The organism is Caballeronia arvi (assembly GCF_001544695.2).
Taxonomy (GTDB): Bacteria; Pseudomonadota; Gammaproteobacteria; order Burkholderiales; family Burkholderiaceae; genus Caballeronia; species Caballeronia arvi.
The window spans coordinates 1-110,929 of sequence record NZ_FCOM02000022.1 but is presented as its reverse complement, the minus strand read 5'-3'; the positions used below and the strand labels follow the sequence as shown (position 1 = coordinate 110,929).

Below are 110,929 nucleotides of genomic sequence, written 5' to 3'. Positions count from 1 at the left end.
TTTTTGCGCCGAACATTCGATGGAGGAGACAGGACAATGAGCTACAGCGCCCCGATCAAGGACATGCTGTTCGTCATGAAGGAACTCGCGGATATCGACCGCATCGCCGCGCTGCCCGGTCACGAGGACGCGGGCTTCGATACGGCGCAGGCCGTCGTCGAAGAAGCCGCGCGTTTCTGCGGCGAAGTCATCGCGCCGCTGAATGTCGCGGGCGACCGCAATCCGAGCGCGTGGGCGAACGGCGAAGTCACGACGACGCCCGGCTTCAAGGATGCGTTTCGCCAGTTCGCGGAAGGCGGCTGGCAAGGCGTCGTGCATCCCACGGACTTCGGCGGCCAGGGCTTGCCGAAGCTCATCGCGACGCCGTGCATCGAAGCGCTCAACTCGGCGAACCTGTCCTTTGCGTTGTGCCCGCTGCTCACCGATGGCGCCATCGAAGCGCTCCTCACCGCGGGCAGCGACGAGCAGAAAGCCCGCTATCTGCCGAAGTTCATCACCGGCGAATGGACCGGCACGATGAACCTGACCGAGCCGCAGGCGGGCTCCGATCTCGCGCTCGTGCGCACGCGCGCCGAGCCGCAATCCGATGGCGCGTTCAAGATCTTCGGCACGAAGATTTTCATCACGTACGGCGAGCACGACATGGCGAAGAACATCGTGCATCTCGTGCTTGCGCGCACGCCCGACGCGCCCGAAGGCGTGAAAGGCATTTCGCTCTTCCTCGTGCCGAAGTTCCTCGTCGACGACGACGGCTCGCTCGGTGCGCGCAACGACGTGCATTGCGTGTCCATCGAGCACAAGCTCGGCATCAAGGCGAGCCCGACGGCCGTGCTGCAATACGGCGATCACGGCGGCGCGACCGGCTATCTGATCGGCGAGGAGAATCGCGGTCTCGAGTACATGTTCATCATGATGAACGCGGCGCGCTTTGCGGTGGGCATGCAGGGTGTCGCGATTGCCGAGCGCGCGTATCAGCAGGCGGTCGCGTATGCGAAGGAGCGCGTGCAGAGCCGTCCGGTCGATGGCAGCGCGAAAGAGCCGGTGACGATCATCCATCATCCTGACGTGCGCCGCATGCTCGCGACGATGCGCGCCTATACCGAAGGCGCCCGCGCGCTCGCGTATGTCGCGGCGGCGCACAGCGATCTCGCGCACGGCCATCCGGACGAGGACGCGCGCACGAGCCATCAGGCGATCTACGAGTATCTCGTGCCGATCGTGAAGGGCTTCAGCACGGAAATGTCGATCGATGTCGCGAGCCTGGGAGTGCAGGTGCATGGCGGCATGGGCTTCATCGAAGAGACGGGCGCGGCGCAGCATTATCGCGATGCGCGCATTCTGACGATCTACGAGGGCACGACGGCGATCCAGGCGAACGATCTGGTCGGCCGCAAGACGGTGCGCGACGGCGGCCGCGTGGCGCAGGCGCTGCTCGCGCAGATCGATCAGACCATCGCGGCGCTCGCAGAAGTCGACGGCCAGCCGTTCAAGTCGATGCATCGGCACCTGAGCGCGGCGAGCCTGTCGCTGGCGCGCTCGATCGAGTTCATCGTCGCGAAGTTCAAGAGCGATCCGAATGCGGTGTTCGCGAGCAGCGTGCCGTATCTGCGGCTTGCGGGCGTTACGTTGTGCGGCTGGCAGATGGCGCGCGCGATGCTCGTTTCGCACGCGAAGCGTTCGGAAGACGAGCGCTTTCACACGGCGAAGATCGCGACCGCCGAATTCTTCGCGGAGCACATTCTGCCGCTCGCGCCGGGGATAGAGGCATCGATCGTCAGCGCGAAGGGCAGCGAAGGAGTGCTCGCGTTGAGCGAAGATCAGTTCTGAGAACGAAAAACGGCGCCTCGAAAGGCGCCGTTTTTTTCGTCAGCTCGGCAAAAACTCAAGCGTTCGCGTAGCCCGGACGACGATTCACGCCGACATCGCCGAAATAGCGATGCACCGATAGATCGTCCGCGCGGATAGCCGGCTGCTTGCCCGACATCAGATCCGCGAGCAACTGACCGGAACCGCAGGACATCGTCCAGCCGAGCGTGCCGTGGCCGGTGTTCAGGAACAGGTTCGGCACCGGCGTACGGCCGACGATCGGCGTGCCGTCCGGCGTCATCGGGCGCAGTCCGGTCCAGAACGTTGCGCTCGCGGTGTCGCCGCCGCCGGGGAACAAATCGTTCACGCACATTTCGAGCGTTTCGCGGCGCGCCTGCTTCAGCTTCTTGTCGTAGCCGACGATCTCCGCCATTCCGCCCACGCGGATACGGTCGTCGAAGCGCGTGATCGCGATCTTATACGTTTCGTCGAGCACGGTCGAGACGGGCGCGCGGTTCGCATCGACGATCGGCGCGGTGATCGAATAGCCCTTCAGCGGATAAACCGGAATCTTGACGAGGTCGCCGATTAGCTTCGGCGAATACGAACCCAGCGCGACGACATACGAATCCGCCGTCACCAATTCCTTGCCGCAATGCACGCCCGCGATCCGGCCGTTGGCGACGGCGAGCGCGTCGATCGACGTGTTGTAGCGGAACTTGACGCCGAGCGCTTCGGCCATCGCGGCGAGGCGCGTCGTGAACATCTGGCAGTCGCCGGTCTCGTCGTTCGGCAGGCGCAGGCCGCCCGTCAGCTTGTGCGATACGGCGGCGAGCGCAGGCTCGGCCTTCTTCAGTTCGTCGGCGGTGAGCAGCTCGAACGGCACGTTCGCGTCCTTCAGCACGTCGATGTCCTTGCCCGCGCCGTCGAATTGCTGCTGCGTGCGGAACAGTTGCAGCGTGCCGCCGGTGCGGCCTTCGTAGCTGATGCCGGTGTCGGCGCGCAGCGCCTGCAGGCAGTCGCGGCTGTATTCGGCCAGACGCACCATGCGGCCCTTGTTGACCGTGTAGCGGTCCTGCGTGCAGTTGCGCAGCATTTGCCACATCCACTGCAACTGGTTCATCGTGCCGTCGAGGCGGATGGCGAGCGGCGCGTGCTTTTCGAACATCCACTTCACGGCCTTGAGCGGCACGCCCGGCGCGGCCCACGGCGATGCGTAGCCCGGCGAGATCTGTCCGGCGTTCGCGAAACTCGTTTCGAGGGCGGGGCCGGCTTCGCGGTCGATGACCGTGACTTCGTGGCCAGCGCGGGCAAGGTAATACGCACTCGTCACGCCGACGACGCCGCTTCCAAGAATAACGATTCGCATGTGATCTCCGGTTCGAATTCGCCGGACAGTCCGTATGTGCTGCTACGTTCTGCCGGTCCAGTGTTATCGACTATAGTATTGGGATCAAGCCAGTTTTAGTTATCGTATTTGGTGGATTTTCAGGAAAAACACAATGCGAACACAGCGAAATCCGGTCCGTGCACTCGACAAGCTCGATCACAAGATCCTGAACATCCTTCAGGACGACGGCCGCATCGCGATGAAGGACCTGGCGGAGCGCGTCGGGCTGTCCGTGACGCCTTGCATCGAGCGCGTGAAGCGCATGGAGCGCGATGGCGTGATCACGGGCTATTACGCGCGGGTAAATCCCACGGAACTGGGCGCGGCGCTGCTCGTTTTCGTGGAGATCACGCTGGATCACAAGAGCGGCAACATGTTCGAGCAGTTCCGGCGCGAAGTGCAGAAGATTCCCGAAGTGCTCGAATGTCATCTCGTGTCAGGCGACTTCGACTATCTGATCAAGGCGCGCATCGGCGAAATGGCGGACTATCGCAAGCTGCTCGGCGACATCCTGCTGCAGTTGCCGGGCGCGGTGCAGTCGAAGAGCTACGTCGTGATGGAGGAGATCAAGGAGACGCTGAGGATCTTCGTCGAGACGTGATTTTTAGCTTGCGGCGGTGTGTTGATACTGTATATTTATACAGTATCGAACGTAGGATTTCGTCGCAATGTCATCGCCTGATCGTGAATATCCCGTCGCGCCGCCCGCTCCGTTGAAAGGGCGCGGCGCGGTCACGAACATTCAGGGCCGTTACGAGAGAGACGAGCGCGAACGCGTCGACGATGGCTGGCTGCATACCAGCAATCCTGAAGAGGGCGGCGCTCCGCCGCTGCGCACGCAGGTTTTCGAGGAGCGCGCGAAGAGCATCCTCACGCGCAATAGCTCGCCGGACATTCCGTTCTCTGTTTCGCTCAATCCGTATCGCGGCTGTGAGCACGGCTGCATCTATTGTTTCGCACGGCCGACACACAGCTATCTCGGCCTCTCGCCGGGGCTCGATTTCGAAAGCCGTATCTACGCGAAAGTCAACGCGCCCGAGTTGCTCGAGCGGGAACTCGCGAAGCCGAATTACGAACCCGAGCCGATCGCGCTCGGCGTGAACACGGACGCTTATCAGCCCGTCGAGCGCGAACTTCAGCTTACGCGGCGCGTGATTCAAACGCTGCACGACTGCGGGCATCCGTTCGCGGCGATCACGAAGTCATCGCTGATCGAACGCGACATCGACTTGCTCGCGCCGATGGCCGGGCGCGGGCAGGTGATGGCCGCCATCACGGTCACAACACTCGACGCCGATATCGCGCGCACGCTCGAACCGCGCGCCGCGACGCCGTCGCGGCGTCTGCGCACGATCCGCACGCTCGCCGAGGCAGGCATTCCGGTGGGCGTGAGCATCGCGCCGGTTATTCCGTTCGTAACGGAGCCGGATATGGAACGTGTGCTGGAGGCCTGCGCCGAGGCGGGCGCATCGAGCGCGAGCTATATCGTGCTGCGCTTGCCGTGGGAAGTCGCGCCGCTTTTCAAGGACTGGCTCGCCGCGCATTTTCCGGATCGCGCGGATCGCGTGATGAGCCGCGTGCGCGACATGCGCGGCGGCAAGGACTACGACTCGGACTTCTCGACGCGCATGAAAGGCGAAGGTCTGTGGGCCGACATGCTGAAACAGCGCTTTCAGAAAGCGACGAAGCGCCTCGGTCTCAGTGCGCGTCAGCGCGGCATTCTGGATATGTCGGAGTTTCAGCGTCCCGCGAAGCGAGTTGCGACGCCATCCAGCCCGCAACTCGATCTCTTCTGACGGCTCACTGCGAGAGCGTCTTTGCCGCTTCGATTTGACTCTCGAAATACGTCTGGAACGTGAGCGCGAGGCCGGTCATCAGCAGGAACGCGCCGATCAGCAGCGAAAAAATCACGATGAAAATGACCGTCCAGCCAGAGCGACTGTTGCGGCCCGTGTGCGCGTTGAACTGCACGTCCCATTTGGCGTCGGGCCGCAGCCCGTACACGATCGCCGATAGAAACGCCGCGAGCAGCGAGATCGCGCCCGGGAACGCCAGCGCCCAGCCGAGCAGCGACGCGCGCTCCGTTTCCTTGAGCAGCAGATAGCCGAATGCGCCCAGAATGATGCCGACGATATGCGCCCAGCCGTACTTGTCGCGCATGCCATACAGATAGAAGCGATGCAGCCCGATGTAGCCGAACAGGAACGCGAGCGCCGCGGTGAGCGTCTTTGAGCGGAAGTAGGGCGGAACATGCTTGCCGGCCGGTTTGGAACCGGATTGCGTGGCGACAGACGAGGAAGTCATCAGCGAAAGCGGTGGTGAGAAGGAAGCGGGCAGGGCTTTGAACCGACGCCGCCGGCCTGCCATTCTACGCCGACGACCGGGCTCGCCACCAAAGGCACGCTGCCGCATCGGCGTTATTTTCGATATGCGGAAACGCTGCCGCTTCGTCGCGAACGACGCCTCGTATCCAAAAAATGCGTTAAGTGTTTGTTCGAGCGTCGGAATCCAGCTATAATCGCCTGTTCTCGTTGTTCCGAACCCCGGTTTTCAAGGATTTCAGCATGGTCATCATCCGCTTGGCTCGTGGCGGCTCGAAGAAGCGCCCGTTCTACAACATCGTTGCAACCGATTCGCGTAGCCGTCGTGACGGCCGCTTCATCGAGCGCGTGGGTTTCTACAACCCGGTCGCAACCAAGGGCGAATCGCTGCGCATCGCGCAAGATCGCCTGACGTACTGGCAAGGCGTTGGCGCGCAACTGTCGCCGACCGTCGAGCGCCTGGTCAAGCAAGCTCAGCAAGCCCAGCCGGCTGCTTAAGCTCGCTGAGCCGACGCTGTATCGAACGCTCGAAACTGCCCAAAGGTTCGCTGATGTCCGCGCGTGATCCACAAAACGGCCGCGACGGTGCCATCAGCCGACCGAAGCCGGGGCAAGATGAAGGTGCCGCCACGTTTGGCGCGTTTGCCCGCAAGCCGGGCGCGCGTCGCGTGGCGGTCGACGTTTCGAGCGGAACGAAGGAAGACGTCATCGAGACGGTCGATGCCTTGCCTGAGGACGCGGTCGAAGTCGGCTACATCGCCGACGGATACGGTCTCAAAGGCTGGGTCAAGATCGTGCCGCACGCGAACGGCAAGCAGGGCGGCGACGCGCTGCTGACGGCCAAACGCTGGTGGCTGACGAAAGGCCTTGAATGCAAGTCCGCGCGCTGCATGCAGTCGAAAGTGCACGCGGATACCATCGTGGCGCGCCTAGGCGGTTGCGACGACCGCAACGCCGCCGAAGCGTTGAAGGGCCACGTGGTGCATATCGCGCGCAGCGATTTTCCGAAGCTCGACGACAAAGACGAATTCTACTGGGTCGATCTGATCGGCCTGGATGTCGAAAACGAGGCGGGCGTGGCTTTGGGCCGCGTCGCCGATCTGATCGACAACGGCGCGCATTCCATCCTTCGGATCGAGTATCCGGGTACGAACAAGGATGGCGAGTCCGTCACCGGCGAGCGGCTGATTCCGTTCGTCGGCGTGTACGTGAAAACGGTGGACCGGGCGGCGAAGCGTATCGTCGTCGACTGGGACGCTGATTATTAATTGGCATCGACGCAAGGAGAGAGCACGATGCAGTTCGATGTCGTGACGCTCTTTCCCGAGATGTTTCGCGCGCTGACCGACTGGGGTATCACCAGCCGGGCGGTATCGCAGCAACGGTTCGGTTTGCGGACGTGGAATCCACGCGATTTCACGACGAACAACTACCGCACCGTCGACGATCGCCCGTACGGCGGCGGCCCCGGCATGGTCATGCTGGCGCGTCCGCTGGAAGACGCGATCCGCGCGGCGAAGGCTGCGCAAAGCGAGCAGGGCATTGCGTCGACGCGCGTCGTGTTGATGTCGCCGCAGGGCGCGAAGCTCGACCACGACCGCGTGATGCGGTTCGCGCAGGAACCGGGTCTCGTGTTGCTGTGCGGCCGTTACGAAGCGATCGACCAGCGCCTGATCGACCGCGAAGTAGACGAAGAAGTGAGCCTCGGCGACTTCGTGCTGTCCGGCGGCGAGTTGCCCGCGATGGCGCTGATGGACGCCGTAGTGCGCCAGTTACCCGGCGTGCTGAACGACGCGCAATCGGCGGTGCAGGACAGTTTCGTCGACGTTTTGCTCGATTGTCCGCACTACACGCGGCCCGAAGAGTACGAAGGCGTGCGCGTTCCGGATGTGCTGCTCGGCGGCCATCACAAGGAAATCGACGCCTGGCGCAGGCGCGAAGCATTGCGCAATACGTTGGACAAGCGGCCCGATCTGATCGAGCGGGCGCGCAAAAGCAAGATGTTGAGCCGTGCCGACGAGGCGTGGCTCGCAGAACTCGCGAAGGAAGCGTCGAAGTCTGAATAGACCGAGAGCGGACGAGCGGGGAAATGGGGGCGTCGAGCCGTATCGGCGCCTGAAGCAAACCCATCCTCTACCGGGGCCTGACTCATACAAGGCACACAACTCCGGCAAGATGGCACAAGGAGTCAGTAATGAATCTGATTGAGCAACTCGAGAAGGAAGAGATCGCACGCGTTCTGGGCGAGAAGACCATCCCCGACTTCGCGCCGGGCGATACCGTCGTCGTCAACGTGAACGTGGTCGAAGGCACGCGTAAGCGTGTCCAGGCTTACGAAGGCGTCGTCATCGCAAAGCGTAACCGTGGCCTGAACTCGAACTTCATCGTCCGCAAGATCTCGTCGGGCGAAGGCGTCGAGCGTACGTTCCAGACCTACTCGCCGCTGCTCGCGAGCATCGTCGTGAAGCGCCGCGGTGACGTTCGTCGCGCGAAGCTCTACTACCTGCGCGAGCGTTCGGGCAAGTCGGCTCGTATCAAGGAAAAGCTGGTGTTCAAGGACAAGGCTGCTGCTTCGGCCGAGTAAGCGTCCCGCCAGACGTAGTACGGAAAAAGCACCCCTCCCGGGTGCTTTTTTCTTTGGTGTGTTCAAATTGAGGCTTCGACAGCCCCATTCCCGACCCGTGTCCATCGGCAAGACTTCGACTCCACGCATCCTCGAACCCGAACGCATGCCCGTGCTCTCGACGGGCGAATCGCTGCCGCCCGTCCCGTCCGACCGGCTCACGCCCGATGGCCTGCGCGCGCGCTTCGGGCTGACGCTCGAATGGGCGCAGGAGGCGCCCGAGCAGCGCATCAAGGCGATCGGCGGCGATCCGCGCGTCGCGTCGGTGCTCGTGCCGCTCGTCCTGCGCGAGGGCGGGCTGACCGTGTTGCTGACGCAACGCGCCGATCATCTTTCCGATCACGCCGGCCAGATCAGTTTTCCCGGCGGACGCCGCGAGCCCGAAGACGCCGATGCCGCCGCCACGGCGCTGCGCGAAGCTGACGAGGAAGTGGGCCTGGGCGCGGAGCACTGCGAGGTCGTCGGCGCGATGCCCGACTATCTGACAGGCACGGGCTTCCGCGTGACGCCAGTCGTCGCGCTGGTCCATCCGCCGTTTACGCTCGAAGCCGATACACGCGAGGTTGCCGATATTTTCGAAGTGCCGCTCGCATGGCTGATGAATCCGGCGAATCACGAAGTGCGCGTGTTTCGCTGGGAAGGCGGCGAGCGTCGTTTTTTTGCCATGCCCTATTCACCGGGTGAAGGAAAGGCGCCTTATTTCATCTGGGGCGCAACGGCCGGCATGTTGCGCAATTTTTATCGCTTTCTCGCGGCTCGTGCGTGACGGCGCGGGAAGTTTGCGTTGCCGTAATCGCACGCGCGATTACTTCGCGTGCAATACGCGACAGGCGCTGTGCTATCGTTACGCGAAACTCGAATTAATCCGACCGTTTCGGCGCTTCGCATGACTTTTTTCTCCGTATTGCTGGCTCTCATCATCGAGCAAGTGCGCGCACTCTCGCCGCACAATCCGGTTTCGGCGTTGCTTAAATATCATGCGGAATCCGCCGCGCACGGGTTCGACGCCGGCAAGGAGAAGCACGGCCTCGTCGCGTGGCTGATCGTCGTGCTGCCGTGGACCCTCGCAGTCGGGCTCGTCTATTACGTGCTGTACCAGATCAACTTCGTTCTCGCCTTTCTCTGGAACGTGGTGATCGTGTATTTCACTCTCGGCTTTCGCCAGTTCAGCCACTATTTCACCGATATTCATCTCGCGCTCAACAACGACGACGTGCCCCGCGCGCGCGAAGTGCTGACCGAATGGACCGGCATGGACACCGTCGACATGCCCGTTTCCGAAATCGTGCGGCATACGCTGGTTCACGCGGTGGTCGCGTCGCATCGGCATGTGTTCGGTGTGTTCTTCTGGTTCCTGATTCCGATCGGCCCGGCAGGCGCGGTGCTGTATCGCATCGCGGAATATCTGGCGCGCGCATGGGCGCAGCCGAATCCGGAGCGCACCGCCGAATTTTCGTCGTTCGCGCAGCGCGCGTTCTTCTACATCGACTGGGTGCCCGCGCGCCTGACCGCGCTCGGCTTTGCGATCGTCGGCAATTTCGAGGATGCGATCTACGCGTGGCGCAATCACGCGCGCCAGTGGCCCGACGCCAACGAAGGCGTTTTGCTCGCGGCGGGCAGCGGCGCGCTGGGTGCGCGTCTCGCGGGGCCGCTTGCGGAGCCGCTGTCGGTCGAGGCGCTCGCCGTCGGCGATGCAAGCCCGCTGCCTGTCGGCGACGACTGCACACCGCGCACGCTGCAATCGGCCGTCGGCCTCGTGTGGCGCGCCGTGATCCTGTGGATGTTGCTGCTTTTGATGCTGACCATCGCCGTGTGGCTGGCCTGATCAGTCGTCGAGCGGATCGCGCGCCGTCTGACACTGCCAGCAGACGGTGAACTGCGGCTCCAGCCATTCCCCGCATTGCCTGCATTTCCACGGTCGGGCGTTCGCGTCAGGCCCGTTTCTCGCGCGCTCGATCAGGCGCATCGCCAGCGCTTCGTCGCGATCATCGACGATCCATATCTCCGGCGCGCACTGATCTGCCGGAATCTCGCCCATCGCGCCATTCAGATAGCGATTGTGCAACTCGCACGGCACGCCCGCCGTCGCCAGCACGTTCACCCAATGCTGCGCCGTGATCAGGTTGGGAGCGCGCGTGAGCCGCTTCATCGAACGATCTGGCTGGCTTCGTGCACGAGTTGCGCATAGAGCGCGTGGCGCTCCGGACGGATCTTGCCGGCTTCGACGGCTTCGAGCACCGCGCAGCCCGGCTCGTGCAGATGATGGCAGTTATAGAAGCGGCAATGGCCGAGATACGGCCGGAAGTCCGCGAAGGCGCGTTCGAGCTGGCCTTCGGAGAGATGATGCAGGCCGAACTCCTGAAAACCCGGCGAATCGATGAGCGCGCCGCCGCCCGGCAGCTCGTAGAGACGCGTGAACGTGGTCGTATGGCGGCCGCTGTTGAGCGCCGATGAAATCTCGCGCGTCGCGGCGTCCGCGTCGGGGACGAGCAAATTCACGAGCGTCGATTTACCCATGCCGGACTGGCCGAGCAGGATCGTCGCACGTTCTTTGAGGCGCGCGTCGAGTTGCGGGTGGACATCGCCGGGCGCCATCTTCGCCGACAGCTCGATCACCGTGTAGCCGAGCTCGCGGTAAGGCGCGAGACGTTCGCGCGCGAGCGGCAGCGCGGCTCCAACGTCGATCTTGTTGAGCACGATCAGCGATTCGAGCCCATGCGCTTCGGCCGCGATCAGCGCGCGTCCGAGCAGGTCTCCGCTGAAATGCGGTTCGGTCGCGAGCACGATCAGCAGTTGATCGAGATTCGCGGCAAAGAGCTTCGACTTGAACTGATCCGAGCGATAAAGCAGATTGCGCCGCTCGCCAATCTCGACGATCACGCCCTGATCCGCCGACGACTGCTCGTAGATCACGCGATCGCCGACGGCGACCTCGCTCTTCTTGCCGCGCGGGAAGCACTGGAGCATCGCGGCGCCGTCTTCCGGCGTGACGAGATAGTGCCGCCCATGCGCCGCGATCACGGTGCCTTCGAGACGCGCCTCTGCGCCTGACCGCTTCGAACCGCGCGTCATGCGGCGTGCTGCATCAGGCGATCGATGCGCTGCGAAGCGGGCGGATGCGAGTAATAGAACGCGGTGTAGATCGGATCGGGCGTGAGCGTCGACGCGTTGTCCTCGTAGAGTTTCACGAGTGCGTTCACGAGATCTTTCGGATCGGTCTGGCTGGCGGCGAAGGCATCGGCTTCGAACTCGTTCTTGCGCGAGGTCAGGCTGCCGAGCGGCGTGATGAAGAACATGAAAACGGGCAGCACGAGCATGAAGAGCACGAGCGCGAGTCCGTTATTGCTGCCGACGAGCGATGGCCGCACGCCGAGCCCTTCGTAGAACCACGTCGTCTGCACGAGCCAGCCGAGCAGCGCGAGCATCGCGAGGCTGATGCCGAACATGACGATCATCAGCTTCAGCACGTGACGGCGCTTGAAGTGGCCGAGCTCGTGCGCGAGCACCGCTTCGATTTCGCTGCCGGAAAGGCGTGCGAGCAAGGTATCGAAGAAGACGATGCGCTTCGCCGCACCGAAGCCGGTGAAATACGCGTTGCCGTGTGCCGATCGGCGGCTGCCGTCCATCACGAACAGGCCCTTGGCCGCGAAGCCGGTGCGCGACATCAGGTTCGTGATGCGCGCGACGAGCGCTTCGTCCTTCAGCGGCTCGAACTTGTTGAAGAGCGGGGCGATGAAGGTCGGGTAGATGATCATCGCGAGCAACTGGAACGCGATCCACACCATCCACGTCCAGAGCCACCAGAACGTGCCGGCGCGGTCCATCAGCCAGAGCGTGAGCAGCAAGAGCGGCGCGCCGATCACGGCCGCGAGCACGGCGCCCTTCACGAGATCGACGAAAAAGAGCTTCCTCGACATGCGATTGAAGCCGAACTTCTCTTCGATCACGAAGTGCCGGATGTAGTCGAACGGCAAGTCGATCACGCTCGTGATCGCGATGACCGACGCCACCAGCGCGATCTGCCCGAGATAGCCGCGGCCGAGCCAGTCCGTGATGCCGATGTCGAGCGCCTGGACGCCGCCGAGCAGGGTGAGTGCGACGAGCACGACCGCACTTGTGACGACTTCGATCATCGTGAGGCGCGTGCGCTCGACGGTGTAATCTGCTGCGCGCTGGTGAGCGGCGAGCGGAATCGTGCCGGAGAATTGCGCCGGCACGCCGTTGCGATGCGCGGCGACGTAGCGGATCTGACGCGACGCGAGCCACAGCTTCGTCGAGACCATTGCGACCAGGGCGACGACGAAGATCGTCGAGAAGGCGAGAGTAAGGTTGGTCATCCGGGCATTCCGATGGGACTATGCGAGAATTATAGGTTCTTGGCCGTGCCGCCGCCGTTCGATCCTGCAAGGCGCCGACAGCGGCTTTTCCTATTTCTCAGGTTTCGCTCATGACCGACATCTCCGCAGCGCCCGAACCCGCGCCCGAATCCGCTGAAACTGTTCCGGTGCGCAGCGACATGAATCTCGTGTGGCTGGACATGGAGATGACCGGTCTCGATCCTGTCAACGACCGCATCATCGAGATCGCGGTGGTCGTGACGAATTCGACGCTCGACAAAATGGTGGAAGGCCCGGTGCTCGCGATTCATCAGACGGACGAAACGCTTGCCCGCATGGACGAGTGGAACCGCAACACGCACGGCCGCTCGGGGTTGACCGAGCGCGTTAAGGCATCGACCGTCGATGAAGCCGAGGCCACGCGCCAGATCCGCGATTTTCTCGGGCAATACGTGCCGCCCGGCAAGTCGCCGATGTGCGGCAACTCCATCTGTCAGGACCGCCGTTTCATGGCGCGCTGGATGCCGGAACTGGAAACGTTCTTCCATTACCGCAATCTCGACGTCAGCACCTTGAAGGAACTGTGCCGCCGCTGGCAGCCGGCGATCTACAAGGGCTTCCAGAAGCGCGCGATGCACACGGCGCTCGCCGATATCCACGAGTCCATCGACGAGCTCAAGTACTACCGCGAGCACTTCCTGATTCCGTCGGCACCCGCTGCCTGATCAGCTTTTCGGCGGGCGGATCGCGTTTTTCGGACGGAACGCGGCGACCACTTCCGGCCGCGTTTCGATATACGGCCCGCCGATCAGATCGATGCAGTACGGCACCGCCGCGAAGATGCCCGGCACTTTCGTCTTGCCGTCAGCGTCTTTCAATCCCTCGAGCGTCTCACGGATCGACTTCGGCTGTCCCGGCAGGTTGATGATGAGCGCGGCGTGATCCGCCGTCTCGCGAATCACCGCGATCTGCCGCGAAAGAATGGCCGTCGGCACGAAATTCAGGCTGATCTGGCGCATCTGCTCGCCGAAGCCGGGCATCGGCTTCGTCGCGACGGCGAGCGTCGCTTCGGGCGTCACATCGCGGCGCGACGGGCCGGTGCCACCGGTCGTCAGCACGAGATCGCAGCCGATCGTATCGACCAGTTCGACGAGCGTCGCGGAAATGGTCGCGGCGTCGTCCTGGATCAGGCGCGTTTCGGCGCGAAACGGCGTCGTGAGCGCTGCGCCGAGCCAGTCTTGCAGCGACGGCAAGCCCTTGTCCTCGTACACGCCGGATGATGCCCGATCGCTGATCGACACCAGTCCGACCAACAGCTCATTGCCCGTCGTCATCGCGCTCGTCCTCGTCGTCTTCGATGTCGTCATCGTCCGCGCCCGCGGCGTTCTTGATCCACTGGAAGAGCTCGCGGTAGTAGCGCGGCGGCTTCTGCTGCTCCCGCTCCTTGCGCGCGTTGCGGATCAGCGTGCGGCCTTCCTGCGGATCGACGCCCGGATGATTGCGGATGAATTCGGTGAGTGCGTCGTCGCTGGCGAGCAGTTGCTCGCGCGTGCGCTCGATCCAGTGCAGCCGCGCGGTTTCGCTCTTGTTCACGCCGCGATGCGTATCGAGCGCGGTGCGCAGCGCGGCGACTTCGCCTTCGGCCAGCGAGCGCATCAGCTTGCCGACGTATTGCAACTGACGGCGCTTGCCTTCGTGATCGGTGATGCGGCGCGCCTCGCGCACGGCGTCGTCGAGATGCTCGGGCATCGGCATCTTTTTCAGCGCGTCTTTCGGCAAGGCGATGAGCGCTTCGCCCAGCTCCTGCAGCGCATGCATGTCGCGCTTGAGCTGGGACTTGCTCGGACGGTCGTAGCCGTGTTCGTCGGGCTCGCGCGCGTCGTCGCGGCCGGAATCGATCGGTTGGATGCGGGTTTTACGGTTCATCCCGACATTGTAGCTTGCGGTCGCATCGTGCCTGAGCCTGCCGCCGACATCGTGCGACAAAGCTTGGCGGGTGAATGCACGCCGTCCTTGCTATGATCGCGTGATACGCCAATTCCGCTGTTTCGCGACCGGTCGCGGGCGCATCGGCCGGGAATTCCGAAGCAACCACGACATGCGCGGGCGCACGCCGCCCGACTTCCAAAGGCAACCCAAAATGGCAGCAGACATGGACGTCAAGCAACGCTACTTCCCGCATACGCAGGACGAGCTGAAGGAGATCGCCTCCGACATCCTGCGCTATGCGAAGGAACTCGGCGCGACCGATGCCGCCGCCGAAATCTCCGAAGGCGATGGCCTGTCGGTGAGCGTGCGACGCGGCGATGTCGAGACCATCGAGCACAATCGCGACAAGATGGTCGGCGTGATGGTGTTCATCGGCAAGAAGCGCGGCAATGCGAGCACCGCGGATTTCACGCGCGACGCGCTGCGCGACACAGTTGCCGCCGCGTACAACATCGCGCGCTTCACGGCCGAGGACAGCGCCGCGGGCCTCGCCGATGAAGAGCTGCTGGAAAGGGCGCCGCAGGATCTCGACCTCTATCATCCGTGGGACATCGACGCGGAAGAAGCCGCGGAGATCGCACGCCGCGCCGAGGCCGCCGCGTTCGCTGTCGACAAGCGCGTGACCAACTCGGAAGGCGCGAGCGTCTCCGCGCAGCATTCGCAGTTCGTGCTCGCCACTTCGCGCGGCTTCATGGCGGGCTATCCGTACTCGCGGCATTACATCTCCTGCGCGCCGATCGCCGCGGCCGGCCGCGACATGCAGCGCGACGACTGGTACACGTCGAAGCGCGACGCCACCGGTCTTGCCGCGCCGGAAGCGGTGGGTCGTTACGCGGCCGAACGCGCGCTCGCGCGTCTCGGCGCGAGGAGCCTCGACACGCGCAAGTGCCGCGTGCTGTTCGAGGCGCCGCTCGCGGCCGGCATCCTCGGCTCGTTCGTGCAGGCGGTGAGCGGCGGCGCGCTGTATCGCAAGACCTCGTTTCTCGTCGACTGTCTCGGCAAGCCGGTGTTCGCGCCGCACGTCCAGATCGTCGAGGATCCGCACGTGAAGGGCGGCATGGGCAGCGCGCCGTTCGACGAAGAAGGCGTGCGCACGCAGCGACGCAGCGTGGTCGAAGACGGCGTGGTGCAGGGCTATTTCCTGTCGATGTACTCGGCACGCAAGCTCGGCATGAAGACGACCGGCAACGCGGGCGGCTCACACAATCTCACGATGAAGAGCCGGCACACGAAGCCCGAGGATGATTTCGAAGCCATGCTGAAAAAGCTCGACACGGGCTTGCTGCTGACGGAACTGATGGGCCAGGGCGTCAACTATGTGACGGGCGATTATTCGCGCGGCGCGTCGGGGTTCTGGGTCGAGAACGGCAAGATCGTGCACGCGGTGGAGGAAATCACGGTGGCGAGCACGCTGCAGGAAATGTTCCGCCATATCGAGGCGATCGGCGCGGATACGGTCGTGCGCGGCACCAAGGAAATCGGTTCGGTGCTGATCGAGCGGATGACGGTCGCGGGTCAGTAATCTGCGCCCTGAGGACCGTATGAAATTGCGAAGGCCCCGGACACGTCCGGGGCTTTCTCTTTTCAGCCGTGGATGCGCTCGTAAGTGACGAACGCGAAATCGAACGCGTTCGGCGGGGCGGCGCGGTGCGTTTCGCGCGACACCTCCCGCCAGTGCGCCGGGTCCGGCGCGGGGAAGCGCGTGTCACCGTCGAAGTCGGCGTCGATCTCGGTGACGATCAGCCTGTCCGCGCGTTCGAAGCCATCGCGGTACAACTGCGCCCCGCCGATCAGAAACGCTTCGTCGGCGGGCGCCAGCGCGAGCGCGGCGTCGAGGCTCGTCACGACATCGCAGCCGTCGTAGCGCCGCGAGGCATCGCGGGACACGACGATATTGCGCCGCCCGGGCAACGGTCGGCCGATCGACTCATGCGTCTTGCGGCCCATGATGATGGGCGCGCCCATCGTCGTGCGCTTGAAGAAGGCGAGGTCCTCGGGCAGGCGCCAGGGCAATTGGTTGTCGCGTCCGATCACGCCATTGCGCGCGCGGGCGACGATCAGGGTCAGCGTCGTCATGGAAAATGAGGTCGGGCAAACTGGCGCGCGCGGGCCGCGCCGCCGGGGCCACGATTCTAACCGACACTTCCGTTCCGGCCGGCGCCCGACGCGGCGCGCGGTTCACGCCTCGGGCAATTCGTCTTCCAGCGGCGGTTGCGCATGAGAAGGCTCAGGGGCTATTTCGTCCCACAACCTGACGCTGATCCCCGAGGCCGCCGGACGCGTGCCGGGTGTGCAGCCCGCTTCGTCGGCGTCATCGCGTTTTTGATGCGCGGCGGTAGCGTCATCGCGCGTTAATGAACTATCGAGAGCCATCTTGACCACATAATCCAAGTAACTATTCCCGGCGATGAAATACTCCGGAAATAAAGTAATCGTCCGACCGGTAAGAACGAATATGTGAAATCGAATGTCGAGTGGAATATGAACGCTCGTTCGATACAAAGAATTTCTTACCTCCTGGTGTGATCAAATTTAGCGAAATATGTGCCACAACCCTGCATCCGTTGCCCGGTAACGGTCTCTCAGGATCAGTGGAAAGCACGGCGCGTGAAACCTTGCGAAAACGTTTCACGCCTGAAACACAGAGGCAGAAAAACATGAACTTCTCGCGAATCCGGTATAAGATTTTGTCTTATTAAATTGTGCGCAAAGCTTTTAATAATCGTGTGAGAAATTCACGTCAGGCCCGTCCTGTCAAGCTTTTGTGGCTGATACGGCGCTTCCCGCGATATTTGTTTCCGGGCCTTCTGGGTTATAGTAGTCTCTCAAAAACAGCACACAATCAGACATAAAGGGTTTCGTGGAAGGCGTGCGTGATGTATCGCGCCGTGTCCCGGGGGCGACGTATCGAATGGCAAGTCCCTCTCCAGACGTTTTCCGCAAACGTGCGAGGGCAACGAAGTCTGCGATGTAGCGCGAGCCTGAACTACGTGACCTTTTCAACGAATGTTGAACAAAGGATCTGAATAATGGACGTCGCTCGGCGGCAACTTATCTATGTGACTCGCGATCCAGACGAGACGTTATGTGCGCGATTCGAGGAGCGCGGCTGGCACATCGAGATCGTCGCGAGTGCGCGCGACACGCGCAAGGCATTGCGAAGCGATCTGGCGACCGGCGGGTTGCTGGATCTGTCGAGTCATTTCGAATCTCATGAACTGGCGGCGTTCGAATCGTCGCTGACGATGACCAACGTGGGCTGGGTCGCGACCACTGTTGCCGGACAACTGGAAGATGCCGCCGTGCGGCGTCTGATCCGCGACTATTGCTTCGACTACGTGACGTTGCCGACGTCGAACGACCGCATCGTCGATTCCGTCGGTCATGCGTACGGCATGGTTGCGCTGCACGACGCCGCGTCGAACGACGCGCGCAGCGAAGGCCGCGCCGAGGGCGAAATGGTCGGTTCGTGCGACGCGATGCTCGCGCTCTTCCGCTCGATCCGCAAAGTCGCGATGACCGACGCACCCGTTTTCATCTCAGGCGAATCCGGCACCGGCAAGGAACTGACGGCGGTCGCCATTCACGAGCGCTCCGCGCGCCGCGATCAGCCGTTCGTTGCCATCAACTGCGGCGCGATCCCCGCGCATCTGCTGCAATCCGAGCTCTTCGGTTACGAACGCGGCGCGTTCACGGGCGCGAATCAGCGCAAGATCGGGCGCGTGGAAGCGGCCAACGGCGGCACGCTGTTCCTCGATGAAATCGGCGACCTGCCGCTCGAAAGCCAGGCGAGCCTGCTGCGCTTTCTGCAGGAGCGCAAGGTGGAGCGACTCGGCGGACATGGTTCGACGCCCGTCGATGTGCGCATCATCTCGGCGACGCACGTCGACATGCAGACCGCGATGATCGAAGGCCGGTTCCGCGCGGACCTGTATCACCGCCTGTGCGTGCTGCAGATCGACGAGCCGCCGCTGCGCGCGCGAGGCAAGGACATCGAACTGCTGGCGAAGCACATGCTCGACCGCTTCAAGAAAGACGCGAGCCGGCGTCTGCGCGGCTTCTCGCCCGATGCGATCGCCGCGATCCACAACTACGGCTGGCCGGGCAACGTGCGCGAGCTCATCAACCGCGTACGTCGTGCGATCGTGATGTCGGAAGGGCGTCAGATCACCGCGCGCGATCTCGAGCTCGGCGAATATGTCGAAGTGGCGCCGGTGTCGCTCGCGCAGGCGCGCGAGGCGGCTGAGCGGCAGGCGATCGAACTGGCGTTGCTGCGGCATCGCGGACGTCTCGGCGACGCGGCGCACGAGCTGGGCATTTCGCGCGTGACGCTGTATCGCCTGCTGTCGGCGCACGGCATGCGTCATATCGAAGTCGATGCGCCATCGGAGCACGCCACGCGCGGCTGATGCATCGCACGGCATCTCGCGAAACGGGCGCTTCGAGGCGCCCGTTTTTTCGTGCCGTTGCACCAAGCGCCCGTTCCCCGCGCTTGCTAAAATCTGTCGTTTACGTCTTCCGTTTGCGAGGGCGCGCAGCCCACCCCAGGGAACATCGAATGAAACAGTATCTCGAGCTCGTCCAGACGATCCTCGACACCGGCACTTGGCAGGAAAACCGCACGGGTATCCGCACGATCAGCATTCCTGGCGCGATGCTGCGCTTCGATCTGCAGCAGGGCTTCCCGGCCGTGACCACGAAGAAGCTCGCGTTCAAATCGGCGATCGGCGAGCTGGTGGGCTTTCTGCGTGCGTCGAAGAGCGCGGCGGATTTTCGCGCGCTCGGCTGCAAGGTCTGGGACGCCAACGCGAACGAAAACCCGCAATGGCTCGAAAATCCCTACCGGCAGGGGCCGGACGACCTCGGCGACGTCTACGGCGTGCAGTGGCGCAAGTGGCCCGCGTACAAGCTGATCGACGCCGATGCGAACGATCAGATTTCCGACGCCACCAATCGCGGCTTTCAACTCGTGACGAGCTTCGTTGAAAACGGGCGCGAGCAGGTGTTGCTGTACAAGGCGATCGATCAGTTGCGTCAGTGTCTCGACACCATCATCGAGCGCCCGACCGACCGGCGCATTCTGTTTCACGCATGGAACCCGGCGAAGCTCGACGAGATCGCGCTGCCCGCGTGCCATCTGCTTTATCAGTTCATACCGAACGCGACGACCCGCGAAATCTCGCTGTGTCTGTATATCCGCAGCAACGATGTCGGGCTCGGCACGCCTTTCAATCTGACCGAAGGCGCGGCGCTTCTGCATCTCGTCGGCAGGTTGACAGGGTACACGCCGCGCTGGTTCACGTACTTCATCGGCGACGCGCATATCTACGAGAATCAGCTCGGCATGCTGCACGAGCAGCTGAAGCGCGAGCCGTTGCCGGCGCCGCAACTCATCATCTCGGATCGCGTGCCGGATTACGCGGTGACGAAGCGCTACGAGCCGGAATGGCTGGAGAAGATCGAGCCGAAGGATTTCGCGCTCGAAGGATACAAGCACCACGAGCCGCTGACCGCGCCGATGGCCGTGTAGGCGCAGGCGCGCGTAACACGCTTTACCGCGCCTGACGCGCTGACAGAAAGTCTTCGAAATGCCGATGCCCCGCCGGCGTCACGCGCAGCACGCGGCGCTTCGCGGTGGGCTCGATCCAGCCGTGCGACTCGCACGCTTCCAGAAACGCCGCGCCGAGCGCGCCGCCCAGATGCGGCCGGCGCTCGCTCCAGTCGATGCACGTACACGCGAACCGGCGACGCCGCGCGCGCTCCGCCTTCAGGTCGATGCCGAGTTCGGCGAACGCCTGCGCGCCTTCCGGCGTCGCGTCGAGCGCGGCGGGGCCGTGCGTCTGCGCGCTCGTTAGGCCGGGATCATCGGCGGCGGCGAGCCAGTTGCGCGCGATCATCCCGTCGAAGATCTGCACGGCCAGTTCGCCCGCGAGATGGTCGTAGCACGTGCGCGCGAAGCGCATCTCCACCGGCACAGCAGAGGGCGGACGTTCCGGCGTGCGTTGCGGCGCGCTCGCCCGCGCGAGATTGGCGAGCGCTTCGATGGCGGCGGCGATATCCGGCGTCGCGATGCGGTAGTAGCGGTGCCGGCCGCTCACTTCGAGCGCGAGCAGGCCGCCTTCGGTCAGCCGCGCGAGATGGCCGCTCGCCGCCGATGGCGACAGTCCCGCGATCATCGTCAGTTCGCCGGCCGGGCGCGCGGTGCCGTCCATCAGCGACCAGAGCATCGCGGCGCGGCCCGGATCGGCAATCAGCGCGCCGATGCGCGACAGGCCGGGAAAATGGCGTGCGCGCGAGTCGGTGTCGTCGAGCAGGGAATTCATGGCGATATCCTTTTGTCGATGCCTTCATGCTAGCGCGTCATCGCAACCGATGTTTCACCGTGCGCCGAAATGTCGATGCGCGAGGCCGGCGCTAGAATGACCGCTTGCATGTCCGAAGCAGCAGGGGAAATCGTCATGACCAGATTCATACTTGCCAGCGTGCTCGCCGCGCTGATGCTGTGCGCGGGATGCGCTGGCGGGCCGTCGTCATCGGCGGGCGGCGGTGGCGGCAGCATCACGATGTACGGCACGATCGATCGGGGCATCACCGTTCACGACTAGCGAATTTTCGCTTCGTATAATCGGCGTCACATGCCTCCAACGATGACGCCCATGAACACGCCCACTTCCTCTCCCATTCCCGCGGTCCCGAAAAGCCGCGCCGAAACCACCTTCCGCTTTCTTGCCGAGCCCACTTCGGTGAACTTCGGCGGCAAGGTGCACGGCGGCGCGCTGATGAAATGGATCGACGAAACTGCTTACGCATGCGCCGCGATGTGGTCCGGCCGCTATGCAGTGACCGTGAGCGTCGGCAATATCCGCTTCCGGCGGCCGATTCTCGTCGGCAATCTGGTGGAATTGCGCGCCCGCGTGGTGTCGACCGGGCGCACCAGCATGCATATCCACATCTCCGTGCATGCGGGCGATCCGAAAGTCGGCGAGTTGCAGCAGACGACCGATTGCCTGATGGTGTTCGTCGCCGTCGATGAGAAAGGGCAGCCCACGCCCGTGCCTTCGTTCGTGCCAGAGACGGATGAGGAAAAGCGGCTCGCCAAATATGCGATGGACGTCAAAGATGCGCTCGATGCGATCGTCGAGCTGAAGCCGGAGGAAGTGGCGGCGGGGAAGGTTTGAAAGTCCACATTCATTGTAGTAACATCACTACGTTGAATGTGAAAGGAGGGCGCCGCCATGAGCATCACGACCCTATCCAGCAGGGAACTCAATCAGGACGTAACTCGCGCCAAAAAAGCGACCAAGGATGGACCCGTGTTCATTACGGACCGTGGCAGGCCAGCGCACGTGCTGTTGAGCATCGAGGAATATCAGCGGCTTGCGGGCAAGAAGCGAAGCCTCGTCGATGCGCTGTCGATGCCCGGTCTCGCTGAGATCGACGTCGAATTTCCGCGTTCCCGCGCGCTTCCCCGTGCTGCCGACATCGAATAATGTTTTTGCTCGATACCAACGTCATTTCCGAACTACGCAAAGCCGGCGACGGCCGCGCCGATGCCAATGTCATCGCCTGGCTGTCGAGCGAGGATGCAACGGACTTCTACGTTTCCGCCGTGACCCTGTTCGAACTCGAATTGGGCATTCTCCGCATGGAACGGCGCGACGCCGAGCAGGGCGCGCGGCTGCGCACCTGGATGCGCACCCGTGTCCTTCCTGAATTCGCCGAACGGACCTTGCCGCTCGATTCGACCGTGGCGATGCGCTGCGCCAGGCTCCACGTACCCGACCCCCGTCCCGAGCGGGATGCCTATATCGCGGCCACTGCCATCGTGCACGGCATGACGGTCGTGACGCGAAATGTCGCCGACTACGCGCCGTGCGGCCTTCGCGTCATCAATCCGTGGGACGCTTCGCCAGCCTAGAATCGGGCGCGGCGATACTGCAGACTTACTTCTCCCCCACCATATCGCCCGGCTTGACCCACTCCTCGAACTGCTGCTCGGTCACATGCCCGAGTGCGAGCGCGGCGGCCTTCAGCGTCGTGCCTTCCTTGTGCGCTTTCTTCGCGATCTGCGCGGCCTTGTCGTAGCCGATGTGCGGGTTGAGCGCCGTCACGAGCATCAGCGATTCGTTGAGCAGGCTGTCGATGCGCTTCTCGTTCGGCTCGATGCCCACCGCGCAGTTGTCGTTGAAGCTCCGCGCGCCGTCCGCAAGCAGGCGCACGGACTGCAGCACGTTATGCGCGATCATCGGCCGGAACACGTTCAGCTCGAAGTTGCCGCTCGCGCCGCCGAAGTTCACCGCGACGTCGTTGCCGAAGACCTGGCAGCACAGCATCGTCACGGCTTCGGACTGCGTCGGGTTCACTTTGCCCGGCATGATGGAACTGCCCGGCTCGTTCTCCGGAATCGACAACTCGCCGAGCCCGCAGCGTGGCCCGCTCGACAGCCAGCGGATGTCGTTGGCGATCTTCATCAAGCCCGCGGCGACGGTCTTCAACGCGCCGTGCGCGGCGACGAGCGCGTCGGCGGCGGCCATCACCTCGAACTTGTTCGGCGCGGTCTCGAAGGGGAGCTTCGTGAGCTTGCCGATCGCGGCCGCGACCTTCGCCGCGAATTCCGGATGCGCGTTCAGGCCGGTGCCGACCGCCGTGCCGCCTTGCGCCAGCTGATACAAATGCGGCAGCGTCGCCTCGACATGCCGGATGCCCTGATCGATCTGCGCGACGTAGCCCGAAAACTCCTGGCCAAGCGTGAGCGGCGTCGCGTCCTGAAGGTGCGTGCGGCCGATTTTCACGATCTTTTCGAAGGCCTTCGCTTTCTTGTCGAGCGTATCGCGCAGCGTCTTCAGCGACGGGATCAGATGCGCGTGGATGGCCACCGCCGCCGCGACGTGCATCGCCGTCGGGAACACGTCGTTCGATGACTGTCCGCGGTTCACGTCGTCGTTGGGGTGGACGAGGCGCTCTTCGCCGCGCGGCCCGCCCATGATCTCGCTCGCGCGATTGGCGATCACCTCGTTCAGGTTCATGTTGGTCTGCGTGCCCGAGCCGGTTTGCCACACGGCGAGCGGAAATTCATCGGGATGCTTGCCGTCGATGATTTCCTCGGCCGCCTGCATGATCGCCTTGGCCTTCTTCGCGTCGAGCACCTTCAGCCCCTGGTTCACTTCGGCGGCCGCGTGCTTGACGATCGCGAGCGCCGTGATCAGTTCCGGCGACTGCTTTTCCGTCGAAATCTTGAAGTTCTGCAGCGAGCGCTGGGTTTGCGCGCCCCAGAGCTTGCCGTTCGGCACGGCGATCTCGCCGAACGTGTCCTTCTCCATCCGTACGTCGCCCTTCGCGTTCTGTGTCATGGCCTGAGATTCCCTCGAAATTGGATCAGAGCTGTTTGTCGACGGGCAGGAGCATGAAAACGCCCGTCATCAGGTTGCGATAAAAACCCGCCTCGGGATCGAAATTCCAGGTGACGAGGCTGTCGTTCTCCTCGGCGGTCCAGACGAGGCCCGACTCCGGCGTGCCCGTGCGCCGCAGCTCGTCGGTGACCGCCGCGCTCGCCAGTTGCACCCGCCAGCTCACCTTCGGCGAGATGCCATCGGCGAAGAGCTGGGCTGCTTCGCTGGCGATGGCCTTGTCGTGAATCACGAGCGCGAGCTCGGTGTTCAGCTTCGCCGAGCGCGGATCGAGATTCATGGAGCCGATCACGAGGATACTCCGATCGATCACATAGGCCTTCGCATGCAGGCTCGCGCGCGATTGCGAACCGAACAGGCCCGCGCGCGGACTGGCTTCGCCTTCCGCCTGAATCGGCTTGAATTCGTACAGCTCGACGCCGTTTTGCAGCATCGGCACGCGATACGGCGCGTAGCCGGCCTGCACGGCGACGGCGTCGGTGGCGGCGAGCGAGTTGGTCAGCACCGCGACGCGCACGCGACGCTTCGTCAACGCGCCGAGCGCCTTCACGCCCGCATCGTGCGGCACGAAGTAGGGCGAGATGATCAGGAATTCGCTCTGCGCGTCTTTCAGCAGATCGACGAGGCGCGTCATCGGCGGGCTCTTGTAGTCGTCGCTCGGATGCTCGATCTTCGACGGCGAATCGACCCAGAACTCCGTCGGCGCCCACACGAGCCCCATCTCGCCGCGCGAAATCTGCTGCGCGAGCGGCGTCGCGTTGAGCGGCTTCGCGTTCAGCGGATCGGCCTGCTGGCGCCAGTGCGCACGCAGATCGTCGCGGGTCTTGTCGAGCTCGGACGGATCGAACTTCTGCTTGTTCAGCGCACGCAGCGGGTAGGCGAGCGAGCTGTTCCAGTAGTCGTCGAAACTCGCGGAAATCTGCTGCGTGACAGGGCCGGCCGCGAAGACATCGAGATCGCGGAACTGCAGCGTCGGGCTCGCGCTGAAGTATTCGTCGCCGAGATTGCGCCCGCCGACGATCGCGATCTGGTTGTCCGCGATCATCGCCTTGTTGTGCATGCGGCGCGTGAAGTGGCTCAGGTTCGTGAAGAAGTTCTGCGTGCGCTCCGAGAAGCTGCGCTGTGCGCTGCCGTACGGGTTGAACACGCGGATTTCGATCTTGTCGTGCGAGTTCAGCGCCGCCATGATGCGGTCGATGTCCTTGAAGTTCAGATCGTCGACGAGCATGCGCACCCGCACGCCACGATCCGCTGCGTGGAGCGCGGCGCCGAGCAGCAGCTTGCCGGTGTTGTCTTCCTCGGCGATGTAGTACTGCATGTCGAGGGTCTTCGTGGCCGCGCGCGCGAGTGCGATGCGGGCCTGAAGCGCATCGGTGCCGGTGCGCAGGAGGCGCACGGCGGACTCGTTCGGATGCTGCCGTTCCTGCGGCGCGAGCGCGGCCGCGAGGGGCGTCGCTTCGCTCGTGGAGAGCGCCTGGCTCTCCTGGCGGTCGAGCGCCGTCGCGGGCGGGCGCTCCGCGCAGGCGGCGAGCGCCGTCATCATCACGACGATGGCCACGTTGCGCACGGCGGCGCCAAACCGTCCTGTCGACGTCACACGCCGATTTACATCATCTTGAGTACGCGCTGCCACTTCCCCGATCCCCCGGCTTTCCGACACTACGATTCCTCGTTTTAGTTGTTCCGGCTCGCACGTGTTCACACGTGCGGCGGACGAAAGGTGAAAAGCAAGAAGCGTTCTTGCGCCTTGCGTCTCAAAATATTTTAAGGGGAATCGGCAAACGGCCGTGCGGGACGCCGCGCGCGCCGCAGGAAACAAAGCGAAAGGACGAAAAAAAGCCCGCTGGCTGAAAGCGGGCTGACAACCCCTGTCACAGATGTCTCAAGGAGGAGACGGCTTCATCGTAGCAATGCGCCCCGCGCGGACCAACCAAGCATTCCTGCTTTGCATATCGGTGCGTAACTCGGGTGCTTATCAACCGTGGCCATGCGGCGCGGCGCTCGCGGCATCGGCATCGTCGGGCCTGGGCGCGACGCCCGTCTCGATGAACCGCCGGCTGATGCGATGAAACCGCAGCGTCATCAAGGCTGCGACGCTCGCGAGGCCCGCAGCGAGGCCCCACCACAATCCCTTCGCGCCGAGTTCGAAGTGGAACGCGAGCACGTAGCCGGTCGGAAAGCCGACGCCCCAGTAGCCGAACGCGGCGGCGAGCATCGGGATGCGCGTGTCCTTCAGGCCGCGCAGACAGCCGGAGCCGACCGTCTGCATGCCGTCGACGATCTGGAACACTGCCGCGACGCCCAGCAGCGATGCCGCGAGTGCGACGGTATGCGCGTTGGCGGGATCGTCGAGATGCAGATACATGCCGACGATCGCGCGTGGCACGGTTATCAGCACGAGCCCCGAGCACATCATGAACCCGACGCCGAGCGCGAGCGCGACGAAGCCCGCATGCCGCGCCGCAACGGGCACGCCCGCACCGACCCAGTAGCCGACGCGCACGTTCGCCGCCTGACCGATCGCGAGCGGCACCATGAACGCGACCGACGCGACATTGAGCGCGATCTGATGCGCGGCGAGCGGCGCTTCGCCGAGCAGGCCGACCATCATGCCAGTGGCGAGAAAGAGCGTCGATTCCACGCCGTAGGTGATGGCGACCGGCCAGCCGATGCTGAACAGTTCGCCCATCAGCGGCAGACGCGGGCGGGCGCGCGTGACGAAATGCTTGTAGCGCGGGCGCAGGTGCAGTACCGCGACGAGCGCGATCGCGATGCCCCATACGGTGATCGCGGTCGCCGCCGCCGAGCCGAGGAAACCTTCGCGCGGCAGACCGTACGCGCCGTGGATCAGCCCGTAGTTGAGAAAGCCGTTGACGAAGACGCCGCCGATCGAAATCCACAGGAGCCTGCGGGCCGCGCCGATCGCGGGGAGAAACGCGCGCATCATCCCGACGCCGATGAGACTGCCCGGCGTCCCCCAGCGCAAAACCGCACAGTATTCGCCGACGTTCTTCGCGAGCGTCGCGGGCTCGTGGAACGCGAGCAGAATCGGTTCGGCATAGCTCAGCAGCACGAACGCGGGCACGGCCAGCAGCACCGAGAGCACGAGCCCCGTCCAGTAGATTCCTGGCACGCGGTCTTCGGCATTCGCGCCGCGTGCATGCGCGACCGACACGGAAACCGACGTCAGCACGCCCTGCAAGAGCGTCACGACGACGAAGAAGAGGTTCGCGCCGAGACCGCCCGCGGCGAGCGCGTCCGGGCCGAGCGAGCCGAGCAGGATGGTGTCGGTGACGCCCATCGCCATCTGCGAAAGTTGCGCGATGGCGAGCGGCGCGGCGAGGCGCGCCGTATCGACGGCGTGACGCGAGAGACTCGGCGGTCCTTGATGCGCGCGTGCGGCGCGCGTGACGTGCGGTTGCATGGTCGATCGGATTCGAAACGATGACGGCGCATCAGTCAGTGCACTGAACGCCGCGGACTGGAGAGCGAAGGGACGTGAGGCTCGAGCGCAAACGCGCTGATGGAAACCGACGCTGAAACCAGAACGAAAGACGACTAGCTTATTGCGTCGCGTGCCGCATGTCGATCACCCGTTCGCTTATGGCCGGGTTTTGGCAAGCGCGCGGCGTGCGCGCGCAAGTCGTCGCGAAGCTATTTGGGCGCGCGTACCTGAATGGTCTGGCCGTCGAGCTTCACTTTCTGGCCCGCGCGGATCTTGCAGGTCTTGCGCATCTCGATCTGGCCGTCGACGGTGACGTCGCCCATCGCGACGCGCGCCTTCGCCGAGCCGCCGCTGTCCGCGAGACCCATCAGCTTGAGCAGGTTGTGAAGTTCGATGTAGTCGCCCGTGAGGGTGAATTGAAGTGCAGGCATGGGACGGTGAAACGGGAAAGGCCTCCATGATAAACCACCGCCGCCGCTCTTCCGGGCATGCGCCGTGCTGTTCGCATCGCGGACGCCGGTAATACGGTCGCCATGCGCAGTGAATGGCAAATGTAGCCAGATGAAACCGTCGGTAACAATGACTGGTTTTCGAGAACTCGCCAGACCGCACGCCGTCCGACTGTTTGATCGATGCAGCTTCGGTCATCTTTCCAATCGACAAAAGTCGCGCGGATCGCTCGTTTCATTTTCGTCAGAGCGCCGCCGACGCCAACTACAGAGAGGACTAGCTCATGACTCGCGCACGAATCCTTTTGATCGGCTCCGCCATCGCCACGCTCGCCGCATCCGGCGCTTATGCGCAGACCACGACGCAACCCGCGCCGGTTCAGCCGCAAACCATGCAGCCTGCGCCGGCACAGATGCCGGGCCAAATGGCCGGACAAGCGCCCGTGACGCCGCCGCCGCATAACGTCGTCGCGCCGGCGCCGACCGATCCCCTCGTCCAGCGTCGCAACGCGAACGCCGAGGCGAACGCGGAATATCGCGCGTCGAAGAAGGCATCGAAGGCCGAGTTGAAGGCGCAGAACCAGCAGGCCAAGGCGCAGTACAAGGAAGAACTGCAGAACGCCAAGATCAACCGCAAGGCCGACAAGGACGCCGCCAAGGCCGAACTGAACGCGACGGAGCCGGGCACGCCGAAGGACGCGGGCCTGCAGCACTGACCGTGATGCGTCATCGAAAACTAGGGAGAACATCATGAATCGAAAAACCCATGCACTGCTGGCCGCGTTGATGGCGGGAACGTTCGCGAGCGTGAGCGTGGCATCGTTCGCGCAGACGACGAGCGACGCCCCGACGAAGGCCGATCAGAAGGCCGCGAAGAAGCAGGCCGAAGCCGACAAGGACTCCGCCGTCGCGCAGGCCAAGGCCGACAAGAAGAAGACGGAAGCGCAATCCGAAGCCAACGAAGCCGCCGCCGACGCGAAAGTGAAGAACGCGAAGAAGGCGCAGTAACGCTCACCGAAGCAGCGATGCGAGCCCGGTTCCCTGCGGACCGGGCTCGCTGCATTTGGGGCCGAAAGCGTAACCGGCCCAAAGACTTGCGCGCGCGGGTTGTATGGATATACAGTGTGCGTCACCCGATTCCCGCCGCCTTTCTTCCGTGCTCACGCTTCCCGATACCGCCGACGCCGCTTCCCAATCCACCGCCGAATCCACGGCAAAGCAGGTCGCCGACTATCTCGCGAAGCTCAACGCGGCGCAGCGCGAGGCCGTCGAATTCGGCGTCGATGAACCCGACCGTCGTGGCGGACCGCTGCTCGTGATCGCGGGCGCGGGCTCGGGCAAGACCAACACGCTCGCGCATCGCGTCGCGCATCTGCTGGTGAAGGGCGCGGACCCGCATCGCATCCTGCTGCTCACGTTTTCACGGCGCGCGGCGCTCGAAATGACCCGGCGCGTGTCTCGCATCGCGATGAACGCGCTCGGGAAAAAGAGCGCCATCGCGCAGGGTTTGACGTGGTCGGGCACGTTTCATGGAGTGGGCGCGCGCTTGCTGCGCGACTACGCCGATCTCGTCGGACTTGCGCCGTCGTTCACGATCAACGATCGCGAAGATTCCGCCGATCTCATGAATCTCGTGCGGCATGAACTCGGTCTGTCGTCGAAGGAAAAACGCTTTCCGGCCAAGTCGACGTGCTTCGCGATCTACTCGCGCGTCGTCAACACGGGCGCGTCCCTTGCCACCGTGCTCGATCAGTCGTATCCGTGGTGCGGCGAATGGGAAGCCGATCTCAAGCGCCTCTTTGCCGCTTACGTCAGCGCGAAACAGGCGCAAAGCGTGCTCGATTACGATGATCTGCTGCTCTACTGGTCGCATCTCGCGGCGGAGCCGTCGGTGGCCGCGGATCTCGCGAGCCGTTTCGATCACGTGCTCGTCGACGAATATCAGGACACGAATCGGCTGCAGGCGTCGATCCTTCTCGCGATGAAACCGGACGGGCGCGGCCTCACGGTCGTCGGCGACGATGCGCAGTCCATCTATTCGTTCCGCGGCGCGACGGTGCGCAATATCCTCGATTTCCCCGGCCATTTCGATCCGCCCGCCGCGACCGTCACGCTCGAGCGCAACTATCGCTCGACGCAGCCGATTCTGGAGGCGTCGAACGCGGTGATCGGACTTGCGTCCGAGCGCTACACGAAGAACTTGTGGACCGACAAGGCATCGGCGCAAAAGCCGCGCGTCGTCTGCGTCGCGGACGAGGCGGATCAGGCGCGTTATGTCGTCGAGAAAGTGCTGGAGGCGCGCGAATCGGGCATGAAGCTGAAGGCGCAGGCGGTGCTCTTTCGCGCGGCGCATCACAGCGCGACGCTCGAAATCGAGCTCACGCGCCGGAACATTCCGTTCGTGAAATTCGGCGGCCTCAAGTTTCTCGATTCCGTGCACGTGAAGGACGTGCTCGCAGTGTTGCGCTGGGCGGAGAATCCGCGCGATCGCGTCGCGGGCTTTCGCGTCGCGCAACTTTTGCCGGGTGTCGGCCCGGCGATTGCCGGGCGCTTGCTGGATAGCGTGAGCGCGCCCGACGCGGTGGCATCGAGCGCAATCGCTGCGTTCCAGGCGCCCGCGCGCGCCAGCGATGACTGGCCGCGCTTCGTCGGCCTGATGGCGAAGCTCTGCGGCCGCGAATCCGGCTGGCCTGCCGAATTCGAGATGATTCGCCGCTGGTACGAGCCGCATCTGGAGCGCAATCACGAAGACGCCGCGATCCGCATCGGCGATGTATTGCAGATGGAGAGCATCGCGTCGACGTACCCGACGCGCGAGCGTTTCCTCACCGAGCTCACGCTCGATCCGCCCGACGCGACGAGCGACGAATCCGGCGTGCCGTTGCTCGACGAGGACTATCTGATTCTCTCGACCATTCACTCGGCGAAGGGGCAGGAGTGGCGCAACGTGTTCGTGCTGAACGGTGTGGATGGCTGCATTCCGTCCGATCTCGGCACGGGCAGCGACGAGGAAATCGATGAAGAACGGCGTCTGCTATACGTCGCGATGACGCGCGCGAAGGAAGACTTGCACATCGTCACGCCACAGCGTTTCTACGTGCACAACCAGACGCATCTCGGCGACCGGCACGTATGGGCGCAGCGCACGCGCTTCATCCCGCCGCATCTGATGCAGAACTTCGAGGCGGCGGCGTGGCCACCGGTTGTTGCGCCTGCCGCGCCGACGGCTGCGGGGCTCGCGGCGGCCGCGAAGGCGAAAATCGATATCGCGGCGCGCCTGAAAGGCATGTGGGACTGAAACGCCTATCTCGGCGCGCGTGACGTGCTCGGCGCACGCGGCGCCGGCGCGAAGATGCTGCGTAGCCAAGCGGCGAAACGTGTGAAGCCGTCGTGAGGCTCTTCGACGAAAAGCTCGGGCCGCAGCGAGCGCAGGTATTCGAGCACCTGTTGCGCTTCCTGCTTCTGGATCGAGCCATAAACGATGCCAAGACGCAGCAGGCAGCGCAATTCGCCGAGCTTTTCGCGCGCCGTCGAACCGATGCTCGTCTCCACCGAAATCTTCGTTTCGTACACGCGCTGGCGCAGCGAATCGGCGAGGCGCCATGCGGGCGTCTGCATCTTTTCCTCGACCTCGCGGATATCCGCCGCCGCCGATTTGATCTGCGACGCGAGCATGTCCACTTGCGACACGTCGCCCTTTGCTTCGGTGACGATCGCCATCGCCCATTCGCGCGACGCTCGCACGAGATCCTCCGCGGTCCAGTCGGCGCGGATAGCGAATGCGAAGCCGTGCTCGGCCGCCTGACGAATCAGGATTTCGACGACGTCGGGAAACTCCTTGTCGAGCGCGCGCTTCGCCCACGCGTACTGGCCGTGCGTGAGCATGCGCTGCACGGCCTGCTCGGTGAGCGGCGTGTTGTTGTCGAGCAGCTTCGCGCGCAGGAAGTCCTCGAACGACGGCGTGACGAATTGTGGATCGAGCTTCAGCGACAGACGCAAAAACGCTTCGAAGTCGCGTTCCAGCGAAGCAATCGTCTCGTCGCGAAGCGAAAGGGTGATTTGACGCATGTTGGTTCCCGGTTCCGCCCTTCGGTGCCCCGAGGGCGGGAAATGCTGGCGGCGCCGCTCTTGCAGGCGGAGTCCATTCGTTTCTGATATCGGCGCGCTTTCCGGGAACTTGAGACTTCTTCGAGGCTTTTTGAAAGCCGATCGGCAGTGAATCGGCGGAAAACGTTTAGCGCAGCACGACGAACTGCCACAGGAAAAACACCGCGAGCGACACCGCAATCGTCAAAAGCGGCCGTTTCGTGAACACGCAAACGATGACTGCGACGAGCGCCGCCACCAGTTGCGGATTACGCCACGTGAGTTCGGCGCCGTTGCCGTGCGGCGAGACGGTCATCGGCACGATGATGGCGGTGAGCACCGTCACCGGCACGAACGAGAGCGCGCTGCGCACGACCCGCGGAAAGGGCAGGCGCTCGCCCAGCACGAAAACGGCCGCGCGGATCACGTAGGTCACGAGCGCCATCCCGATGATCAACCAGACGTAATTCATCGTCATTGCGTGCGCTCCTTGGCGTTTTTCAGGCGATGCTTCGTCGGCGGCCGGTTTTCCATCAGCGTGAGCACCATGCCCACCGCGACGCCCACGAACACGGCGGCGAGCAGGCCGAGCTTGTACGGCCAGCCTTGCCACGCGAACGACAGCACGCCGGACGCCGCCGCCGCCGCGACGAAGCGCACCGCGACGAGTTGCGGCACGATGATCGCGATGAACGTCGCGACCATCGCGAAGTCGAGGCCGAGCGATTTCAGGCCGGGGAACGCCGCGCCGAACAGCAGGCCGACGAGCGTCCACAGTTGCCAGTTCAGGTACATCGAGAGGCCCGAGCCGAGGAAATAGTGCGGTCCGGTCTCGCCCGGCGCGCGCTTCTGATAGTGCGCGTAGGCGACGGCAAAGACTTCGTCGGTCATGACGCCCGCGAGCGCCCAGCGCCAGCGGCGCGGCAGATGCGCGACATAGGGCGCGAGCGTCGCGGAATAGAGCACGTGACGCAGATTGACGACGAGCGTCGTCGCCCAGATGACGGCGAAGCTCGCGTGCGATGCGATCAGCCCGACCGCGATGAACTGCGCCGAGCCGGCGAACACGGCGAGCGACATCAGCTGGCCGTGCCAGAGCGTCAGCGGACTCGCGGTGACGAGCGTACCGAAGATCACGCCGAAGGGCGCGGCGCCGATCATCATCGGGATGGTGTCGCGGGCGCCGGCGGCGAATTCGCGCAAAGGTGTTGCTTTCAAGATGTCCTCCTATGGAAGCGAGGATACGCAAACCGCCGCTTCGAATGCTTGTACGTTCTTGCGCTTTCCTGCCGCCGATCCCGCCGATGCGCTCAGCGCCAGCGGCCGGGCGGCACGCCGAACGTGCGTTTGAAATGGCGCGTGAAATGGCTTTGATCGGTGAAGCCGCTCGCCGCGGCGACATCGGTGACGGATGCGCCCGCGCGCAACGCGGGCAGCGCGCGCACGATGCGCAACTGATTGCGCCACGCGTGCGGCGCAAGACCGGTTTCGCGCGTGAAGAGGCGAGCGGCGTGAAAGGTCGAGAGGCCGACCGTTTGCGCGAGTTCGGCGAGGGTCAGCGGTTCGAGCAGATCGTCGGCGAGGCGGGATTTCATCGTCGCGACGCGACGGGCGTCCGCAGCGAGCGGCGCGATATCCGGGCGCTCGAGCGCGTGGCGGCCGAGCAGCGTCGTCGTCGCATCGACGAGGGCGAGTTCCGCGGCGAGCGGATCGGCGCCTTCTTCCAGCAGCCGATGCGCGATCACCAGCCGCCGCGCCAGATCGGGATCGCGAATGATGTCGACCGGAAACCACGGCGGCGACGTCGTTTGCGCCGACATGTCGCGCGCGAGCGCCTCGACGAACGGCACAGGCAGATAGAACACGCGATAACGCCAGCCCGCATCGACGGCCCGCGCGCCCGTGTGCACTTCGCCGGGATTGATCACCGGCACGGAGCCGGCTTCGGCGACGTGATGCGCGCCGCGATAGTCATAGCACTCCGCGCCCGCTTCGATCACTGGCACGGTGTAGGCGTCGTGCCAGTGCGGCGTGAACTCGTGATCGTAGTATTCGGCGGTGACCATGTCCGCGTCCGGCACGAGCGGCGAGCGCCAGTAGTGTGCGGCATTGCGGAAGCGGGCGGCGGTCATGGCGCGAAGAAGGGGAACGGAAGCGGGGAAGGGTCAGCGGAATCGCACAGTTTACAACTTTGTTTCGCCCCGGACCGGACAGTTGCGCGTCACTTCACCGGTATGGTCGTGCCCGCGGGAACCGGCACCGCCGTCACGCTGTTCTTCGGGCTGCCGGTTGCGACGCGGTCGCTGTAGGTCATATAGACGAGCGTGTTGCGCTTCGCATCGACGATGCGCACCACATGCAGCGTCTTGAAGATGAACGACATGCCCGCCGAGAACACGTCGGTCTTCTGCTTGAGCGGCTGCGCGATCTTGATCGGGCCGACCTGGCGGCACGCGATCGACGCTTCGGTCGGGTCTTCCGCGATGCCGAGCGTGCCTTTCACGCCGCCCGTGCGCGCCCGCGACACATAGCAGGTCACGCCTTCGACAAGCGGATCGTCGTAAGCCTCGACCGTGACGCGGTCCGAACCGGTGAAGCGGAAGTTGGTGTTGACGCTGGCGATTTCTTCGGCGTGCGCGAGGCCCGCGCCGGAAATCAGGGTGAGCGTTGCGGCGAGCGCGCGGGCAGAGCGTTTCATCGGCAGCCTTCGGAAAAGAGAAAGGGCGTCGTATTGTATCGACGCCCCTGGCTCTTTTGATGCATTGCCGCGTTGCCGGTCAATGAAAGATCAGATACAGAATCACCAGAACGATCACCGGTACGCCGAGCAGCCATCCGAGTAGGTAAGGCATGGTGTCCTCCTTCGAGTGTTGTTTGTTGACGATTCCAGTATCGCGGGGAGGATTGGTTTGCGTTAGCCGTGCGCGTCCGAAATCCATGTAGGCCGCGTCCTATCATCACTTTCGCGCGGCTTACAAATTCGTAATGTCATCGGATTTAAGCGGCGCGGTTTTTCTTCGCCGGCCGGTCGCGATACAGCGTTCGCACGTAGTCGAGATGCGCGCCGGCGCACTCGCGCGCCCGCGCCGGATCGCGCGCGACGATCGCCTCGAAGATCGCGCGATGCTGCGCCATCAGGCTCGCTTCGACTTCGTCGTCGTAATCGACGAGCCGATGCGACGTGAGCATCGATTCGCGGACCAATTCGTCGAGTCCGTGCATCACGTGCGCGAGCGCGACGTTGTGCGTCGCGTCCGCGATCGCGAGATGGAACGCCGCGTCTTTCTCCGCGATGCGCGTGCTTTTCTCGGCGACGGCGCTCTGCAGCGCGTCGAAAGCGGTGGCGATGCGCTCGAGATCGGCTTCGGTCGCGCGCTCGGCGGCATAGGCGGTGGATAGCGTCTCGAGTCCATGCCGCAGTTCGAGCACGTCGGCGCTCGCGTTCGGCTGTTCTTCGAGCAGCGCCGCGAGCGGATGCGACACGAGCGGCGCGGTCACATCGGACACGACGAAGCCGCCGCGCCCGGCCGAACGGATGAAACCGTCCGATTCGAGCCGGATCAGCGCCTCGCGCAGCGACGGGCGCGACACGTTCAACTGCTCGGCCAGATCGCGCTCGGCGGGCAGGCGCTGACCCGGCAACAGCGTGCCGTTCGAAATCAGCTCGCGAATCTGCCCGGACACGACGTCGGAGAGGCGCACGCGGGCGTAGGAATGCGCATGGACAGGCTGGAAAGTCATCGTTCGACGCGAAGGCAGGTTGAAAGCATGGGATTGCCCGAGTTTGACACGAATGAGGCATCTCTTTAAAGTCTTGGTCAGACCAAGCTTACCAAATTCCCCACACGTCGAGGCACCCGATCTCCATGAAAGTCGCTTTGTTCGTTCCCTGTTTCATCGACGCCTTTTATCCGCAGATCGGCATAGCCACGCTGGAGCTGCTCGAGCGGCTCGGGCTCGACGTCGACTATCCGCAGGATCAGACCTGCTGCGGCCAGCCGATGGCCAATAGCGGCGCACTTAAGGAAGCCGCGGGCGCCGAGCGCGTGTTCGCCCGCAATTTCGCCGATTACGACTGCATCGTCGGGCCGTCGGCGAGTTGCGTGCATCACGTGCGCGAGCACTTCACGTCGATCGAACAGACGAGCGCGGTGCAGAAGGTGCGTGGCAATACGTACGAGCTCGTCGAATTCCTGCACGACGTGCTCGAGGTGCGCGAGTTTCCCTGGGCCGAGTTTCCGCATCGTGTCGGGCTGCACAACAGTTGCAGCGCGGTTCGGCATCTGCGCGAGACATCGAATTCGGAAGTCGCGGGCGCACGCTTTTCGAAGCCGCGCGCGCTGCTCGACGGCGTGAAGGGCATCGAATTCGTGTCGCCCGCGCGCCCCGACGAGTGCTGCGGTTTCGGCGGCACGTTTTCCGTGACGGAAGAAGCCGTGTCCGTGCGTATGGGACAGGACAAGGTGCGCGATCACGTCGGCGCGGGCGCGGAGTACATCGTGTCGGGCGACATGTCGTGTCTCATGCATCAGCAAGGCTGCGCCGAACGCATGAAGCTCGATGCGAAGTTCATCCACATCGCGCAGGTTCTGAACGGAGCGCGGGCATGAGCAAAACCGTGAGTAAGACCGTTCGTATCGATCACGCCAAGGCGGCGAGCGCGTTCCTGCAAAAGCCGGATCACGTCGCGTTCCACGACAAGCGATTGTGGGATTTGCGCTCCAAGCGCGATGCGCAGGCGCACGGAATTCCCGAATGGGAAACGATGCGCGAGCTCGCGTCGGGCATCAAGGAGCACACGCTGTCGAATCTCGCGGACTACATCGGGCAATTCGTCGATCAGGCCGAGCGTAACGGCGTCGTCGTGCATTTCGCGGCGAATGCACAGGAGCATAACGAACTCGTCTACAAGCTGATGAGCGAGCGCGGCATGACATCGCTCGTGAAGAGCAAGTCGATGCTCACCGACGAGTGCTACATGCGCGACTACCTGGAGCCGCGCGGCATCACCGTGATGGAAACCGATCTCGGCGAGCGCATCCAGCAGCTCGATCATCAAGACCCGAGCCACATGGTCGTGCCGGCCGTGCACAAGCTGCGCGCGGACGTGGCCGATCTGTTCGGCAAGACCATCGGCACTGATCCGAAGAACAGCGACATCCACTATCTCGCCGAAAGCCAGCGCATGCACACGCGGCCGTATTTCGTGCGCGAGAAGACGGCGGGCATGACCGGCTGCAATTTCGCCGTCGCGGAAACGGGCACGGTCGTCGTCTGCACGAACGAGGGCAACGCGGATTTGTCGGCGAACGTGCCGCCGCTGCATATCGCGTCGATCGGCATCGAAAAGCTCATTCCGACGATCGCCGATCTCGGCGTCTTCGTGCGCATGCTGTCGAGGAGCGCGCTCGGCTCGCCGATCACGCAATACACGTCGCACTTTTGCAAGCCGCGGCCGGGCACGGAGATGCACTTCATCCTCGTCGATAACGGCCGCACCGAACGGCTCGCGATGGATGACTTCTGGTACTCGCTCAAGTGCATCCGCTGCGGCGCGTGCATGAACACGTGCCCGGTGTATCGGCGAAGCGGCGGCTTGTCGTATGGCGGCACGTATTCCGGGCCGATCGGCGCGATCATCAACCCGACTTACGATCTGAAGCGCTACAGCGCGCTGCCGTTCGCATCGACGATGAACGGAAGTTGCACCAACGTGTGCCCGGTGAAGGTGAATATCCACGAGCAGATTTACAAGTGGCGCGCGGTGATCGCCGAGAAGCACGAGGTGCCGTTCGTCAAGCAGGAAGTCCTGAAGATGGCCGGGCGGCTGCTCGCGAGTCCGACGCTTTATCGCGCGACGGTCGCATCGCTCGGCGGCGCGTTGAAGCGCTTGCCCAACTTCGTGCTCTATAACCCGCTCAACATCTGGGGACGTCAGCGCGATCTGCCCGAAGCGCCCGTCGAGACTTTTCACGAGTGGTATCGCAAGAACCGGAAGCCTGCCAAATGACGACTCGCGAAGCTTTTCTCTCGAAGATCCGCGCGGCGCAGCCCGCGTCGCGCCCGCGCCCCGAGGTGCCCGTGTTTCCCGTCGTTCCCTCTGCCGATGGCGATCCGAAGGCGCGCTTCACGGCGGCGCTCACGGCGATGGGCGGCACGTGCATCGAAGCGGTCAATTTGAGCGATGTGAATGCGCTGATCGCCGCGCGTTTTCCGGACGCGAACGTGATCGCATCGGCGGTTGCCGGCGTCGATGGCAACCGCGCGCTTTCGCCCGACACCGTGCCGGCATCGCTCGAAGATGTCGACGTGGGCATCGTGAGAGGGCGCTTCGGCGTCGCGGAAACCGGCTCGGTGTGGTTCAGCGAAGACGAATACGTCGTGAATTCGATCGGCTATCTCGCGCAACATCTCGTCGTGCTGCTCGATCCCGCCTCGCTCGTCGATGGCTTGCAGCAGGTGTATCGACGTGACGATTTCAAATCGGCGCGTTATGCGGTGCTCGTGACGGGGCCATCGGCGACGGCGGATATCGAAGGCGTGCTGATTCGCGGCGCACAGGGCGTGCGCTCGCTGACTGTCGTGTGGCTTGGATGAAACGGCTGGCTCTGGCGTGCGGGAAAGCGTTGCAGAAAACGAAAAAGCCCAGTCGCGCGACTGGGCTTTTCAAGTGAAGCTTTTGGCTCCCCGACCTGGGCTCGAACCAGGGACCTACGGATTAACAGTCCGGCGCTCTACCGACTGAGCTATCGGGGAACAACTGAAACATATGCAACTGAGATAAAAAACCCAGCCGATCGACTGGGTTTTTTTTGAAACCGACTTGCTGGAGTTTTGGCTCCCCGACCTGGGCTCGAACCAGGGACCTACGGATTAACAGTCCGGCGCTCTACCGACTGAGCTATCGGGGAACATCTACAGCAGAGAAGCGAAAGTATAGGGGGCTGCTGCTAACGTGTCAACGCCCAATCTTCATTCGATAACCATTTTTGCAATCGAACGAAGCCAGATGCGTTGACGTATGCGCGCTTCAGCGCTCGAGCAGGTTCAGCTTGTCCTTCACGTCCTTGAACTCGTCCGCTTCGGGAAGCGATCCCTTCGTTTTCGTGATGCTCGGCCAGTTGCGCGACAGATCGGCGTTCAGTTCGGTGAAATGCTGCTGGTCCGAGGGTACGTCCTCTTCGGCGTAGATGGCGTTCACCGGGCACTCGGCCACGCACACGGCGCAGTCGATGCACTCGTCCGGATCGATCGCGAGAAAGTTGGGACCTTCGCGGAAGCAATCCACCGGGCACACGTCCACACAATCGGTGTACTTGCACTTGATGCAGCTTTCGGTCACAACGTGAGTCATTCAGGCTCCTGCATGCGGAATTCGTGGGGGCGGCGCTCAGAGCGGCTACATAGGCCGGAGATGCGCTTGCCAAAACGCATATTGTAGCGTAACGGTAAAAGCGGGCGCGAGCGGCGCGGCCCGCCTTTTATATCGATTCGTGATGTATGTATGCACAGCTTCGTAAAAGGATGGCGCATGGTCATGCCTCTGCGGACATTCGGGTAACATGACCCTAAAGGCATAAGGCCCGCGCGGCCTCTTCGGTGAAGTCTCAGTCAGAACCATGATCATCAATTCGCTGCTCGATACCGACCTCTACAAGTTCACCATGATGCAGGTCGTGCTGCATCATTTCCCGGCGGCGCACGTCGAGTATCGCTTCCGCTGCCGCACGCCGAATGTCGATCTCGTCCCGTACATCGACGAAATCCGCGACGAAGTGCGCCAGCTCTGCAACCTGCGCTTCACGGAAGAGGAGCTGGACTATCTGCGGCGCATGCGCTTCATCAAGAGCGATTTCATCGATTTTCTCGCGCTCTTTCATCTGAACGAGAAGTCCGTGCGCATCTCGCCGTCGCCGAAGAAAAATGGCGAGATCGAGATCGGAATCGAAGGGCCGTGGCTGCATACGATTCTCTTCGAGATTCCGGTGCTCGCGATCGTCAACGAGGTCTACTTCCGCAACACGCAGCGCAAGCCGGAGTACGAAACCGGCCGCGTGCGCCTGCGCGACAAGATCAAGCTGCTCGCCACGCCGCCCGAATACTCCGACTGCAAGATCGCCGATTACGGCACGCGCCGCCGCTTCTCGGGGCAGTGGCACGAGGAAGTGGTGCTTACGTTGAAGGACAAGCTCGGCGCGCAGTTCGCCGGCACGAGCAACGTGTTCTATGCGATGAAGCACGGCTTGCGGCCGCTCGGCACGATGGCCCATGAGTATCTTCAGGCGTGTCAGGCGCTCGGTCCGCGCCTGCGCGACTCGCAGATCTTCGGCTTCGAGATGTGGGCGAAGGAATATCGCGGCGACCTCGGCATCGCGCTGTCGGACGTCTATGGCATGAAGGCGTTCCTGCGCGACTTCGACATGTATTTCTGCAAGCTCTTCGACGGCGCGCGTCACGATTCCGGCGATCCCTTCGACTGGGGCGAGCGCCTCCTCCGGCATTACGAGGACAACCGCTGCGACCCGCGCACGAAGGTGCTCGTCTTCTCCGACGCGCTGGATATCCCCAAAGTGCTCCAGTTGTATGAGCGTTTTCGCGGACGCTGCCAGCTCGCGTTCGGCGTCGGCACGAATCTCACCAACGATCTCGGCTATCAGCCGCTGCAGATCGTCATCAAGATGGTTCGCTGCAACGGTCAGCCGGTCGCGAAGCTGTCGGATTCGCCCGGCAAAAACATGTGCGAGGACAAGGCCTATCTCGCCTATCTGCGCCAGGTGTTCGGCATCGAGCAGCCTGTAGGCGACGACTGATTTCCTGCGCGTCCGCGAGCGTTCGTACAATCGGCCTATGCCGTTCGGCCGAGGTTCTTACGCGGACATCGCTCGCTATAATTCGGACGCGTCGATCGATCCGGCGCGCACGAATCCAGAGCACGTAACCACGAGGACGGCACCCATGGACACATCGGCCGCGCGCCGCAACATTCTCGCGCGCATCCGCAGCGCGCAAGGCCGCCGTGGCACGCCGACGGACGCCGAGTACGCAGCCGCGAGCGAATACGTGGAACGGCACCCGGCGGGCCCGCGTCCGACGCTGCCCGAGACGCTCGACGAACTCGTCGCGCGGTTCAGGCTCGAAGCCGAGCGACTCTCCACGACCGTTGCCGAAGTCGAATCGCTCGCGGATGCTCCCGCCGAAGCCGCGCGCTATCTCCAGTCGCTGAATCTTCCCGCCGATGTGGTCGCGTGGCCCGCGCTCGCCGATCTTCCCTGGGCGCAAGCCGGCATTCAGGCAGCGTTGCGCAAGCCTGCCGACGCCGATCTCGTCGGCATCACCGGCTGCTTTTGCGCGACGGCTGAAACCGGTTCGCTCGTGCTGCTCTCCGGCACCGAAACGCCGGCTTCCGGCGCGCTGCTGCCGCAGACGCATATCGCGATCGTGCCGGCATCGCGCATCGTCGCGGGGCAGGAAGACGCGTTCGCGTTGATGCGCACCGAGCGGGGCGAACTGCCGCGCGCGGTGAACTTCGTGTCGGGACCGTCGCGCACCGGCGATATCGAACAGACCATCGTGCTCGGCGCGCATGGGCCGTATCGCGTGCATGTGATCATCGTGCGCGGAGCGTGAGTCCGATGCGGCGTTTTTTTGCAGGCGTGGCAGCGTTCATTGCGGCTTCTGCCGCCTCGGCGGCAACGCCCGATGGCGCAACGCTCTCGGCGGCGTGGGGCCTGCCTTTCGTCGGCGTCTTGTTGTCCATCGCCGTGTTTCCGCTCGTCGCGCCGAAGTTCTGGCATCACCATTTCGGCAAGATCGCAGCCGCGTGGGCCATCGCGTTTCTCGCGCCGTTCGCGTTCGCGTTCGGCTTCGGCACGGCCGGCGGCGTGCTGGTTCACGCGCTGCTCGAAGAGTACGTGCCGTTCATCATCCTGCTGGCGGCGCTCTATACGGTGGCGGGCGGCATTTGCGTGCGCGGTAATCTGCACGGCTCGGCGCGTCTGAATACCGGGCTGCTCGCGCTCGGCGCCGCGCTCGCGAGCATCATGGGCACGACCGGCGCGGCCATGTTGCTGATTCGTCCGCTCCTGCGCGCGAACGACAACCGCAAGCATGTGGTACATGTGGTCGTGTTCTTCATCTTCCTCGTCGCAAACGCGGGCGGCTCGCTGACGCCCCTCGGCGATCCGCCGCTCTTCCTCGGCTTTCTGAACGGCATCGGCTTCTTCTGGACGACGCTGCATCTCGCGCTGCCGATGCTCTTCGTCTGCGCCGTGCTGCTCGCGGTCTTCTACGCGCTCGACCATTACTACTGGCGCAGGCACGACGCGAAGCGCGCGTTTCTCGACCCGACGCCGGACACGCCGCCGCTCGGCATCGACGGCAAGATCAACTTCGCGCTGCTCCTGGCGATCGTCGCGCTCGTGCTGATGAGCGGCATCTGGAAGCCGGGCATCGCGGTCGATGTCTTCGGCACGCAGGTGCAGTTGCAGAATCTCGTGCGCGACGTGCTGCTCGCCGCCGTGCTGCTGGCATCGCTCGCGCTCACGCCGAAAAGCGCGCGCGCGGGCAACGCGTTCGCCTGGGCGCCGATTGAGGAAGTCGCGAAGCTCTTCGCGGCGATCTTCATCACCATCGCGCCGGTCATCATGATCCTGCGCGCGGGCGAGGGGGGCGCGTTCGCGGGCATCGTGAATGCGGTGTCGGATGCTCAGGGCAAGCCGATCGACATCGCCTACTTCTGGGCGACGGGTCTCCTGTCTTCGTTTCTCGACAACGCGCCGACCTATCTCGTCTTCTTCAATCTCGCGGGCGGCGATCCTCAAACACTCATGACCACCGACGCCACCACGCTCGCCGCCATTTCCGCGGGCGCGGTCTTCATGGGCGCAAACACGTATATCGGCAATGCGCCGAATTTCATGGTGAAGGCGATCGCCGAATCGCGCGGCGTGCGCATGCCGAGTTTCTTCGGCTACATGGCATGGTCGGGCGCGATCCTTCTGCCGCTATTCGCCGTCATGGGCTGGCTATTTTTCTAGGAGCAATCGATGAAGAAGGTACTTGTCGCGCGTCCCACGTTCCCCGATGTGATCGAGCGGCTGAAACAGTATTTCGATGTCGACGCGAACCCCGGCGACGTGCTCCCGCAAGACGAATTCGCGCGCCGTCTCGCCGATAAGGACGGCGCCTTCACAGCGGGCGAATGGGTCGGCGAGAAGGAACTGGCGGGCGCGCCGAACCTGAAGGTGGTCGCCAACATGGCGGTCGGCTACAACAACTTCGACATGCAGGCGTTCGACGCGCACGGCGTGCTCGGCACCAACACGCCGAACGTGCTGAACGAAACCACCGCCGATTTCGGCTGGGCGCTGATGATGGCGGCGGCGCGCCGTGTCACCGAGTCCGAGCATCATCTGCGCGCGGGCAAGTGGCAGAAGTGGTCCTTCGATTCGTTCCTCGGCGCGGACGTGTACGGCGCGACGCTCGGCGTGATCGGCATGGGGCGCATCGGCCAGGCGCTTGCGCGGCGCGCGATCGGTTTCAACATGCGCGTGATCTATCACAATCGCTCACGCGTGGCGCCGGAGATCGAAGCGGAGCTGAACGCCGAATATGCGTCGAAGGAAGACCTGCTCAAGCGCTCGGATCATGTCGTGCTCGTCGTGCCTTACTCGAAGGAGAGCCATCACACGATCGGCGCGGCCGAGCTTGCGCTGATGAAGCCGACGGCTACGCTCACCAACATCGCGCGCGGCGGCATCGTCGATGACGCGGCGCTGATCGTCGCATTGCGCGAGAAACGCATCGCGGCAGCGGGCATCGACGTGTTCGAAGGAGAGCCGGATTTCGACCGCGACTTCCTCTCGCTCGACAACGTGGTGCTGACGCCGCACATCGCGAGCGCGACCGAAGGCACGCGCCGCGCGATGGCCAATCTTGCTGCCGACAATCTCATCGCGGCACTGGGCGAAGGCCCGCGCGCCGGCAATCCGCCGAACCCGATCAATCCGGACGTACTGAAGAAATGACGCAACTGTTGGTTGGCGCGATCGTCGTGTTGGCGATCGCGCTGGTGGCCGCGCTCATCGCGCTCGTCATGTCGATGCGGCGCAACTCGAACGCCGTGATTTTCGATGAATTCGAAGCGCTCACCGACCGCGTGAACGACATGGGCGAGGCGCATGCGCGCGCGCAGGAGCGGCTCGAACGCGGCTTGCGCGGCGATATCGCGGAGAGCGCGCGCGTGTCGCGCATGGAATCGCAAAGCGGCTTCACGCAGTTCCATCAAACGCTGTCGACGCAACTCGCAAACACGTCGAGCGTGCAGAACGCGCAGTTCGACGCGCTCGCGCAGCAACTCGCGCAGCAGAGCCAGCAGGCGCGCGAGGATCAGGGCAATGCGTTGAAGCGCTTCGCCGATTCGGTGTCGCTGCATCTCGCGCAGTTGTCGGAAGCGAACGAGCGGCGGCTTGGCGAGGTGCGCGCGACGCTCGAAGCGCGTCTGAAAGACATCGAATCGAACAACGCGACGAAGCTCGACGAGATGCGCAGAACCGTCGATGAAAAGCTGCACGCAACGCTCGAACAGCGTCTCGGCGAATCGTTCAAGCTGGTGTCGGACCGGCTGGAGCAGGTGCATCGCGGGCTCGGCGAGATGCAGACGCTCGCGGCCGGCGTCGGCGATCTGAAGAAGGTGCTCACCAACGTCAAGACGCGTGGCATCTGGGGTGAAGTGCAGCTCGAATCGCTGCTGGAACAGTTGCTCACGCCGGACCAGTACGCGAAGAACGTCGCGACGATTCCGAACAGGGGCGAGCGCGTCGAGTTCGCGATCAAGCTGCCGGGCCGGCACGATGCGCCGGGTTCGCCGGGCGATGTCGCCACGCCCGTGTGGCTGCCCATCGACGCGAAGTTTCCGCGCGAAGATTACGAGCGTCTCATCGATGCGCAGGAGCGCGCGGACCCGGTCGCGGTCGAGGACGCGTCGCGCGCGCTCGAAGGGCGGCTACGCGCGGAGGCGAAGTCGATCGCGCAGAAGTACGTCGCGCCGCCTCATACGACGGACTTCGCGCTGCTTTTTCTGCCGACTGAAGGGCTCTATGCGGAAGTGTTGCGCCGTCCGGGTCTGAGCGATGCGTTGCAGCGCGAGTATCGCGTGAGCATCGCCGGGCCGACTACCTTGACCGCAATTCTCAACAGCCTGCAGATGGGGTTTCGCACGCTCGCCATCGAAAAGCGTTCGAGCGAGGTGTGGCAGGTGCTCGGCGCGGTGAAGACCGAGTTCGGCAAGTTCGGCGAAGTGCTGGCGAAGACGAAGTCGCAGCTCGAAACAGTCGCGCGCTCGATCGAAGCGGCGCAGACGCGCACGCGGCAGATGGGCAAGCGCCTGCGCGATGTCGAGGCGTTGCCGGGAGAACAGACTGCGGGGCTGTTGGGAGATGCGCTCGGCGATACGTCGTCGCCCGAAGACGACGACGTCTGAATCACCGGGCGAGGCGTTCGAGCGGCTCGCCCGTCACGCGCACGATGCGCCAATCGGGCAGCACGGTCGCGCCCATCTTTTCGTAGAAGTCGATGGCGTTCTGATTCCAGTCGAGCACCGACCACTCGAAGCGGCCGCACTGACGCTCGACCGCAAGCGCCGCGAGCTCTTTCAGCATCAGCGTGCCGAGACCGCTGCCGCGCATCGACGGACGCACATAGAGGTCTTCGAGATAAAGACCGCGCTTGCCGAGAAAGGTCGAGAAGTTCTGGAAGAAGAGCGCATAGCTGACGACTTCGCCCGCCTGCTCCGCGACGAGCGCTTCAGCGGCAGGGCGCGCGCCGAAGAGGGCATCGTGCACGCCTTCCTCAGTCGCGATGAACAGATGCGTGAGCTTTTCGAACTCGGCGAGCTCGTACATCAGGCCGAAAATCGCGGGGATGTCGGCGGGCGTGGCCGCGCGAATCGTTGCACCCGGGTTCGACGCACTCATGCTTCCTCCGGCGCGTCGGACAGTACGATCTCGATGCCGCCGAAACGCGACGCCACCCAGTTATACGCATGGCACGCGATCCAAAGCAGGACGAAACCGAGAATCGCGTTCAGCAGCAGCGCGCTCGTGACGGTGCTTACTTCCACCGAGCCGAATCGGACGAACGCGACCACCACGCCGAGCAGCACGATCGGCACGCTGAAAGTCAGGTACACGAGGATCAGCGCCTTGGCGGTCTGTCCCGGTGCGATAAATGAGATCTGCTTTTTCATGGAAGGAAAGCCCCGTCTATCGATGTAGGAATGTTTGGTCCTGGCGGCGCGTGCCGTGGCGCCCGTCAGATCAGGCCGTCGAACGGCACGATCTCGACTTCGTCTCCGGCGTCGATGTCGCCGCGCGCGTGCTCCAGCACGATGAAGCAGTTCGCTTCGCTCATCGAACTGAGCACGCCAGAACCTTGCGGACCCGTGGTGACGACGTGAAAGCGACCGTCGTCGTCGCGTGTGGCGATGCCGCGCTGGAACTCCGTGCGGCCCGCGCGCTTCTTTATCGGCTCGGCACTGATTGCGCGGATCGCCGTGAGCGGCTGGCGCGTCGCGCCGGACATCGCCAGAAGCGCCTCGCGCACGATGAAGTAAAACGTCGCCATCACGGCGACCGGATTGCCCGGCAAGCCGAAGAATAGCGCCGATTCGCCCGTGCCCGCGCGCGCGCCCGACCAGAGGCGGCCGAAGGCGAGCGGCCGTCCGGGGCGCATCGCGATCTTCCAGAAGGCGACGTCGCCGAGCGAATTCATCAGTTCGCGCGTGAAGTCCGCATCGCCGACCGAGACGCCGCCCGAGCTGATGACCACGTCCGCGCGTTCGGTGGCCTCGCGCAACGCCTTTTCGAGCGATGCACGGTCGTCGCGCACGATGCCGAGATCGACGCTCTCGACGTTCAGGCGCTTGAGCATCGCGAAGAGCGTGTAGCGGTTGCTGTCGTAAAGGCTGCCCGGGCTCAGCGTTTCGCCGACCGAGCGCAATTCGTCGCCCGTCGAGAAAAACGCGACAGTGAGGCGCTTGTAGACACACACCTCGCCGATGCCGAGCGACGCGAGCAGGCCGAGATCCGACGCGCGCACGATGCGGCCCGCGATCAGCGCGGGCTTGCCTTTCGCGAGATCTTCGCCCGACAGGCGGCGGTTCTGGCCGGCACGAACTGCGGCCGTGGAGAAGCGGATCGCATCGCCTTCGCGGGTCACGAGTTCCTGCGGCACGACCGTGTCGCAGCCGGGCGGAATCAGCGCGCCCGTCATGATGCGCACGCATTGGCCCGCACCCGGCGCGGCATCGAACGGCCGTCCGGCGAGCGCGGCGCCCGCGACGGTGAGACCCAGCGTGGCAGCGCCGCCCGCGAGCGCCTCGCCGGCGAATGCGTAGCCGTCCATAGCGGAATTGTCGAAGGCGGGCACGTCGATGGGCGAGATCACGTCTTCGGCGAGCACGCGGTCGAGCGCGTCGTGCAAGCCTACGCGCTCAATCTGCGCGTCACGCGTACGCGGCGTGGCCCATTGACGCACGATTTCCTGCGCTGCGATGACGGGCAGCGCGTTCGGATCGTAATGGGCGACGCAGGCGGAGAATTCCTTGGACGTGGTCATGAATCGGCGTGATCGCGGCCGGAGCCCGGCGAAGAAGCAGCCACGAGGCCGCGCGGTGATTGAGCGCCCGAACGTCGGATGGCCGCAAGGCGGAATCGCGCGAACAGTCGGGCTGCAACGGTCGGGTTACGAGTCAGCGGCGTTCCAGCTCGGCCAGCTGCTGTAAATCGTTGATATTGTAAAACGCGCGTTCGTCGTGAAATTGGACTTCCGCCGCCGTGTGGCGCGCGTACCACGCGCGGACTTTGCGTTCGCCGGCGTCGAGCCAGGCGTCGAGATCGTCGGCGAGCGAGGTTCGCAAAAGCGCGAAAACCGGATGCGCCATCACTTCGCCGGAGGCATCGATCGTTGCGGCGTAGGCAATGCTCGCGCGCTTTGCCTCGAGTGCGTGCATCAGTGCGGCGCCGAGATGTTCGTCGACGAACGGCGCATCGCACGGCGCGATCAGCACGAACTCCGTCGTCGCGGCGCGCAACGCGGCGGCGATGCCGGCCAGCGGCCCGGGAAAATCCGCGCGCGTGTCGGCGATCACGTGCGCGCCGAACGCCGCGCCGAGGCGCGCGTAGTCGTCGAGGGAACGATTCGCGCTGATCAGCACCGCGGCCGCCTGAGGCGCGACGCGCCGTATCACGTGCAGCGCGAGCGGCTCGCCGTGAAACGGCTGCATGCCCTTGTCGACGCCGCCCATGCGCGAGCCGCGTCCGCCCGCGAGCACGAGCGCAGTGACATTCGAGGATGAATGAACGTTCAGCACGAGCGATCCGCCGCGCTCAGCCGCCGATGTACGACATTTCGACGCGACGCGCGTCATCGCGCGACGGCGCCGATGCGCTCCCGCGCAGTTGCGAATAGCGGTCGCCGCGCGCTTCCCAGATGCGCGCGATGGCGGTGCCGACTTCGTTGTCGCTCGCGCCGCCGCGGATCAGGCCGCGCAGATCGTGGCCGGATACCGCGAAGAGGCACAGATAGAGCTTGCCTTCCGTCGACAGCCGCGCGCGCGTGCAATCGCCGCAAAACGCGCGCGTGACGCTGGAAATCACGCCGATTTCACCGCTGCCGTCGCGATAGCCCCAGCGTTGCGCCGTTTCGGCAGCCGTGTGCGCTTCGAGCGGGTCGAGCGGAAAATGCGCGTCGATACGCTCGACGACTTGCGCCGACGGCAACACTTCGCTCATGTTCCAGCCGTTCGACGCCCCGACATCCATATATTCGATGAAACGCAGAACGGCGCCGCTGCCTTTGAAGTGGCGCGCCATCGGCACGATTTCCTGGTCGTTCGTGCCGCGCTTCACGACCATGTTGATCTTGATTGGATCGAGACCGACGGCTTGCGCCGTTTCGATGCCGTCCAGCACGTCGGCGACCGCGAAATCGGCGTCGTTCATGCGGCGAAAGAGGGCATCGTCGAGGGCGTCGAGGCTGACCGTGACGCGCGAAAGGCCCGCGTCCCTCAAAGAACGCGCCTTGCGCGCGAGAAGCGAGCCGTTCGTCGTCAGCGTGAGATCGAGCGGGCGGCCTTCCGGCGTGCGCAAAAGCGCGAGCCGTTCGATCAGAAATTCGATGTTCTTGCGCAACAGCGGCTCGCCGCCCGTGAGACGAATTTTTTCGACGCCGTGCGCGACGAACACACGCGCGAGCCGCTCGATTTCCTCGAACGAGAGCAAGGCGGCGTGCGGAAGAAACTGGTAGTCCTTGTCGAACACTTCGCGCGGCATGCAGTACACGCAGCGGAAGTTGCAGCGGTCCGTCACCGAGATGCGCAAGTCGCGCAGCGGGCGCGCGAGCGTGTCCGTGAGCAGCCCGGACGGCGACGTCGCGGCGCCGGAAAAGTCCGGAATCGAGCTGACATCGGCCAGGGGAATGATGCGTCGGGACATGATGACTCGGGGCTCGCTTCGGCCGCTAAGGCCTTGTTCGAATGATGATTGAATCGTCCCATTTTAGCGGAACCGCGCGGTCCGGGGCATCGGGACGCAGCGACACGGCGTCCCGGTTTTCCCGCGGTTTCGGCCAATTTTCGATAAAGCAATGAAAAACGCCATCGATTCGAAAATCGATGGCGTTGTCTGACTGCCGCCGGATCGCCGAAGCGACCCGGCCCGCGCTTTCACGCTCAGTGGATGCTCTTGCTGGTTTCCACTTGCTGCATCGGCGTGGTGTCGGCCGGCGGGAGCGGCTTGCGCTCGCGCGGCACGCGCACCGGCGCCGGTTCGCGCGCGGCGGCGGCGTTCGCGTCGCGCAGCTTGCCTTCGTCCGTGTTGACCCAGACGAGGCCTGCGCGCTCCAGCATCGGCTGAAGAGCGGCGACTGCGATCGGCGTCGAAGTCGCAGGCGCGGCGGGCGCGGCTGCCTTCACCGGCTCCGAAACGACGGCGACCGGCTCCTGAGCTGCGACCGGCGCTTGCGCTTCCGTGCGCTCGACCGGCTTCACCGGCTCGACGGCCGTCGCTTCGGGCGTCGGCGCGACCGCGGCGGTTTTCACCGGCTCGGCCGCTTCGGCGGGTTCCGTTGCGGCGACGGGCGCCGCAGCCGGAACTTCCTCGGCAGGCTGGGCCGGCGCTTCGACGACGGCAGGCTTCGGCGCTTCCGTGAGGACAGGCGCGGGCGTCGGCGCCGGCGCGAACGGATCGGCCGTCTGCACCTCGGCGGCCTTCGGCGACGGGCCGAACGGATTCTCGACCGCAGGCGCCGGGGCGGGCTTCTCGAAGAGATCGAACGTCGTCGGCTCGGGCGTTTGCGCTTTCAGCTCGAACGGCTCCGCTTCGGCGGTCCTGGCAACCGGTGCTTCCTCGGCTGCTGCGGGCGCTTGCTCCTGCGGCTTCGCTTCGACCGGCTGAGCGATCGGTTCGACAACAGGCTGCTCCGCCGGCTGCTCGGCCGCTTGTGCGGCGGCAGGGCGTGCTTCGCGACGAGCGGCCGCTTCCTGCGCGGCTTCGGCGTCGAATACGCCGGCTTGCGCCGAGACGCTTTCCGCCGCGCCTTCTGCTTCCGCGACATCGGCTGCGTGATTCACGGTCATGCCATCGTCATCGCGATCGCGACGGCCGCCACGGCGGCCACGGCGGCGGCGACGGCGTTCTTCGCCTTCACGCGCGGCTGCGCTCTGATCGGCGGACAGTGCGTCGATGTCGGTCTGTTGCGCGTCGGCGCTGGCTTGCGCTGCGTCGACGAACTCCGGCGCGACCGTTTCGCTTTGCGTCAGCGCCTCGACGGCGGCTTCCGGCTGCGGCTTGCGGCGCTCGCCACGTTCAGCGCGTTCCGGACGATCGGCACGCTCAGCCCGTTCGCCCCGATCCGGACGTTCGCGGCGTTCCTGGCGCTCGCCAGCTTCCGGACGTGCGGCGCGTTCCGCGTTGCGATCGCGCGGCTCGCGTGCCTCACGCGGTTCCCGTGTTTCACGCGGCTCGCGCGCTTCACGCGGCTCGCGGACCTCACGCAGTTCGCGACCTTCGCGGCCGCCACGTGCCTCGCGATCTTCACGACGCGCGCCCTGGCGGCCCGCGCCATTGCCACTCGCCGTCGCACCGGCTGCAGCACCTTCACGACCGGCGCCACCACCACGGCGGTTGCGGTTGCGATCACCGCCGCCCGGGCGCTCGCCGCGCTCACGCTGCGGACGCGTTGCCGGTTGCACTTCGACCGGCGCCGGAGCGGGCGCCGCCGCAGGCTGAATGCCGAACAGATTCTTGATCCACGCGATGAAACCGCCGCTCGCCGGCACGGGCGCAGGAGCGGGCGCGGCTTCGACAGGCGCGGGCTTGACCGGCGCGCTCGGCGCGGGCTTCTCGGGCGTGATGCCCTTCACGGCTGCTTCCTGCTTCGGCTTTACTTCTTCGGTGCGCTTGCTGTAGCCCGTTTCCGATTCCAGCTCGCTCGCCGCTTCGACGGCCATCTTCCACGAGGCGCGCGGTTCGTCGAGGCGCGCATCGTCGTGACGCAGACGTTCCAGCTTGTAGTGCGGCGTTTCGAGATGCTTGTTCGGGATCAGTACGACGTTGACCTTGAAGCGCGACTCGATCTTGTTGATTTCCGAGCGCTTTTCGTTCAGCAGGAAGGCGGTCACCTCGACCGGCACCTGGCAATGGATCGCCGCGGTGTTTTCCTTCATCGCTTCTTCCTGAATGATCCGCAGCACTTGCAGCGCGGACGATTCGGTATCGCGGATATGGCCGGTGCCGTTACAGCGCGGGCACGTCACATGGCTGCCTTCCGACAGCGCCGGACGCAGACGCTGACGCGACAGCTCCATCAGCCCGAAGCGCGAAATCTTGCCCATTTGTACGCGCGCGCGGTCGTGCTTCAACGCGTCTTTCAGGCGCTGCTCGACTTCGCGCTGGCTCTTGGCCGATTCCATGTCGATGAAATCGATCACGATCAGCCCGCCCAGATCGCGCAGACGAAGCTGGCGCGCGACTTCGTCGGCGGCTTCGAGATTGGTGCGCGTCGCGGTTTCCTCGATGTCCGCGCCCTTGGTCGCGCGCGCCGAGTTCACGTCGATGGCGACGAGCGCCTCGGTGTGATCGATCACGATCGCGCCGCCCGAAGGCAGCGGCACCGTGCGCGAGTACGCGGTCTCGATCTGATGCTCGATCTGGAAGCGCGAGAAGAGCGGCACGTCGTCGTGATAGCGCTTCACCTTTTGCAGGTTGTCGGGCATCACGATATCCATGAAGGCGCGCGCCTGATCATGGATTTCGGTCGTGTCGATGAGAATTTCGCCGATATCCGGCTGGAAATAGTCGCGAATCGCCCGGATGACGAGGCTCGATTCGAGATAGATGAGCATCGGCTGGCCGCCGACGCCGCTCTGCGACGCGGCTTCGATCGCGCGCCACAGCTGCATCAGGTAATTCAGGTCCCACTGGAGCTCTTCCGCCGAACGGCCGATACCCGCCGTGCGCGCGATGATGCTCATGCCGTCGGGCAGTTCGAGCTGCGACATGGTTTCGCGCAGTTCCTGCCGCTCGTCGCCTTCGATCCGGCGCGACACGCCGCCGCCGCGCGGGTTGTTCGGCATCAGGACGAGATAGCGGCCGGCCAGCGAGATGAACGTGGTCAGCGCCGCGCCCTTGTTGCCGCGCTCTTCCTTCTCGACCTGAACGATGAGTTCCTGACCTTCCCTCAGCGCGTCCTGGATGCGCGCGGAGCGCATCTCGACGCCGTCGCGGAAATACTGGCGGGCGACTTCCTTGAACGGCAGAAAGCCGTGGCGGTCCTCGCCGTAGTTGACGAAGCACGCTTCGAGCGACGGCTCGATGCGCGTGACGACTCCCTTGTAGATGTTGCCTTTGCGCTGTTCGCGCCCGGCGGTTTCGATGTCGATGTCGATGAGCTTCTGCCCATCGACGATGGCGACGCGCAATTCCTCTTGCTGCGTCGCGTTAAACAGCATGCGTTTCATGAAACGGCTCCAGAGCAGCTCCGTCCCCCCTCGTCAGGCGAATCGGCGTCGGTGATCGAAATTCGCGATCACGCGCACGAAGCGGGAAGGTGGGCGTGCCACGCTTTTTGTGTGTTGTCACAAAGCACGCTGGAGCGGGACTTCTGGCGGGAGAATTGCCGAAAGCAGGCGCGCGGCGAGTGAGCCGGCCGCGCCGTGGGGCACATGCGAATCATCGAAGAGACGCCGACGCGGCTGTCTGCGCGGCGGAGGATGCACGGCGGCGCCGCGGCTTCTCGCGTCTCAAATTTGACGCGCCAAACCCGAGGGCGCTCTTGCAACAGAGCCTGTTTCCTCCCAACGGCAGCAGCAAGGCGGGGCGGTATCGTGCAGGGCCGCGCAATGCTTCGCGGTGCTGCGTCACCAATCTCCATCCTTGCGGCTTGACCGCGCCGGCATGACCGCGAGCTTCTCAGCCGCCAGCGGTTCGTCCGTGTCTCGCCTCTTTGCGACGCTTTGTTTCGTATCGCGCTTCGCAGCAATCAGCGCAGCAGCGATTCACGTCGTCGATGGTTCACAATCCGGCGAGCCGCGATTTGCCTGATTCTCCCGCGCGATGGCAGGGCCGATTCGGGCAGGCGTCCGGCTGGATTGCCGGGCGCCGTCGCTTCTCGCCGATAAAATTCTTTTTGACCAAAAATCCGTTACCGTCGGCGATCGACTCGACCGAACGCGCCTGTGGGCTCCGTCCCTGCCGGTGATATCGCCGTGCGTGCAACTCGTTGCTCTTCGAATCCCGGGTGAGCAACTGACCTTGGGCGCAAGTAAAATGATGGTTTATCGCTTGCACCTCAACAGTCTGATCAATTACGGCCGCTGCTTGATCCTAAGCGTCGACCTTTTCAGGCTGCTCGCAAATTATATTCAGAATGAATGAGTTAGGCAAAACATCCCATAAACGGGTCGCAAGCGAACAGGTGTCGATGATCGAAGTCGACGAGAACGCAGCCGGTCAGCGAATCGACAATTTTTTGCTGCGCGTCTGCAAAGGCGTCCCGAAAAGCCATATCTACCGGATTCTGCGCAGCGGCGAAGTGCGCGTGAACAAAGGCCGCATCGACGCGTCATACCGGCTCGAGCTGGGCGATATCGTGCGCGTCCCGCCGATCCGCACGGCGCAAGCCGACGAGACGCCGGTGTCGTCGAACGCGCCCGCGGCCGAGTTCCCGATCATTTTCGAAGACGACCATCTGATCGTCATCGATAAACCTTGCGGCGTCGCGGTGCATGGCGGCAGCGGCGTCGCGTTCGGCGTCATCGAACAGCTTCGCAATGCGCGGCCTCACGCGAAATTCCTCGAACTGGTGCATCGGCTCGATCGCGAGACGTCCGGCGTGTTGATGCTTGCGAAAAAGCGCTCGGCGCTCGTCGATCTGCACGAGCAGATTCGCGAAAATCGCGTCGACAAGCGTTATTACGCGTGCGGACACGGCGAATGGCATGCCGACTGGGGCCGCCGCCGCATCGTGAAGGCGCCGCTGCACAAGTACGTCGCGGCGGACGGCGAACGGCGCGTGCGGATTCAGGAAAACGGGCTGCCGTCGCATACGGTCTTCAATCTGATCGAGCGCTGGCGCGACTACGCGTGGGTCGAGGCGGAACTGAAGACCGGCCGCACGCATCAGATCCGCGTGCATATGGCGAGCATCGGCCTGCCGATTGCGGGTGACGCCAAATACGGCGACTTCGCGTTGAACAAGGAGCTCGCGCGTTCGAGCGCGAAACCGTCGCTCAAACGCATGTTTTTGCACGCTTATCGACTGAAAATCACGCATCCGGCGACGGGCGAGCCGTTGCAGTTCGAGGCGCCGCTGCCGGCCGAATGCAAACGCTTCATCGAGCAACTCAAAAACCAAGAGACACCATAAATGGCGCGGCAGCAATTCGATCTGATCGTTTTCGACTGGGACGGCACGCTGATGGATTCGACCGTCCACATCACGCGCAGCATTCAGGCCGCGTGCCGCGACCTCGGGCTGCCGGTGCCGGCGGATGAATCCGCGAGCTACGTGATCGGCCTCGGCCTCAAGGACGCACTGCAGATCTGCGCGCCGACGCTCGATCCGTCGGAGTATCCGCGCCTCGCGGAGCGCTATCGCTTCCATTTCCTGACGATGGGCCAGAAGACCGAGCTCTTCGACGGCGTGCGCGAGCTTTTGCACGAACTGCGCGATCTCGGCTACTTTCTCGCGGTCGCGACGGGCAAGAGCCGCGTCGGGCTGAATCGTGCGCTCGACGAATCGCGGCTCACGAGCCTTTTCGACAGCACGCGCTGCGCCGACGAAACCTTCTCGAAACCGCATCCCGCGATGCTCCAGGAACTCACGCGCCAGCTCGGTCAGGACCTCGCGCGCACGGTGATGATCGGCGACACGACGCACGACCTGCAGATGGCGATCAACGCCGGCGCGGCGGGCATCGGCGTGGGCTACGGCGCGCATCCGGCAAATTCGCTGATCGCGCTCGAGCCGCAGTTCTGCGCGGATAGCGTCGCCTCGCTCGCCGGCTGGCTGCGGGAGCACGCATGAGCGAGCCTGTGCAGGATGCGGTGCGTGTGTGTGCGTCCGATGAACTCGTCGATGGCGGCGCGGGCGTGCGCCTGCCGGCGAAAGAGGCGAGCGGCGACGCCGTCGTATTTTTCGTGCGCTACGACGGCACGCCGTACGGCTATCTGAACCGCTGCGCGCACGTGCCGATGGAACTCGACTGGAACGAGGGCCAGTTCTTCGAAAGCTCGGGCCTATACTTGATGTGCGCCACACACGGCGCGATCTACGAGCCCGACAGCGGCAAATGCGTCGGCGGTCCATGCCGCGGCGCGAGGCTTCGGCCCGTGACGGTCGAAGAGCGCGACACGCCGGAAGGCCGCGCGGTCTTCTGGCTGCCCGACGACGCGCTGCGTCCCGCCTGATTTACTTTTCACCACACAAAACAACGCATGTCCGACGACCTTCCGCCGCGCCGCAACGACAACTGGGAGCGCGACGCGCTCGAACGCATCGCGCTCGCCGCGATCCGCGAGCAGCGCGCCGCGCGGCGCTGGCGCATCTTCTTCCGTTTCGTGTTTCTCGCGGTGATCGCGCTGATCGCGTGGGGCGTGTTCGATTTCACCGGCGATCGCGTCGCGAAAGCGGGCAAGCACACGGCGCTCATCGATCTGCAAGGCGAAATCGCCGCGAACAGCGATGCGAGCGCCGACAACATCGACGCCGCGCTGCAAAGCGCGTTCGAGGACGAGAACACGGCCGGCGTGATCCTGCGCATCAACAGCCCGGGCGGCAGTCCGGTGCAGGCGGGCATCATCAACGGCGAGATCAGGCGGCTGCGCGCGAAGCATCCGAAGACGCCGCTCTACGTCGTGGTCGACGACATGTGCGCGTCGGGCGGTTATTACGTCGCGGCCGCGGCGGACAAGATTTACGTCGATCGCGCGAGCATCGTCGGCTCGATCGGCGTGCTGATGGACGGTTTCGGCTTCACCGGGCTGATGGACAAGCTCGGCATCCAGCGCCGCATGCACACGTCCGGCGCAAACAAGGGCGCTTTCGATCCGTTCTCGCCCGAATCGCCCGCGATGAATGCGCACGCGCAGGAGATGCTCGACCAGATCCACACGCAGTTCATCGACGCGGTAAAGCTGGGTCGCGGCAAACGTCTGAAGGATGATCCGCAGCTCTTTTCCGGCATGTTCTGGACCGGTGAAAAGAGTGTCGAGCTTGGTCTCGCCGACGGCTTCGGGGACGCCAGCTACGTGGCGCGCGAAGTCATCAAGCAGCCGGATATCGTCGATTACTCGCAGAAGGAGAGCATCAGCGAGCGCGTGGTGCGACGCTTCGGCGCATCGGTGGGCGATGCCGCCGTGCGCGCGCTCACGCTCGGCGGCAAGCCGCAATTGCGCTGATCGCTACGACGCCAGCAGCAGGAAGATCGCCGGACGCTTGTGCAGTTCCGGCGCGGCCTGCTTCTTCCAGTCCGCCGCCGTGCGCGTGACGATGGTTTCGCCCGGCAGCGTCAGATCGACGGCGACGCAAATTAGCGTCGATGGCGCGCAGGTTGCGATGAGCCCGTCGAGCATCGCCTTATTGCGATAGGGCGTCTCGATGAAAATCTGCGTCTGATTGGCCTTGCGCGACAGTTGCTCCAGCTCGCGCAGGCGCTTGCCGCGCTCGCCGGCATCGACGGGCAGGTAGCCGTTGAACGCGAAGCTCTGGCCGTTCATGCCGGACGCCATCAGCGCGAGCAGAATCGAGCTCGGTCCGACGAACGGCACCACTTTCACGCCACGCTGATGCGCACGCCGCACGAGCAGCGCGCCAGGATCGGCCACGGCGGGGCAGCCGGCTTCGGAGACCAGGCCCGCATCGGTGCCGGCGAGGATCGGCGCAAGCAGCTTGTCGATTTCCGCGGGCGGCGTTTTCACGTTCAGCTCGCGCACCTCGATTTCCTGAATCGGGCGTTCCGTTCCGACTTTCTTCAGAAAAGCGCGCGTGGTTTTCGCGTTTTCGCCGATGTAATACGCGAGTGCGGCGGCCTGCGCGCGCACCGGCTCGGGCAAAACTTGGGCGAGCGCGTCGGCGTCGCCTTCGCCGAGCGTGTTCGGGATCAGGAACAGAACGCCGCTCATGCAACCCCCAGAACCGGATATCCGGCGTTCGCGAGCATGCCGGTCAGCGCGATCAGCGGCAAACCGATGAGCGCAGTCGGATCTTCGGACTCGATGGCTTCCAGCAACGCGATGCCGAGGCCCTCGGCCTTCGCGCTGCCAGCGCAGTCGTACGGTGTTTCCGCACGCAGATAGGCTTCGATCTGCGGGTCCGAATAGCGGCGAAAGCGAACGCGCGTGACGATATCGGCGGATTGCGCGTCGCCCGTGCGGCTGTCGAACAGGCATAGCGCGCTGTGGAATTGAACGCTGCGGCCGCGCATCGCCTGAAGCTGCGCGACGGCTTTTTCATGCGTGCCGGGCTTGCCGATCTGCTTTCCGTCGAAGGTCGCGACCTGATCGGAGCCAATCACGAGCGCGCCCGCGCCGTCCTCGATGCGTCCGACCGCCGCACGCGCCTTGGCGATCGAGAGCCGCACGGCGGTTGCTTCGGGCGTTTCGCCGGCGAGCGGCGTTTCATCGATATCGGGCGTGACGACATCGAAAGGAATGCGCAGGCGTTGCAGCAATTCGCGCCGGTAGGGCGAGCTGGACGCCAGAATCAGGCGTGGCGGCGAGTTTGAAGCGTCGGACATGGATGGATCAGCAAGGATGAATGTAAAAACGACGGGCAGTGGACCGGTTCTTAAGTGTTTGACTCGAAAGAACAAAGCCGATATGATTTTGGGCTTTTCATCGGTACGTGCGCTTGCAGGTCTTTGCGCCCGACGCCGGTGGACCCCGGTGGCAAAGCGGTCGGAAGCAGCTCAGAAAAGCATCGCAGCAAGTACGAGTGCGGCATGAATCCAGCACGAATGCCGGTGCGATGCAAATTCGGGCAAGCCACGCCTGCCTCGAAGCGGCGTCGCGGTGCATACTGAACGCTCACCGGAAGCACTAACCCAGCAAGGCCAAGCAGGGAGCGCACATGACTCAGAATCCTGGCAAACCTGTGAGCCCCGCCGATCTGCGCGCGCTCGACATTTATGACTTCGCCGAGAGCGGCAGGCAGGCGGCCGGCGCGCTACGCGCGTCGCAGATGCCGCGCATGTTAGCCGAAGTGCCGGCAGATGTGCCAGATCGCGACACCGTGTTCACCTGGCAGGGCGAGGGCTCGACCCAGCCGGAACTGCAGGACGACGGCACGGACGCGCCACAGCCTTATCTGCGCCTCGCGGTGCACGGCTCGGTGTGGCTCACGTGCCAGCGCTGTCTTCAGCCGTATTCGCAACATCTCGATGTTGATGCAACGTATCGGATCGTGGCGACGGAAGAAGAAGCGGACGAATATCCGCTCGACGACGATGAAGTGGAAGTGATCGTAGGCTCGCGCCAGTTCGATCTCGTCGACTTGATCGAAGAGGAATTGCTGTTGTCGTTGCCGCTCGTGCCGAAGCACAACGTCTGCCCCGAGGTGCATGAAAGCCTGCTCCCGGCCAGCGACGAGGGCGAGGTGGCGGAGGGCGGCGAGCAAGAAGTCGAGAAACCGAATCCGTTCGCCGTGCTGGAAAAGCTCAAATCGAGCGATCCGGACGGCAAGAAGCATTGATGTAGCGAAAGCGGGGAAGTATCCGCTGAACGCGAACTCCCGCTTCAGGCGGTGGGCCATGCGGCCCTGAAGTTCCTCCGCGAACGCGGAGATGGACCTCTCCCTGTGTTAGAATTCGCAAAATTTTTCTGGAGTAATCATGGCAGTTCAGCAAAACAAGAAGTCGCCGTCGAAGCGCGGCATGCACCGTTCCCACGACTTCCTCGGCGCAGCGCCGCTGGCTGTCGAGCCGAGCACGGGTGAGGTGCATCTGCGTCACCACGTGAGCCCGAACGGGTACTATCGTGGCAAGAAAGTCGTCAAGACGAAGAACGACTAAGCGTTCAGCAGCGCTTGAAGCGCCTGTCGGAACCGTTCTGCGGGCGCCCGGGCGCAACTCGCTCTTGACACTTTCCCGGTACGACGAGAAGGCGGCATTTCACTGCCGCTTTTTTGTGCCCGAAATTCGTCGCGTTCCATGACTGTAAAGATAACCATCGACTGCATGGGAGGCGACCACGGCCCGGCCGTGACCGTTCCCGCTGCCGTCAGTTTCGTGCGCTCGCATCCCGACGCACATCTCATGCTCGTCGGTCTCGAGCAGCCCATCCGCGCGCAACTGAAGAAGTCGAAGGCTCTCGACGAGCCTCGCCTGACAGTCGTTCCCGCAAGCGAAGTCGTCGCGATGGACGATCCCGTCGAAGTGGCGCTGCGCAAGAAAAAAGATTCGTCGATGCGCGTGGCGCTCAACCTCGTGAAGGACGGCGAGGCGCAGACGTGCATTTCCGCCGGCAATACCGGCGCGCTCATGGCGGTGTCGCGGTATGTGCTGAAAACGCTCGCCGGCATCGAACGTCCGGCCATCGCGTTCGCGATGCCGAGCCAGAAGGGCTATACCACCGTGCTCGATCTGGGCGCCAACGTCGATTGCGAACCTGGGCATCTGCTGCAGTTCGCCGAGATGGGCCACGCGCTCGTGGCGGCGATCGAAGGCCGTGAGCGGCCCACCATCGGCCTGCTCAATATCGGCGAAGAAGTCATCAAGGGCAACGAAACGATCAAGCGCGCGGGCGAGCTCCTGCGCGCGAGCACGCTCAACTTCTACGGCAACGTGGAAGGCAACGACATCTATAAAGGCACGACCGATGTCGTCGTGTGCGACGGCTTCGTCGGCAATGTCGCGCTGAAGACCTCCGAGGGTCTCGCGAAGATGCTCGCCGACATCATCAAGGAAGAGTTCAGCCGCAACTTCGCGTCAAAGCTGATGGCGCTCGTCGCGCTGCCCGTTCTCAAGCGTTTCAAAAAGCGTGTCGATCCCGCGCAATATAACGGCGCCGCGTTGCTCGGCCTGCGCGGGCTCGTGATCAAAAGTCACGGCTCGGCCGAGGCCTTCGGGTTTGAGTGGGCTATCAAACGCGGGTATGATGCCGTCAAAAATGGCGTGCTCGAGCGCCTGGTGCGCGCGATGGAAGAGAACGCGCCCGCCGCGCGCGCGACCGAGGCGCCCGACGCTTCCGGCATCGCGGCTCAACAGCCTGCTTCACAGCCTGCTGTACAGCCGAACCCACCGGACCAACCCGGTACTGCGCTACATTCGAAGGCATAATGGCTCAATCCAATCTTTACTCTCGCGTGCTGGGCACCGGCAGCTTTCTGCCGTCCGAGCGCGTCACGAATCAGGACTTGGCGGACCGTCTCGCGAAGCAGGGCGTCGAGACGAGTGACGAATGGATCGTCGCGCGCACCGGCATTCACGCGCGTCACTTCGCGGCTCCGAATCAAACCACCAGCGACCTCGCGCTCATCGCTTCCCAGAAGGCGATCGAAGCGGCCGGCATCGATCCTCAATCGATCGATCTGATCATCGTCGCGACCTCTACGCCGGACTTCGTTTTCCCGAGCACCGCGTGTCTGCTGCAGAACAAGCTCGGCATCAGGAACAACGGCGCGGCCTTCGACGTGCAGGCCGTGTGCTCCGGCTTTGCGTATGGCGTCGCGACGGCGGACAGCTTCATTCGCAGCGGCCTGAACCGCACGGCGCTCGTCGTCGGCGCGGAAACGTTCTCCCGCATTCTCGATTTCAACGATCGCACCACCTGCGTGCTGTTCGGCGATGGCGCGGGCGCGGTCGTGCTGCAGGCGTCGGAAGAGCCGGGCGTGCTGTCGAGCGCGCTGCATGCGGACGGCAGCTATTCCGACATTCTCTGCACGCCGGGCAACGTCAACGGCGGCGTGATCGAAGGCACGGCGTTCCTGCACATGGACGGGCAGGCCGTGTTCAAGCTCGCGGTCAACGTGCTCGAAAAGGTCGCGCTCGAAGCGCTCGACAAGGCGAAGCTCACCGCTGAAGACATCGACTGGCTGATTCCGCATCAGGCCAATATCCGCATCATGCAGAGCACGGCGCGCAAGCTGCGTCTGCCGCCCGAGCGCATGGTCGTGACGGTCGGCGAGCACGGCAACACGTCGGCCGCCTCGATCCCGCTCGCGCTCGACGTCGCCGTGCGCGACGGCCGCATCAAGCGCGGCGACAACGTGCTGATCGAAGGCGTGGGCGGCGGCTTCACGTGGGGCGCGTCGGTCATCCGCTATTGAGCGTTTATCGATCCCCTTACTCATTCCCCTCTACTCATTCGCAACTGATCCCACTTCATCGCCGACCCCGCGCGCTCGCGTAGCGCGCGGTCCGTGAAGGCATCGCGGATCATTCCAATCAACGAGGACGATATGAAATTTGCGTTCGTTTTCCCCGGACAAGGCTCGCAGTCGATCGGCATGCTTGGCGGATTCGCCGATCACGCCATCGTGCGCGAGACCGTGCAGCAGGCCTCCGACGCACTCGGCCAGGATCTCGGCAAGCTGATCGCCGAAGGCCCCGCGGAAGAGCTCAACCTGACGACGAACACGCAGCCCGTCATGCTGACGGCGGCCTACGCGATCTACCGCGTGTGGGAAAAGGAAACGGGCCTCACGCCCGCCATCGTCGCGGGTCACAGCCTTGGTGAATACACCGCGCTCGTCGCGGCTGGCGCGCTCGCCTTCGCCGACGCGGTGCCGCTCGTGCGCTTCCGTGCGCAGGCGATGCAAAGCGCAGTTCCCGTAGGCCAGGGCGGCATGGCCGCGATCCTCGGCCTCGACGACGACACCGTACGCGCGGTCTGCGCCGAAGCATCGTCGGCGGGCGTCGTCGAAGCGGTGAACTTCAACGCGCCCGCGCAAGTGGTCATCGCGGGCAGCAAGGCCGCTGTCGAGAAGGCATGCGAAGTGGCGAAGGCGAAGGGCGCGAAGCGCGCACTGCCGCTGCCGGTGTCCGCGCCGTTCCATTCGTCGCTGCTCAAGCCGGCGTCGGATCAGTTGCGCGACTATCTCACGAAAGTCGAGATCAAATCGCCGCGGATTCCGCTGATCAATAACGTCGATGTCGCCGTGGTCTCCGATCCCGCCGCGATCAGGGACGCGCTCGTGCGTCAGGCCGCCGGTCCGGTGCGCTGGGTCGAGTGCGTGCAGGCGATGGCGAAGGACGGCGTCACGCACGTTATCGAATGCGGTCCGGGCAAGGTGCTCGCGGGTCTGACGAAGCGCATCGACGGCAATCTCGTCGGTGGCTCGATCTTCGATCCGGCATCGCTCGAAGAGACGCGCAAACTGATCGCTGGATAAAGGACGAGAATATGAGCCTGGAAAACCAAGTAGCAATCGTCACGGGCGCGTCGCGCGGCATCGGACGCGCGATCGCGCTCGAACTCGCAAAGCAGGGCGCGACGGTCATCGGCACGGCGACGAGCGAAAGCGGCGCGGCCGGCATCGGCGAAGCCTTGCAGCAGGCGGGCGCAAAGGGTCGCGGCGCGGTGCTGAACGTGAACGATGCGGCGTCGAGCGATGCGTTCATCGACGGTATCGTGAAGGAATTCGGCGGCCTGAACATCCTCGTGAACAATGCGGGCATCACGAAGGATCAGCTCGCGATGCGTATGAAGGACGACGAATTCGACGCCGTCATCGACACGAATCTGCGCGCGGTCTTCCGCCTGTCGCGCGCCGTGCTGCGCCCGATGATGAAGGCGCGCGGCGGGCGCATCATCAACATCACGTCGGTGGTCGGTTCGTCGGGCAATCCGGGTCAGGCCAACTACGCGGCGGCGAAGGCCGGCGTCGCGGGCATGACGCGCGCGCTCGCGCGTGAAATCGGCAGCCGCGGCATTACCGTGAACTGCATCGCGCCGGGTTTCATCGACACGGACATGACGAAGGTTCTGCCGGAAGAGCAGCGCGCCGCGCTCACCGCGACTATCCCGCTTGGCCGACTGGGCGCGCCCGAAGACATCGCGCATGCTGTGGCGTTCCTGGCATCGCCTTTTGCCGGCTATATCACCGGCACGACGCTGCATGTGAACGGCGGCATGTACATGTAAGGCCTTAATAGGCATTTCACCGAAATTCGCTTAATATCCGCGCCGGGACGGGCGCGCAAAATGCTCGGACGAACATCGTGCGCACCGCGCCTGCGCGGCAGTGAAGAATCGATGCAAAGCCGTCGGCAGCCGTCTTGATGAAGGGCGCCGGACAGTAGAGCATGGAACTGACGCGCCGTATTTTGCGGGTTCAAACCTGATAAAATGCGCGCACTCGTATTTTTGAACTTTTTTCCCCTCGGAGGGCTGCATGGACAACATCGAACAGCGCGTGAAGAAGATCGTCGCCGAACAACTGGGCGTGGCGGAAGCCGAAATCAAGAACGAAGCATCGTTCGTGAACGATCTGGGCGCTGACTCGCTCGATACGGTCGAACTCGTCATGGCGCTGGAAGACGAATTCGGCATGGAAATTCCCGATGAAGAGGCCGAAAAGATCACCACGGTTCAGCAGGCGATCGATTACGCTCGCGCGAACGTCAAGGCCTGAGGCCGGACGCGCCAGCGACTCATCGCTCAACCAGCTTGAAGCATTCGTCGCTGCAGACCGATTTGACAGCCACAGGGCTCACAGGGCGGTTTCCTGTGGCCGCTGTGGCTTTTGTTTTTCGTCATTTTATGGATAAGGGGTTACCGTGAGCCGTCGTCGAGTTGTTGTTACAGGCCTGGGGCTCGTGTCGCCTGTCGGCAATACTGTTGCCGACGGCTGGGCCAATCTGGTCGCGGGCAAGTCGGGCATCGCCAATATCACGAAGTTCGACGCGACGAACTTCTCCACACGTTTCGCCGGCGAGGTGAAGGGCTTCAATATCGAAGACTACATGCCCGCCAAGGAAGCGCGCCATATGGATACCTTCATCCATTACGGCTTCGCGGCGGGCGTTCAGGCCGTGCAGGACTCGGGCCTCGAAATCACCGATGAAAATTCGGAGCGCGTGGGCGTCGTGGTCGGCTCGGGCATTGGCGGCCTGCCGATGATCGAAGTCACGCAGACCGAGTTGCTCAATCGCGGTCCGCGCCGCATTTCGCCGTTCTTCGTGCCCGCGTCGATCATCAACATGATCTCCGGCCATCTGTCGATCCGCTTCGGTCTGAAGGGCCCGAATCTGTCGATGGTCACGGCCTGCACCACCGGCCTGCACTGTATCGGCGAGGCATCGCGCCTGATCGAATACGGTGACGCCGACGTGATGATCGCGGGCGGCGCGGAAGCAACCGTCTCTCCGCTCGGTATCGGCGGTTTCGCGGCGGCGCGCGCGCTGTCGCAGCGCAATGACGACCCGGCCACCGCCAGCCGTCCGTGGGATACGGACCGCGACGGCTTCGTGCTCGGCGAAGGCGCGGGCGTGATGGTGCTCGAAGAGTACGAGCATGCGAAGGCGCGCGGCGCGAAGATCTACGCGGAAGTGCTCGGCTACGGCATGAGCGGCGACGCGTATCACATGACCGCGCCGCCGGAAGACGGCGACGGCGGCCGCCGCGCAATGGTCAACGCGATGAAAAACGCGCGGATCAATGCCGACGAGGTGAACTACGTCAACGCGCACGGCACGTCGACGCCGCTCGGCGATATTGCCGAGACGATCGGCATCACGCGCGCGCTCGGCGATCAGGCGAAGAAGGCCGTCGTCAACTCCACCAAGTCGATGACCGGTCACCTGCTGGGCGGCGCGGGCGGCCTGGAGTCGGTGTTCACCGTGCTGGCGATCCACAATCAGGTGTCGCCGCCGACCATCAACATCTTCAACCAGGATCCGAAGTGCGACCTGGACTACTGCGCGAACACCGCGCGGGACATGAAGATCGACGTGGCGGTGAAGAACTCGTTCGGCTTCGGCGGCACGAACGGCTCGCTCGTCTTCAAGCGTCATCAGTAAACGCGGCGCGCTCGTCGGATCGGGGTCGAAATGGCGAGCGCGTTCGTAGATCGGCCGCATGGCGATGGAAACGTCGCGATGCGGCCGTCGCGCTTTTTGCGTGGCGCGATGCTCGGACTCCTGGGCGTGGCGAGCGCCTCGGTATTCCAGTGCGTTTTTGCGCACACGGAACACGCCGGGCACGCGGCCGTAGCGTGCGCGGTGACGCTTGCGGCGCTCGGACTCGCGTCGTATCGATGGATGCGCGCTCGACCGGTTGCCATCGGCCTGCATCCGGACGGCGTCACGCTCTTCACCCGCGAGGGCGAAACGCGCCACATGCAGATCGCGGGATGCGCGCAATGGAGCGATCTGCTGCTCGCGCTGACGCTTTCCGGCGTGCGCGGTCGCCGCGAGACGCTGCTCGTGCCGGCCGATTCCGTCGACGCCGGCACCTTCCGCCAGCTCGCCGTTCAGGCGCGCCGCGCCGCCGCTTCCCACCTGTAACGACTGTAACGGCGCATGAGCGTTCCGGTTGCCTTACAGGCGGTAACGCTACAATAGCCGTCCGCCCAACTTCCCCAAGCTAATCGGATTTCCCAGGTGAGTGAAAAAGAAATCGACCAATTGCTGGTCGAACGTGTCCAGAAGGGTGACAAGGCCGCGTTCGAACTGCTGGTCGCCAAATACCACCGCAAGATCATTCGACTGATCTCGCGCCTCGTGCGCGACCCCGCCGAGGTCGAGGACGTCGCCCAGGACGCCTTCATCAAGGCCTACCGCGCGCTGCCCCAGTTTCGCGGCGAATCGGCGTTCTATACATGGCTGTACCGGATTGCGGTCAACACCGCAAAGAATTACCTTGCGACCCAGGGCCGCCGCGCTCCCACTTCTACCGAAGCCGATGCTGAAGAAGCGGAAACTTTCTCAGACGCGGACCAACTAAGGGATATCAACACGCCCGAGTCGATGTTGATGAGCAAGCAGATTGCTCAGACGGTCAACGCCGCGATGGCGTTGCTGCCGGAGGAACTGCGCACGGCCATCACGCTCCGGGAAATTGAAGGACTGAGCTACGAAGAAATCGCCGAAATGATGAATTGCCCTATCGGCACCGTCAGATCGAGAATTTTTCGTGCTCGCGAAGCCATTGCGGCAAAATTGCGTCCGTTGTTGGACACTCCCGAGGGTAAGCGCTGGTAGGCGGCAATCCACGGGGCAGGGACGCGATATCTGGGTTAGTTGGTGTCACTACGGGGTGGGGTCAAAGATGGGGCGCATCATGGGGTCGGTCTCGATGCAAAATCAAACACAGGCGGGTTCGCGCAGCGAGCGCATGTCGGCATTCGTCGACGGTGAATCGCTCGACGAGATTGGCAGCGTCAGCCAGTTTCTCGCCGAACTGAAAAGCGACGAACGCGCGGCGTGGTCGCAATATCATTTGATCGGCGACGCCCTGCGCTCCGACGATCTCGCGGTCAGCCCGGCGCGCAGCAGCGCGTTCATGGCCGTATTTTCCGAACGTTTCGAAGCCGAGGCGCATGTCTTCGCCCCGGCTGCGCTGCCCGCGGCGGCGTCGAAACCGCGTGGCGGCATGCTGCGCCGTCGCGTGATGCCGGCTTTTGCCGTGGCTGCGGCGGCCGCGACGCTGACGTGGATCGTCGTGCCGCAACTGCAAGGCGTGGACAGCCGTTCCGGCACGCAGGTGGCGAGCGTCGCACCGGCGGCGGATTCGATGCAGCGCGTCGCGATGGCGTCCGTGCCGGCTGCGACCGTGCGCGCGCCGATCGTCGAGGCGAACATCATCCGCGACGCCAGTCTCGACCAGTACCTCGAAGCGCATCAGCAGTTCTCTCAACAGCCTGTGATGCCCGGTTCCATGCCCTTGATTCGCGCCGCGGCTACATCGCAAGGTCAATAATTTAATGCCGAGTGTGCGGTTGAATAAAACGAACTATTGGGGGCGGCTGCCGGCGTTGATGCTCTGTGCAGCCGCGTTGTTGACGGCGGCATCGAGCGCGTTCGCTCAGGGAGACGATCCCGCCGCTGTCCGCAAGACAGCCGCCGGCCTGCTCAACCGCATTCATGAAGCGGCCCAGCAGCAGAATTACGAAGGCACATTCGTCTATCAGCGCGGCGCGACGGTTCAGTCGTCGCGCATCACGCATGTCGCCACGCGCGGCGACGGCGAGTACGAATCGCTCGAAAGTCTCGACGGCGCGCCGCGCAAGATGCTGCGTCACGACGACGACATGTTCACGTTCGTCCCCGAGCGGCATTTGCTCGTGGTCGAGCATCGGCAAAACCGGGACTCGTTCCCGGCATTGCTCGCGACGAGCGGCGATCAGGTGCTGTCCGTCTACGAGCCGAAGCTGTTGGGCAGCGACCGCGTCGCGGGCGTCGACAGCCAGGTGATCGAGCTCGATCCGAAAGATTCCTATCGTTTCGCCTACAAACTCTGGGCCGATGCCAAAACCGGTCTGCTGCTGCGCGCGCAGACGCTCGATCCGGATGGTCAGGTGCTCGAGCAGTTGTCGTTCTCGCAGGTGCGCATCGGCGGGCCGATCGACAAGGCGCCCATCGCGAACGGCATTCGCAGCACGTCCGGCTGGACCATCGTGCGGCCGCCAGTACAGCCGGTGGACATGGAAGGACAGGGCTGGCAACTGACGCCCAATATCGCGGGCTTTCGAAAGATCCGCGAGCTGCGCCGTCCGATGGCGTCGAGCCAGCAAGGCCAGCCGCCGATCCCGGTCGATCAGGCCGTGTTCTCGGACGGTCTCGCCACGATCTCCGTTTTCGTCGAGCCGGTGGAGAAAAATACGCGCAAGGAAGGCGCGGGCAATAGCGGCGCCACGCATGTGCTGGTGAAGCGTCGCGGGGATTTCTGGATCACCTTGCTGGGTGAAGTGCCGCAAGCCACATTGCAGCAATTTGCTTCTACCATAGAATACAAGCCTTCCAAGTAATTCTGTTCCCGGCCTCCAACCTATGAGCAACTTCTCGCTGCGCAAGTTCATCGCGGCCGCGGCGCTCGCCGTGTGCCTGCCGTTCGTATCACAATCTGCGTCAGCGGCGCCCACGGTGAACTTGCCGGACTTCACGACACTCGTCGATAAAGTGGGGCCCTCGGTCGTGAACATTCGCACGACCTCGCGCGTCGGTTCCGGCAGCGAGCTGCGCGGACTGCCGCCCGGCCTCGACGAGGGCGACATGTCCGAGTTCTTCCGACGCTTCTTCGGCATTCCGATGCCGGGCCAGCCGCCGCGCGGCGGTGGCGGAGGCGGCGGTGGCGGCGGAAGCCAGGGCGATCAGGGCAAGGGCGGCAGCCGCAATGCGCCTGACGACAACCAGGACAACTCGGAACAAAGCAGCGGCGTCGGCTCGGGCTTCATCCTGTCGACGGACGGCTACGTGATGACCAACGCGCACGTCGTCGACGACGCGGACACCATCTACGTCACGCTCACCGACAAGCGCGAGTTCAAGGCGCGGCTCGTCGGCGTGGACGAGCGCACGGACGTGGCCGTCGTGAAGATCAGCGCGACGAATCTGCCGGCCATCACCATCGGCGATTCGAACAAGGTGCGTGTCGGCGAGTGGGTGCTCGCGATCGGTTCGCCGTTCGGCCTCGACAACACGGTGACCGCGGGCATCGTCAGCGCCAAGGGGCGCGACACGGGCGACTATCTGCCGTTCATCCAGACCGATGTCGCCGTGAATCCGGGCAACTCGGGCGGTCCGCTCATCAACATGGCGGGCGAGGTGATCGGCATCAACTCGCAGATCTACAGCCGCACGGGCGGCTTCATGGGCATCTCGTTCGCGATTCCGATCGATGAAGCGATGCGCGTCGCGGACCAGCTGAAGACGTCGGGCAAGGTCGTGCGCGGGCGCATCGCGGTGGCGATCGGCGAGGTCACGAAGGACGTCGCGGATTCGCTCGGGCTGCCGAAGGCGCAAGGCGCGCTGGTGTCGAGCGTCGAACCGAACGGCCCTGCTGACAAAGCGGGCGTCCAGCCGGGCGACATCATCACGAAGTTCAACGGCGTGAATGTCGATACCGCGACGGATCTGCCGCGCATGGTCGGCGATACCAAGCCGGGCACGAAGACCACGCTCACGATCTGGCGCAAGGGCCAGACGCGCGATCTGTCGATCACGGTCACCGAGATGCAGCCGGACAAGGTCGCGAAGACCGAGCAGAAGAAGTCGCCGCAGCCGAAGGAGCGCGCGAGCAATTCGCTCGGTCTCGCGGTGAGCGACATTCCGGCGGATCAGAAGAAGGCGCTCAAGCTGTCGAGCGGCGTTCAGGTCGATGCCGTGGAAGGGCCGGCGGCGCGCGCGGGATTTCAGAAGGGCGACATCATCATGCGCCTCGGCGATACGGATATCACGAGCGCGAAGCAGTTCCAGGAAGTCGCGCAAGGTCTGGACGCCAGCAAGATGGTCGCGGTGCTCGTGCGCCGTGGCGACAACACGCAGTTCGTGCCGCTGCGCCCGCGCGTGCCGCCGCAAAAGTAAGCGCGATGACGTCGAAGCCGGGCGCGACCTTCACCCTGTACGGGCGCGCCTGGTGTCATCTGTGCGAGGACATGCGCGCGGAGCTGGAGCCGATCGCGGCTCGGCATGGCCTGGGCGTCGAATGGATCGATATCGACGAAGATCCGCTGCTGGAGGCGCGCTATGACGAACGCGTGCCCGTGCTTACGCTCGATGGCGTCGAGTTGTGCCAGTACCGCCTCGATGTCGACGCGGTGCATGCGGCGCTGAGCCAGCGCGGCGCGCACGCGTCGTGAACCGGTCTGAGCCGAATTCCTCCGGGGCAACCCCGTTTTCGGCTAAAATGCAGAAGTTTTCCCCAAATTTTCAAGGCGTGCTCCGCGTTGGTGAGGGCGCGCCTTTTTCGCTTGATCGGCACTGAATGAATCATATTCGCAACTTTTCGATCATTGCGCACATCGACCACGGTAAATCCACGCTGGCCGACCGCATCATCCAGCTGTGCGGCGGCTTGTCCGATCGTGAGATGGAAGCGCAGGTGCTCGATTCGATGGACCTCGAACGCGAGCGCGGCATTACGATCAAGGCGCAGACCGCGGCGCTTTCCTACAAGGCGCGCGACGGCCAGGTCTACAACCTCAATCTGATCGATACCCCAGGGCACGTCGACTTCTCCTACGAAGTCAGCCGTTCGCTGTCCGCGTGCGAAGGCGCGCTGCTCGTCGTCGATGCGTCGCAGGGCGTCGAGGCACAGACGGTCGCGAACTGCTACACGGCGATCGAACTGGGCGTCGAAGTCGTGCCGGTGCTGAACAAGATCGATCTGCCGGCGGCGAATCCCGAGAACGCGATCGCGGAGATCGAGGACGTGATCGGCATCGATGCGACCGACGCCGTGCATTGCAGCGCGAAAACCGGTCTCGGTGTGGAAGACGTGCTCGAATCGCTGATCGCGAAAGTGCCGCCGCCGAAGGGCGATCCGGACGCACCGCTGCAGGCGCTCATCATCGATTCCTGGTTCGACAATTACGTTGGCGTCGTCATGCTGATGCGGATCGTCAACGGCACGTTGAAGCCGAAAGACAAGATCAAGATGATGGCGACCGAGGCGCAATACCCGGTCGAGAATCTCGGCGTGTTCGCGCCCAAATCGACCAGCCTGCCGCAACTGTCGGCGGGGCAGGTGGGCTTCGTGATCGCGGGCATCAAGGAGCTGACGGCCGCGAAGGTGGGCGACACCGTCACCATCGCGAACCGTCCCGCCACCGAACCGCTGCCGGGCTTCAAGGAAGTGAAGCCGCAGGTGTTCGCGGGTCTGTATCCGGTCGAAGCGAACCAGTACGACGCGCTGCGCGAATCGCTCGAAAAGCTGCGGCTCAACGACGCCTCGCTGCAATACGAGCCGGAAGTCTCGCAGGCGCTCGGCTTCGGTTTCCGCTGCGGCTTCCTCGGCCTTCTGCACATGGAAATCGTGCAGGAACGGCTCGAGCGCGAGTTCGACATGGATCTCATCACCACCGCGCCGACGGTGATCTACGAAGTCCAGCAGCGCGACGGCACGACGATCTCGGTCGAGAATCCGGCGAAGATGCCGGAGCCGCCGAAGATCGAGGAAGTGCGCGAGCCGATCGTCACGGTGAACCTGTACATGCCGCAGGAGTATGTCGGCTCGGTCATCACGCTGTGCACGAACAAGCGCGGCACGCAGATCAACATGCAGTACCACGGCCGCCAGGTGCAGCTCACGTACGAAATCCCGATGGCGGAAATCGTGCTCGACTTCTTCGATCGCCTGAAGTCGACGTCGCGCGGCTATGCGTCGATGGACTACGAGTTCAAGGAGTATCGCGCGGCCGACGTGGTCAAGGTCGATATGCTCATCAACGGCGACAAGGTCGATGCGCTGTCGGTCATCGTGCACCGTTCGCAGAGCCAGCATCGCGGCCGCGAAGTGGCGTCGAAGATGCGCGAGCTGATTCCGCGCCAGATGTACGACGTGGCGATTCAGGCGACCATCGGTTCGAACATCATCGCGCGCGAGAACATCAAGGCATTGCGCAAGAACGTGCTCGCGAAGTGTTACGGCGGCGACATCTCGCGCAAGAAGAAGCTGCTCGAGAAGCAGAAGGCCGGCAAGAAGCGCATGAAGCAGGTCGGTTCGGTCGAAATCCCGCAAGAGGCTTTCCTGGCGATCCTGCGCGTCGACGAGTGACGTTCGCGTCGTTCCACGCGCTTAGTCCGCCGCGAAGCAAACAACGATAACAACTGGAAGCGATTGATGAATTTCGCACTGATTCTTTTGATTCTCGTCGTCTTGACGGGTATTGCATGGGTGCTCGACAAGCTGGTGTTTCTGCCGCAACGGCGCCGCGCCGCCGAGTCCGCGGTGGCCGAGTTCGACCGCCAGCAGGAGCGCGTGGGCGAGCGTTTCGCCGATGAAAACGCCAACCAGACGCGTGCCCGCCTGCGTGACGACAAGCTGCGTCAGCCGTGGTGGCTCGAATACACGGCAAGCTTCTTTCCGGTGATTCTCGCGGTGTTCGTGGTGCGCTCGTTCATCATCGAGCCGTTCAAGATTCCGTCCGGCTCGATGGTCCCGACGCTGCTCGTCGGCGACTTCATTTTGGTCAACAAGTACGAGTACGGCCTGCGTCTGCCGATCACCAACACCAAGATGACGAACGGCAGCCCCCTCACGCGCGGCGACGTCGTGGTGTTCCGCTATCCGAAGGACGAATCGGTCGACTACATCAAGCGCGTGATCGGCCTGCCGGGCGACACGGTCGCGTACGAAGACAAGAAGCTCACGATCAACGGCAAGCCGGTGCCCGAAACCGCGCTGCCCGACTATTTCGATGACGAGCGCATCGGTTACGCGAAGCAGTTCGAAGAAGACCTCGACGGCCGCAAGAACCGCATCCTGAACAACCCTCAGGTGCCGCCGTTCATCGTCGGCGCGGACGACTTTCCGTTCCGCGACAACTGCAACTACAACGCACGCGGCGTCACCTGCAAGGTTCCGCCGGGCAGCTACTTCATGATGGGCGACAACCGCGACAACAGCGCGGACAGCCGCTACTGGGGCTTCGTGCCGGACAAGAACATCGTCGGGCGCGCGTTCTTCATCTGGATGAACTTCAGCAATCTGAAGCGCATCGGCGGCTTCCAGTGACATCCTCGAATGACACACACATCGCCGGCTCGTCTGAAGCAAAGCAGCCGGCGATCTTCATGATCGAATCAAGCTTCGAAACGGCGTGAAGAAGCGCGGCTAACACCGTCTCGGCACGCGTTTTCCGGTGCCGACCGGCGGAATCGTCCGCCTTCGCGCCCGCGTTATACTCTCTCCATGCCATCTTCTCCGTTGGAAAGCCGGCTGCGGTACGAATTTCGCAATGCGGAATTGCTGCGCCAGGCGATGACCCACCGCAGTCACAGCGCCACGCACAATGAACGGCTCGAATTTCTCGGCGATTCCGTTCTAAATTGCGTGGTGGCCGCGCTTTTGTTCCAACGATTCGGAAAACTCGACGAAGGCGACCTGTCGCGCGTGCGCGCAAATCTGGTCAAGCAGCAGTCGCTTTACGAAATTGCGCAGGCGCTGAACGTGTCCGAAGACCTGCGCCTCGGCGAAGGCGAACTGCGCAGCGGCGGTTTCCGCCGTCCGTCGATTCTCGCCGACACGCTCGAAGCCATCTTCGGCGCCATCTTCCTCGACGGCGGTTTCGACGCTGCGTACACCGCCATCAAGCGGCTCTATACGCCGGTGCTGGATCACATCGATCCGCGCACCATCGGCAAAGATGCGAAGACGCTCCTGCAGGAATATCTCCAGGGTCACAAGATCGCACTGCCGACCTACACGGTCATCGCGACGCACGGCGCCGCGCACAATCAGCAATTCGAAGTCGAATGCACGGTGCCGAAGCTCGACGTGAAAGTATCGGGCTCCGGCGCGAGCCGCCGCGCGGCCGAACAGGCGGCAGCAAAGAAGGCGCTCGATGAAGTGATGACCGCCGCGCCGACGCTCGGCATGAAACCGAAGCGCAAAGGCGCGCGCGCGGCGAAGCTGTCTGAGCTCGAAGTGGTGCCCGGCGTCACCGGCATTCAGGCCGCGCTCGATCTGCGCTCGCCCGACCGGCGCGAGCGTCATCACGGATCGCACGGCGCACAGCAGAGCCCGCAGGAGCGGCCCGCCACCGCGCCGCTCGCGGTGATCCGGGCGACGCACGTCGAGCCGTCGGCGGGCGCGTATGCCGCCGCCGACAAAGCGGAGCGAGCCGTAATCCACAAGCCGGAGCACAAGCCGGAAAGAGCGGCGAAGAGCGAAGCGGCGCATGCGCCGGAGCGCAGCGCGCAAGCGGAAAAGCCCGCGCCTTCCCCCGACCGTGACGACGACCACGCGGCCGACACCGAGGCGCGCAACGGCGCCGGTTCGGACGCGCCCGCGGGCCGCATCGTGCGCGCCGCCGACGCCGGTCACTGACGCGCGCCGCCGCGCCCATCGCGCATTCGCGCCCCAACGATTTCTTGCCGCACACATCTATGAACGCTCCTACTACCTCTGGCTTCCGTTGCGGCATGGTCGCGATCGTCGGCCGCCCGAACGTCGGCAAATCGACGCTGATGAACGCGCTCGTCGGCCAGAAGGTGAGCATCACGTCGCGCAAGGCGCAGACGACGCGCCACCGCATCACCGGCATCAACACGTTCGACGACGCGCAGTACATCTTCGTCGACACGCCCGGTTTTCAGACGCGCCACAGCGGCGCGCTCAACCGCTCGCTGAACCGCGCGGTGACGTCGACGCTGACATCCGTCGATGCGATTCTCTTCGTGATCGAAGCCGGCCGCTTCGGCCCCGACGATCAGAAAGTGCTCGACCTGATTCCGACCGGCACGCCCACGCTTTTGATCGCGAACAAGCTCGATCGCGTCGGCGACAAGGATTCGCTGTTTCCGTTCATGCAGCAGATGTCCGCACTGCGCGACTTCCGCGAGATCGTGCCGCTGTCGGCGAAGCATCCCGACGACATCAAGCGCCTGATGGCGGTCGTGAAGCCGTATCTGCCGGAAGGCGAGCCGATCTACGGCGAGGACGATCTGACCGACCGCAGCGAGCGCTTCCTCGCGGCCGAAATCCTGCGCGAGAAGGTGTTCCGCTGGACCGGCGACGAGTTGCCGTACACGAGCACGGTGCTCATCGACAAGTTCGAGACCGAAGGGCGCCTGCGCCGCGTGTTCGCGACCATCCTCGTCGATCGTGATATGCACAAGGCGATGATCATCGGCCAGAAGGGCGCGAAGCTGAAGCAGATCAGCACCGAGGCGCGGCTCGACATGGAGAAGCTCTTCGACGGTCCCGTGTATCTCGAAACCTTCGTCAAGGTGAAGAGCGGCTGGGCGGACAACGAAGCGGGCCTGCGCGCATACGGCTACGAGTAATGTATTGAGCGGACATGAGCGACGGCCCGAACGACGCCCGGATGATGCCTCCCGCCGACGATCGTCCTGACGACGATTTCGACGCGAGCGAGCGTCCCGTCGCGCGGGCCGCGAAGAAGCGCACGCGCGCGCCTTCTTCGTCATCATCGTCCGAGGGCGGGAGCGCGCCGCGCAAGCCGCGTTCCGATTTCCGCATCGCCGAGCAGCCGGGCTTCGTGCTGCACAGTTATCCGTATCGCGAGACGAGCCTCATCATCGATGTGTTCTCGCGCGACTACGGCCGCATCGCGCTCGTCGCGAAGGGCGCGAAGCGTCCGCATTCCGCGCTGCGCGGTGTCTTGCAGACGTTCCAGCCGCTCGGTCTTTCGTGGTCAGGCAAGGGCGAAGTCCGCACGCTGACGACGGCCGAATGGGTCGGCGGCATGCTGCCCCTGGCCGGCGACGCGCTGCTGTGCGGCTTCTACGTGAACGAGCTGCTGGTCAAGTTCTGCGCGCGCGACGATGCGCATCCCGCGCTCTTCAATCACTATGTCCTCACGCTCTCGCGCCTCGCGCACGACGAGCCCGCCGTGCAGGTGCTGCGTTCCTTCGAGCGCGTGCTGCTGCGCGAAACCGGCTACGCGATGAACCTCATGCGCACCGTCACGCGCCAGCCGGTCGTGCCCGAAGGCCGCTATGTCTTCGATCCCGACCGCGGCGTGCGCGACGCCTCCGACGATCTCCACACGCAATGGCCGGTGATGTCGGGGCAGACGCTCATCGATATGGAGCGCGACGACTACACGAATCCGCAGACCGCCGCGCAGAGCAAGACGCTGATGCGCTTCCTGCTGAATCATTACCTGGGCGGCACGCCGCTCGCCACCCGTCAGATATTGATCGACCTGCAAAAACTATGAGCTTCTTTCTCTCATCGCCTGCGAGCGTGATCGATCTGGGCGTGAATATCGATCACGTCGCCACGCTGCGCAATGCGCGCGGCACGTCGTACCCCGATCCGATTCGCGCGGCGCTCGCCGCCGAGGAAGCGGGCGCCGACGCCATCACGCTGCATCTGCGCGAAGATCGCCGTCATATCGTCGATGCCGATGTGCGCACGCTGCGGCCGCTCCTGAAAACGCGCATGAACCTCGAATGCGCGGTGACGCGCGAGATGCTCGACATCGCGTGCGAAATCAAACCGCACGATGTCTGTCTCGTGCCGGAAAAACGCGCCGAGCTGACGACCGAAGGCGGGCTGGACGTCGCCGGCCAGTTCGAAGCGGTGAAGGCCGCATGCGAACAGCTCGCCGATGCGGGTTCGCGCGTGTCGCTGTTCATCGATCCGGACGAGACGCAGATTCGCGCCGCACAGGAAGCGGGCGCGCCCGTCATCGAACTGCATACGGGCCGCTATGCCGAAGCGCACGATGAAGCGGAACAGCAGCGCGAGTTCGAGCGCGTCGCGGCGAGCGTCGATTTCGGCAATTCGCTCGGACTGAAGGTGAACGCGGGCCACGGCCTGCACTACACCAACGTGCAGGCGATTGCCGCGCTGCCGGGCATCGTCGAGCTGAACATCGGGCACGCGATCGTCGCGCATTCGATCTTCGCCGGCTGGGACAACGCCGTGCGTGAGATGAAGGCGATCATGGTCGCGTCGCGCCTCGCATCGGTCAACGCCCGGTAACCGCGCGTCATGGCCATCTACGGAATCGGCACGGACGTCGTGCAGGTGAGCCGCGTCGCGGCGGTGATGAAGCGCACCAATGGCCGTTTCGCCGAAAAGGTGCTCGGGCCCGACGAGCTGCGCATTTATCACGCACGCAACGCGCGCTCGGAAGTGCGCGGCATCGCGTTTCTCGCCACACGCTTTTCGGCCAAGGAAGCGTTCTCGAAGGCGATCGGCCTCGGCATGCGCTGGCCGATGACCTGGCGCGCGCTGCAAACGCTCAACGAGCCGAGCGGCAAGCCGATGATCGCCGCGTCGGGCGAGCTCGCGCAGTGGCTCGAAGCGCGCGGCATCACCGCGAAGGTGACGGTCAGCGATGAGCGCGATTACGCGGTGTCGTTCGTGATCGCGGAAACGCCGGACGGACAGTCCTGAATCAATCCAACCAAGACAAGAAGCCAATTGAATTCGATGAAACGCACTCCCGGCCCCGTCATGTACGACGTCGCCGGCACGACGCTGACCGACGCCGATATCGAGCGCCTCACCCATCCGATGACCGGCGGCATCATTCTCTTCGCGCGGCACTTCACTGATCGCGCGCAGCTCGTCGCGCTGACCGATGCAATCCGCGCGGTGCGCGATGACATCCTGATCGCCGTCGATCACGAAGGCGGCCGCGTGCAGCGCTTTCGAACCGACGGCTTCACCTCGCTGCCCGCGCCGGGCAAGCTCGGCGAACTGTGGGACCGCGACGTGCTCGCCGCGACCAGGGCCGCGACCGCGTTCGGCTACGTGCTCGCGGCGGAGTTGCGCGCATGCGGCATCGACATGAGTTTCACGCCGGTGCTGGACCTGAACTACGGGCAGTCGAAAGTGATCGGCGATCGAGCGCTGCATGGCGATCCGCGCGTCGTCACGATGCTCGCGAAGAGCCTGAATCACGGTCTCGCGCTCGCGGGCATGGCGAACTGCGGCAAGCACTTTCCGGGTCACGGTTTCGCCGAGGCCGATTCGCACGTCGCGCTGCCCACCGACGACCGTCCGCTCGAAGAAATCCTCGCCGCCGACGTCCGGCCGTACGACTGGCTCGGCATGTCGCTGGCGTCGGTGATTCCGGCTCACGTCATCTACACGCAAGTCGACGACAAACCTGCCGGCTTCTCGCGCATCTGGTTGCAGGACATTCTGCGCGGCAAGCTCGGCTTCACCGGCGCGATTTTCAGCGACGATCTCTCGATGGAAGCCGCGCGCGCCGGCGGCACGCTCACCGAAGCCGCGACGGCTGCGCTCACCGCGGGCTGCGACATGGTGCTGATCTGCAATCAGCCGGCGGAGGCGGGCAAGGTGCTCGAGCAGTTGCGCTATGCGCCTTCGAAGGCGTCGGAGCAGCGCATCCGCCAGATGCGTCCGCGCGGCAAGGCGCTGCGCTGGAGCAAGCTGCAGGCGCAGGCGGAGTATCAGGCGGCGCGCACGCTGATCACAGAAATGCTCGGTTGAACGAAAAACGCCACGGATTCCGTGGCTTTTTTTTTCGAGCCAGGCGGAATCAGGACGATTCCAGCTTCATCCGCTGCAGCTTGTTATAGAGCGTCTTCGGGCTGATGCCGAGCAGCGTCGCTGCACGATGACGCGTGCCGCCGACCGCTTCGAGCGTCGCGCGGATTAGCATGTCCTCGACGTCCGCGAGCGCGGTGCCGACCGTCACCTGCACGCTGCTGCCGTTCAGGCCGCGGCCACCGAGTCCGCCCGGCTCGTCGACGCGCAGCGTTTCGATCGTCTCGCCCGACGCGTGATAGGCGCGCCGCACGCGCTCGCGCATCTCGCGCACGTTGCCGGGCCATTCGTTGGCGATGCACTCGCGGATGAACGCCGGACTGACGCGCTTAGGCGATCCGCTCGTGATGCCGGCGATGTGATTCTCGCGATTCAGTTCGTCGACGAGCGTCTCGGCGATCAGCGCGATGTCGTCGTCGCGTTCGGAAAGCGGCGGCAGCATGATAGACGACGCCGACAGCCGCTGGAACAGATCCTCGCGCATCGCGCCGCTCGCGACGGCTTCGCGTATCGGCGTGCGGGACGCGGCGATCAGGCGGAAGTCGGTCATGATGCGGTTGCTGCCGCCGACGCGCATGAAGGTCTGCGAATCGAGCGCGCGCAGGAGCGCCTCCTGTTGCGCGGCGGGCAGCGAATCGATCTGATCGAGGAACAGCGTGCCGCCGCCCGCCTGTTCGAGCAGACCCGGCTCGCGATTCTCGGCGCCCGCGAACGCGTTGCGCTCATGGCCGAAGAGGACGCTTTCCATCGTGCGCTGCGAGCCGTCGCTGGCGGTGCGGTGCGCAGAGCAGTCGAAGGTCACGAACGGACCCTTGCGGCGGCGGCTCAACTGATGAATCGTGCGCGCCGCGATTTTTTTGCCCGTGCCCGGATTGCCGCAGATCAGCACGGCGGCCTCCGTCGGCGCCGTGTGCTCGATCAGATCGTAGACGTGTTGCATCGCTGCGCTGCGGCCGATCATGTCGCCGAAGTGGCCGAGCTCGCGCAGCGTCGAGCGCAGCGCCTGGACTTCTTCGGTGAGCTCGTACGGCCGCGGGATGCGCGCAAGCAGGCTGCGCAGCCGCGGAATGTTCACCGGTTTCAGCAGATAGTCCCAGATGCCGTGCCGCAGGCCTTCGATCGCGCTTTCGACCGTCGCGTTGCCGGTCATCACGATAACGGGCAGCGCGCCATCGGGCGGTTGCGACGGCAGGCTCGGCAGCAGATCGAGACCGCTGCCGTCGGGCAGATTCAGGTCGATCAGCACGACATCGGGGATGAAGCGAGTCAGCGCGGAGCGCGCCTCGGCGAGCGTCGTCGCGGTATCGACGGAAAAGCCGTCTGCCGTGAGGATCGCGGACAGGCCGGAGAGGCTATTGGGATCGTCTTCGACAATCAGTGCGTGTGGCATGGCGGACCAACGTATCAAAGTGGACTGTATTGCGCCGTCGCTCATTCAGGCTCGGGCGTCTCGTGAGCGGGATACGACGCTGGACGCCGCGTTCCGGCGTCTGGCGCCTCGTCGCGTTCCCCGCTGCGGTTTTTGTCCTGCGTCACTCCTCGTTCGTCATCTTTACCGCGCGTGCGTCATTGCGGCCTGAGATGCAGTTCGTTGCTCACCGACTGCACGCCCGGCACGCCTCGCGCCACGGCGAGCGCTTTCTGAATCTGCATCTCCGAATCCACATAGCCGGACAACTGCACGACGCCGCGATAAGTCGCAACGCTCATCGGCAGAGCTTTCAGTCCCGGATCGGCGACGAGCGCAGCTTTCACGCGAGCTGCGAGTGCGGCATCGTCGCTGGCGATCTCGCCGCCCGTGTTCGCCGATGCCGACGGCGTCGACTTGCACCCGACGAAAGCGAGCGCCGTCACGACGAGCGCCGCGGCACAGAGAAACCGGCTTCCGCCGAAAGGCATGTTTGGCATGTCGGTTCCGAAAACTTGATCTGCTTCAAGAGCAGAAATCGTGCCACTCAGTTAATTTTTCCGATAGGGACGATCCGCGCGGTCCGGACGCGAATCCATCGGTCGATTGGCACCGAAATCGAACGGCAGGGAAGCGGTAAAGTTTGCCTGAAATTGTCAAAAAATTCATGCAAAAGAAAAAGCGCCCGCGAAGGGGCGCTTTTCTGGGGGCCGGCGGCGGTCTGTGAGCCGCCTGGCTTACGACTGAGTCGCGTGCGGCTTACGCGCGGCTGCGATATTCGTTCGTGCGGGTGTCGATTTCGATCTTGTCGCCGATGTTGCAGAAGAGCGGCACTTGCAACTCGAACCCGGTGTTCAGCTTGGCGGTCTTCAGCACCTTGCCCGACGACGTGTCGCCCTTGACAGCCGGTTCCGTGTAGACGATTTCGCGAACCAGCGTGGTCGGCAGTTCGACCGAGATGGCTTTCTCGTTGTAGAACACGACTTCGCACGCCATGCCGTCTTCGAGGTAGTTGAGCGCGTCGCCCATCATTTCGGCTTCGACTTCGAACTGGTTGTAGTCGGCGTCCATGAAGACGTACATCGGGTCTGCGAAGTACGAGTACGAGACTTCCTTGCGGTCGAGCACGACGACGTCGAACTTGTCGTCCGCCTTGTACACGGTTTCCATGCCGGCGTTCGTCAGCAGGTTCTTGAACTTCATCTTGACGACCGCGGCGTTGCGGCCCGACTTGTTGTACTCGGCGCGCTGCACGACCATGGCATCGCTGCCGATCATGACGACGTTGCCGACGCGGAGTTCTTGTGCGGTCTTCATAAAACTGGGTCCTGTACGAATGGAATTGGCTGGAATGCCTGAAATGAATGGCTAACGAGGAATGCGCATTCTGGCCGTCCGGGCTGCACGCGCTCGTGCGCCCGATTCCTCGGATAACCGCTTATTTTAACTGAGTTTTTGCTTATTTGGCGAGTCGTATGGCCGGGCCGGACGAGGCGGCGCGCGTTTCATCCGGCCCTGCGCGCGGCGACGTGTGCGACGAGATTGCCCGCCAGATCGCCGATGCCGGCGAGTTCGTCGGCCCAGCGCGCGGCGCGTGCGTCGAGCGCCGGGCGATGCCGCCAGAAATCGGCCCAGTCCGGTACGCCCGTGCCGTTCCACGCGTGCCAGAAGCGCGAGACCGCATCCCGCGCGGACGGATCGAGCGTGCTCGTGTAGTGCGCGAGCGCGGCGTCGAGCTTCGGCAGATGGGCGTCGTCAGCTTGCGGGTAGATGTGCCAGATGAACGGTTTCCTCGCCCATTGCGCGCGCACGAAGGAATCTTCGCCGCGCACGAAATTGATGTCGGCGGCCCAGAGCAGTTCGTCGAAACGCGGCTGCTCGACGAAGCCGAGCGCGTGCGCTTCCAGCGCGCCCGCGCGTGCCGTTACGCCGGCGGTGAACTTCGGCACGTCGAAAAAGCGGGCGAGCGCGCCCGAAATGCGGCCCTCCGGAACGAGCAGGACGACGGGCGCGGCGCCGTCGCGCCATTGTGCGAGGAGCGCATCGACGGCGGGATTTTCATAGGCGAACAGCGACACGACCGTCGCGCCGGCGCCGGGCCGTTCGATACCCACGCGCTCCTTCCACCACGCCGCCGCATCGAAGCGCGCGCGCCGCGCATCGAGATCGCGTTCCTTCAGCACGCCGCCCGTGCCCTTGCCGAGTCCCGGAAAGAAGAAGCTCTTGTCGAGCGGATAACGCGGGTGCGGCGACGGCCGCATGTGGAAATCGGCGACCCAGTCCTCGCCGCTCAGATATTCGAGGTTGATCCACACGGGCTTCGGCGCGCGGCGCGCCATCGCGGCGATATCCGGACGAGGCGGCGCGCGTTTCATCCGGCCCTGCGCGCGGCGACGTGTGCGACGAGATTGCCCGCCAGATCGCCGATGCCGGCGAGTTCGTCGGCCCAGCGCGCGGCGCGTGCGTCGAGCGCCGGGCGATGCCGCCAGAAATCGGCCCAGTCCGGTACGCCCGTGCCGTTCCACGCGTGCCAGAAGCGCGAGACCGCATCCCGCGCGGACGGATCGAGCGTGCTCGTGTAGTGCGCGAGCGCGGCGTCGAGCTTCGGCAGATGGGCGTCGTCAGCTTGCGGGTAGATGTGCCAGATGAACGGTTTCCTCGCCCATTGCGCGCGCACGAAGGAATCTTCGCCGCGCACGAAATTGATGTCGGCGGCCCAGAGCAGTTCGTCGAAACGCGGCTGCTCGACGAAGCCGAGCGCGTGCGCTTCCAGCGCGCCCGCGCGTGCCGTTACGCCGGCGGTGAACTTCGGCACGTCGAAAAAGCGGGCGAGCGCGCCCGAAATGCGGCCCTCCGGAACGAGCAGGACGACGGGCGCGGCGCCGTCGCGCCATTGTGCGAGGAGCGCATCGACGGCGGGATTTTCATAGGCGAACAGCGACACGACCGTCGCGCCGGCGCCGGGCCGTTCGATACCCACGCGCTCCTTCCACCACGCCGCCGCATCGAAGCGCGCGCGCCGCGCATCGAGATCGCGTTCCTTCAGCACGCCGCCCGTGCCCTTGCCGAGTCCCGGAAAGAAGAAGCTCTTGTCGAGCGGATAACGCGGGTGCGGCGACGGCCGCATGTGGAAATCGGCGACCCAGTCCTCGCCGCTCAGATATTCGAGGTTGATCCACACGGGCTTCGGCGCGCGGCGCGCCATCGCGGCGATATACGCATGCGGCAGCTCGCACGCGAACGCTTCGATCACGACATCGGCGATGGCCAGCGTGTCGCCCGCGTGCGCCGGCTCGCGCCAGTGCTCGATGACGATGCCCTGCGCCTGCTGTCGGTCGAGCGTCGCGTCGACTTCCGGGCAGAGCGCATGAAACACGGTCAGATCGTCGACGAAAAGCCGCACGCGCCAGCCGTGTTCGATATGCAACTGCCGCGCGAGGCGCCAGCACACGCCGATGTCGCCGAAGTTGTCGACCACCGCGCAGAAGATGTCGCAGGCGATGTCACAGGCAAGTTCAGGGGCTTTCGTGGCGTCGGGAAGCGAAGTCATGGGACGAAGGCGCGCGGCGTAATGTTCTAAACTGGCGATTCTAGAATATTGCCCGCGGCGCGGCGCATGCTTGTCCGCCCGTGCCGTCCCCGCATCCTCGCGACTTCGCTGCATGACTGATTCCGCCGCACACGAACCCGCTTCCGATCCGCGTAAGACGGACAAGCCGTCCAATCCGGAAATCGCGGACTTCGATCCGAAAAAGACGCTCGCGCAACTGCCGCATCTGCCCGGCGTGTATCGCTATTACGACGGCGAGGGCAACGTGCTCTACGTCGGCAAGGCGCGCAATCTGAAGAAGCGCGTGTCGAGCTACTTCACGAAGACGCTGCACTCGCCGCGCATCGCGATGATGGTCACGCGCATCCGCAAGATCGAGACGACGGTGACGCGCTCGGAAGCCGAAGCGCTGCTGCTCGAAAACAATCTGATCAAGGCGCTCGCGCCGCGCTACAACATTCTCTTTCGCGACGACAAGTCGTATCCGCTGCTCAAGCTCACCGGCCACAAATTTCCGCGCATGGCCTATTACCGCGGCGCCGTCGACAAGAAGAACCAGTACTTCGGCCCGTTCCCGAGCGCGTGGGCGGTGCGCGAGAGCATCCAGATCCTGCAGCGCGTGTTCCAGTTGCGCACGTGCGAGGACTCGGTGTTCAGCAACCGCACGCGGCCGTGCCTGCTGCATCAGATCGGACGCTGCACCGCGCCGTGCACCGGCCTCATCAGTGAGGAAGATTACGCGCGCGATGTGTCGAACGCATCGCGCTTTCTGCTCGGGCGTCAGGGCGAAGTGATGAAGGAGCTCGAGCAGAAGATGCACGCGTTCGCCGCCGATCTGAAGTTCGAGCAGGCCGCGGCGGTGCGCAATCAGATGAGTTCGCTCGCGACCGTGCTGCATCAGCAGGCGATCGAAGTGGGCGGCGAGAGCGACGTCGATATCCTCGCGGTCGTCGCGCTCGGCGGCAAGATCTGCGTGAATCTCGCGATGGTGCGCGGCGGCCGGCATCTCGGCGACAAGGCGTATTTCCCGGCGCACGTCGAAAGCGCGATGACGCTCGGCGATGAAGACGAAGCAGGTCTCGAAGACGACGAAATCGTCGAAGCGGCGCCGGACACGCTCGTCGATGTACCCGCGCAGACCTTCGAAGACGAAGCCGACCTGGACGCGGTGGATTCCGCGGAGGCGTCAGACGAAAGCGAAGCCACGCTGCGCGAAGGCGCGCTCGAATCCGAAGTGCTCGAAGCGTTCATGGCGCAGCACTACATTGGCAATCGCGTTCCGCCCGTGCTCGTCGTGAGCCATGCGCCGGCGAGCCGCCAGCTCGTCGATCTGCTGATCGAGCAGGCGGGACACAGGGTGACGCTGCTGCGGCAGCCACAGGGGCAGAAGCGCGCATGGCTGTCGATGGCCGAAAACAACGCGAAGCTCGCGCTCGCGCGTCTTTTGTCGGAGCAAGGCTCGCAGCAGGCGCGCACGCGCTCGCTCGCGGACACGCTGAGCATGGAGATGGACGACCTCGCGAGCTTGCGCATCGAGTGCTTCGATATCAGTCATACGATGGGCGAGGCGACGCAGGCATCGTGCGTCGTGTATCACCATCACAAGATGCAGTCGGGCGAGTATCGGCGCTACAACATCGCCGGCATCACGCCCGGCGACGACTATGCCGCGATGCGCCAGGTGCTCACGCGCCGCTACGAAAAGATGGTCGCGCAGGCGGCCGCGAACGCAAATGACGAAGCCACGACCCTGCAACCCGACGATGCCGCCGATCCCAACGTCACGCCTGACGCCGCGACCGCCGTGGCCGCGGGCGGCACGCTGCCGAACATCGTCCTGATCGACGGCGGCAAGGGCCAGGTCGAGATCGCGCGGCAGGTGTTCTCCGAGCTCGGGCTGGATCACGGCATGCTGGTTGGCGTAGCGAAGGGAGAAGGGCGCAAGGTCGGACTCGAAACGCTCGTCTTCGCCGATGGCCGGCCCGCGCTCGAACTCGGCAAGGAAAGCGCGGCGCTGATGCTGGTCGCGCAGATCCGCGACGAGGCGCATCGCTTCGCCATCACCGGGATGCGCGCGAAGCGGGCGAAGGCGAGGCAGACGTCGCGGCTGGAGGAGCTGGAAGGCGTCGGCGCCAAGCGACGCCAGAAGCTTTTGTCGCGCTTTGGCGGATTGCGCGGCGTGCAGGCGGCGAGCGTCGAGGATCTGGCGAGCGTCGAAGGCATTTCGCTCGCGCTCGCGCAGCAGATTTATCGTCAGTTGCATTGAGCAGGAAAGGCGCGCCGCGCTCGCCCGCGCCTTGTGAGCGCGGGGTCGACGCGGCACAATGGCGGCTTCCTTACATGTCCCTCAACCGCTTTCGCCCATGCCGTTCAATCTACCGATCTTCCTGACGTGGCTGCGAATCGTGCTGATTCCGCTCGTCGTGGGCGTGTTCTATTTGCCGGACATGATGATGAGCCCGGAGCATCGCAACTTGCTCGGCATGCTCATCTTCGTGCTCGCCGCACTCACCGATTGGTTCGACGGCTTTCTCGCGCGCAAGCTCGATCAGACGTCCTCGTTCGGCGCGTTCCTCGACCCGGTCGCCGACAAGCTGATGGTCACAGCCGCGCTGCTCGTGCTCGTCCAGCTCGGACGTCTGAATGCGGTGATCGCGCTGATCATCGTCGGGCGGGAGATCACGATCTCGGCGCTGCGCGAATGGATGGCGCAGATCGGCGCATCGAAGAGCGTCGCGGTGAATCAGCTCGGCAAGTTCAAGACCGTATGCCAGATGGTCGCCATTCCGATGCTGCTGTTCTACGGGCCGCTCAGGATCGCCGGCACGCAATGGGTCCTCGACGCGCGCGTATGGGGCTTGTGGCTCATCTATGTCGCGGCGTTCCTCACCGTCTGGTCGATGCTCTACTACATGAAGCTCGCGTGGCCGCAGATCCGCGAGCGCGGCGGCATGCTGTGACGGGGCAGCGTGCGCGCGCGCAGAAATTGCGCATTCGGGAAATCGAAGCGCCAAATTCCTCTCACAAAACAGTTGACAGCCCTGTTTGCCTTCTACATAATCTCGTTTCTCTGATGCACGGCGCGACGCAGCAAGCGCAGTAGCAGAAGAGTTCAGCAGTAAATCTGCGGGAGTAGCTCAGTTGGTAGAGCGCAACCTTGCCAAGGTTGAGGTCGCGAGTTCGAGACTCGTCTCCCGCTCCAGATTTTGAAATTTTCGATGTAATCGGCGCCAATTGGCTCGGCGTAACGAAGCATCGGAAATCGGCAGTAGCAGCGTCGCAGGATAATGCGGGAGTAGCTCAGTTGGTAGAGCGCAACCTTGCCAAGGTTGAGGTCGCGAGTTCGAGACTCGTCTCCCGCTCCAGTCAAAGGGGAAGCCAAGCTTCCCTTTTTGTTTGGTGAGTTTGTCGTCGGAATGGCGGCATGCATCAGAACGCATAACGGCGCGGTAGCAAAGCGGTTATGCAGCGGCCTGCAAAGCCGTTTAGACCGGTTCGACTCCGGTCCGCGCCTCCAAGTAAAAAGCCCTGATTCGTCAGGGCTTTTTCTATTTGCACGCCGTTTTTGCCGGCGATTTCGTGTCATCTCACCGAGCGGCATAATCTCCGTACTTCTTGCACACGACTCCCATGACCGATCGACTCTCCCAACTCGAATGGCGCTGGAAGCGCTTCGACGACCTGACGACCGCCGAGGTCTACGACATGCTTGCCGCGCGCAGCGCCGTGTTCGTCGTCGAGCAGAATTGCGTGTATGGCGATATCGACGGGCTCGACGTCGATGCGTGGCATCTCTTCGCCTATGGCGAAGGCGATGACAAAGGCAAGAAGCGCCCGGCGCTCGCGGGCTATTTGCGCGTGTTGTTGCCCGGCTGTCCGGACGACAGCGAGAAGGACGTGCGCATCGGCCGCGTGCTGACGACCGTGAACTTTCGCGGCATGAAGCTCGGCAACGCGATGCTCGAGCGCGCCATCGAACGCATCCTCGAGCAATGGCCCGATCAGCCGATCAGCCTGCACGCGCAAGCGCACCTGCAGCGTTTCTACGGCGCGTTCGGCTTCGAGCCGTCGTCGGGCGTGCACGACGAGGACGGCATTCCGCACGTCTGGATGCGCCGTCCCGGCTTGCCTTCATGACGCGCTGACTTTTCGACTTCGCGCTCTTTTCGCAGACGCGAACGCGCCGACAGCCGCATCCAGTGACGCAGCGCGATCAACGCGCCGATCACGCTCATCATCGAGCCGGGAATCCACAGCAGAAGGCCGCCGATCTGCTGATCGCGCATCGGCGTGATCCAGGTGAACGCGCGGCCGCAGATCGAATAGATCGGATACAGCTCGTGCGGCGTGAAGAAGATGTACGCGCCGAGGATGATCTGCGGCGGAATCGCGGCGATCACCACGAGAACCCGCCGGCCGGGCGCGAGCCGCGCGGGCGGCGCCGGGCGCGGGTCGAGAATCAGCCACCAGAACAGCAGACCGTCGATGACCATGCTCCAGTTCATCACGCGATAGAGCCGGTAATCGAGCATCGCCTTGAAGTGGATCGGCGAAAGCAGCCAGAAATAGATCAGCCCGACGAACAGCGTGACCGCGATCACCGGGTTGAACACGAAATCGAAGAACCCGCGCGCGACGCGCGTTTGCGTGGCGCACCGCAGGCGCCGACGCCAGGCGAACGGAATGCCCGCGCGCAGCGCCGCGCCGGGATACGACAACGCGATCAAAAACGGCCCGAGATGATGCAGCACGAGATGCTGCAGGCGATGCATGAAGAACTCGTGCTCGAAGAAGTAATCGAGGCGCGTGTGCAGCGCGACGTACAGCGCCGTCAAACCGAACCAGAACGCGATGCGCCGCCCGACCGGCACCCGCGCATGCCGCGCGCCGCGCGCGAACAGAATTCCGGCGACGAGCACGGCGATCACGACCGTCGGCGACGGCTCCCACGGATCAAGCCAGTACAGAAGCGTGCTCATCGTCAGGCGTCCTTCGCGTGGATCACACGCTTCAGATCGCTCGCGATGGCTTCGATGGAATCGTGGTCGGTCGCGAGCAGGCGCGCGTGACCGGCAGCATCGAAGATATAGACGGCGGAGCTATGCGTGACTTCGTATGCGCCGTCCGGATCGCGCTTTTCCATCTGATACGCAACGCGATAACGCTGCGCAACCGATTCGATCGCGCGATCCGTGCCCGTCAGGCCGACGGCGTGTTTGTCGTCGAACGCGCGCACGTAGGCGTGCAGGAGCGCAGGCGTATCGCGCGCCGGATCGACGGAGATGAACACGATGCGCGTCTTGTCCGCGTCGGGCCCGACGCGCTGCAACACCTGCATGAGCCGCGCCATCGTTTCCGGGCAGACATCGGGGCAATGGGTGTAGCCGAAATAGACGAGCGTCGTGCGGCCCGCGAACGATTGTCCGGTGACATGAGTGCCGCCGTCGTCGACGAGGGAAAAGTCCAGATCCGGAAGATGGCCCGATACGTCGGTCAGGCGCCACGGCTCGGCCGGCTTCGAGCAGGCGGCGAGCGCGCACAGCGCAAAAACGGCGACCAAGCGTAGCGAGCGGCGGAGGAAATCGAGGAACGAAGCGTGCATCGGGGAGCGTGTTGCAGGATGATTCGATACGGGAACCGTCGCAAAATACACGCCTTTCGCCGCGCCGCCAGCGCATCATGTCGCTATCGGACTATTTTTGAGACGATTTGCCGCACAGTTCAAGCGCGCTGAAAGGGCGGATCGACAAGGTTGTAAGCTAAGACCTTTCCTAATCGAAAGCCTTCGCGCGGTAAGATGCGCTCGCATTGCGTCGTCCGAAACGGGCGCGCGCCACCTCACAGGCAAACCACAGGCTCAAGATCGATGCAAATTCTTCCCGATTCCCTGTCTCTTGCCGAGACCGCTTTTTTCTTCGATTTCGATGGCACGCTCGTCGAACTCGCTTCCACGCCCGATGGCATTTTCGTGCCGCGCTCAGTTCCGGACATTCTCGCGGCGCTGCGGCGCGCGACCAACGGCGCGGTGGCGGTCATATCGGGGCGCGGCATCGACAACATCGATTCGTTTCTGCAGATGGCGGATTTGCCCGTCGCGGGCATGCACGGCGCGGAACGGCGCGATTCCAACGGCGACGTGCAGCGCATCGGCTTCAACGACGAGCGGCTGCTGCGCATGGAGCACGCGCTCGAGAAGGTCGTCAGCGCGAATCCCGGCATGCTGCTCGAAATCAAGGGCGCGGCGCTCGCGCTGCACTACCGCAACGCGCCGGACCGCGAACCGGCCGCGCGCGCGGCGACCGAAAAGCTCGTCGCCGACTACGCCGATGCGTATGTGCTGCAGCCGGGCAAGATGGTCTACGAGATCAAGCCGAAGGACGTCGACAAGGGCCGCGCGGTGCGCGCCTACATGGCCGAGCCGCCGTTCACGGGGCGCAAGCCCGTGTTCATCGGCGACGATCTCACCGATGAGAAAGGCTTCGCCGTCGTCAATGAGTTCGATGGACTTTCGGTCAAAATCGGCGCCGGCGATACGGTCGCGCGGGCGCGCATCGAATCGGTCGAACTGCTGCTCGACTGGCTGCAAGTGATCGGGGGCACGGCGGGGAAGCACGCGTGAACCGCCTCATCATCGTTTCGAACCGCGTCGCGCCGATTTCCGAAGGCGGCCCCGCGGCGGGCGGTCTCGCGGTCGGCGTGTACGACGCGCTCAAGGAAACCGGTGGCATGTGGTTCGGCTGGAGCGGCGACGTGCTGAGCTCCGCGCCCGACGACATCAAGCTCGAAGAACACGGCCCGGTGACCTTCGCGACCATCGGGCTCGTGCGGCGCGATTACGACCAGTACTACCGCGGTTTCTCGAACGCGACGCTCTGGCCGGCGTTTCACTATCGTCCGGATCTGATCGAGTTCGATCGACACGAATACGACGGCTATTGCCGCGTGAATCGCTGGCTCGCCGCGCAGCTCGCACCGCTGCTCAAGCCCGACGACGTGATCTGGGTGCACGACTATCACCTGATTCCGTTCGCGCAGGCGCTGCGTGCGCTGGGCGTGAAGAATCGCATCGGATTCTTTCTGCACATTCCGTTTCCCGCGTCGCAGATTCTGCTCGCCGTGCCGCGCCATCGCGAGCTGGTGGAGGCGCTCTGCGCGTTCGATCTGCTCGGCTTTCAGACGGAGCCGGATCTGCGCGCGTTTTGCGAGTACGTCGAGACGGAGGCGGGCGGCGCGTTGCGGCGCGACGGCGCGAAGCCGGTCGAAGTGCGTGCGTTCGGCCGGACGCTCTGCGCCGCGGCGTATCCGATCGGCGTCTATCCCGATGAAATCGCCGCACTCGCGAAGCACGGCGAAAGCGGGCGCGACGTCGAGATCGTCAAGTCGACGCTGCATCATCGCAAGCTGGTGATGAGTGTCGACCGGCTGGATTATTCGAAAGGTCTCGTCGAGCGGTTCCGCGCGTTCGAGCGGCTGATCGAGCACGACTCGCATCAACGCAACAACGTTTCGTTCCTGCAGATCGCGCCGCCGACCCGCACGGATGTCGACGCTTACCGCGATATCCGTCTGCAACTCGAAGCGGAATCGGGCCGCATCAACGGCCGGTACGCCGAGCTCGACTGGACGCCGATTCGCTATATCCATCGGCAGTACGAGCGGCCGGTGCTCGCGGCGCTGTTTCGCGAGGCGCACGTGGGCCTCGTCACGCCATTGCGCGACGGCATGAATCTCGTCGCGAAGGAATATGTGTCGGCGCAGGATCCGGACGATCCCGGCGTGCTGGTGCTGTCGCAGTTCGCGGGCGCCGCGCGCGAACTGACGGCGGCGCTGATCGTGAATCCGCTCGACGTCGACGGCATGGCCGATGCGCTCGCCGCCGCGCTCCAGATGCCCCTGAACGAGCGAAAAGCGCGCTACGACGAAATGATGGCGCAACTGCGTGAGAACAATGTCTCGGTCTGGCGCGACAACTTCATGCGGGATCTGAAGGCGTAAAAAAAGCCGCTGTCCAGAAAGGAACAGCGGCTTTTCTTCTTCGGAGCCGGATCAAGCAGGCTGCTTGTGCGGCGTCGCGACGATCGACGGCACCTTGCCGTGCTGCTTCGAGAGCAACTCGCGGTAGAGCCCCGGACGGTCGCGCAATTCCTGCGGCGAGCCGTCGTCGATGACCTTGCCCGCGCTCATCACGATGATGCGGTCGAAGTTTTGCAGCGTCGACAGCCGGTGCGCGATCGCGATCACCGTGCGGCCGACCATCAGCCGGTCGAGCGCCTGCTGGATCGCTTCCTCCGATGCGCTGTCGAGCGCGGACGTCGCTTCGTCGAGCAGCAGAATCGGCGCGTTCTTGAGGATCGCGCGCGCGATCGCGATGCGCTGGCGCTGGCCGCCCGACAATTTCACGCCGCGGTCGCCGACGATCGTGTCGAAGCCTTCGGGCATCGCCTCGATGAAGTCCGTGCAGCGCGCCTCGCGTGCGGCGGCGAGCACTTCCTCGCGGCTTGCTTCCGGACGCCCGTACGCGATGTTTTCGAACACGGTCCGATGGAACAGCGAAATATCCTGCGGCACGAGCGCGATCGCATGGCGCAGGCTGTCCTGCGTGATCGCGCCGATATCCTGACCATCGATCCTGATGCTGCCTTTCTGCGTCTCGTAGAAGCGTTGCAGCAGCGCGAGCACGGTCGACTTGCCCGCGCCCGACTTGCCGATCAGGCCGACGCGCTGGCCCGGTTCGATATGCAGATGGAAGTTGTCGAGAATCGGGCGGCGGCGCGGATACGCGAACGTGACGCCTTCGAAATCGACGCGCCCGCCTTGCGGCACGAGCTCAGTCGCGTCCGAGCGGTCCGGCATGCCGTGCGGCTCGAGCAGCGTCTGCACGGCTTCGGCGAGACGCGCGACGTGCTGCGTCACATCGACGAGCGCAACGGCGAGATCGCGCGTGCCGTGCAGGATCGTGAAGCCAAGCGAGCTGACGAGGACGATGTCGCCAGACGTCGCGCGGCCTTGCGACCACAGCCACAGCGCCCAGCCGAGCAGGCCGGCGGAGAGAATCGCCGTCACGACCGCGTGAAAGAGACGCAGCTTTTCGAGATAGAGCAGACTTTGCTGGCGCGCGACCATTTCGGCTTTCACGGTCGAGCCGAAGCGCTTTTGCTCGCGGAAGGTCATGCCGAACGCGCGCACGAGCGACATATTGCCGATCACGTCGACGAGTTCACCATCCACCGACGCCGCCTTCGAAGCGAAACTGTGATGCCGCGCCGAGCCGCGCTTCGCGAGCCGGTAGAGGATCAGCGCGAGAACCAGCGACGAGAACATCAAACCGGCCGCCATCAGCGGATTCACGGTAACGATCATCACGATCGCGCCCAGCACCGCGATGCACGGCGGCAGGACGTTCCACGCCATCACGTTTTCGGACGTATAGATCGCGTTCGATGTCGCCGTGATCCGGCTCGCAAGCATGCCCGGCTGCTTTTCGGAGAAATACGTCGGCGAGTGGCCGGACAAGTAGGAAAAGAGATCCTTGCGCAAGTCGCCGGTGACGATCACGAACACGTGCGCGCCGACCCAGCCGCCGACCCGCCACAGCAGGTTATCGGCGGCGATCAGGCCGACCAGGATCATGAACGCGCCCCAAAGTGGGCCGGGATGCCCGCGGCCTTGTCCGAGCACGTCGATCAGATGTTTGATCGCATATTGGGAGGCGAGGGCGCAGCCGACTGCCGCGAACACGCTGAAGAGCACGATGGCATGCGCCACCGGGTGCCGGCGGATGTAACGCAACAGGAACGCGAGCGGTCGGTGCGCGTAGCTCGAAAGCTTCGCGTTGTGCGCGTTACGCTGGGAGACGGTGAGTTGGTCCAATGGTCTTTTTTGGTCGTAGAGCGGTTGAGCGTATGTTGCGCCTTCGGGCACTGCCATGCGCGGTGCAATCTGCGGCAACCGGCATGCGATGCGTCGCCCGATCCGGCGCGACTGACGTCAAGCGAGGCGACGCTGCGCCGTCTCCATCCCGAATTGTAGCCAGTATCGGGCAGGGGCAACGCGTCTTCGGGCATATGACGCTCGGCGCATGTGGCCCTCCGAACATCGTCCGCGCTAAATATGGGCTGCGGCCCGGCGCCGCCGGGCGCGCGGCTCACGGTACGGGCGCGCATTGTAAGCACACTGCGCAACTTTTGCGATGCAGTGCTCGCCGGGCTGACGGTTCGACCAGACGCAAGGTTTCAAAAAAGCATGTCCCGCGCCAGACATCGGCGGCAAGTGCTGCCGCGCCGCAAATGCGCCAGTCAGCCACCGCAAAGCACGTGTCATCGCCCGAGCATCGTCGAAGCCCGTGCTCAAATGTAGAACAACCCTAATAAACAGGGGTTTGCAAAGTGTTTCCCCCTTGTAACAAGGTAAATAAGTTGAAATGACTGCCGCCGGTGCTCAGTAAAAAGCTCCATAATCCGCTCCGGGTTTGCCCTTAGGTCATCGACAGGTTTTTGCAAGTTCCGGTCAACCGCCGAAGCGAATGCGCGTTAATTGCTGGCGCGCGGCGGTTTTTGAGATGTGGAACCTTATTTGCTTCGTCGGAACGCCTGCGCGACAAACCGGTGATCAGCGACCCCGCTTTTTCACTCGAGCATCAGCTCCAGCGCCGCGGCGATCGCGCCGCGGAAAGCTTCGCCCGAGCCGAGCGATTCGCTTCCAACGTCAACACGACAGCAGCACTTAGCCTGACCTTTCATTAGGAGTTTCACGACATGCGAATCGCTCAAATCGCGCCCCTCCACGAGGCTGTTCCGCCGAAGTTGTATGGCGGCACGGAACGCGTGGTGTCTTATCTGACCGAGGCACTCGTGGATGCCGGACACGACGTCACGCTCTTCGCGAGCGGTGATTCGCAGACTTCCGCGAAGCTCGAAGCATTCTGGCCGCAGGCGCTGCGCCTCGACCCGACCATCCGCGACACGATGGCGCCGCACATGCTGCTGCTCGAGGAAGTCCGCCGCCGCGCTGACGAATTCGACGTGCTGCATTTCCACATCGACTATTACCCGTTCTCGCTGTTCGCGCGCCAGCCGGTGCCGTTCCTGACGACCATGCACGGCCGTCTCGATCTGCCCGAACTGCAGCCGATCTTCAACACGTTCAGCGACGTGCCGGTCATCTCGATTTCGGACAACCAGCGTCAGCCGCTGTCGCAGGCGAACTGGCTGTCGACCGTCTATCACGGCCTGCCGGAAAATCTGCTCAAGCCGATCCCGAACGTGAAGCCCGGCTATCTCGCATTCCTCGGCCGCATCTCGCCGGAAAAGCGTGTCGATCGCGCGATCCGCATTGCGCAGGCCGCGGGCATGAAGATCAAGATCGCGGCGAAGCTCGACAAGGCCGACCGCGCCTACTACGAAGAAGAGATCAAGCCGCTCTTCGCGCTGCCGCACGTCGAGTACATCGGTGAAATCAGCGAAGCCGAAAAGACCGAGTTCCTCGGCAACGCGCACGCGCTGCTGTTCCCGATCGACTGGCCGGAGCCCTTCGGCCTTGTGATGATCGAAGCGATGGCCTGCGGCACGCCGGTGATCGCGTTCAACCGCGGCTCGGTGCCGGAAGTCATCGAGAACGGCGTGTCGGGCTTCGTCGTCGAAGACGAGCTGAGCGCGATCGCCGCGGTGAAGCGTCTGGACACGCTGTCGCGCGAAAAAGTGCGCGGCGCGTTCGAAAAGCGCTTCTCGTCGAAGGTGATGGCGGCCAACTACGTCAACGTGTACGAAGAGCTGCTGCGCCAGAAACGCCGCACCGTGCTGCGCGAAGTCAACGCCAGCTAAGCAAGTCTTGCCGCCCCGGCGGCATCGGCTGCAAAACAACGCCCCGCGCGCCTCAAGGCCCGCGGGGCGTTGTCGTAATAGCACATGCGGGCATGCCATCGGAGCGCGGGACCGCGCTACGCTCGGGAAACCTCTGACGACATCCGTAATCTCCCTATAATGACCGGGCTTTGCCTTGCGAAGCGGCATGCATCGTACGTGGACAGGAGTGTTTCTTTTGGCGAGACCCAAGCAAATCAGCGCGAGCCCGGCACCGGGCGCCGGCACCGTGTTCGCCCTGCGGGCAATCGGACTGGTGCTCGCGGCGCGTTGGGCGTTTTCGATGTCGCAGATGGGCTACCTGTCTTCGCTGCGCGCGATGACGTCGTCGCCGTGGGCGTGCTTGAATCTCGTCCTGATCTTTCTTCTGATCGTATTGCCGGGCGCGAAGGCGCGTGTCGAGCGGCCGCTGCATCCGCTGCCGCAATGGCTGCGGCAGGCGCTGCGCTTTCTCGCGCTCCTGGCGTTCGGATTCGCGATGTTTTCCGTCGCCGCGTTCATCTGGAGTTCGGGCTGGCGCCGCTTCACGCAAGCGCTCGCCGAGACCAACGGCTGGCTCGTCGTCGGGCCGGCGCTCTATGCGGTCGTCGTGTGGATCTGCCGGCCGCGCGCGCTCTGGCGCACGAACATCGCGGCGCGCCGCTTCGCGATCGGCCGCTATGCGATATCGCTCGACCCGGTTCTGCGCACGGCTGTCGTCTGGGCAGAAAGCCGCAAGCTCGGGCAGTACGACGCGCGTGAATTGTCGGTGAAGTGGCCCGCGCCGTCGCCGGATGCGTCACCGTCAACGACGATGCTCACGCCCGCTACCGAACCCGCGGCGCCATCGGTTCGTTCGGGCAGCGCGACACGGCGCGGCTTGCTCGCGCGGCGGCCCAAAGTCGAATTGCTGTGGGATTCGCCCGCCGCAGCCGGGCACAATCGCACCACCGTATTCCGTGCGCCGCTCGCCAGCGAAGGCGATCGCAACGCGGCGCGCGCGCTCGACGCGACGCTGCGTCAGGTCTGACTTCGCTTATTTCATTGACTTAAGCCGATCTTGCCGTACACGTCGTTCCTGTCTCATTCGGGAGGAAAGGATGCTGATACGTTGGTTGCTGGCCGCGCTTCATCTTCTTGCTTTTGGCTTTGCGCTCGGATCCGTGCTGGCTCGGGCGCGTGCGTTGCGCCGTCTCGATCCCGCGCAGTCCATTCAGGCCAACGAGCTGCGCCTGCGCGACGTATTCCGATCCGATTCGGTGTGGGGCATCACCGCGATCGTGCTGATCGTGACGGGCGCGATGCGCGCGTTCGGCGGATTCGAAAAAGGCGGCGCGTACTATCTGCACGAACCGCTATTTCATTTGAAGATGACGGCGCTCGTCGTGATTCTGCTGATCGAAGTTTCGCCGATGCTCGCGCTGATACGCTGGCGCATCGCGCTTGCGCAGGGCGGGGCGATCGATCTCACGCGCGCGCGGCGCTTCGCGTGGATGAGCGATCTCGAAGCGGCACTCGTGATGGTGATGGTGATCGCGGCGAGCGGAATGGCGCGGGGCGTGTGGGCTTCGTAGCCTTCGCCGACGCAAATGAAAAAGGGCTCAGGTCGTTAAACCTGAGCCCTTTTGATCTTCGGTGTCTTGGCTTTACCAGCACCAGGAATTCTGGTGGGTAGTACTGGGATCGAACCAGTGACCCCTGCCGTGTGAAGGCAGTGCTCTACCGCTGAGCTAACCACCCGAAGAGAAACGAGATTATGTCAGGCGTTTCGCGTCCCGTCTAGTGCTTCGTTAAGTAAATTCGAAAAAATCAAACGGGCACCGCTTCTCAAGCGGGCACGGCTTCGCCTTCAGCCGGCGCGGGTTCGGTGCGCCACACGCTCGCGCTTTTTAGAGCCTTGTCGAGATCGGTCAGCACCGCTTCGTGCGCGGCGAGTTCGTCCGCGCTCGCGACGATCACCGGCAAGTCGAGATCGTCCAGCGCGATGCGCGACGTCGATACCGAGCCCGACAACGGCTCGTCGCCCAGCATGTCGATGACGAGGCTTTCCTGACCGCGCGTCATCGCGAGATAGACCTCGGCGAGCAACTCCGAGTCGAGCAGCGCGCCGTGCAGCGTGCGATGCGCGTTGCTGATGCCGAAACGGTCGCACAGCGCGTCGAGCGAATTGCGCTTGCCGGGGAACATCTGCTTGGCCTGCGCGAGCGAATCGATCACGCCGGCGCACGTCTGCCTCACCTTCGGCAGTCCGAGCAGCGCGAATTCCATGTCGAGAAAGCCGACGTCGAAGGGCGCGTTATGGATGATCAGTTCCGCGTCCGCGATGAAGTCGCGCAGTTGCGCGGCGATCTCCGCGAACTTCGGCTTGTCGGAGAGAAATTCGGTTGTGAGGCCGTGCACCGCGAGCGCGCCGGGATCGCTGTCGCGCTCCGGGTTCACGTAGAGATGCAGGTTGTTGCCGGTCAGCCGGCGATTCACCAGCTCGACGCAGCCGATTTCGATGATCCGGTCGCCCGTCTTCGCATTGAGGCCGGTGGTTTCGGTGTCCAGTATCAGTTGGCGCATAAATGGCGTATTCGTTGATCAGTTGTCGGCGAGCGAGGTCACGCCGCGATTGGCGAGCGCATCGGCGCGTTCGTTTTCGGGATGGCCGGCGTGGCCCTTGACCCAGCGCCATTCGATCTCATGCTGTGCGACGAGACCGTCGAGCCGCTTCCATAGGTCGGCGTTCTTGACGGGCGTTTTCGCGGCCGTCATCCAGTTCTTTTTCTTCCACCCGTGGATCCATTCGCTGATGCCTTTCTGCACGTATTGCGAATCGGTGTGGATGATCGCGCGGCACGGCCGTTTCAACGCTTCGAGCGCGGAAATCACCGCCATCAGTTCCATGCGGTTATTGGTGGTCGCGGCTTCGCCGCCGAACAGCTCCTTCTCCTGCGAGCCGAAACGGAGCAGGGCGCCCCAGCCGCCAGGACCGGGATTGCCTTTGCAGGCGCCGTCCGTGTAGATGTCGATTACTTTGTTCGATGCGGATTCTTGAGTCATCAATGCTCGTTGCGAGTCTCGTTGCGCGTGTGCGGAGCGGCGACCGGCGCGAGGCCAGGCGCGAGCGCGGTTTTTTTCAGCTTGCGCGGACCGATGAGGCGCATGCCGCGCACGCGCTTCACCGCCGTGATCATGTACGCCGCGCCGAAGATGGGCCACCAGCGGTCGCCGGCGGCCTCCATGAATTGATAGCGTTGCAACCACTTGTCCGTGACGAGCGGCGGACGATAACAGCCGAAGCGCCCGCGTTCAAGATCGAATCCGAGCAGCTTGATCCAGTCCTTGATACGCGTGAAGGCGATCATTTCGTGCGCCGACGGCACGAACGGCCTTCCCGCCACCTTGCCGAGCGATTGCCGCGCGCCCCACAGGCTCAGCGAATTGAAGCCGAGGATGATCAACTGCCCTTCAGGAACCAGCACGCGCTCGGCTTCACGCAGCAGCCGGTGTGGATCGGGTGAGAATTCGAGTGTGTGCGGCAGCACGAGCAGGTCGACGCTCTGCGCCTCGAATGGCAGGTCGAGCAAATCACACCATACAGTGCTGCGGCCATCCGGTGCGCTCGCGGCGGGCAGCGCGCTCACGCCGGGCGTAGTCGCGCGCGGCGGCGCATAGGGCGCGCTCGATGCGCTTTCGGCGTCGAGCACGAGCGCACGTCCGGTCATGCGATTTTCGCGCAGCGCGTCGAGCTGCGGCATGCCGAGCTGCAGCGCGTGATAGCCGAAGATGTCGGACACCACGTGATCGAGCTGCGCCTGCTCCCAGTCGAGCACGTAGCGTCCGGGCGCCGAGCTCGTCCAGGTGGGCCAGTCTATAATCGATCGGTCAGACATGGTCGGGTTGCCGCATAGAAGATCGCTATGGATTCGCTAATGAAGAATTCGCCTGCTCAGGATGCATTGGTTCGGAATGCGCTCGAATACGTGCCGGTTCCGGCGTTCGAGGATAACTACATCTGGCTCGTCTCGGACTCGCGCGATGCGGTCGTGGTCGACCCCGGCGATGCCGCGCCCGTCGAGGCGTATCTCGCCAGACGCGGTTGGCGGCTGACCGCTATTTTACTCACGCACCATCATCAGGACCACGTCGGCGGCGTGAAAGCGCTCCTCGATAGCCGAACGGCAGAGGGTGGCATCCCCGTCTATGGCCCGGCCGGGGAGCGGATCGAGCATCTGACCACGCGCGTCACGGGCGGCGATACCGTGCGTATCGAACATCCGGCGCTCGAGCTGTCCGTGATCGACGTACCCGGCCACACGGCAGGTCATATCGCCTATTTCCAGGCCGGCGATCCGAAGGGCACGCCACATCTCTTCTGCGGCGACACGCTCTTCGCGAGCGGCTGCGGCCGCCTCTTCGAAGGTACGGCGCAGCAGATGCTGAGTTCGCTCGACGCGCTCGCCGCGCTGCCCGAGAGCACTCAGGTTCACTGCGCGCACGAATACACGCTCTCGAACATTCGTTTCGCGCGCGCGTGCGAGCCGGACAACGCAGCGCTGCTTCGCTGGAGCGACGATGCACAGGCGCTGCGCGCCGCGGGCAAGCCGACTCTGCCGACGACCATCGGGCATGAAAAAGCGGTGAATCCATTTCTGCGCGCGGACGTTCCCTCGATTCACGCGACACTTTCGTCACAGTTCGGCGCGCCGGTTTCGGACCGGCTCGAAGCGTTTCGAATGATGCGAGGCTGGAAGGATAAGTTCCGCTGACATATAACTATTGAGGGTAACCTCATCCGAAACGTTGGAATCGGCGTTAGATGCAGGATTTTGCAGGGGTTTTGCGCGCATTCTTATTGACGTCTTAAGTGCTGTTCCGTACCATCGGCTGCAAATTTCCAAGCATATTTTTTGGAAGCCGAGACGTTCCATGCGACTAACTCTTAGTGCGCTGTCCGTCCTGATGCTTGCCGCGTGCGCGAGCCAGGGACCGACAGTGTCCGATCCAATTTCAGCCTCAGCCACTTCCAACGCCTCGCAGCAACAAGTCGCCGACACCATTCGCCGCACCGCAGCAGCCAAGGAAACCATCAACGTCGACAAAACCCCGGTCACTTCGCTCGTGGGTTCGTCCGACTTGTGGAACCGCATTCGCAGTGGCTTCCAGATCCCCGATCTGCAAAGCGACCTCGTCGATATGCAGGTCAACTGGTACGCGCAGCGCCCGGACTACGTCGAGCGCATGACCACGCGTTCGCAGAAGTACCTGTATCACATCGTCGAGGAGCTGGAGCAGCGCCATATGCCGACGGAGCTGGCGCTTCTGCCGTTCATCGAGTCGGCGTACAGCCCGCAGGCGCTGTCGGTGGCCAAGGCGGCGGGCATGTGGCAGTTTATGCCCGGCACCGGTCGCGACTACAACCTCAAGCAGAACATGTGGCAGGACGAGCGCCGCGACGTGCTCGCGTCGACGAGTGCCGCGCTCGACTATCTCTCGCGCCTGCACGACATGTTCGGCGACTGGCATCTCGCGCTCGCCGCATACAACTGGGGCGAGGGCAACGTGCAGCGCGCGATCGCGCGCAACGAGGCTGCGGGTCTGCCGACCGACTACGAAAGCCTGCGCATGCCCAACGAGACGCGCAATTACGTGCCAAAGCTGCAGGCGGTCAAGAACATCGTGGGCAACCCGCAGATGTACGGGCTCACGCTGCCGGACATTCCGAACCATCCGTACTTCGTGACGGTCACGACCGCGCGCGACATCGACGTGACGATGGCCGCGAAGCTCGCCGGCATGAGCGTAGAGGAATTCCGCTCGCTCAATCCGTCGTTCTCGAAGCCGGTGATTCTCGGTGCGACCAATCCGCAGATTTTGCTGCCCTTCGACAACGCCACGTCGTTCCAGCGCAATCTGTCGTCGTACACGGGCGCGCTGTCGTCGTGGACCACGTACACCGTGACCGAACGCTCGCGCCCGGCGGCGATCGCCGAGAAAATCGGTGTCGACGCGGACACACTCATGTCCGTCAACCGCATTCCGGCGGGCATGCGCCTGAAGCCCGGCTCGACGATCGTCGTGCCGCGCACGGATGACGACGACGAAGACATCAGCGCCGACGTCGCCCAAAACGCGATGCTCGCGATCGAGCGCGACGTGCCCGACACGCGCAGGCTCGTAATCCGCGTGCGCCGCAAGCAGGCTGTCACGACGCTGGCAGACCGTTACAACGTGTCGGCGGCGCAGGTGCGCGCCTGGAACCGCACGCGTGGCGACATGGTCATGCCGGGTCAGGTCGTTGTTCTGCACGTGCCGTATGGCCGTGCGGTGCCGGCCGAGCCGGGTCCGGCGCGCGTCGAGACGGTGGCGGCGTCGAGCCGTTCGTCGGGCGGCGTGTCGAAGATCGGCACGCGCGTGCCGGACTCGAAACCGTCGCACGGGAAGGCGTCGGGCCATGCCTCCGGGAAAGTGACGAAAGTATCGGCATCGACGGCATCGCATGCGGCTAAGCCTGCTGCCACGGCCAAGACCACGAAGCCGGCCGCCGCGACGAAGAGCAGCAAGAAGAAATAAGCGCAGGCGTTTCACCCGCGCGCTAATCCACGCCGTCACCAAGGTGACGGCGTTTTCTTTGAAGCGTCCCGCTAAACTGGCGTTCCAGAAGAATCGAAGAAGCGCCCGTTTCGCATGCCGTCCACCGTTCGTCTCCGCGTCTTTTTCCTGTTCGCCGCCGGCTACTTCGTCTCGTACGTGTTCCGCGGCGTCAATCTCGGCTTCGCGCCGCTCATCACGCACGACCTCGGCTTGTCCGCCGCGGATCTCGGTCTGCTGACTTCGCTGTACTTCATCGGCTTTGCGCTGGCGCAGATTCCCGTCGGCGTGCTGCTCGATCATTTCGGCCCGCGACGCGTCACCGCGGGCATGCTGCTCTTCGCAGCGGCGGGCATCTGGGTTTTCGGCGCGTCTCGCGGCCTCGCGGGGCTGATGATCGGCCGGCTGCTGATCGGCGTCGGCGTGTCGGTGTGCCTGAGCGCGGCGTTCAAGGCGTCGGCGCAGCACTTCGCGCTCGCGCGCCTGCCACTCGTCAATGGTTTCACGATGGCAGTCGGCGGTTTGGGCGACGTCGCCGTCGGATCACCGCTCGCGTCGCTTCTGCACGTCGCGAGCTGGCGCCAGGTGTGCGTCGGACTCGGCGTGTTCACGGTCGCCGTCGCCGCCGTGATCGTCGTGCTCGCGCCGCGCAAAGCGGAGGCCGATCCGCATCATCGCGCCGACATCGTCACGCAGTTCAAAGGCACCTGGCTCATCCTGCGCAGCGGCGTGTTCTGGAAGATCGCGTCGTTTTCCGTCGTCACACAAGGCGTTTTCTTCGCGATGCAATCGCTGTGGATTCGCCCCTATTTGCTCGACGTGATGAACCTCACGCCTGCGCACGCCGCGGCGCTCGTGTCGATACTCGGCTTCGCGATGATGTTCGGCTGCATCGGCTTCGGCGCGGCCGCGCGCGGGATGGAGCGGCGCGGCGTGTCGGTCTACGCGTTCTGCGGCACCGGCATGGCGTTGTTCGTCGCGACGCAATTGCTGATGGTGCTGCGCGTTCCGTTGCCGCCTTCGGTGCTGATTGCGGCGTACGGCGTTTTCGGCGGTACGGGGATTTTGAGCTATGCGGTTGCCGCGGAGTATTTCCCGTCGCACATGATCGGTCGCGCGCATACCACGCTCACGCTCGTCATCTTCCTGTTGATCTTCGGCTTCCAGGTCGGCGTCGGCGCGATGCTTTCGCTTTGGCCGGCAGAAGGCGGGCGCTATCCGGCGTCGGCGCACCTGACGGTCTGGATCGCGCTGATTGCGCTGCAGGCCGCGAGCGCGGTCTGGTACATCTTCCCGAGCCGGATTCTGCAAAAGGTCGACCGCGAAGCGGGGCGCGCCGCGCCCTGACTGGAAGGGCGCAGCGCGACAGCAGTCTGCAAGCGGACCTTTCTCAAATCTGGCGAATGCGACGTTTTTACGCTATAATTCAAAGGTTTGAGCACATCAACCCGCACCCTAGCGCCTACCTCCCATTCACCGTCGTTCGCTGCGCATCAACTGCGCGCCGCACGCCGCCCATCGCCTGCTTGAAGACTCCGTTGCCACGCCCAAAGCGTGCCGGTTCGAGCCGCGATGCGCGCTTCGCGAGCCGCCGTCAGCCATGCGCCAAGGAAACCCGCGTTCTTCGAACGGCGGGAGGCCAAGCAGAAATTCGGACAGACAGGTCGGTAACAGGGTGTTCCCAAGGAGCTTCCCGTGTTGCCGTCATTTTCCCCCGCACTGCTCGCACTTGCCGACGGCACGGTCTTTCGTGGTCAGTCGATCGGCGCGCCCGGTTCGACGATCGGCGAAGTGGTATTCAACACCGCCATCACCGGCTATCAGGAAATCCTGACCGATCCGAGCTACGCCCGCCAGATCGTCACGCTGACCTATCCGCACATCGGCAACTACGGCGTGAACGCCGAAGATGTCGAAGCCACCAAAGTCCATGCCGCCGGTCTCATCATTCGCGACCTGCCGGTGCTCGCCTCCAACTTCCGTTCCGAGCAGACGCTTGCAGACTATCTGAAGGCGCAAGGCGTCGTCGCGATCGCGGGCATCGACACGCGCAAGCTCACGCGCATTCTTCGCGATAAGGGCGCGCAGAACGGCTGCATTCTGGCCGGTTCCGATGACGAAGCGAAGGCCCTCGAACTCGCGCGCTCGTTCCCCGGCCTCGCGGGCATGGACCTCGCGAAAGTCGTGTCGACGGAAAAGCCCTACGAGTGGACGCAGACCGAATGGCGTCTGGGCAGCGGCTACGGCAAGCAGGAAGCGCCGAAGTATCGTGTCGTCGCGTTCGATTACGGCGTCAAGTTCAACATTCTGCGCATGCTGGCCGAGCGCGGCTGTCACGTCACGGTGCTGCCGGCGCAGGCAACGGCCGCTGACGCGCTCGCGCTCAATCCGGACGGCATCTTCCTGTCGAACGGCCCCGGCGATCCGGAACCGTGCGACTACGCGATTCGCGCGACGCGTGAATTCATCGAGCGTGGCATTCCGACCTTCGGCATCTGTCTCGGCCATCAGATCATGGGCCTCGCCGTCGGCGCGAAGACGATGAAGATGAAGACCGGCCACCACGGCGCGAACCATCCGGTGAAGGACATGGAAGATGGGCGTGTCGTGATCACGTCGCAGAACCACGGTTTCGCCGTCGATGCATCGACGCTGCCCGCCAACGCGAAAGTCACGCACGTCTCGCTTTTCGACGGCACGCTGCAAGGCTTCGCGCTCACGGATAAACCCGCGTTCTGCTTCCAGGGTCACCCGGAAGCGTCGCCCGGCCCGCACGACATCGCGTATCTGTTCGACCGCTTCATCAAGCTGATGGAGTCGGCGAAAGTCGCCGCCTAAAGAACACCATAGAGCACAGTTATGCCGAAGCGCACAGACATCAAGAGCATCCTCATCATCGGCGCGGGCCCGATCATCATCGGCCAGGCGTGCGAGTTCGACTATTCGGGCGCGCAAGCCTGTAAAGCGCTGCGCGAGGAAGGCTACAAGGTCATCCTCGTCAACAGCAATCCGGCGACGATCATGACCGACCCGAACACGGCCGACGTCACGTATATCGAGCCGATCTCGTGGGAAGTGGTCGAACGCATCATCGCGAAGGAGCGCCCGGACGCGATCCTGCCGACGATGGGCGGACAGACCGCGCTGAATTGCGCGCTCGATCTCTTCCACCACGGCGTGCTGGAGAAGTACAAGGTCGAGCTGATCGGCGCATCGCCGGAAGCGATCGACAAGGCGGAAGACCGCCAGAAGTTCAAGGACGCGATGACGAAGATCGGCCTCGGTTCGGCCAAGTCGGGCATCGCGCATTCGATGGAAGAAGCGCTCGCCGTGCAGGCGCAGATCGCGGAAGCCACCGGCAGCGGCGGTTATCCGACCGTCATTCGTCCGTCGTTCACGCTGGGCGGCTCGGGCGGCGGCATCGCGTACAACAAGGAAGAGTTCGAAGAGATTTGCCGTCGCGGTCTCGATCTTTCGCCGACGCGCGAGCTGCTGATCGAAGAATCGCTGCTCGGCTGGAAAGAGTACGAGATGGAAGTCGTCCGCGATAAGAAGGACAACTGCATCATCGTTTGCTCGATCGAGAACCTCGACCCGATGGGCGTGCATACCGGCGATTCGATCACGGTCGCGCCGGCGCAGACGCTCACCGATAAAGAGTATCAAGTGCTGCGTAACGCATCGCTCGCGGTGCTGCGCGAGATCGGCGTCGATACGGGCGGCTCGAACGTGCAGTTCGCGATCAACCCCAACGATGGCCGCATGGTCGTCATCGAAATGAATCCGCGTGTGTCGCGCTCGTCGGCGCTGGCATCGAAGGCGACGGGTTTCCCGATCGCGAAGGTTGCCGCGAAGCTCGCGTGCGGCTACACGCTCGACGAGCTGAAGAACGAAATCACCGGCGGCCAGACGCCCGCATCGTTCGAACCGACGATCGACTACGTCGTGACGAAAGTGCCGCGCTTCGCGTTCGAAAAATTCCGCGAAGCCGATTCGCGCCTGACGACGCAGATGAAGTCCGTCGGCGAAGTGATGGCGATGGGCCGTACGTTCCAGGAATCGTTCCAGAAGGCGCTGCGCGGTCTGGAAGTGGGCGTCGACGGTCTCGATGAAAAGACCACGAGCCGCGACGAAGTCATCCGCGAAATCGGCGAGCCGGGTCCGGACCGCATCTGGTATCTCGGCGATGCGTTCCGTCTCGGCCTGACGATGCAGGAAATCTTCGAAGAGACGTCGATCGATCCGTGGTTCCTCGCGCAGATCGAGCAGATCATCCTGAAGGAAAAGGCGCTCGTAGGCCGCAAGCTTGCGAGCCTGACGCGCGACGAACTGCTCTATCTGAAGAAGAGCGGTTTTTCGGATCGCCGTCTCGCGAAGCTGACCGGTTCGAATCAGGCCGATGTGCGCAAGAAGCGCCACGAACTGAAGGTGCGCCCGGTGTACAAGCGCGTCGACACGTGCGCGGCCGAGTTCGCGACGAAGACCGCGTACATGTACTCGACCTACGAGGAAGAGTGCGAAGCGAACCCGACGGACAAGAAGAAGATCATGGTGCTCGGCGGCGGGCCGAACCGGATCGGGCAGGGCATCGAGTTCGACTATTGCTGCGTGCACGCCGCGCTCGCGATGCGCGAGGACGGCTATGAAACCATCATGGTCAACTGCAATCCGGAAACCGTGTCGACCGACTACGACACGTCGGACCGTCTGTACTTCGAATCGTTGACGCTGGAAGACGTGCTCGAAATCGTCGATCTGGAAAAGCCGGTCGGCGTGATCGTGCAGTACGGCGGTCAGACGCCGCTCAAGCTCGCGCTCGACCTGGAAGCGAACGGTGTGTCGATCATCGGCACGTCGCCGGACATGATCGACGCCGCCGAAGACCGCGAGCGTTTCCAGAAGCTGCTGAAGGATCTGGATCTGCGCCAGCCGCCGAACCGCACCGCGCGCGCCGAAGACGAAGCGCTGAAGCTCGCGGAAGAAATCGGTTATCCGCTCGTCGTGCGTCCTTCGTATGTGCTGGGCGGCCGCGCGATGGAAATCGTTCACGAGCCGCGCGACCTCGAGCGCTACATGCGCGAGGCCGTGAAGGTATCGAACGATTCGCCGGTGCTGCTCGACCGCTTCCTGAACGACGCGATCGAGTGCGATGTGGACTGCATCTCCGATGGCGACGATGTCTTCATCGGCGGCGTGATGGAGCACATCGAGCAGGCGGGCGTGCACTCGGGCGACTCGGCGTGCTCGTTGCCGCCGTATTCGCTGTCGAAGGACACCGTCGACGAGCTGAAGCGACAAACTGCCGCAATGGCGAAGGCGTTGAACGTCGTCGGCCTGATGAACGTGCAGTTCGCGATCCAGCAAGTTCCGCAGCCCGATGGCTCGAAGCAGGACATCATCTACGTGCTGGAAGTGAATCCGCGTGCATCGCGCACGGTGCCGTACGTGTCGAAGGCGACGAGCCTGCCGCTTGCGAAGATCGCGGCGCGCGCGATGGTCGGCCAGAAGCTGAAGCAACAAGGCGTCACGAAGGAAGTGATTCCGCCGTACTTCAGCGTGAAGGAAGCGGTGTTCCCGTTCGTCAAGTTCCCGGCGGTCGATCCGGTGCTCGGGCCGGAAATGCGCTCGACCGGCGAGGTGATGGGCGTGGGCCGCACGTTCGGCGAAGCGCTCTTCAAGTCGCAGCTCGCGGCGGGCTCGCGCCTGCCGGAATCGGGCACGGTGCTCTTGACCGTGATGGACGCCGACAAGCCGAAGGCCGTCGAAGTCGCGCAGATGCTGCACGAGCTCGGCTATCCGATCGTCGCGACGAAGGGCACCGCTGCGGCCATCGCGGCGGCGGGCGTGCCGGTGAAGGTCGTCAACAAGGTGAAAGACGGCCGTCCGCACATCGTCGACATGATCAAGAACGGCGAGATCGCGCTGGTCTTCACGACCGTCGACGAAACGCGCGCGGCGATCGCCGATTCGCGTTCGATCCGCATGAGCGCGCAGGCCAACAAGGTCACGTACTACACGACGATGTCCGGCGCGCGCGCGGCGGTCGAAGGGCTGCGGTATCTCCGGGATTTGGAAGTCTATGATTTACAAGGCTTGCATGCTCGCCTAAACTAGGGCTTCGATTACTGGTCTAAGCAACACGAGCCGCGGTTAAGCGGCGTCTCCTTTACCGGGAGATGCGCTTAACCGCGGTAATTTTTTTGACGAAATTGTTTGTGAGTGGTTTATGAGCACGATTCCTTTGACGAAGCGCGGCGCGGAGTTGCTGCGCGACGAATTGCAACGCCTGAAGGCCGTGGAGCGTCCGGCGGTCATCACTGCGATCGCGGAGGCGCGCGCGCAAGGCGATTTGTCGGAAAACGCGGAATACGATGCCGCGAAAGAAAAGCAGGGATTCATCGAGGGCCGCATCGCGGACATCGAGTCGAAGCTGGCCGCCGCGCAAGTGATCGACCCGACGCAGGTCGAGGCTGAAGGCCGCGTCGTGTTCGGCGCAACGGTGGAACTCGAAGATCTGGAGTCGGGCAATACGGTGACGTATCAGATCGTCGGCGATGACGAAGCGAACATCGACCACGGTCTCATTTCGGTGAGCTCGCCGATCGCACGCGCGCTCATCGCGAAGTCGGAAGGCGACGTGGCGTCGGTGCAGGCACCGAGCGGCGCACGCGAATACGAAATCATCGCGGTTCGCTACGTCTGATGGAGCACCGGCTCTTTCGCACCGTCAGCATGGTCTGGGTCGGCAGCCTGCTGACCCTCGGCCTCATTGGCGCGCCGGTTCTCTTTTCGATGCTCGACCGCACGACGGCGGGCTCGGTGGCGGCGCAGTTTTTCCGGATCGAAGCGATCATCGGCGTGATCAGCGCGCTCGTGCTGATCGTCATCGGCAATCGCTTCGTGAAGAGCGGCATCGTCGATTACAAGCGCGTGCGCTGGATCGTTGCGGCGATGCTCGTCTGCGTGCTGATCGGCTACTTTGCGTTGCAGCCGTTCATGAACTCGCTGCGCATGGCGGCGCAGGAAGCGGGCACCGATCTCGCGAGTTCGCCGTATGCGAAGGAGTTCGGCATTCTGCATGGCATATCGACCGCGATTTATCTGATCGAATGCCTGTTTGGCATTGCGCTGGTGTGGCGCCTGCCGGGCGCGACGCCGGCCAAGATCGTGCCGAAGGGCAAATCGGCCAAGGTGGCGGCGAAACGGGCGCGAAGCTGAATCTTGCTTGTAGTTAAACGGCGCGTGAGTTCTTTTGAGAACGCACGCGCCGTTAGCTTATTTCACGGCCTGATGCTGGCGCTTCGCGCTGGACTGACGCTTCTTCGCGCGCTTCACGTTCCCGCCAGCCGTCACACGCTCGTTGCCGAGCACTTTCAGCGTCTGCTTCTTGGGCTTCTTGAACGCGGGTGCATCGCGCGTGATCTTCACCGCCTTGACGGTGCGCGGCGCGCGGCCTTTAGCCGGGCGGTCATCGGCGGCTTCGCCCGCGCTCGGCGGCATCGTGCTGCGGGTGCGCGTGGCACGGCTCTTCGGCGCGGCGCCTTCGGGTCTCCAGATCACCAGCAGCTTGCCGATATGCTGGATGGGCGCCGCGTTCAGGCGATCGCAGATTTCGTCGTAGATTTCGACGCGCGCCTCGCGTTCGTCGCCGAACACGCGGACTTTGATGAGTTGATGCGCTTCCAGATGGACGTTGATCTCTTTCAGCACGGCATCGGTCAGACCCTCCGCGCCGACGAGCACGACGGGCTTGAGCGCATGGGCCTGGGAGCGCAAATCGGAACGCTCGGCGGGGGAGAGTTTAAGAGCTGGCATGAGAAATTCGGGACTCGACTAAAATGTGGGCGGCATGAAATGAGCGCAGCGCGCTCGCGAGGCGGTTTGAACACGCTTGGACGCGAAAACGCACGGTTCGCGCCGGATCTACGGCGCATGGGTCGATCGCGCCGCCGCCCATCAGAAACAGAACTGGCCGGATGCCGGATTTCGACGCGCGCGAGCGCCCGATGACCGGTCCGGCCGACAAGACGCGTATTATCCGCTAAAAGCATCACGCGATGCAGCAAAATACGCACCGGGCGCGCCAGGAGCGCGTCAATTGAGCTTAGTTGAATGGCAAAGAATCGTTTCAATCAATCGTGGTTGCATGACCACATCAACGATCCCTACGTGAAGATGGCGCAGCGCGAAGGTTACCGCGCGCGCGCCGCCTACAAGCTGAAGGAGATCGACGAGCAGGACAAGCTCATCAAACCGGGGCAGGTGATCGTCGATCTCGGCTCGACGCCAGGAAGCTGGAGTCAGTACGCGCGCAACAAACTTGCGCGCGGCGCGAAGCGCAATACCGAGCGCGAGGGCGGCATCGACGGCACGATCATCGCGCTGGATATTCTGCCGATGGAACCGATTGCGGACGTTGACTTCATCTTGGGCGACTTCCGCGAGGACGACGTACTCGCGCGACTCGACGAAATCGTCGGCGAGCGGCAGGTGGACCTTGTAATTTCGGACATGGCCCCCAACCTCTCAGGCGTAGCGAGTGCGGATGCCGCGCGTATCGAGCATCTTTGCGATCTGGCGCTGGAGTTCGCGCAGAACCATCTGAAACCGGAGGGTGCGCTACTGGTCAAATGTTTTCACGGGAGCGGTTATAGCCAGATCGTGGAGAAGTTCAAGCACCAGTTCAAAGTGGTGGCGCCGCGCAAGCCCAAGGCGTCTCGCGACAAATCGTCGGAGACTTTCATCCTAGGGCGAGGACTCAAGCGGCCGAACTGAATGCCCGCTTAAGCGATTCGGCGAAAATCGGCGATATTTTCGCGGATTATGCCGAAAAAGACCCGTCCGCTGCTATTTGTGCGGTAGGTAAACCTTATGGCAGGGGTTAGCGGTCTGGATTAGAATGCTTTGGTGGCGTCGCAAGGTTTATGTAGGCGCCCGTCAATGAGTGAGGAGTGGTGCTTTGAACAACAATATGTTCTCTAAAGCGGCAGTGTGGCTCGTGATCGCACTGGTGCTGTTTACGGTGTTCAAGCAGTTCGATAAGCCCCGCGTCCAGG

113 protein-coding genes, 6 tRNA genes and 1 pseudogene are annotated in these 110,929 nt (G+C 63.8%); 75 read left to right on the top strand and 45 right to left on the bottom strand.

The genetic code is table 11. The features are described 5' to 3' along the window. Window positions 1–36 precede the first annotated feature (36 nt). On the top strand, window positions 37–1,827 hold the full coding sequence (locus tag AWB74_RS23280) for an acyl-CoA dehydrogenase (RefSeq protein WP_061149063.1): 1,791 nt from the start codon (window positions 37–39) through the stop codon (window positions 1,825–1,827). A 55-nt stretch (window positions 1,828–1,882) separates the two neighbouring features. Here the strand turns inward: AWB74_RS23280 and AWB74_RS23275 are convergent, their stop codons facing one another. Further along, complete coding sequence (locus AWB74_RS23275) at window positions 1,883–3,175, bottom strand: D-amino acid dehydrogenase (protein ID WP_061149062.1); 1,293 nt, start codon at window positions 3,173–3,175, stop codon at window positions 1,883–1,885. Between the two features lie 133 nt (window positions 3,176–3,308). On the opposite strand from AWB74_RS23275, the gene AWB74_RS23270 reads away from it, so the two are divergent. Then, the gene (locus AWB74_RS23270; protein ID WP_061124048.1) at window positions 3,309–3,797 is read left to right on the top strand and encodes an Lrp/AsnC ligand binding domain-containing protein; all 489 of its coding nucleotides are present in this window, start codon (window positions 3,309–3,311) and stop codon (window positions 3,795–3,797) included. A gap of 67 nt (window positions 3,798–3,864) precedes the next feature. Continuing rightward, complete coding sequence (locus AWB74_RS23265; RefSeq protein ID WP_061149061.1) at window positions 3,865–4,992, top strand: PA0069 family radical SAM protein; 1,128 nt, start codon at window positions 3,865–3,867, stop codon at window positions 4,990–4,992. Window positions 4,993–4,996: 4 nt separating this feature from the next. Here AWB74_RS23265 and AWB74_RS23260 read toward each other — a convergent pair whose 3' ends face one another. After that, the gene (locus AWB74_RS23260) at window positions 4,997–5,500 is read right to left on the bottom strand and encodes a TM2 domain-containing protein (protein WP_061149060.1); all 504 of its coding nucleotides are present in this window, start codon (window positions 5,498–5,500) and stop codon (window positions 4,997–4,999) included. 260 nt (window positions 5,501–5,760) lie between these two features. On the opposite strand from AWB74_RS23260, the gene rpsP reads away from it, so the two are divergent. The 6 genes from rpsP (at window position 5,761) to AWB74_RS23230 (ending at window position 9,965) form a co-directional block, all read left to right on the top strand. Beyond that, window positions 5,761–6,015, top strand: a complete 255-nt coding sequence (rpsP, locus tag AWB74_RS23255; RefSeq protein WP_008342343.1) for a 30S ribosomal protein S16 — start codon at window positions 5,761–5,763, stop codon at window positions 6,013–6,015. Between the two features lie 53 nt (window positions 6,016–6,068). Further along, window positions 6,069–6,785 carry a ribosome maturation factor RimM gene (gene rimM / locus AWB74_RS23250; protein WP_061149059.1) on the top strand — a complete coding sequence of 239 codons (717 nt, stop codon included), beginning with the start codon at window positions 6,069–6,071 and terminating at the stop codon, window positions 6,783–6,785. A 27-nt stretch (window positions 6,786–6,812) separates the two neighbouring features. Continuing rightward, window positions 6,813–7,583 (top strand): tRNA (guanosine(37)-N1)-methyltransferase TrmD, encoded by a 771-nt coding sequence (gene trmD, locus AWB74_RS23245; RefSeq protein ID WP_061149076.1) that lies wholly within the window; start codon window positions 6,813–6,815, stop codon window positions 7,581–7,583. Between the two features lie 128 nt (window positions 7,584–7,711). Then, a complete protein-coding gene (rplS, locus tag AWB74_RS23240; protein WP_061149058.1) occupies window positions 7,712–8,101 on the top strand; it encodes a 50S ribosomal protein L19 in 390 nt (129 codons plus the stop codon). Window positions 8,102–8,246: 145 nt separating this feature from the next. Beyond that, a complete protein-coding gene (locus tag AWB74_RS23235; RefSeq protein WP_061149075.1) occupies window positions 8,247–8,906 on the top strand; it encodes a CoA pyrophosphatase in 660 nt (219 codons plus the stop codon). A gap of 120 nt (window positions 8,907–9,026) precedes the next feature. Beyond that, entirely contained in the window at window positions 9,027–9,965 is a 939-nt protein-coding gene (locus AWB74_RS23230) for a CobD/CbiB family protein (RefSeq protein WP_061149057.1), read from the top strand. Here the strand turns inward: AWB74_RS23230 and AWB74_RS23225 are convergent, their stop codons facing one another. Genes AWB74_RS23225 through AWB74_RS23215 form a run of 3 tightly spaced genes read right to left on the bottom strand, consistent with a single transcriptional unit; the run spans window position 9,966 to window position 12,477 of the window. After that, window positions 9,966–10,289 (bottom strand): putative signal transducing protein, encoded by a 324-nt coding sequence (locus tag AWB74_RS23225; RefSeq protein WP_061149056.1) that lies wholly within the window; start codon window positions 10,287–10,289, stop codon window positions 9,966–9,968. Continuing rightward, complete coding sequence (gene rsgA / locus AWB74_RS23220) at window positions 10,286–11,212, bottom strand: ribosome small subunit-dependent GTPase A (RefSeq protein WP_061149055.1); 927 nt, start codon at window positions 11,210–11,212, stop codon at window positions 10,286–10,288. Before rsgA ends, AWB74_RS23225 begins: the two co-directional genes overlap by 4 nt. After that, the gene (locus AWB74_RS23215) at window positions 11,209–12,477 is read right to left on the bottom strand and encodes a M48 family metallopeptidase (RefSeq protein WP_061149054.1); all 1,269 of its coding nucleotides are present in this window, start codon (window positions 12,475–12,477) and stop codon (window positions 11,209–11,211) included. Before AWB74_RS23215 ends, rsgA begins: the two co-directional genes overlap by 4 nt. A 110-nt stretch (window positions 12,478–12,587) precedes the next feature. Here AWB74_RS23215 and orn point away from each other — a divergent pair, with 110 nt between their 5' ends. Beyond that, window positions 12,588–13,202: an oligoribonuclease gene (gene orn, locus AWB74_RS23210; RefSeq protein ID WP_061149053.1), complete on the top strand. Its 615-nt coding sequence runs from the start codon at window positions 12,588–12,590 to the stop codon at window positions 13,200–13,202. On the opposite strand, the gene mog is transcribed toward orn, so the two are convergent. After that, window positions 13,203–13,844 (bottom strand): molybdopterin adenylyltransferase, encoded by a 642-nt coding sequence (gene mog, locus AWB74_RS23205; protein WP_200822018.1) that lies wholly within the window; start codon window positions 13,842–13,844, stop codon window positions 13,203–13,205. Continuing rightward, entirely contained in the window at window positions 13,795–14,403 is a 609-nt protein-coding gene (gene yjgA / locus AWB74_RS23200) for a ribosome biogenesis factor YjgA (protein ID WP_061149074.1), read from the bottom strand. The genes mog and yjgA overlap by 50 nt, the downstream gene beginning before the upstream one ends. A gap of 214 nt (window positions 14,404–14,617) precedes the next feature. Between yjgA and pmbA the strand changes: the two genes are divergently transcribed. After that, window positions 14,618–15,988: a metalloprotease PmbA gene (pmbA, locus tag AWB74_RS23195; protein WP_061149051.1), complete on the top strand. Its 1,371-nt coding sequence runs from the start codon at window positions 14,618–14,620 to the stop codon at window positions 15,986–15,988. A 62-nt stretch (window positions 15,989–16,050) separates the two neighbouring features. On the opposite strand, the gene AWB74_RS23190 is transcribed toward pmbA, so the two are convergent. Beyond that, window positions 16,051–16,542 (bottom strand): dihydrofolate reductase, encoded by a 492-nt coding sequence (locus tag AWB74_RS23190; protein ID WP_061149050.1) that lies wholly within the window; start codon window positions 16,540–16,542, stop codon window positions 16,051–16,053. 102 nt (window positions 16,543–16,644) lie between these two features. Further along, window positions 16,645–16,968: a hypothetical protein gene (locus AWB74_RS47370; protein WP_235024658.1), complete on the bottom strand. Its 324-nt coding sequence runs from the start codon at window positions 16,966–16,968 to the stop codon at window positions 16,645–16,647. A gap of 527 nt (window positions 16,969–17,495) precedes the next feature. Between AWB74_RS47370 and AWB74_RS23180 the strand changes: the two genes are divergently transcribed. Both AWB74_RS23180 and AWB74_RS23175 read left to right on the top strand, forming a co-directional pair. Continuing rightward, window positions 17,496–18,875, top strand: a complete 1,380-nt coding sequence (locus AWB74_RS23180) for a sigma-54 dependent transcriptional regulator (protein WP_061124035.1) — start codon at window positions 17,496–17,498, stop codon at window positions 18,873–18,875. A gap of 149 nt (window positions 18,876–19,024) precedes the next feature. After that, a complete protein-coding gene (locus AWB74_RS23175) occupies window positions 19,025–19,996 on the top strand; it encodes a thymidylate synthase (protein ID WP_061149049.1) in 972 nt (323 codons plus the stop codon). Between the two features lie 22 nt (window positions 19,997–20,018). On the opposite strand, the gene AWB74_RS23170 is transcribed toward AWB74_RS23175, so the two are convergent. After that, window positions 20,019–20,789 carry an ArsR/SmtB family transcription factor gene (locus AWB74_RS23170; RefSeq protein ID WP_061149048.1) on the bottom strand — a complete coding sequence of 257 codons (771 nt, stop codon included), beginning with the start codon at window positions 20,787–20,789 and terminating at the stop codon, window positions 20,019–20,021. A 135-nt stretch (window positions 20,790–20,924) separates the two neighbouring features. Between AWB74_RS23170 and AWB74_RS46970 the strand changes: the two genes are divergently transcribed. From AWB74_RS46970 to AWB74_RS23155, 4 genes are read left to right on the top strand one after another with little or no spacing between them, the layout of a single operon-like run. Beyond that, window positions 20,925–21,071, top strand: a complete 147-nt coding sequence (locus tag AWB74_RS46970; protein ID WP_200822017.1) for a hypothetical protein — start codon at window positions 20,925–20,927, stop codon at window positions 21,069–21,071. A gap of 51 nt (window positions 21,072–21,122) precedes the next feature. Further along, window positions 21,123–21,644: an acyl-CoA thioesterase gene (locus AWB74_RS23165; RefSeq protein ID WP_061149072.1), complete on the top strand. Its 522-nt coding sequence runs from the start codon at window positions 21,123–21,125 to the stop codon at window positions 21,642–21,644. Between the two features lie 57 nt (window positions 21,645–21,701). Next, window positions 21,702–21,956 (top strand): type II toxin-antitoxin system Phd/YefM family antitoxin, encoded by a 255-nt coding sequence (locus AWB74_RS23160; RefSeq protein WP_061149046.1) that lies wholly within the window; start codon window positions 21,702–21,704, stop codon window positions 21,954–21,956. Continuing rightward, the gene (locus AWB74_RS23155) at window positions 21,953–22,384 is read left to right on the top strand and encodes a type II toxin-antitoxin system VapC family toxin (RefSeq protein WP_061149045.1); all 432 of its coding nucleotides are present in this window, start codon (window positions 21,953–21,955) and stop codon (window positions 22,382–22,384) included. Before AWB74_RS23160 ends, AWB74_RS23155 begins: the two co-directional genes overlap by 4 nt. A 25-nt stretch (window positions 22,385–22,409) precedes the next feature. On the opposite strand, the gene fumC is transcribed toward AWB74_RS23155, so the two are convergent. The 4 genes from fumC to AWB74_RS23135 all read right to left on the bottom strand — a co-directional run bounded on the left by fumC (window position 22,410) and on the right by AWB74_RS23135 (window position 27,749). Then, complete coding sequence (gene fumC / locus AWB74_RS23150) at window positions 22,410–23,816, bottom strand: class II fumarate hydratase (protein WP_061149044.1); 1,407 nt, start codon at window positions 23,814–23,816, stop codon at window positions 22,410–22,412. A 25-nt stretch (window positions 23,817–23,841) separates the two neighbouring features. Next, complete coding sequence (locus AWB74_RS23145; RefSeq protein WP_061149071.1) at window positions 23,842–25,416, bottom strand: phospholipase D family protein; 1,575 nt, start codon at window positions 25,414–25,416, stop codon at window positions 23,842–23,844. 432 nt (window positions 25,417–25,848) lie between these two features. Beyond that, window positions 25,849–27,297: an MATE family efflux transporter gene (locus tag AWB74_RS23140; protein WP_061149043.1), complete on the bottom strand. Its 1,449-nt coding sequence runs from the start codon at window positions 27,295–27,297 to the stop codon at window positions 25,849–25,851. Between the two features lie 230 nt (window positions 27,298–27,527). Continuing rightward, the gene (locus tag AWB74_RS23135) at window positions 27,528–27,749 is read right to left on the bottom strand and encodes an RNA-binding S4 domain-containing protein (RefSeq protein ID WP_061149042.1); all 222 of its coding nucleotides are present in this window, start codon (window positions 27,747–27,749) and stop codon (window positions 27,528–27,530) included. A 302-nt stretch (window positions 27,750–28,051) separates the two neighbouring features. On the opposite strand from AWB74_RS23135, the gene AWB74_RS23130 reads away from it, so the two are divergent. From AWB74_RS23130 to AWB74_RS23120, 3 genes are all read left to right on the top strand, one after another. Further along, the gene (locus tag AWB74_RS23130; RefSeq protein WP_061149041.1) at window positions 28,052–28,483 is read left to right on the top strand and encodes a hypothetical protein; all 432 of its coding nucleotides are present in this window, start codon (window positions 28,052–28,054) and stop codon (window positions 28,481–28,483) included. Between the two features lie 34 nt (window positions 28,484–28,517). Beyond that, window positions 28,518–28,775, top strand: a complete 258-nt coding sequence (locus AWB74_RS23125; protein WP_061149040.1) for a hypothetical protein — start codon at window positions 28,518–28,520, stop codon at window positions 28,773–28,775. Window positions 28,776–28,878: 103 nt separating this feature from the next. Further along, window positions 28,879–31,065: an ATP-dependent helicase gene (locus AWB74_RS23120; protein WP_087039156.1), complete on the top strand. Its 2,187-nt coding sequence runs from the start codon at window positions 28,879–28,881 to the stop codon at window positions 31,063–31,065. A gap of 5 nt (window positions 31,066–31,070) precedes the next feature. Here the strand turns inward: AWB74_RS23120 and AWB74_RS23115 are convergent, their stop codons facing one another. The 7 genes from AWB74_RS23115 to AWB74_RS23090 all read right to left on the bottom strand — a co-directional run bounded on the left by AWB74_RS23115 (window position 31,071) and on the right by AWB74_RS23090 (window position 35,594). Then, window positions 31,071–31,835, bottom strand: a complete 765-nt coding sequence (locus AWB74_RS23115; protein WP_061149038.1) for a DUF4088 family protein — start codon at window positions 31,833–31,835, stop codon at window positions 31,071–31,073. 166 nt (window positions 31,836–32,001) lie between these two features. Then, window positions 32,002–32,325, bottom strand: a complete 324-nt coding sequence (locus AWB74_RS23110; RefSeq protein WP_061149070.1) for an AzlD domain-containing protein — start codon at window positions 32,323–32,325, stop codon at window positions 32,002–32,004. A 2-nt stretch (window positions 32,326–32,327) separates the two neighbouring features. Then, on the bottom strand, window positions 32,328–33,017 hold the full coding sequence (locus AWB74_RS23105) for an AzlC family ABC transporter permease (RefSeq protein ID WP_235024660.1): 690 nt from the start codon (window positions 33,015–33,017) through the stop codon (window positions 32,328–32,330). Window positions 33,018–33,163: 146 nt separating this feature from the next. Then, entirely contained in the window at window positions 33,164–33,985 is an 822-nt protein-coding gene (locus AWB74_RS23100) for a helix-turn-helix transcriptional regulator (RefSeq protein WP_061149036.1), read from the bottom strand. Between the two features lie 89 nt (window positions 33,986–34,074). Then, window positions 34,075–34,551, bottom strand: coding sequence for a CreA family protein (locus tag AWB74_RS23095; protein WP_061149035.1), 477 nt, complete (start codon window positions 34,549–34,551; stop codon window positions 34,075–34,077). 79 nt (window positions 34,552–34,630) lie between these two features. Further along, on the bottom strand, window positions 34,631–34,792 hold the full coding sequence (locus AWB74_RS46475) for a hypothetical protein (RefSeq protein WP_160110308.1): 162 nt from the start codon (window positions 34,790–34,792) through the stop codon (window positions 34,631–34,633). A gap of 58 nt (window positions 34,793–34,850) precedes the next feature. After that, the gene (locus AWB74_RS23090; protein WP_061149034.1) at window positions 34,851–35,594 is read right to left on the bottom strand and encodes a FadR/GntR family transcriptional regulator; all 744 of its coding nucleotides are present in this window, start codon (window positions 35,592–35,594) and stop codon (window positions 34,851–34,853) included. Between the two features lie 125 nt (window positions 35,595–35,719). Between AWB74_RS23090 and AWB74_RS23085 the strand changes: the two genes are divergently transcribed. The 3 genes from AWB74_RS23085 to AWB74_RS23075 are packed head-to-tail and all read left to right on the top strand — an operon-like array spanning window position 35,720 to window position 38,450. Continuing rightward, window positions 35,720–36,463, top strand: coding sequence for a (Fe-S)-binding protein (locus AWB74_RS23085; RefSeq protein WP_061149033.1), 744 nt, complete (start codon window positions 35,720–35,722; stop codon window positions 36,461–36,463). Continuing rightward, window positions 36,460–37,863 carry a lactate utilization protein B gene (locus tag AWB74_RS23080; protein WP_061149032.1) on the top strand — a complete coding sequence of 468 codons (1,404 nt, stop codon included), beginning with the start codon at window positions 36,460–36,462 and terminating at the stop codon, window positions 37,861–37,863. The genes AWB74_RS23085 and AWB74_RS23080 overlap by 4 nt, the downstream gene beginning before the upstream one ends. After that, entirely contained in the window at window positions 37,860–38,450 is a 591-nt protein-coding gene (locus AWB74_RS23075; protein WP_061149031.1) for a LutC/YkgG family protein, read from the top strand. Before AWB74_RS23080 ends, AWB74_RS23075 begins: the two co-directional genes overlap by 4 nt. An 83-nt stretch (window positions 38,451–38,533) precedes the next feature. Here the strand turns inward: AWB74_RS23075 and AWB74_RS23070 are convergent. From AWB74_RS23070 to fdxA, 3 genes are all read right to left on the bottom strand, one after another. Beyond that, window positions 38,534–38,609, bottom strand: a tRNA-Asn gene (locus AWB74_RS23070). A 79-nt stretch (window positions 38,610–38,688) separates the two neighbouring features. Next, window positions 38,689–38,764 (bottom strand) — tRNA-Asn (locus AWB74_RS23065). Window positions 38,765–38,883: 119 nt separating this feature from the next. Then, window positions 38,884–39,207 carry a ferredoxin FdxA gene (gene fdxA, locus AWB74_RS23060; protein WP_061124018.1) on the bottom strand — a complete coding sequence of 108 codons (324 nt, stop codon included), beginning with the start codon at window positions 39,205–39,207 and terminating at the stop codon, window positions 38,884–38,886. 265 nt (window positions 39,208–39,472) lie between these two features. Between fdxA and pncB the strand changes: the two genes are divergently transcribed. The 5 genes from pncB (at window position 39,473) to AWB74_RS23035 (ending at window position 45,333) form a co-directional block, all read left to right on the top strand. Beyond that, the gene (gene pncB / locus AWB74_RS23055) at window positions 39,473–40,663 is read left to right on the top strand and encodes a nicotinate phosphoribosyltransferase (RefSeq protein WP_061149030.1); all 1,191 of its coding nucleotides are present in this window, start codon (window positions 39,473–39,475) and stop codon (window positions 40,661–40,663) included. Window positions 40,664–40,808: 145 nt separating this feature from the next. Then, window positions 40,809–41,480, top strand: a complete 672-nt coding sequence (locus AWB74_RS23050) for a LutC/YkgG family protein (protein ID WP_061149069.1) — start codon at window positions 40,809–40,811, stop codon at window positions 41,478–41,480. Window positions 41,481–41,485: 5 nt separating this feature from the next. Next, window positions 41,486–42,889 carry a sodium:proton antiporter gene (locus AWB74_RS23045; protein ID WP_061149029.1) on the top strand — a complete coding sequence of 468 codons (1,404 nt, stop codon included), beginning with the start codon at window positions 41,486–41,488 and terminating at the stop codon, window positions 42,887–42,889. Between the two features lie 9 nt (window positions 42,890–42,898). Continuing rightward, window positions 42,899–43,879 carry a 2-hydroxyacid dehydrogenase gene (locus AWB74_RS23040; RefSeq protein WP_061149028.1) on the top strand — a complete coding sequence of 327 codons (981 nt, stop codon included), beginning with the start codon at window positions 42,899–42,901 and terminating at the stop codon, window positions 43,877–43,879. Beyond that, complete coding sequence (locus AWB74_RS23035; RefSeq protein ID WP_061149027.1) at window positions 43,876–45,333, top strand: DNA recombination protein RmuC; 1,458 nt, start codon at window positions 43,876–43,878, stop codon at window positions 45,331–45,333. Before AWB74_RS23040 ends, AWB74_RS23035 begins: the two co-directional genes overlap by 4 nt. 1 nt (window position 45,334) lies before the next feature. Here AWB74_RS23035 and AWB74_RS23030 read toward each other — a convergent pair whose 3' ends face one another. The 6 genes from AWB74_RS23030 to AWB74_RS23005 form a co-directional block, all read right to left on the bottom strand. After that, window positions 45,335–45,826, bottom strand: coding sequence for a GNAT family N-acetyltransferase (locus AWB74_RS23030; RefSeq protein ID WP_061149026.1), 492 nt, complete (start codon window positions 45,824–45,826; stop codon window positions 45,335–45,337). Beyond that, complete coding sequence (locus AWB74_RS23025; RefSeq protein ID WP_061124014.1) at window positions 45,823–46,098, bottom strand: hypothetical protein; 276 nt, start codon at window positions 46,096–46,098, stop codon at window positions 45,823–45,825. Before AWB74_RS23025 ends, AWB74_RS23030 begins: the two co-directional genes overlap by 4 nt. Window positions 46,099–46,163: 65 nt before the next feature. Beyond that, entirely contained in the window at window positions 46,164–47,468 is a 1,305-nt protein-coding gene (moeA, locus tag AWB74_RS23020; protein ID WP_061149025.1) for a molybdopterin molybdotransferase MoeA, read from the bottom strand. A 133-nt stretch (window positions 47,469–47,601) separates the two neighbouring features. After that, complete coding sequence (gene mobA, locus AWB74_RS23015) at window positions 47,602–48,156, bottom strand: molybdenum cofactor guanylyltransferase MobA (RefSeq protein ID WP_235024659.1); 555 nt, start codon at window positions 48,154–48,156, stop codon at window positions 47,602–47,604. Window positions 48,157–48,238: 82 nt separating this feature from the next. Beyond that, complete coding sequence (moaA, locus tag AWB74_RS23010) at window positions 48,239–49,345, bottom strand: GTP 3',8-cyclase MoaA (protein WP_061149024.1); 1,107 nt, start codon at window positions 49,343–49,345, stop codon at window positions 48,239–48,241. 236 nt (window positions 49,346–49,581) lie between these two features. Then, window positions 49,582–52,869: an Rne/Rng family ribonuclease gene (locus tag AWB74_RS23005; RefSeq protein WP_061149023.1), complete on the bottom strand. Its 3,288-nt coding sequence runs from the start codon at window positions 52,867–52,869 to the stop codon at window positions 49,582–49,584. Window positions 52,870–53,464: 595 nt separating this feature from the next. Here AWB74_RS23005 and AWB74_RS23000 point away from each other — a divergent pair. The 5 genes from AWB74_RS23000 to AWB74_RS22980 are packed head-to-tail and all read left to right on the top strand — an operon-like array spanning window position 53,465 to window position 56,809. After that, window positions 53,465–53,785 carry a hypothetical protein gene (locus AWB74_RS23000; protein ID WP_061149022.1) on the top strand — a complete coding sequence of 107 codons (321 nt, stop codon included), beginning with the start codon at window positions 53,465–53,467 and terminating at the stop codon, window positions 53,783–53,785. Further along, window positions 53,778–54,776 carry an RluA family pseudouridine synthase gene (locus AWB74_RS22995; protein ID WP_061149021.1) on the top strand — a complete coding sequence of 333 codons (999 nt, stop codon included), beginning with the start codon at window positions 53,778–53,780 and terminating at the stop codon, window positions 54,774–54,776. The genes AWB74_RS23000 and AWB74_RS22995 overlap by 8 nt, the downstream gene beginning before the upstream one ends. Beyond that, a complete protein-coding gene (locus tag AWB74_RS22990; RefSeq protein WP_061149020.1) occupies window positions 54,777–55,436 on the top strand; it encodes an HAD-IA family hydrolase in 660 nt (219 codons plus the stop codon). It abuts the gene before it with no gap. Beyond that, a complete protein-coding gene (locus AWB74_RS22985; protein WP_061149019.1) occupies window positions 55,433–55,819 on the top strand; it encodes a Rieske (2Fe-2S) protein in 387 nt (128 codons plus the stop codon). The genes AWB74_RS22990 and AWB74_RS22985 overlap by 4 nt, the downstream gene beginning before the upstream one ends. A gap of 27 nt (window positions 55,820–55,846) precedes the next feature. Then, window positions 55,847–56,809, top strand: coding sequence for a S49 family peptidase (locus AWB74_RS22980; protein ID WP_061149018.1), 963 nt, complete (start codon window positions 55,847–55,849; stop codon window positions 56,807–56,809). A 3-nt stretch (window positions 56,810–56,812) separates the two neighbouring features. Here AWB74_RS22980 and AWB74_RS22975 read toward each other — a convergent pair whose 3' ends face one another. Together AWB74_RS22975 and AWB74_RS22970 are read right to left on the bottom strand one after the other, a co-directional pair. Beyond that, window positions 56,813–57,532 carry an SAM-dependent methyltransferase gene (locus AWB74_RS22975; RefSeq protein ID WP_061149017.1) on the bottom strand — a complete coding sequence of 240 codons (720 nt, stop codon included), beginning with the start codon at window positions 57,530–57,532 and terminating at the stop codon, window positions 56,813–56,815. Further along, window positions 57,529–58,146: a Maf-like protein gene (locus tag AWB74_RS22970; protein ID WP_061149016.1), complete on the bottom strand. Its 618-nt coding sequence runs from the start codon at window positions 58,144–58,146 to the stop codon at window positions 57,529–57,531. Before AWB74_RS22970 ends, AWB74_RS22975 begins: the two co-directional genes overlap by 4 nt. Window positions 58,147–58,478: 332 nt before the next feature. On the opposite strand from AWB74_RS22970, the gene AWB74_RS22965 reads away from it, so the two are divergent. The 22 genes from AWB74_RS22965 (at window position 58,479) to nagZ (ending at window position 78,445) form a co-directional block, all read left to right on the top strand. After that, window positions 58,479–59,099 carry a DUF177 domain-containing protein gene (locus tag AWB74_RS22965; RefSeq protein WP_061149015.1) on the top strand — a complete coding sequence of 207 codons (621 nt, stop codon included), beginning with the start codon at window positions 58,479–58,481 and terminating at the stop codon, window positions 59,097–59,099. A 139-nt stretch (window positions 59,100–59,238) separates the two neighbouring features. Further along, window positions 59,239–59,418 carry a 50S ribosomal protein L32 gene (rpmF, locus tag AWB74_RS22960; protein ID WP_061149014.1) on the top strand — a complete coding sequence of 60 codons (180 nt, stop codon included), beginning with the start codon at window positions 59,239–59,241 and terminating at the stop codon, window positions 59,416–59,418. A gap of 138 nt (window positions 59,419–59,556) precedes the next feature. Then, window positions 59,557–60,684, top strand: coding sequence for a phosphate acyltransferase PlsX (plsX, locus tag AWB74_RS22955; RefSeq protein WP_061149013.1), 1,128 nt, complete (start codon window positions 59,557–59,559; stop codon window positions 60,682–60,684). Further along, window positions 60,684–61,673, top strand: a complete 990-nt coding sequence (locus AWB74_RS22950) for a beta-ketoacyl-ACP synthase III (protein WP_061149012.1) — start codon at window positions 60,684–60,686, stop codon at window positions 61,671–61,673. Before plsX ends, AWB74_RS22950 begins: the two co-directional genes overlap by 1 nt. 132 nt (window positions 61,674–61,805) lie before the next feature. Beyond that, on the top strand, window positions 61,806–62,738 hold the full coding sequence (fabD, locus tag AWB74_RS22945; RefSeq protein ID WP_061149067.1) for an ACP S-malonyltransferase: 933 nt from the start codon (window positions 61,806–61,808) through the stop codon (window positions 62,736–62,738). A gap of 11 nt (window positions 62,739–62,749) precedes the next feature. Continuing rightward, window positions 62,750–63,490: a 3-oxoacyl-ACP reductase FabG gene (gene fabG / locus AWB74_RS22940; protein ID WP_061149011.1), complete on the top strand. Its 741-nt coding sequence runs from the start codon at window positions 62,750–62,752 to the stop codon at window positions 63,488–63,490. Between the two features lie 250 nt (window positions 63,491–63,740). Beyond that, a complete protein-coding gene (acpP, locus tag AWB74_RS22935; protein WP_004197638.1) occupies window positions 63,741–63,980 on the top strand; it encodes an acyl carrier protein in 240 nt (79 codons plus the stop codon). Window positions 63,981–64,125: 145 nt separating this feature from the next. Continuing rightward, window positions 64,126–65,367: a beta-ketoacyl-ACP synthase II gene (gene fabF / locus AWB74_RS22930; RefSeq protein WP_061149010.1), complete on the top strand. Its 1,242-nt coding sequence runs from the start codon at window positions 64,126–64,128 to the stop codon at window positions 65,365–65,367. Between the two features lie 30 nt (window positions 65,368–65,397). Beyond that, window positions 65,398–65,853 (top strand): protein YgfX, encoded by a 456-nt coding sequence (locus AWB74_RS22925; RefSeq protein ID WP_235024657.1) that lies wholly within the window; start codon window positions 65,398–65,400, stop codon window positions 65,851–65,853. Between the two features lie 96 nt (window positions 65,854–65,949). After that, on the top strand, window positions 65,950–66,549 hold the full coding sequence (rpoE, locus tag AWB74_RS22920; protein WP_016345879.1) for an RNA polymerase sigma factor RpoE: 600 nt from the start codon (window positions 65,950–65,952) through the stop codon (window positions 66,547–66,549). Window positions 66,550–66,628: 79 nt separating this feature from the next. After that, a complete protein-coding gene (locus AWB74_RS22915) occupies window positions 66,629–67,267 on the top strand; it encodes a sigma-E factor negative regulatory protein (protein WP_061149065.1) in 639 nt (212 codons plus the stop codon). A gap of 4 nt (window positions 67,268–67,271) precedes the next feature. Continuing rightward, window positions 67,272–68,315: a MucB/RseB C-terminal domain-containing protein gene (locus tag AWB74_RS22910; RefSeq protein WP_061149009.1), complete on the top strand. Its 1,044-nt coding sequence runs from the start codon at window positions 67,272–67,274 to the stop codon at window positions 68,313–68,315. A 22-nt stretch (window positions 68,316–68,337) separates the two neighbouring features. After that, window positions 68,338–69,870 (top strand): DegQ family serine endoprotease, encoded by a 1,533-nt coding sequence (locus tag AWB74_RS22905; RefSeq protein WP_061149008.1) that lies wholly within the window; start codon window positions 68,338–68,340, stop codon window positions 69,868–69,870. Window positions 69,871–69,875: 5 nt separating this feature from the next. Continuing rightward, window positions 69,876–70,145 carry a glutaredoxin family protein gene (locus tag AWB74_RS22900; RefSeq protein WP_061149007.1) on the top strand — a complete coding sequence of 90 codons (270 nt, stop codon included), beginning with the start codon at window positions 69,876–69,878 and terminating at the stop codon, window positions 70,143–70,145. Between the two features lie 125 nt (window positions 70,146–70,270). Further along, window positions 70,271–72,061 (top strand): translation elongation factor 4, encoded by a 1,791-nt coding sequence (gene lepA / locus AWB74_RS22895; RefSeq protein ID WP_061149006.1) that lies wholly within the window; start codon window positions 70,271–70,273, stop codon window positions 72,059–72,061. Window positions 72,062–72,127: 66 nt separating this feature from the next. After that, the gene (gene lepB, locus AWB74_RS22890; RefSeq protein WP_061149005.1) at window positions 72,128–73,021 is read left to right on the top strand and encodes a signal peptidase I; all 894 of its coding nucleotides are present in this window, start codon (window positions 72,128–72,130) and stop codon (window positions 73,019–73,021) included. Window positions 73,022–73,198: 177 nt separating this feature from the next. Next, entirely contained in the window at window positions 73,199–74,335 is a 1,137-nt protein-coding gene (gene rnc, locus AWB74_RS22885; protein WP_061149004.1) for a ribonuclease III, read from the top strand. 59 nt (window positions 74,336–74,394) lie between these two features. Further along, the gene (era, locus tag AWB74_RS22880; protein ID WP_061123994.1) at window positions 74,395–75,294 is read left to right on the top strand and encodes a GTPase Era; all 900 of its coding nucleotides are present in this window, start codon (window positions 74,395–74,397) and stop codon (window positions 75,292–75,294) included. Between the two features lie 14 nt (window positions 75,295–75,308). After that, window positions 75,309–76,193 carry a DNA repair protein RecO gene (recO, locus tag AWB74_RS22875; RefSeq protein WP_061149003.1) on the top strand — a complete coding sequence of 295 codons (885 nt, stop codon included), beginning with the start codon at window positions 75,309–75,311 and terminating at the stop codon, window positions 76,191–76,193. Continuing rightward, on the top strand, window positions 76,190–76,963 hold the full coding sequence (pdxJ, locus tag AWB74_RS22870; protein WP_061149002.1) for a pyridoxine 5'-phosphate synthase: 774 nt from the start codon (window positions 76,190–76,192) through the stop codon (window positions 76,961–76,963). Before recO ends, pdxJ begins: the two co-directional genes overlap by 4 nt. 9 nt (window positions 76,964–76,972) lie before the next feature. Next, on the top strand, window positions 76,973–77,380 hold the full coding sequence (gene acpS, locus AWB74_RS22865) for a holo-ACP synthase (RefSeq protein ID WP_061149001.1): 408 nt from the start codon (window positions 76,973–76,975) through the stop codon (window positions 77,378–77,380). 36 nt (window positions 77,381–77,416) lie between these two features. Then, window positions 77,417–78,445 (top strand): beta-N-acetylhexosaminidase, encoded by a 1,029-nt coding sequence (nagZ, locus tag AWB74_RS22860; RefSeq protein ID WP_061149000.1) that lies wholly within the window; start codon window positions 77,417–77,419, stop codon window positions 78,443–78,445. A gap of 49 nt (window positions 78,446–78,494) precedes the next feature. On the opposite strand, the gene AWB74_RS22855 is transcribed toward nagZ, so the two are convergent. The 5 genes and pseudogenes from AWB74_RS22855 to earP form a co-directional block, all read right to left on the bottom strand. Next, window positions 78,495–79,892, bottom strand: coding sequence for a sigma-54-dependent transcriptional regulator (locus AWB74_RS22855; RefSeq protein ID WP_061148999.1), 1,398 nt, complete (start codon window positions 79,890–79,892; stop codon window positions 78,495–78,497). A 176-nt stretch (window positions 79,893–80,068) separates the two neighbouring features. Beyond that, a complete protein-coding gene (locus AWB74_RS22850; protein ID WP_061148998.1) occupies window positions 80,069–80,410 on the bottom strand; it encodes a BON domain-containing protein in 342 nt (113 codons plus the stop codon). Window positions 80,411–80,669: 259 nt separating this feature from the next. After that, the gene (gene efp, locus AWB74_RS22845; protein ID WP_061123987.1) at window positions 80,670–81,227 is read right to left on the bottom strand and encodes an elongation factor P; all 558 of its coding nucleotides are present in this window, start codon (window positions 81,225–81,227) and stop codon (window positions 80,670–80,672) included. A 188-nt stretch (window positions 81,228–81,415) separates the two neighbouring features. Further along, window positions 81,416–82,270: pseudogene (locus AWB74_RS22840) on the bottom strand (elongation factor P maturation arginine rhamnosyltransferase EarP); the annotation flags it as partial. Window positions 82,271–82,281: 11 nt separating this feature from the next. After that, entirely contained in the window at window positions 82,282–83,460 is a 1,179-nt protein-coding gene (gene earP / locus AWB74_RS22835; protein WP_061148997.1) for an elongation factor P maturation arginine rhamnosyltransferase EarP, read from the bottom strand. Window positions 83,461–83,572: 112 nt separating this feature from the next. On the opposite strand from earP, the gene uvrC reads away from it, so the two are divergent. The 6 genes from uvrC to AWB74_RS22805 all read left to right on the top strand — a co-directional run bounded on the left by uvrC (window position 83,573) and on the right by AWB74_RS22805 (window position 87,597). Further along, complete coding sequence (gene uvrC / locus AWB74_RS22830; protein WP_061148996.1) at window positions 83,573–85,726, top strand: excinuclease ABC subunit UvrC; 2,154 nt, start codon at window positions 83,573–83,575, stop codon at window positions 85,724–85,726. Window positions 85,727–85,823: 97 nt separating this feature from the next. Continuing rightward, window positions 85,824–86,420 carry a CDP-diacylglycerol--glycerol-3-phosphate 3-phosphatidyltransferase gene (gene pgsA / locus AWB74_RS22825; protein ID WP_061123984.1) on the top strand — a complete coding sequence of 199 codons (597 nt, stop codon included), beginning with the start codon at window positions 85,824–85,826 and terminating at the stop codon, window positions 86,418–86,420. A 166-nt stretch (window positions 86,421–86,586) separates the two neighbouring features. Further along, window positions 86,587–86,662, top strand: a tRNA-Gly gene (locus tag AWB74_RS22820). Window positions 86,663–86,749: 87 nt separating this feature from the next. Next, window positions 86,750–86,825: transfer RNA gene (locus AWB74_RS22815), tRNA-Gly, on the top strand. 78 nt (window positions 86,826–86,903) lie between these two features. Then, a tRNA-Cys gene (locus AWB74_RS22810) sits at window positions 86,904–86,977 on the top strand. A gap of 113 nt (window positions 86,978–87,090) precedes the next feature. Further along, window positions 87,091–87,597, top strand: coding sequence for a GNAT family N-acetyltransferase (locus AWB74_RS22805; RefSeq protein WP_061148995.1), 507 nt, complete (start codon window positions 87,091–87,093; stop codon window positions 87,595–87,597). Here AWB74_RS22805 and AWB74_RS22800 read toward each other — a convergent pair. Next, the gene (locus AWB74_RS22800) at window positions 87,504–88,439 is read right to left on the bottom strand and encodes a cytochrome c oxidase assembly protein (protein ID WP_061148994.1); all 936 of its coding nucleotides are present in this window, start codon (window positions 88,437–88,439) and stop codon (window positions 87,504–87,506) included. The two genes, AWB74_RS22805 and AWB74_RS22800, sit on opposite strands and share 94 nt — an antisense overlap. Window positions 88,440–88,441: 2 nt before the next feature. Then, window positions 88,442–89,062, bottom strand: a complete 621-nt coding sequence (locus tag AWB74_RS22795) for an SCO family protein (RefSeq protein ID WP_061148993.1) — start codon at window positions 89,060–89,062, stop codon at window positions 88,442–88,444. A 264-nt stretch (window positions 89,063–89,326) separates the two neighbouring features. Here AWB74_RS22795 and otsB point away from each other — a divergent pair, with 264 nt between their 5' ends. Together otsB and otsA are read left to right on the top strand one after the other, a co-directional pair. Continuing rightward, window positions 89,327–90,079, top strand: coding sequence for a trehalose-phosphatase (otsB, locus tag AWB74_RS22790; RefSeq protein WP_061148992.1), 753 nt, complete (start codon window positions 89,327–89,329; stop codon window positions 90,077–90,079). Next, a complete protein-coding gene (otsA, locus tag AWB74_RS22785; protein WP_061148991.1) occupies window positions 90,076–91,455 on the top strand; it encodes an alpha,alpha-trehalose-phosphate synthase (UDP-forming) in 1,380 nt (459 codons plus the stop codon). Before otsB ends, otsA begins: the two co-directional genes overlap by 4 nt. Before the next feature lie 51 nt (window positions 91,456–91,506). Here otsA and AWB74_RS22780 read toward each other — a convergent pair whose 3' ends face one another. Next, window positions 91,507–93,387 carry an ABC transporter ATP-binding protein gene (locus tag AWB74_RS22780; RefSeq protein WP_235024656.1) on the bottom strand — a complete coding sequence of 627 codons (1,881 nt, stop codon included), beginning with the start codon at window positions 93,385–93,387 and terminating at the stop codon, window positions 91,507–91,509. Window positions 93,388–93,953: 566 nt separating this feature from the next. Here AWB74_RS22780 and AWB74_RS45735 point away from each other — a divergent pair. The 4 genes from AWB74_RS45735 to AWB74_RS22765 all read left to right on the top strand — a co-directional run bounded on the left by AWB74_RS45735 (window position 93,954) and on the right by AWB74_RS22765 (window position 96,871). Beyond that, entirely contained in the window at window positions 93,954–94,202 is a 249-nt protein-coding gene (locus AWB74_RS45735; RefSeq protein WP_143749300.1) for a hypothetical protein, read from the top strand. 12 nt (window positions 94,203–94,214) lie between these two features. Continuing rightward, window positions 94,215–95,279 (top strand): glycosyltransferase family 4 protein, encoded by a 1,065-nt coding sequence (locus AWB74_RS22775; protein ID WP_061148990.1) that lies wholly within the window; start codon window positions 94,215–94,217, stop codon window positions 95,277–95,279. A 217-nt stretch (window positions 95,280–95,496) separates the two neighbouring features. Then, complete coding sequence (locus AWB74_RS22770; protein ID WP_061148989.1) at window positions 95,497–96,327, top strand: hypothetical protein; 831 nt, start codon at window positions 95,497–95,499, stop codon at window positions 96,325–96,327. 70 nt (window positions 96,328–96,397) lie between these two features. Next, window positions 96,398–96,871, top strand: a complete 474-nt coding sequence (locus tag AWB74_RS22765; protein ID WP_061148988.1) for a DUF2214 family protein — start codon at window positions 96,398–96,400, stop codon at window positions 96,869–96,871. A 91-nt stretch (window positions 96,872–96,962) separates the two neighbouring features. On the opposite strand, the gene AWB74_RS22760 is transcribed toward AWB74_RS22765, so the two are convergent. The 4 genes from AWB74_RS22760 to AWB74_RS22745 form a co-directional block, all read right to left on the bottom strand. Next, window positions 96,963–97,037: transfer RNA gene (locus AWB74_RS22760), tRNA-Val, on the bottom strand. 87 nt (window positions 97,038–97,124) lie between these two features. Further along, window positions 97,125–97,862 carry a DNA polymerase III subunit epsilon gene (gene dnaQ / locus AWB74_RS22755; RefSeq protein ID WP_061148987.1) on the bottom strand — a complete coding sequence of 246 codons (738 nt, stop codon included), beginning with the start codon at window positions 97,860–97,862 and terminating at the stop codon, window positions 97,125–97,127. An 18-nt stretch (window positions 97,863–97,880) separates the two neighbouring features. Then, entirely contained in the window at window positions 97,881–98,342 is a 462-nt protein-coding gene (gene rnhA / locus AWB74_RS22750; RefSeq protein WP_061148986.1) for a ribonuclease HI, read from the bottom strand. Further along, window positions 98,342–99,175: a class I SAM-dependent methyltransferase gene (locus AWB74_RS22745; RefSeq protein ID WP_061148985.1), complete on the bottom strand. Its 834-nt coding sequence runs from the start codon at window positions 99,173–99,175 to the stop codon at window positions 98,342–98,344. The genes rnhA and AWB74_RS22745 overlap by 1 nt, the downstream gene beginning before the upstream one ends. A gap of 39 nt (window positions 99,176–99,214) precedes the next feature. Here AWB74_RS22745 and gloB point away from each other — a divergent pair, with 39 nt between their 5' ends. The 7 genes from gloB (at window position 99,215) to AWB74_RS22710 (ending at window position 109,091) form a co-directional block, all read left to right on the top strand. Further along, a complete protein-coding gene (gloB, locus tag AWB74_RS22740) occupies window positions 99,215–100,051 on the top strand; it encodes a hydroxyacylglutathione hydrolase (RefSeq protein WP_061148984.1) in 837 nt (278 codons plus the stop codon). Window positions 100,052–100,211: 160 nt separating this feature from the next. After that, a complete protein-coding gene (locus tag AWB74_RS22735) occupies window positions 100,212–101,855 on the top strand; it encodes a transglycosylase SLT domain-containing protein (protein WP_061148983.1) in 1,644 nt (547 codons plus the stop codon). Between the two features lie 114 nt (window positions 101,856–101,969). Continuing rightward, complete coding sequence (locus tag AWB74_RS22730; protein WP_061148982.1) at window positions 101,970–103,220, top strand: MFS transporter; 1,251 nt, start codon at window positions 101,970–101,972, stop codon at window positions 103,218–103,220. Window positions 103,221–103,568: 348 nt separating this feature from the next. Further along, window positions 103,569–104,711: a glutamine-hydrolyzing carbamoyl-phosphate synthase small subunit gene (gene carA / locus AWB74_RS22725; protein WP_061148981.1), complete on the top strand. Its 1,143-nt coding sequence runs from the start codon at window positions 103,569–103,571 to the stop codon at window positions 104,709–104,711. A 21-nt stretch (window positions 104,712–104,732) separates the two neighbouring features. Beyond that, window positions 104,733–107,987, top strand: coding sequence for a carbamoyl-phosphate synthase large subunit (carB, locus tag AWB74_RS22720; protein ID WP_061148980.1), 3,255 nt, complete (start codon window positions 104,733–104,735; stop codon window positions 107,985–107,987). Window positions 107,988–108,099: 112 nt separating this feature from the next. Beyond that, window positions 108,100–108,576, top strand: a complete 477-nt coding sequence (gene greA, locus AWB74_RS22715; RefSeq protein WP_061148979.1) for a transcription elongation factor GreA — start codon at window positions 108,100–108,102, stop codon at window positions 108,574–108,576. After that, window positions 108,576–109,091, top strand: a complete 516-nt coding sequence (locus tag AWB74_RS22710) for a DUF4149 domain-containing protein (RefSeq protein ID WP_061148978.1) — start codon at window positions 108,576–108,578, stop codon at window positions 109,089–109,091. Before greA ends, AWB74_RS22710 begins: the two co-directional genes overlap by 1 nt. A gap of 57 nt (window positions 109,092–109,148) precedes the next feature. On the opposite strand, the gene AWB74_RS22705 is transcribed toward AWB74_RS22710, so the two are convergent. Next, window positions 109,149–109,688, bottom strand: a complete 540-nt coding sequence (locus tag AWB74_RS22705; protein WP_061148977.1) for a YhbY family RNA-binding protein — start codon at window positions 109,686–109,688, stop codon at window positions 109,149–109,151. Between the two features lie 297 nt (window positions 109,689–109,985). On the opposite strand from AWB74_RS22705, the gene AWB74_RS22700 reads away from it, so the two are divergent. Continuing rightward, the gene (locus AWB74_RS22700; RefSeq protein WP_061148976.1) at window positions 109,986–110,648 is read left to right on the top strand and encodes an RlmE family RNA methyltransferase; all 663 of its coding nucleotides are present in this window, start codon (window positions 109,986–109,988) and stop codon (window positions 110,646–110,648) included. Window positions 110,649–110,929: the final 281 nt, after the last annotated feature.

Bases quoted from the DNA above. Each gene is read 5' to 3' on its own strand.
- AWB74_RS23280 (WP_061149063.1), top strand. From the start codon at position 37: ATGAGCTACAGCGCCCCGATCAAGGACATGCTGTTCGTCATGAAGGAA.
- AWB74_RS23275 (WP_061149062.1), bottom strand. From the start codon at position 3,175: ATGCGAATCGTTATTCTTGGAAGCGGCGTCGTCGGCGTGACGAGTGCG.
- AWB74_RS23270 (WP_061124048.1), top strand. From the start codon at position 3,309: ATGCGAACACAGCGAAATCCGGTCCGTGCACTCGACAAGCTCGATCAC.
- AWB74_RS23265 (WP_061149061.1), top strand. From the start codon at position 3,865: ATGTCATCGCCTGATCGTGAATATCCCGTCGCGCCGCCCGCTCCGTTG.
- AWB74_RS23260 (WP_061149060.1), bottom strand. From the start codon at position 5,500: ATGACTTCCTCGTCTGTCGCCACGCAATCCGGTTCCAAACCGGCCGGC.
- rpsP (WP_008342343.1), top strand. From the start codon at position 5,761: ATGGTCATCATCCGCTTGGCTCGTGGCGGCTCGAAGAAGCGCCCGTTC.
- rimM (WP_061149059.1), top strand. From the start codon at position 6,069: ATGTCCGCGCGTGATCCACAAAACGGCCGCGACGGTGCCATCAGCCGA.
- trmD (WP_061149076.1), top strand. From the start codon at position 6,813: ATGCAGTTCGATGTCGTGACGCTCTTTCCCGAGATGTTTCGCGCGCTG.
- rplS (WP_061149058.1), top strand. From the start codon at position 7,712: ATGAATCTGATTGAGCAACTCGAGAAGGAAGAGATCGCACGCGTTCTG.
- AWB74_RS23235 (WP_061149075.1), top strand. From the start codon at position 8,247: ATGCCCGTGCTCTCGACGGGCGAATCGCTGCCGCCCGTCCCGTCCGAC.
- AWB74_RS23230 (WP_061149057.1), top strand. From the start codon at position 9,027: ATGACTTTTTTCTCCGTATTGCTGGCTCTCATCATCGAGCAAGTGCGC.
- AWB74_RS23225 (WP_061149056.1), bottom strand. From the start codon at position 10,289: ATGAAGCGGCTCACGCGCGCTCCCAACCTGATCACGGCGCAGCATTGG.
- rsgA (WP_061149055.1), bottom strand. From the start codon at position 11,212: ATGACGCGCGGTTCGAAGCGGTCAGGCGCAGAGGCGCGTCTCGAAGGC.
- AWB74_RS23215 (WP_061149054.1), bottom strand. From the start codon at position 12,477: ATGACCAACCTTACTCTCGCCTTCTCGACGATCTTCGTCGTCGCCCTG.
- orn (WP_061149053.1), top strand. From the start codon at position 12,588: ATGACCGACATCTCCGCAGCGCCCGAACCCGCGCCCGAATCCGCTGAA.
- mog (WP_200822018.1), bottom strand. From the start codon at position 13,844: ATGACGACATCGAAGACGACGAGGACGAGCGCGATGACGACGGGCAAT.
- yjgA (WP_061149074.1), bottom strand. From the start codon at position 14,403: ATGAACCGTAAAACCCGCATCCAACCGATCGATTCCGGCCGCGACGAC.
- pmbA (WP_061149051.1), top strand. From the start codon at position 14,618: ATGGCAGCAGACATGGACGTCAAGCAACGCTACTTCCCGCATACGCAG.
- AWB74_RS23190 (WP_061149050.1), bottom strand. From the start codon at position 16,542: ATGACGACGCTGACCCTGATCGTCGCCCGCGCGCGCAATGGCGTGATC.
- AWB74_RS23180 (WP_061124035.1), top strand. From the start codon at position 17,496: ATGGACGTCGCTCGGCGGCAACTTATCTATGTGACTCGCGATCCAGAC.
- AWB74_RS23175 (WP_061149049.1), top strand. From the start codon at position 19,025: ATGAAACAGTATCTCGAGCTCGTCCAGACGATCCTCGACACCGGCACT.
- AWB74_RS23170 (WP_061149048.1), bottom strand. From the start codon at position 20,789: ATGAATTCCCTGCTCGACGACACCGACTCGCGCGCACGCCATTTTCCC.
- AWB74_RS46970 (WP_200822017.1), top strand. From the start codon at position 20,925: ATGACCAGATTCATACTTGCCAGCGTGCTCGCCGCGCTGATGCTGTGC.
- AWB74_RS23165 (WP_061149072.1), top strand. From the start codon at position 21,123: ATGAACACGCCCACTTCCTCTCCCATTCCCGCGGTCCCGAAAAGCCGC.
- AWB74_RS23160 (WP_061149046.1), top strand. From the start codon at position 21,702: ATGAGCATCACGACCCTATCCAGCAGGGAACTCAATCAGGACGTAACT.
- fumC (WP_061149044.1), bottom strand. From the start codon at position 23,816: ATGACACAGAACGCGAAGGGCGACGTACGGATGGAGAAGGACACGTTC.
- AWB74_RS23145 (WP_061149071.1), bottom strand. From the start codon at position 25,416: ATGATGACGGCGCTCGCCGCCTGCGCGGAGCGCCCGCCCGCGACGGCG.
- AWB74_RS23140 (WP_061149043.1), bottom strand. From the start codon at position 27,297: ATGCAACCGCACGTCACGCGCGCCGCACGCGCGCATCAAGGACCGCCG.
- AWB74_RS23135 (WP_061149042.1), bottom strand. From the start codon at position 27,749: ATGCCTGCACTTCAATTCACCCTCACGGGCGACTACATCGAACTTCAC.
- AWB74_RS23130 (WP_061149041.1), top strand. From the start codon at position 28,052: ATGACTCGCGCACGAATCCTTTTGATCGGCTCCGCCATCGCCACGCTC.
- AWB74_RS23125 (WP_061149040.1), top strand. From the start codon at position 28,518: ATGAATCGAAAAACCCATGCACTGCTGGCCGCGTTGATGGCGGGAACG.
- AWB74_RS23120 (WP_087039156.1), top strand. From the start codon at position 28,879: ATGGATATACAGTGTGCGTCACCCGATTCCCGCCGCCTTTCTTCCGTG.
- AWB74_RS23115 (WP_061149038.1), bottom strand. From the start codon at position 31,835: ATGCGTCAAATCACCCTTTCGCTTCGCGACGAGACGATTGCTTCGCTG.
- AWB74_RS23110 (WP_061149070.1), bottom strand. From the start codon at position 32,325: ATGAATTACGTCTGGTTGATCATCGGGATGGCGCTCGTGACCTACGTG.
- AWB74_RS23105 (WP_235024660.1), bottom strand. From the start codon at position 33,017: ATGATGATCGGCGCCGCGCCCTTCGGCGTGATCTTCGGTACGCTCGTC.
- AWB74_RS23100 (WP_061149036.1), bottom strand. From the start codon at position 33,985: ATGACCGCCGCCCGCTTCCGCAATGCCGCACACTACTGGCGCTCGCCG.
- AWB74_RS23095 (WP_061149035.1), bottom strand. From the start codon at position 34,551: ATGAAACGCTCTGCCCGCGCGCTCGCCGCAACGCTCACCCTGATTTCC.
- AWB74_RS46475 (WP_160110308.1), bottom strand. From the start codon at position 34,792: ATGGATTTCGGACGCGCACGGCTAACGCAAACCAATCCTCCCCGCGAT.
- AWB74_RS23090 (WP_061149034.1), bottom strand. From the start codon at position 35,594: ATGACTTTCCAGCCTGTCCATGCGCATTCCTACGCCCGCGTGCGCCTC.
- AWB74_RS23085 (WP_061149033.1), top strand. From the start codon at position 35,720: ATGAAAGTCGCTTTGTTCGTTCCCTGTTTCATCGACGCCTTTTATCCG.
- AWB74_RS23080 (WP_061149032.1), top strand. From the start codon at position 36,460: ATGAGCAAAACCGTGAGTAAGACCGTTCGTATCGATCACGCCAAGGCG.
- AWB74_RS23075 (WP_061149031.1), top strand. From the start codon at position 37,860: ATGACGACTCGCGAAGCTTTTCTCTCGAAGATCCGCGCGGCGCAGCCC.
- fdxA (WP_061124018.1), bottom strand. From the start codon at position 39,207: ATGACTCACGTTGTGACCGAAAGCTGCATCAAGTGCAAGTACACCGAT.
- pncB (WP_061149030.1), top strand. From the start codon at position 39,473: ATGATCATCAATTCGCTGCTCGATACCGACCTCTACAAGTTCACCATG.
- AWB74_RS23050 (WP_061149069.1), top strand. From the start codon at position 40,809: ATGGACACATCGGCCGCGCGCCGCAACATTCTCGCGCGCATCCGCAGC.
- AWB74_RS23045 (WP_061149029.1), top strand. From the start codon at position 41,486: ATGCGGCGTTTTTTTGCAGGCGTGGCAGCGTTCATTGCGGCTTCTGCC.
- AWB74_RS23040 (WP_061149028.1), top strand. From the start codon at position 42,899: ATGAAGAAGGTACTTGTCGCGCGTCCCACGTTCCCCGATGTGATCGAG.
- AWB74_RS23035 (WP_061149027.1), top strand. From the start codon at position 43,876: ATGACGCAACTGTTGGTTGGCGCGATCGTCGTGTTGGCGATCGCGCTG.
- AWB74_RS23030 (WP_061149026.1), bottom strand. From the start codon at position 45,826: ATGAGTGCGTCGAACCCGGGTGCAACGATTCGCGCGGCCACGCCCGCC.
- AWB74_RS23025 (WP_061124014.1), bottom strand. From the start codon at position 46,098: ATGAAAAAGCAGATCTCATTTATCGCACCGGGACAGACCGCCAAGGCG.
- moeA (WP_061149025.1), bottom strand. From the start codon at position 47,468: ATGACCACGTCCAAGGAATTCTCCGCCTGCGTCGCCCATTACGATCCG.
- mobA (WP_235024659.1), bottom strand. From the start codon at position 48,156: ATGGGCGGCGTCGACAAGGGCATGCAGCCGTTTCACGGCGAGCCGCTC.
- moaA (WP_061149024.1), bottom strand. From the start codon at position 49,345: ATGTCCCGACGCATCATTCCCCTGGCCGATGTCAGCTCGATTCCGGAC.
- AWB74_RS23005 (WP_061149023.1), bottom strand. From the start codon at position 52,869: ATGAAACGCATGCTGTTTAACGCGACGCAGCAAGAGGAATTGCGCGTC.
- AWB74_RS23000 (WP_061149022.1), top strand. From the start codon at position 53,465: ATGGCAGGGCCGATTCGGGCAGGCGTCCGGCTGGATTGCCGGGCGCCG.
- AWB74_RS22995 (WP_061149021.1), top strand. From the start codon at position 53,778: ATGAATGAGTTAGGCAAAACATCCCATAAACGGGTCGCAAGCGAACAG.
- AWB74_RS22990 (WP_061149020.1), top strand. From the start codon at position 54,777: ATGGCGCGGCAGCAATTCGATCTGATCGTTTTCGACTGGGACGGCACG.
- AWB74_RS22985 (WP_061149019.1), top strand. From the start codon at position 55,433: ATGAGCGAGCCTGTGCAGGATGCGGTGCGTGTGTGTGCGTCCGATGAA.
- AWB74_RS22980 (WP_061149018.1), top strand. From the start codon at position 55,847: ATGTCCGACGACCTTCCGCCGCGCCGCAACGACAACTGGGAGCGCGAC.
- AWB74_RS22975 (WP_061149017.1), bottom strand. From the start codon at position 57,532: ATGAGCGGCGTTCTGTTCCTGATCCCGAACACGCTCGGCGAAGGCGAC.
- AWB74_RS22970 (WP_061149016.1), bottom strand. From the start codon at position 58,146: ATGTCCGACGCTTCAAACTCGCCGCCACGCCTGATTCTGGCGTCCAGC.
- AWB74_RS22965 (WP_061149015.1), top strand. From the start codon at position 58,479: ATGACTCAGAATCCTGGCAAACCTGTGAGCCCCGCCGATCTGCGCGCG.
- rpmF (WP_061149014.1), top strand. From the start codon at position 59,239: ATGGCAGTTCAGCAAAACAAGAAGTCGCCGTCGAAGCGCGGCATGCAC.
- plsX (WP_061149013.1), top strand. From the start codon at position 59,557: ATGACTGTAAAGATAACCATCGACTGCATGGGAGGCGACCACGGCCCG.
- AWB74_RS22950 (WP_061149012.1), top strand. From the start codon at position 60,684: ATGGCTCAATCCAATCTTTACTCTCGCGTGCTGGGCACCGGCAGCTTT.
- fabD (WP_061149067.1), top strand. From the start codon at position 61,806: ATGAAATTTGCGTTCGTTTTCCCCGGACAAGGCTCGCAGTCGATCGGC.
- fabG (WP_061149011.1), top strand. From the start codon at position 62,750: ATGAGCCTGGAAAACCAAGTAGCAATCGTCACGGGCGCGTCGCGCGGC.
- acpP (WP_004197638.1), top strand. From the start codon at position 63,741: ATGGACAACATCGAACAGCGCGTGAAGAAGATCGTCGCCGAACAACTG.
- AWB74_RS22925 (WP_235024657.1), top strand. From the start codon at position 65,398: ATGGCGAGCGCGTTCGTAGATCGGCCGCATGGCGATGGAAACGTCGCG.
- AWB74_RS22915 (WP_061149065.1), top strand. From the start codon at position 66,629: ATGGGGTCGGTCTCGATGCAAAATCAAACACAGGCGGGTTCGCGCAGC.
- AWB74_RS22910 (WP_061149009.1), top strand. From the start codon at position 67,272: ATGCCGAGTGTGCGGTTGAATAAAACGAACTATTGGGGGCGGCTGCCG.
- AWB74_RS22905 (WP_061149008.1), top strand. From the start codon at position 68,338: ATGAGCAACTTCTCGCTGCGCAAGTTCATCGCGGCCGCGGCGCTCGCC.
- AWB74_RS22900 (WP_061149007.1), top strand. From the start codon at position 69,876: ATGACGTCGAAGCCGGGCGCGACCTTCACCCTGTACGGGCGCGCCTGG.
- lepA (WP_061149006.1), top strand. From the start codon at position 70,271: ATGAATCATATTCGCAACTTTTCGATCATTGCGCACATCGACCACGGT.
- lepB (WP_061149005.1), top strand. From the start codon at position 72,128: ATGAATTTCGCACTGATTCTTTTGATTCTCGTCGTCTTGACGGGTATT.
- rnc (WP_061149004.1), top strand. From the start codon at position 73,199: ATGCCATCTTCTCCGTTGGAAAGCCGGCTGCGGTACGAATTTCGCAAT.
- era (WP_061123994.1), top strand. From the start codon at position 74,395: ATGAACGCTCCTACTACCTCTGGCTTCCGTTGCGGCATGGTCGCGATC.
- recO (WP_061149003.1), top strand. From the start codon at position 75,309: ATGAGCGACGGCCCGAACGACGCCCGGATGATGCCTCCCGCCGACGAT.
- pdxJ (WP_061149002.1), top strand. From the start codon at position 76,190: ATGAGCTTCTTTCTCTCATCGCCTGCGAGCGTGATCGATCTGGGCGTG.
- acpS (WP_061149001.1), top strand. From the start codon at position 76,973: ATGGCCATCTACGGAATCGGCACGGACGTCGTGCAGGTGAGCCGCGTC.
- nagZ (WP_061149000.1), top strand. From the start codon at position 77,417: ATGAAACGCACTCCCGGCCCCGTCATGTACGACGTCGCCGGCACGACG.
- AWB74_RS22855 (WP_061148999.1), bottom strand. From the start codon at position 79,892: ATGCCACACGCACTGATTGTCGAAGACGATCCCAATAGCCTCTCCGGC.
- AWB74_RS22850 (WP_061148998.1), bottom strand. From the start codon at position 80,410: ATGCCAAACATGCCTTTCGGCGGAAGCCGGTTTCTCTGTGCCGCGGCG.
- efp (WP_061123987.1), bottom strand. From the start codon at position 81,227: ATGAAGACCGCACAAGAACTCCGCGTCGGCAACGTCGTCATGATCGGC.
- earP (WP_061148997.1), bottom strand. From the start codon at position 83,460: ATGACTTCGCTTCCCGACGCCACGAAAGCCCCTGAACTTGCCTGTGAC.
- uvrC (WP_061148996.1), top strand. From the start codon at position 83,573: ATGACTGATTCCGCCGCACACGAACCCGCTTCCGATCCGCGTAAGACG.
- pgsA (WP_061123984.1), top strand. From the start codon at position 85,824: ATGCCGTTCAATCTACCGATCTTCCTGACGTGGCTGCGAATCGTGCTG.
- AWB74_RS22805 (WP_061148995.1), top strand. From the start codon at position 87,091: ATGACCGATCGACTCTCCCAACTCGAATGGCGCTGGAAGCGCTTCGAC.
- AWB74_RS22800 (WP_061148994.1), bottom strand. From the start codon at position 88,439: ATGAGCACGCTTCTGTACTGGCTTGATCCGTGGGAGCCGTCGCCGACG.
- AWB74_RS22795 (WP_061148993.1), bottom strand. From the start codon at position 89,062: ATGCACGCTTCGTTCCTCGATTTCCTCCGCCGCTCGCTACGCTTGGTC.
- otsB (WP_061148992.1), top strand. From the start codon at position 89,327: ATGCAAATTCTTCCCGATTCCCTGTCTCTTGCCGAGACCGCTTTTTTC.
- AWB74_RS22780 (WP_235024656.1), bottom strand. From the start codon at position 93,387: ATGGCAGTGCCCGAAGGCGCAACATACGCTCAACCGCTCTACGACCAA.
- AWB74_RS22775 (WP_061148990.1), top strand. From the start codon at position 94,215: ATGCGAATCGCTCAAATCGCGCCCCTCCACGAGGCTGTTCCGCCGAAG.
- AWB74_RS22765 (WP_061148988.1), top strand. From the start codon at position 96,398: ATGCTGATACGTTGGTTGCTGGCCGCGCTTCATCTTCTTGCTTTTGGC.
- dnaQ (WP_061148987.1), bottom strand. From the start codon at position 97,862: ATGCGCCAACTGATACTGGACACCGAAACCACCGGCCTCAATGCGAAG.
- rnhA (WP_061148986.1), bottom strand. From the start codon at position 98,342: ATGACTCAAGAATCCGCATCGAACAAAGTAATCGACATCTACACGGAC.
- AWB74_RS22745 (WP_061148985.1), bottom strand. From the start codon at position 99,175: ATGTCTGACCGATCGATTATAGACTGGCCCACCTGGACGAGCTCGGCG.
- gloB (WP_061148984.1), top strand. From the start codon at position 99,215: ATGAAGAATTCGCCTGCTCAGGATGCATTGGTTCGGAATGCGCTCGAA.
- AWB74_RS22735 (WP_061148983.1), top strand. From the start codon at position 100,212: ATGCGACTAACTCTTAGTGCGCTGTCCGTCCTGATGCTTGCCGCGTGC.
- AWB74_RS22730 (WP_061148982.1), top strand. From the start codon at position 101,970: ATGCCGTCCACCGTTCGTCTCCGCGTCTTTTTCCTGTTCGCCGCCGGC.
- carB (WP_061148980.1), top strand. From the start codon at position 104,733: ATGCCGAAGCGCACAGACATCAAGAGCATCCTCATCATCGGCGCGGGC.
- greA (WP_061148979.1), top strand. From the start codon at position 108,100: ATGAGCACGATTCCTTTGACGAAGCGCGGCGCGGAGTTGCTGCGCGAC.
- AWB74_RS22710 (WP_061148978.1), top strand. From the start codon at position 108,576: ATGGAGCACCGGCTCTTTCGCACCGTCAGCATGGTCTGGGTCGGCAGC.
- AWB74_RS22705 (WP_061148977.1), bottom strand. From the start codon at position 109,688: ATGCCAGCTCTTAAACTCTCCCCCGCCGAGCGTTCCGATTTGCGCTCC.
- AWB74_RS22700 (WP_061148976.1), top strand. From the start codon at position 109,986: ATGGCAAAGAATCGTTTCAATCAATCGTGGTTGCATGACCACATCAAC.